This is a genomic window from Sphingobacterium yanglingense, from assembly GCF_004363245.1.
GTDB classification, from domain to species: domain Bacteria; phylum Bacteroidota; class Bacteroidia; order Sphingobacteriales; family Sphingobacteriaceae; genus Sphingobacterium; species Sphingobacterium yanglingense.
Genome location: NZ_SNYV01000003.1, coordinates 1 through 115,343, shown reverse-complemented (window position 1 = coordinate 115,343; position 115,343 = coordinate 1). Strand labels below are relative to the sequence as shown.

At 40.4% G+C, this 115,343-nt stretch carries 94 protein-coding genes, 4 tRNA genes and 1 pseudogene (1 of these 99 running past the window's edge); 55 read left to right on the top strand and 44 right to left on the bottom strand.

Translation table 11 applies throughout. From position 1 onward, the window contains the following. The 3 genes from CLV99_RS01600 to CLV99_RS01590 form a co-directional block, all read left to right on the top strand. Positions 1–197 carry the final stretch of an efflux RND transporter permease subunit gene (locus CLV99_RS01600; RefSeq protein WP_133582739.1) on the top strand. 2,881 nt of this gene lie to the left of the window's left edge, so the window shows 197 of its 3,078 coding nt (coding positions 2,882–3,078); its start codon lies beyond the left edge, outside the window; it ends in the stop codon at positions 195–197. 25 nt (positions 198–222) lie between these two features. Then, entirely contained in the window at positions 223–1,503 is a 1,281-nt protein-coding gene (locus CLV99_RS01595) for a TolC family protein (RefSeq protein ID WP_246032678.1), read from the top strand. A 257-nt stretch (positions 1,504–1,760) separates the two neighbouring features. After that, on the top strand, positions 1,761–3,176 hold the full coding sequence (locus tag CLV99_RS01590) for a Gfo/Idh/MocA family protein (protein WP_133582737.1): 1,416 nt from the start codon (positions 1,761–1,763) through the stop codon (positions 3,174–3,176). Between the two features lie 82 nt (positions 3,177–3,258). On the opposite strand, the gene CLV99_RS01585 is transcribed toward CLV99_RS01590, so the two are convergent. Then, positions 3,259–4,266 (bottom strand): helix-turn-helix transcriptional regulator, encoded by a 1,008-nt coding sequence (locus tag CLV99_RS01585; RefSeq protein ID WP_133582736.1) that lies wholly within the window; start codon positions 4,264–4,266, stop codon positions 3,259–3,261. Between the two features lie 111 nt (positions 4,267–4,377). Between CLV99_RS01585 and CLV99_RS01580 the strand changes: the two genes are divergently transcribed. The 3 genes from CLV99_RS01580 to CLV99_RS01570 all read left to right on the top strand — a co-directional run bounded on the left by CLV99_RS01580 (position 4,378) and on the right by CLV99_RS01570 (position 9,182). After that, a complete protein-coding gene (locus CLV99_RS01580; RefSeq protein ID WP_133582735.1) occupies positions 4,378–6,888 on the top strand; it encodes a TonB-dependent receptor in 2,511 nt (836 codons plus the stop codon). A gap of 49 nt (positions 6,889–6,937) precedes the next feature. Continuing rightward, positions 6,938–8,176 carry a DUF4374 domain-containing protein gene (locus CLV99_RS01575; RefSeq protein ID WP_133582734.1) on the top strand — a complete coding sequence of 413 codons (1,239 nt, stop codon included), beginning with the start codon at positions 6,938–6,940 and terminating at the stop codon, positions 8,174–8,176. A gap of 85 nt (positions 8,177–8,261) precedes the next feature. Further along, positions 8,262–9,182 (top strand): siderophore ABC transporter substrate-binding protein, encoded by a 921-nt coding sequence (locus CLV99_RS01570; protein ID WP_133582733.1) that lies wholly within the window; start codon positions 8,262–8,264, stop codon positions 9,180–9,182. 49 nt (positions 9,183–9,231) lie between these two features. Here CLV99_RS01570 and carB read toward each other — a convergent pair whose 3' ends face one another. Next, the gene (gene carB / locus CLV99_RS01565; protein ID WP_133582732.1) at positions 9,232–12,051 is read right to left on the bottom strand and encodes a carbamoyl-phosphate synthase large subunit; all 2,820 of its coding nucleotides are present in this window, start codon (positions 12,049–12,051) and stop codon (positions 9,232–9,234) included. A 247-nt stretch (positions 12,052–12,298) separates the two neighbouring features. Between carB and CLV99_RS01560 the strand changes: the two genes are divergently transcribed. Continuing rightward, complete coding sequence (locus CLV99_RS01560; protein WP_031301836.1) at positions 12,299–12,796, top strand: hypothetical protein; 498 nt, start codon at positions 12,299–12,301, stop codon at positions 12,794–12,796. A 65-nt stretch (positions 12,797–12,861) separates the two neighbouring features. Here CLV99_RS01560 and CLV99_RS01555 read toward each other — a convergent pair whose 3' ends face one another. Continuing rightward, on the bottom strand, positions 12,862–15,036 hold the full coding sequence (locus tag CLV99_RS01555) for a S9 family peptidase (RefSeq protein WP_133582731.1): 2,175 nt from the start codon (positions 15,034–15,036) through the stop codon (positions 12,862–12,864). Between the two features lie 221 nt (positions 15,037–15,257). On the opposite strand from CLV99_RS01555, the gene CLV99_RS01550 reads away from it, so the two are divergent. From CLV99_RS01550 to CLV99_RS01530, 5 genes are all read left to right on the top strand, one after another. After that, positions 15,258–15,620: a dihydroneopterin aldolase gene (locus CLV99_RS01550; RefSeq protein WP_133582730.1), complete on the top strand. Its 363-nt coding sequence runs from the start codon at positions 15,258–15,260 to the stop codon at positions 15,618–15,620. 169 nt (positions 15,621–15,789) lie between these two features. Continuing rightward, a complete protein-coding gene (locus CLV99_RS01545) occupies positions 15,790–16,233 on the top strand; it encodes an Hsp20/alpha crystallin family protein (RefSeq protein ID WP_133582729.1) in 444 nt (147 codons plus the stop codon). A 154-nt stretch (positions 16,234–16,387) separates the two neighbouring features. Beyond that, a complete protein-coding gene (gene rplU, locus CLV99_RS01540) occupies positions 16,388–16,699 on the top strand; it encodes a 50S ribosomal protein L21 (RefSeq protein ID WP_133582728.1) in 312 nt (103 codons plus the stop codon). A gap of 44 nt (positions 16,700–16,743) precedes the next feature. Continuing rightward, a complete protein-coding gene (gene rpmA, locus CLV99_RS01535) occupies positions 16,744–17,007 on the top strand; it encodes a 50S ribosomal protein L27 (RefSeq protein ID WP_133582727.1) in 264 nt (87 codons plus the stop codon). Positions 17,008–17,243: 236 nt separating this feature from the next. Continuing rightward, positions 17,244–18,629, top strand: coding sequence for a DEAD/DEAH box helicase (locus tag CLV99_RS01530; protein WP_133582726.1), 1,386 nt, complete (start codon positions 17,244–17,246; stop codon positions 18,627–18,629). Positions 18,630–18,676: 47 nt separating this feature from the next. On the opposite strand, the gene CLV99_RS01525 is transcribed toward CLV99_RS01530, so the two are convergent. The 4 genes from CLV99_RS01525 to CLV99_RS01510 all read right to left on the bottom strand — a co-directional run bounded on the left by CLV99_RS01525 (position 18,677) and on the right by CLV99_RS01510 (position 24,502). After that, positions 18,677–18,750 (bottom strand) — tRNA-Ala (locus CLV99_RS01525). Between the two features lie 27 nt (positions 18,751–18,777). Then, positions 18,778–20,685: a DUF3857 domain-containing protein gene (locus tag CLV99_RS01520; RefSeq protein ID WP_162849975.1), complete on the bottom strand. Its 1,908-nt coding sequence runs from the start codon at positions 20,683–20,685 to the stop codon at positions 18,778–18,780. Continuing rightward, the gene (locus CLV99_RS01515) at positions 20,672–22,654 is read right to left on the bottom strand and encodes a DUF3857 and transglutaminase domain-containing protein (RefSeq protein ID WP_133582724.1); all 1,983 of its coding nucleotides are present in this window, start codon (positions 22,652–22,654) and stop codon (positions 20,672–20,674) included. Before CLV99_RS01515 ends, CLV99_RS01520 begins: the two co-directional genes overlap by 14 nt. A gap of 69 nt (positions 22,655–22,723) precedes the next feature. Continuing rightward, the gene (locus tag CLV99_RS01510; protein WP_133582723.1) at positions 22,724–24,502 is read right to left on the bottom strand and encodes an ABC transporter ATP-binding protein; all 1,779 of its coding nucleotides are present in this window, start codon (positions 24,500–24,502) and stop codon (positions 22,724–22,726) included. A 175-nt stretch (positions 24,503–24,677) separates the two neighbouring features. Between CLV99_RS01510 and CLV99_RS01505 the strand changes: the two genes are divergently transcribed. The 7 genes from CLV99_RS01505 (at position 24,678) to CLV99_RS01475 (ending at position 30,242) form a co-directional block, all read left to right on the top strand. Further along, a complete protein-coding gene (locus CLV99_RS01505; protein ID WP_133582722.1) occupies positions 24,678–25,745 on the top strand; it encodes a Glu/Leu/Phe/Val family dehydrogenase in 1,068 nt (355 codons plus the stop codon). Positions 25,746–25,794: 49 nt separating this feature from the next. Continuing rightward, on the top strand, positions 25,795–26,742 hold the full coding sequence (gene nusB / locus CLV99_RS01500; protein ID WP_162849974.1) for a transcription antitermination factor NusB: 948 nt from the start codon (positions 25,795–25,797) through the stop codon (positions 26,740–26,742). 3 nt (positions 26,743–26,745) lie between these two features. Continuing rightward, a complete protein-coding gene (locus CLV99_RS01495; RefSeq protein WP_133582721.1) occupies positions 26,746–27,195 on the top strand; it encodes a DUF1573 domain-containing protein in 450 nt (149 codons plus the stop codon). 33 nt (positions 27,196–27,228) lie between these two features. Next, positions 27,229–27,549, top strand: coding sequence for a preprotein translocase subunit YajC (yajC, locus tag CLV99_RS01490; RefSeq protein WP_133582720.1), 321 nt, complete (start codon positions 27,229–27,231; stop codon positions 27,547–27,549). 201 nt (positions 27,550–27,750) lie between these two features. Next, positions 27,751–28,698, top strand: coding sequence for a CdaR family protein (locus tag CLV99_RS01485; protein WP_133582719.1), 948 nt, complete (start codon positions 27,751–27,753; stop codon positions 28,696–28,698). Positions 28,699–28,704: 6 nt separating this feature from the next. Then, positions 28,705–29,304, top strand: a complete 600-nt coding sequence (coaE, locus tag CLV99_RS01480) for a dephospho-CoA kinase (protein ID WP_133582718.1) — start codon at positions 28,705–28,707, stop codon at positions 29,302–29,304. After that, complete coding sequence (locus CLV99_RS01475; RefSeq protein WP_133582717.1) at positions 29,292–30,242, top strand: MBL fold metallo-hydrolase; 951 nt, start codon at positions 29,292–29,294, stop codon at positions 30,240–30,242. The genes coaE and CLV99_RS01475 overlap by 13 nt, the downstream gene beginning before the upstream one ends. Positions 30,243–30,291: 49 nt before the next feature. Here the strand turns inward: CLV99_RS01475 and CLV99_RS01470 are convergent. Together CLV99_RS01470 and CLV99_RS01465 are read right to left on the bottom strand one after the other, a co-directional pair. Then, positions 30,292–30,364, bottom strand: a tRNA-Phe gene (locus tag CLV99_RS01470). A 40-nt stretch (positions 30,365–30,404) separates the two neighbouring features. Then, positions 30,405–30,480: transfer RNA gene (locus tag CLV99_RS01465), tRNA-Phe, on the bottom strand. A 186-nt stretch (positions 30,481–30,666) separates the two neighbouring features. On the opposite strand from CLV99_RS01465, the gene mnmA reads away from it, so the two are divergent. Next, complete coding sequence (gene mnmA / locus CLV99_RS01460; RefSeq protein WP_133582716.1) at positions 30,667–31,758, top strand: tRNA 2-thiouridine(34) synthase MnmA; 1,092 nt, start codon at positions 30,667–30,669, stop codon at positions 31,756–31,758. 102 nt (positions 31,759–31,860) lie between these two features. On the opposite strand, the gene rimK is transcribed toward mnmA, so the two are convergent. From rimK to rnhA, 4 genes are all read right to left on the bottom strand, one after another. Next, a complete protein-coding gene (gene rimK, locus CLV99_RS01455; RefSeq protein WP_133582715.1) occupies positions 31,861–32,793 on the bottom strand; it encodes a 30S ribosomal protein S6--L-glutamate ligase in 933 nt (310 codons plus the stop codon). A 49-nt stretch (positions 32,794–32,842) separates the two neighbouring features. Beyond that, complete coding sequence (locus CLV99_RS01450; protein WP_133582714.1) at positions 32,843–33,274, bottom strand: ATP-dependent zinc protease family protein; 432 nt, start codon at positions 33,272–33,274, stop codon at positions 32,843–32,845. Positions 33,275–33,279: 5 nt separating this feature from the next. Continuing rightward, complete coding sequence (locus CLV99_RS01445; protein WP_133582713.1) at positions 33,280–34,458, bottom strand: AIR synthase related protein; 1,179 nt, start codon at positions 34,456–34,458, stop codon at positions 33,280–33,282. 174 nt (positions 34,459–34,632) lie between these two features. Beyond that, positions 34,633–35,127 carry a ribonuclease HI gene (gene rnhA / locus CLV99_RS01440; protein WP_133582712.1) on the bottom strand — a complete coding sequence of 165 codons (495 nt, stop codon included), beginning with the start codon at positions 35,125–35,127 and terminating at the stop codon, positions 34,633–34,635. Positions 35,128–35,219: 92 nt separating this feature from the next. On the opposite strand from rnhA, the gene CLV99_RS01435 reads away from it, so the two are divergent. After that, positions 35,220–37,046, top strand: a complete 1,827-nt coding sequence (locus CLV99_RS01435; protein WP_133582711.1) for an alpha-L-fucosidase — start codon at positions 35,220–35,222, stop codon at positions 37,044–37,046. 136 nt (positions 37,047–37,182) lie between these two features. Here the strand turns inward: CLV99_RS01435 and CLV99_RS01430 are convergent, their stop codons facing one another. The 3 genes from CLV99_RS01430 to CLV99_RS01420 all read right to left on the bottom strand — a co-directional run bounded on the left by CLV99_RS01430 (position 37,183) and on the right by CLV99_RS01420 (position 40,493). Continuing rightward, on the bottom strand, positions 37,183–37,821 hold the full coding sequence (locus CLV99_RS01430) for a hypothetical protein (protein ID WP_133582710.1): 639 nt from the start codon (positions 37,819–37,821) through the stop codon (positions 37,183–37,185). Positions 37,822–37,889: 68 nt separating this feature from the next. Then, positions 37,890–39,005: a lipid-A-disaccharide synthase gene (gene lpxB, locus CLV99_RS01425; RefSeq protein WP_133582709.1), complete on the bottom strand. Its 1,116-nt coding sequence runs from the start codon at positions 39,003–39,005 to the stop codon at positions 37,890–37,892. A 258-nt stretch (positions 39,006–39,263) separates the two neighbouring features. Continuing rightward, a complete protein-coding gene (locus CLV99_RS01420) occupies positions 39,264–40,493 on the bottom strand; it encodes a porin (protein WP_133582708.1) in 1,230 nt (409 codons plus the stop codon). 206 nt (positions 40,494–40,699) lie between these two features. On the opposite strand from CLV99_RS01420, the gene dinB reads away from it, so the two are divergent. After that, entirely contained in the window at positions 40,700–41,794 is a 1,095-nt protein-coding gene (gene dinB, locus CLV99_RS01415; RefSeq protein ID WP_133582707.1) for a DNA polymerase IV, read from the top strand. Positions 41,795–41,996: 202 nt separating this feature from the next. Here the strand turns inward: dinB and feoB are convergent, their stop codons facing one another. Continuing rightward, positions 41,997–44,099, bottom strand: coding sequence for a ferrous iron transport protein B (feoB, locus tag CLV99_RS01405; protein ID WP_133582705.1), 2,103 nt, complete (start codon positions 44,097–44,099; stop codon positions 41,997–41,999). Then, positions 44,099–44,338 (bottom strand): FeoA family protein, encoded by a 240-nt coding sequence (locus CLV99_RS01400; protein ID WP_133582704.1) that lies wholly within the window; start codon positions 44,336–44,338, stop codon positions 44,099–44,101. Before CLV99_RS01400 ends, feoB begins: the two co-directional genes overlap by 1 nt. Before the next feature lie 118 nt (positions 44,339–44,456). Here CLV99_RS01400 and CLV99_RS01395 point away from each other — a divergent pair, with 118 nt between their 5' ends. Then, complete coding sequence (locus tag CLV99_RS01395) at positions 44,457–44,912, top strand: MarR family winged helix-turn-helix transcriptional regulator (protein WP_133582703.1); 456 nt, start codon at positions 44,457–44,459, stop codon at positions 44,910–44,912. A 9-nt stretch (positions 44,913–44,921) separates the two neighbouring features. Here the strand turns inward: CLV99_RS01395 and CLV99_RS01390 are convergent, their stop codons facing one another. Then, positions 44,922–45,830, bottom strand: a complete 909-nt coding sequence (locus CLV99_RS01390) for a ZIP family metal transporter (RefSeq protein WP_133582702.1) — start codon at positions 45,828–45,830, stop codon at positions 44,922–44,924. Positions 45,831–45,836: 6 nt separating this feature from the next. Beyond that, positions 45,837–46,424: a phosphatase PAP2 family protein gene (locus CLV99_RS01385; protein WP_133582701.1), complete on the bottom strand. Its 588-nt coding sequence runs from the start codon at positions 46,422–46,424 to the stop codon at positions 45,837–45,839. 184 nt (positions 46,425–46,608) lie between these two features. Between CLV99_RS01385 and glmM the strand changes: the two genes are divergently transcribed. Beyond that, entirely contained in the window at positions 46,609–47,991 is a 1,383-nt protein-coding gene (gene glmM / locus CLV99_RS01380) for a phosphoglucosamine mutase (RefSeq protein ID WP_133582700.1), read from the top strand. A 34-nt stretch (positions 47,992–48,025) separates the two neighbouring features. Here the strand turns inward: glmM and CLV99_RS01375 are convergent, their stop codons facing one another. The 7 genes from CLV99_RS01375 to CLV99_RS01345 form a co-directional block, all read right to left on the bottom strand. Further along, positions 48,026–48,211, bottom strand: coding sequence for a YqaE/Pmp3 family membrane protein (locus CLV99_RS01375; protein WP_133582699.1), 186 nt, complete (start codon positions 48,209–48,211; stop codon positions 48,026–48,028). An 18-nt stretch (positions 48,212–48,229) separates the two neighbouring features. After that, positions 48,230–48,523, bottom strand: a complete 294-nt coding sequence (locus CLV99_RS01370) for a DUF4342 domain-containing protein (RefSeq protein ID WP_133582698.1) — start codon at positions 48,521–48,523, stop codon at positions 48,230–48,232. A 149-nt stretch (positions 48,524–48,672) separates the two neighbouring features. Next, positions 48,673–49,401: a tRNA threonylcarbamoyladenosine dehydratase gene (locus CLV99_RS01365; RefSeq protein ID WP_133582697.1), complete on the bottom strand. Its 729-nt coding sequence runs from the start codon at positions 49,399–49,401 to the stop codon at positions 48,673–48,675. Beyond that, positions 49,398–50,060: a TatD family hydrolase gene (locus CLV99_RS01360; protein ID WP_211348378.1), complete on the bottom strand. Its 663-nt coding sequence runs from the start codon at positions 50,058–50,060 to the stop codon at positions 49,398–49,400. The genes CLV99_RS01365 and CLV99_RS01360 overlap by 4 nt, the downstream gene beginning before the upstream one ends. 7 nt (positions 50,061–50,067) lie before the next feature. Beyond that, positions 50,068–51,342 (bottom strand): AI-2E family transporter, encoded by a 1,275-nt coding sequence (locus CLV99_RS01355; RefSeq protein ID WP_133582695.1) that lies wholly within the window; start codon positions 51,340–51,342, stop codon positions 50,068–50,070. Positions 51,343–51,347: 5 nt separating this feature from the next. Further along, positions 51,348–52,535, bottom strand: coding sequence for an MFS transporter (locus tag CLV99_RS01350; protein ID WP_133582694.1), 1,188 nt, complete (start codon positions 52,533–52,535; stop codon positions 51,348–51,350). A 7-nt stretch (positions 52,536–52,542) separates the two neighbouring features. After that, the gene (locus tag CLV99_RS01345) at positions 52,543–53,301 is read right to left on the bottom strand and encodes a TrmH family RNA methyltransferase (protein WP_133582693.1); all 759 of its coding nucleotides are present in this window, start codon (positions 53,299–53,301) and stop codon (positions 52,543–52,545) included. A gap of 7 nt (positions 53,302–53,308) precedes the next feature. Here CLV99_RS01345 and tamL point away from each other — a divergent pair, with 7 nt between their 5' ends. Continuing rightward, complete coding sequence (gene tamL / locus CLV99_RS01340; protein ID WP_133582692.1) at positions 53,309–55,672, top strand: translocation and assembly module lipoprotein TamL; 2,364 nt, start codon at positions 53,309–53,311, stop codon at positions 55,670–55,672. Here the strand turns inward: tamL and CLV99_RS01335 are convergent. Then, complete coding sequence (locus CLV99_RS01335; protein ID WP_133582691.1) at positions 55,669–56,205, bottom strand: hypothetical protein; 537 nt, start codon at positions 56,203–56,205, stop codon at positions 55,669–55,671. The two genes, tamL and CLV99_RS01335, sit on opposite strands and share 4 nt — an antisense overlap. A gap of 133 nt (positions 56,206–56,338) precedes the next feature. Here CLV99_RS01335 and CLV99_RS01330 point away from each other — a divergent pair, with 133 nt between their 5' ends. From CLV99_RS01330 to CLV99_RS01315, 4 genes are all read left to right on the top strand, one after another. Beyond that, the gene (locus CLV99_RS01330) at positions 56,339–56,596 is read left to right on the top strand and encodes a hypothetical protein (protein WP_133582690.1); all 258 of its coding nucleotides are present in this window, start codon (positions 56,339–56,341) and stop codon (positions 56,594–56,596) included. Between the two features lie 266 nt (positions 56,597–56,862). Beyond that, positions 56,863–58,530: an asparagine synthase B gene (asnB, locus tag CLV99_RS01325; protein ID WP_133582689.1), complete on the top strand. Its 1,668-nt coding sequence runs from the start codon at positions 56,863–56,865 to the stop codon at positions 58,528–58,530. A gap of 116 nt (positions 58,531–58,646) precedes the next feature. Continuing rightward, a tRNA-Asn gene (locus CLV99_RS01320) sits at positions 58,647–58,720 on the top strand. A gap of 63 nt (positions 58,721–58,783) precedes the next feature. Next, the gene (locus CLV99_RS01315) at positions 58,784–59,701 is read left to right on the top strand and encodes a PfkB family carbohydrate kinase (RefSeq protein WP_133582688.1); all 918 of its coding nucleotides are present in this window, start codon (positions 58,784–58,786) and stop codon (positions 59,699–59,701) included. Between the two features lie 27 nt (positions 59,702–59,728). Here the strand turns inward: CLV99_RS01315 and CLV99_RS01310 are convergent, their stop codons facing one another. The 3 genes from CLV99_RS01310 to murB all read right to left on the bottom strand — a co-directional run bounded on the left by CLV99_RS01310 (position 59,729) and on the right by murB (position 61,789). Continuing rightward, complete coding sequence (locus CLV99_RS01310; RefSeq protein ID WP_394347243.1) at positions 59,729–59,977, bottom strand: cytochrome b5 domain-containing protein; 249 nt, start codon at positions 59,975–59,977, stop codon at positions 59,729–59,731. An 18-nt stretch (positions 59,978–59,995) separates the two neighbouring features. Then, on the bottom strand, positions 59,996–60,505 hold the full coding sequence (locus CLV99_RS01305; protein ID WP_133582687.1) for an RNA polymerase sigma factor: 510 nt from the start codon (positions 60,503–60,505) through the stop codon (positions 59,996–59,998). Between the two features lie 273 nt (positions 60,506–60,778). Then, positions 60,779–61,789 (bottom strand): UDP-N-acetylmuramate dehydrogenase, encoded by a 1,011-nt coding sequence (murB, locus tag CLV99_RS01300; RefSeq protein WP_133582686.1) that lies wholly within the window; start codon positions 61,787–61,789, stop codon positions 60,779–60,781. A 119-nt stretch (positions 61,790–61,908) separates the two neighbouring features. Between murB and CLV99_RS01295 the strand changes: the two genes are divergently transcribed. Next, entirely contained in the window at positions 61,909–62,517 is a 609-nt protein-coding gene (locus CLV99_RS01295; protein WP_133582685.1) for a TetR/AcrR family transcriptional regulator, read from the top strand. On the opposite strand, the gene CLV99_RS01290 is transcribed toward CLV99_RS01295, so the two are convergent. The 5 genes from CLV99_RS01290 to CLV99_RS01270 all read right to left on the bottom strand — a co-directional run bounded on the left by CLV99_RS01290 (position 62,507) and on the right by CLV99_RS01270 (position 68,128). Then, entirely contained in the window at positions 62,507–63,481 is a 975-nt protein-coding gene (locus CLV99_RS01290) for a YpdA family putative bacillithiol disulfide reductase (protein ID WP_133582684.1), read from the bottom strand. The genes CLV99_RS01295 and CLV99_RS01290 overlap by 11 nt on opposite strands. Further along, positions 63,465–65,654, bottom strand: coding sequence for an FUSC family protein (locus tag CLV99_RS01285; RefSeq protein WP_133582683.1), 2,190 nt, complete (start codon positions 65,652–65,654; stop codon positions 63,465–63,467). The genes CLV99_RS01290 and CLV99_RS01285 overlap by 17 nt, the downstream gene beginning before the upstream one ends. Positions 65,655–65,663: 9 nt before the next feature. Continuing rightward, positions 65,664–66,221 carry a helix-turn-helix domain-containing protein gene (locus CLV99_RS01280; protein WP_133582682.1) on the bottom strand — a complete coding sequence of 186 codons (558 nt, stop codon included), beginning with the start codon at positions 66,219–66,221 and terminating at the stop codon, positions 65,664–65,666. 134 nt (positions 66,222–66,355) lie between these two features. Then, on the bottom strand, positions 66,356–66,943 hold the full coding sequence (locus tag CLV99_RS01275) for a YceI family protein (RefSeq protein ID WP_133582681.1): 588 nt from the start codon (positions 66,941–66,943) through the stop codon (positions 66,356–66,358). A 96-nt stretch (positions 66,944–67,039) separates the two neighbouring features. Beyond that, positions 67,040–68,128 carry an MBL fold metallo-hydrolase gene (locus CLV99_RS01270; RefSeq protein WP_133582680.1) on the bottom strand — a complete coding sequence of 363 codons (1,089 nt, stop codon included), beginning with the start codon at positions 68,126–68,128 and terminating at the stop codon, positions 67,040–67,042. Positions 68,129–68,236: 108 nt separating this feature from the next. Between CLV99_RS01270 and CLV99_RS01265 the strand changes: the two genes are divergently transcribed. The 4 genes from CLV99_RS01265 (at position 68,237) to CLV99_RS01250 (ending at position 72,327) form a co-directional block, all read left to right on the top strand. Beyond that, positions 68,237–69,355, top strand: coding sequence for a lipase family protein (locus CLV99_RS01265; RefSeq protein ID WP_162849972.1), 1,119 nt, complete (start codon positions 68,237–68,239; stop codon positions 69,353–69,355). A gap of 362 nt (positions 69,356–69,717) precedes the next feature. Next, positions 69,718–71,094 carry a hypothetical protein gene (locus CLV99_RS01260; RefSeq protein WP_133582678.1) on the top strand — a complete coding sequence of 459 codons (1,377 nt, stop codon included), beginning with the start codon at positions 69,718–69,720 and terminating at the stop codon, positions 71,092–71,094. A 3-nt stretch (positions 71,095–71,097) separates the two neighbouring features. Further along, positions 71,098–72,102 carry an SPFH domain-containing protein gene (locus tag CLV99_RS01255; RefSeq protein ID WP_133582677.1) on the top strand — a complete coding sequence of 335 codons (1,005 nt, stop codon included), beginning with the start codon at positions 71,098–71,100 and terminating at the stop codon, positions 72,100–72,102. Between the two features lie 3 nt (positions 72,103–72,105). Then, positions 72,106–72,327, top strand: a complete 222-nt coding sequence (locus CLV99_RS01250) for a hypothetical protein (protein WP_133582676.1) — start codon at positions 72,106–72,108, stop codon at positions 72,325–72,327. Between the two features lie 20 nt (positions 72,328–72,347). Here the strand turns inward: CLV99_RS01250 and CLV99_RS01245 are convergent, their stop codons facing one another. After that, complete coding sequence (locus tag CLV99_RS01245; protein ID WP_246032676.1) at positions 72,348–76,334, bottom strand: two-component regulator propeller domain-containing protein; 3,987 nt, start codon at positions 76,332–76,334, stop codon at positions 72,348–72,350. A gap of 213 nt (positions 76,335–76,547) precedes the next feature. Between CLV99_RS01245 and CLV99_RS01240 the strand changes: the two genes are divergently transcribed. The 3 genes from CLV99_RS01240 to CLV99_RS01230 all read left to right on the top strand — a co-directional run bounded on the left by CLV99_RS01240 (position 76,548) and on the right by CLV99_RS01230 (position 82,273). Continuing rightward, on the top strand, positions 76,548–79,532 hold the full coding sequence (locus CLV99_RS01240; protein WP_133582675.1) for a SusC/RagA family TonB-linked outer membrane protein: 2,985 nt from the start codon (positions 76,548–76,550) through the stop codon (positions 79,530–79,532). A gap of 60 nt (positions 79,533–79,592) precedes the next feature. Further along, on the top strand, positions 79,593–81,164 hold the full coding sequence (locus CLV99_RS01235) for a RagB/SusD family nutrient uptake outer membrane protein (protein ID WP_133582674.1): 1,572 nt from the start codon (positions 79,593–79,595) through the stop codon (positions 81,162–81,164). Between the two features lie 407 nt (positions 81,165–81,571). After that, positions 81,572–82,273: a hypothetical protein gene (locus CLV99_RS01230; RefSeq protein ID WP_133582673.1), complete on the top strand. Its 702-nt coding sequence runs from the start codon at positions 81,572–81,574 to the stop codon at positions 82,271–82,273. A gap of 225 nt (positions 82,274–82,498) precedes the next feature. Here the strand turns inward: CLV99_RS01230 and CLV99_RS01225 are convergent, their stop codons facing one another. The 3 genes from CLV99_RS01225 to CLV99_RS23525 all read right to left on the bottom strand — a co-directional run bounded on the left by CLV99_RS01225 (position 82,499) and on the right by CLV99_RS23525 (position 85,193). Beyond that, positions 82,499–82,831: a hypothetical protein gene (locus tag CLV99_RS01225; RefSeq protein ID WP_133582672.1), complete on the bottom strand. Its 333-nt coding sequence runs from the start codon at positions 82,829–82,831 to the stop codon at positions 82,499–82,501. A gap of 466 nt (positions 82,832–83,297) precedes the next feature. Then, positions 83,298–84,584, bottom strand: coding sequence for a MutS-related protein (locus CLV99_RS01220; RefSeq protein ID WP_133582671.1), 1,287 nt, complete (start codon positions 84,582–84,584; stop codon positions 83,298–83,300). A 480-nt stretch (positions 84,585–85,064) separates the two neighbouring features. Continuing rightward, on the bottom strand, positions 85,065–85,193 hold the full coding sequence (locus tag CLV99_RS23525; protein ID WP_394347244.1) for a DUF1016 N-terminal domain-containing protein: 129 nt from the start codon (positions 85,191–85,193) through the stop codon (positions 85,065–85,067). A 218-nt stretch (positions 85,194–85,411) separates the two neighbouring features. Here CLV99_RS23525 and CLV99_RS01205 point away from each other — a divergent pair, with 218 nt between their 5' ends. The 8 genes from CLV99_RS01205 (at position 85,412) to CLV99_RS01170 (ending at position 97,872) form a co-directional block, all read left to right on the top strand. Continuing rightward, on the top strand, positions 85,412–85,990 hold the full coding sequence (locus CLV99_RS01205; RefSeq protein WP_133582670.1) for an RNA polymerase sigma factor: 579 nt from the start codon (positions 85,412–85,414) through the stop codon (positions 85,988–85,990). Positions 85,991–86,123: 133 nt separating this feature from the next. Then, the gene (locus tag CLV99_RS01200) at positions 86,124–87,266 is read left to right on the top strand and encodes a FecR family protein (protein ID WP_133582669.1); all 1,143 of its coding nucleotides are present in this window, start codon (positions 86,124–86,126) and stop codon (positions 87,264–87,266) included. Between the two features lie 125 nt (positions 87,267–87,391). After that, on the top strand, positions 87,392–90,979 hold the full coding sequence (locus CLV99_RS01195) for a SusC/RagA family TonB-linked outer membrane protein (protein ID WP_133582668.1): 3,588 nt from the start codon (positions 87,392–87,394) through the stop codon (positions 90,977–90,979). 19 nt (positions 90,980–90,998) lie between these two features. Beyond that, on the top strand, positions 90,999–92,426 hold the full coding sequence (locus tag CLV99_RS01190) for a RagB/SusD family nutrient uptake outer membrane protein (RefSeq protein WP_133582667.1): 1,428 nt from the start codon (positions 90,999–91,001) through the stop codon (positions 92,424–92,426). A 2-nt stretch (positions 92,427–92,428) separates the two neighbouring features. Then, on the top strand, positions 92,429–93,940 hold the full coding sequence (locus CLV99_RS01185; RefSeq protein ID WP_133582666.1) for a hypothetical protein: 1,512 nt from the start codon (positions 92,429–92,431) through the stop codon (positions 93,938–93,940). Then, complete coding sequence (locus tag CLV99_RS01180; protein WP_133582665.1) at positions 93,937–94,437, top strand: protein-disulfide reductase DsbD family protein; 501 nt, start codon at positions 93,937–93,939, stop codon at positions 94,435–94,437. The genes CLV99_RS01185 and CLV99_RS01180 overlap by 4 nt, the downstream gene beginning before the upstream one ends. A 36-nt stretch (positions 94,438–94,473) precedes the next feature. Beyond that, entirely contained in the window at positions 94,474–95,577 is a 1,104-nt protein-coding gene (locus tag CLV99_RS01175) for a TlpA family protein disulfide reductase (protein WP_133582664.1), read from the top strand. A gap of 12 nt (positions 95,578–95,589) precedes the next feature. Beyond that, entirely contained in the window at positions 95,590–97,872 is a 2,283-nt protein-coding gene (locus tag CLV99_RS01170) for a redoxin domain-containing protein (protein WP_133582663.1), read from the top strand. 338 nt (positions 97,873–98,210) lie between these two features. Here the strand turns inward: CLV99_RS01170 and CLV99_RS01165 are convergent, their stop codons facing one another. Continuing rightward, a complete protein-coding gene (locus tag CLV99_RS01165) occupies positions 98,211–99,809 on the bottom strand; it encodes a TlpA family protein disulfide reductase (RefSeq protein WP_133582662.1) in 1,599 nt (532 codons plus the stop codon). Between the two features lie 291 nt (positions 99,810–100,100). Here CLV99_RS01165 and CLV99_RS23440 point away from each other — a divergent pair, with 291 nt between their 5' ends. The 6 genes and pseudogenes from CLV99_RS23440 (at position 100,101) to CLV99_RS01130 (ending at position 106,209) form a co-directional block, all read left to right on the top strand. After that, the gene (locus CLV99_RS23440; protein WP_262708264.1) at positions 100,101–100,235 is read left to right on the top strand and encodes a hypothetical protein; all 135 of its coding nucleotides are present in this window, start codon (positions 100,101–100,103) and stop codon (positions 100,233–100,235) included. 309 nt (positions 100,236–100,544) lie between these two features. Continuing rightward, positions 100,545–101,289: pseudogene (locus CLV99_RS01155) on the top strand (PD-(D/E)XK nuclease family transposase). Positions 101,290–101,522: 233 nt separating this feature from the next. Next, the gene (locus CLV99_RS01150; RefSeq protein WP_133582659.1) at positions 101,523–103,004 is read left to right on the top strand and encodes a TlpA family protein disulfide reductase; all 1,482 of its coding nucleotides are present in this window, start codon (positions 101,523–101,525) and stop codon (positions 103,002–103,004) included. 362 nt (positions 103,005–103,366) lie between these two features. Next, a complete protein-coding gene (locus CLV99_RS01145) occupies positions 103,367–103,837 on the top strand; it encodes a hypothetical protein (protein WP_133582658.1) in 471 nt (156 codons plus the stop codon). Between the two features lie 1,618 nt (positions 103,838–105,455). Continuing rightward, on the top strand, positions 105,456–105,746 hold the full coding sequence (locus tag CLV99_RS01135; protein WP_133582656.1) for a hypothetical protein: 291 nt from the start codon (positions 105,456–105,458) through the stop codon (positions 105,744–105,746). A 25-nt stretch (positions 105,747–105,771) separates the two neighbouring features. Next, positions 105,772–106,209: a hypothetical protein gene (locus tag CLV99_RS01130; RefSeq protein WP_133582655.1), complete on the top strand. Its 438-nt coding sequence runs from the start codon at positions 105,772–105,774 to the stop codon at positions 106,207–106,209. Between the two features lie 57 nt (positions 106,210–106,266). On the opposite strand, the gene CLV99_RS01125 is transcribed toward CLV99_RS01130, so the two are convergent. Then, positions 106,267–106,785: a hypothetical protein gene (locus tag CLV99_RS01125; protein WP_133582654.1), complete on the bottom strand. Its 519-nt coding sequence runs from the start codon at positions 106,783–106,785 to the stop codon at positions 106,267–106,269. 631 nt (positions 106,786–107,416) lie between these two features. On the opposite strand from CLV99_RS01125, the gene CLV99_RS01120 reads away from it, so the two are divergent. From CLV99_RS01120 to CLV99_RS01110, 3 genes are read left to right on the top strand one after another with little or no spacing between them, the layout of a single operon-like run. Continuing rightward, on the top strand, positions 107,417–109,084 hold the full coding sequence (locus CLV99_RS01120; protein ID WP_133582653.1) for a TlpA family protein disulfide reductase: 1,668 nt from the start codon (positions 107,417–107,419) through the stop codon (positions 109,082–109,084). Then, a complete protein-coding gene (locus CLV99_RS01115; protein WP_133582652.1) occupies positions 109,084–112,257 on the top strand; it encodes a SusC/RagA family TonB-linked outer membrane protein in 3,174 nt (1,057 codons plus the stop codon). The genes CLV99_RS01120 and CLV99_RS01115 overlap by 1 nt, the downstream gene beginning before the upstream one ends. Before the next feature lie 10 nt (positions 112,258–112,267). Further along, positions 112,268–113,623, top strand: coding sequence for a RagB/SusD family nutrient uptake outer membrane protein (locus CLV99_RS01110; protein WP_133582651.1), 1,356 nt, complete (start codon positions 112,268–112,270; stop codon positions 113,621–113,623). Positions 113,624–113,659: 36 nt separating this feature from the next. On the opposite strand, the gene CLV99_RS01105 is transcribed toward CLV99_RS01110, so the two are convergent. Further along, entirely contained in the window at positions 113,660–113,977 is a 318-nt protein-coding gene (locus CLV99_RS01105; protein ID WP_133582650.1) for a hypothetical protein, read from the bottom strand. A 456-nt stretch (positions 113,978–114,433) separates the two neighbouring features. Here CLV99_RS01105 and CLV99_RS01100 point away from each other — a divergent pair, with 456 nt between their 5' ends. After that, the gene (locus CLV99_RS01100) at positions 114,434–114,709 is read left to right on the top strand and encodes a hypothetical protein (RefSeq protein WP_133582649.1); all 276 of its coding nucleotides are present in this window, start codon (positions 114,434–114,436) and stop codon (positions 114,707–114,709) included. Here CLV99_RS01100 and CLV99_RS01095 read toward each other — a convergent pair whose 3' ends face one another. Beyond that, positions 114,710–115,282 carry a Crp/Fnr family transcriptional regulator gene (locus tag CLV99_RS01095; protein ID WP_133582648.1) on the bottom strand — a complete coding sequence of 191 codons (573 nt, stop codon included), beginning with the start codon at positions 115,280–115,282 and terminating at the stop codon, positions 114,710–114,712. Positions 115,283–115,343: the final 61 nt, after the last annotated feature.

Here is a 115,343-nt window from a genome sequence, read left to right as displayed (position 1 = left end):
TTGCTATTGCATTAGGAGCTTTACCGATTGCTCTTTCCTTTGGAGCAGCATCTACCAGCCGTATCGGTATGGGGGTTGTCATTGTCGGAGGAACGCTCTTTTCTTTGTTGTTGACCTTATATGTAATTCCAGGTTTTTATTTGATGTTTTCACGTAAGCGTAAACATCGTCCAGAATTTGATCAGATAGATGGCTAGTATGAAGTATTTAGCATTATTTTTTATGACTTGGACGTCATACAGTCTAGTTACGGCGCAGGAATTGTTGACTGTCCAAGATGCTGTTGAATTAACTTTGGCAAATAACTATGATATCAAATTATCCGAGAATAATCGTCAAGTGGCGGTAGAGAATGTGACCTACGGAAATGCAGGTATGTTGCCCTTGGTATCGGGGAATTTTACCCAAAGCAATAGTATACAGAATTCAAAGCAAACACAAAATGATGGGAATATCCGTGAATTGGACAACGCTAAGAATAATAATATGTCTTATGGTGTAAGTTTAGGATGGACCATTTTTGACGGTTTGGGTATGTTTTCTAGGTATGAATCCCTAAAGGAACTGGAGAAATTAAGCAGTGTTGAGGCTAAGGGCACACTTGTAACAATGGTCTCTGATGTAATTCGAACCTATTATAGTATTGTCGAACAGCAGAATTTGTTGGTAGCCCTAGATTCTAGTATACTGATTTCAAAAGAGAGATTGCGCACTGCTGAAAATCGATTTTCTATAGGTAAGGCTTCTCGCTTGGAGGTCTTAAATGTACAAGTCAATTTAAATGAAGATGAATCTGCCCGACTTCGTCAGTTAGACCTTGTAAACAATCTCAAAACGGCTTTGAATGGTTTGATGGCACGACCATTATTAACTGAATTTAATGTCATCAAAGATGTAAACATCGATCAATCAATGGTATTGACGGATTTACTGAGCAAAGCGGCTATACATAATCCTGATTTGTTACGGGTGGGAATTAACAAGCGTCTTGCTGAGCTGGAGTTGAAAACCATAAAAGCAAACCGCTATCCTACGGTTAGACTGAATGGAGGATATAATTTTTCTGAATCGGAATCGAGTTTAGGTTTTGTTGCTAGATCTAATTCTAGAGGGCTTAATTATGGTGTTACTGCTTCCGTTAATATTTTTGACGGTTTTAATCAGAGACGTAATGAACGAGTCGCTAAATTAAAGATAGATAATGCCGATTTAGCGATAGAACAAAGACGCAATGTGATAGAAACGGCATTGACGCAGGCTTTTCAGAGCTATCAGACGAGCTTGGCTTTAGTGCATATTGAGGAGGGAAATGAGCGTATTGCTAAGCAGAATCTAAATATTACGATGGATAAATACCGTATTGGAACAATTAGTGCTGTAGAGTTTAGGGATGCACAGCAAAATTTCATTAATGCGGTATCCCGATTCAACACGGCTAAGACCCAAGCAAAGTTGTCTGAATCCCTATTAAAAGAACTTGTCGGAACAATAGACTTCTTATAGTAACGATTGTGTTAGGCAAACGTTTTCGCAATTTAGGTCAAACGTTTGCGTTGTTTTTTCATTTCTTATTATGGTATTTATAGATTATTATTGTGATAGATAATATGAAATAAATGTCGTTATCTATAACCAATAACCCTTTAATAATAAATTGGTTATTCGACAATAGACTGTTTAGTTTGTTTTAAAATAGGTGATTTTAAGGGGGGCTTTGTGTCCCCTTTGATTTTTGAAGAAATAATAATCCTAAGATAGATATGAGTTCAAATAGAAGAGATTTTTTAAAGAAGGCGTCGTTCCTTTCTGCTGCAGCTATTACTTTACCTGCATTGAATAATGAAGCGCTGGCAGCATCATCTTTTAACATGTGGGGATATGCCGCTCCTAAGATTGATAAGGTACGGATAGCCGTGATCGGTTTGGGAATGAGAGGTCCTGGGGCGGTGGATCGCTTATCTTATATTGAAGGGACAGAGATTGTCGCATTATGTGATAGGCATGCTGATCGCGTAGATAAGGCACAAAAGATTCTGACTGGTAAAGGTCTGAAAGAGGCGAAATCTTATTCCGGAGATAATGGATGGGAGAAGTTATTAAGAGAAGAAGAGTTAGACCTTGTTTATATTTGTACTCCTTGGGAATTTCATGCACCGATGAGTATTGCAGCAATGAAAGCTGGAGCACATGTAGCGTGTGAAGTTCCAATTGGTCTAACGGTGAAGGAATGCTGGGAGGTTGTAAAAGTATCCGAAGCGACCAAAAAGCACTGTATGATGTTGGAAAATTGTTGTTATGACTTTTTCGAAATGCTGACCTTAAATATGACACGTCAAGGTATGTTCGGTGAGTTGGTACATGCGGAAGGAGCTTATATACATGATTTGTTGGATTTGAACTTTAACAGTAAAAATGGTTACGATAACATGTGGCGTTTACGCGAGAATATTAAAATGAACGGTAACCTTTATCCAACCCACGGTCTTGGTCCAATCGCACAATGTTTGAATATTAATAGTGGCGATCGTATGACTCACCTTGTTGCTATGCAGACTGCCGATTTTATGATGGGAGAGACAGCTCGAGAGATGGCGGCTAAAGACTCTTTTTACCAAGAGTTTGTTGGCAAGAAGTACCGCGGAAACATGGATACAACTTTGATTAAAACGGAGAAAGGTAAAACGATGATGCTTCAACATGATGTCACTTCACCTAGACCTTATTCACGTCTTCATTTGTTGAGTGGTACCAAAGGTTTTGCACAGAAGTATCCGAAAGAAGGCATTGCCTTTGGACACTCTTTTGTGAAGGAAGACGAGTTGAAAGGTTTGTATGAAAAATACACACCACAATTAATCAAGTTTATTGGAGAGCAGGCAAAACAAGTAGGGGGCCATGGCGGTATGGACTTTATGATGGATTGGCGTCTGATTGATTGTTTGAGAAATGGCTTACCAATCGATCAGCCTGTATACGAAGGAGCTTCTTGGTCTGTAATTGTGCCATTGAGCTGTGAATCTGTAGCTAAGAATAGTAGAACGGTTGCTATCCCTGACTTTACTAAAGGAAACTGGAAAACGAATAAACCTCACGATATTACGTTGAATGGAGGTGGAATTACCGGTATTCGTCCAAAGGTGTCTAAGGATCAAAGTAAACAGTTGAAAGTAGATTAGGACATTTCATACCTAAACTTATTGAAAGGGAAGATTTCTACGGATATCTTCCCTTTTTTGTTGACTGTAAGAGCGGATGATACTACCTTTGGGCTATACTCTGAAACTGGCTTAAAGCCTCTTTTGGGGTACAGCCATAATAGCTTTTAAACACTTTTATGAAGTGGGAAACACTATGATAGCCTAATAATACCGCCAATTCGTTGACATTATAGTTTTGTAATAGAAGCTTTTTAGCTTTTTCCATTCTTAGTTGTACGACATAAGCGTAAAGCGTAGTGCCATAGGCAGCTTTAAAATTTTGCTTTAGCTTCTTTTCATTCATAGAAAATATCTTTGCCAGCTCGGCACTTGAAGGCGGCGTATCGAGATTTAGTGTAAGGTAAGATTTTATTTTTTCTAAACTATTGGATGGTTGGGATGCGATTTCAGGGATATTGTCTCCATAGTGTGTCTGTTGATGTATGGTAAATAGTAGTTCTCGCAATTTAAGCTTAAAAAAGTGATACCTATGTTCAATTATATCTTTACTATCTATCATATCCTCAATAATCTGTAGCATCTTAAGATCTATAGAAAGAGTCTCATTGGGCCTATTCTCAGGTGTTCTAGACAAGATGTATTGATGAAAAGTATCTTCGTTTATCCAATCTTCAGATTTTATGAGATTGATATAAAAATCGACGGACATTTTTATTATTATATAATGCAATGCCTCTCCAGGCCGGATAATGAGACTTCCCCCGCCTCCTTCTGTATCTAAGAAATTCCGTTGTAGCATTCCTGCCCTATGGGTATAGGATTCGTTGCCTGCTCCATTTTTTACGCTTGAATTTCCACTTAGATAAAAAAAGAAACGGACGTGCGGAGTTTCTGCAGACCAATTATTGGTAAGGATAGTATCTGTATCTATTTGGGACTCGACAATGTGTAATCCCACAGAATGAAATATATCACAATGTATTGATACATGATTTTGCTTGTAGCTGAATACTTTATGCGTTAATATATCTTCTTTTAAATGAGTCCTTTCAACTATATCATCATGTACTATCTTGTTTATCTCAAGAATCTCTGATTTCAATCGCATGTTTTTATTTCGCTATTTTTTGTCCCAATTATCACTATTTGTTGATCGGTTAAGTAATTACATTTGCGAAGTTATTTATAATTAATCTAAATACCAATAGGGTTCTCGAAAATGAAAATAGATTTATCTGAAATCAAACAAGTGGTTCGCATAGCATTGTTTTTTTCAATATTGTTTACAGGTACATCTCTTTATGCTCAATCTCAAAAGAGGGAAATGGGTAAGATCATAGGATATGTAAAAGATACAGAAGGTAAAATAATCCAAGGAGCTACCGTTTATGTCCTTAATACGGCATATAGTACACAAGTGGATAAGGATGGGCATTATGTTTTAGTTGTAGGCTCCGGAGATTATGAGGTAATGAGCTCTGCAGTGGGTTTTATAGGTAATAAAGTAAAAATAACAGTTGGAAAAGGTGAAAATAAATACCAGCAATTTGTTTTGAAGGCGGATCCAAATACTTCTATAGAGCAAGTTGTGGTTGAAGGCAAGTCTGCAATTCAAGAAGTAAGGGAGACACCTTTTAACGTTGTCGCTTTAGATGCAAAGTCACATTATAATACAACTCTTGATTTAGCTCATCTTTTAGATAAGGCTTCAGGTGTTAAAATTCGTGAAACTGGTGGATTGGGCTCCGATATGAATATTACTTTGAATGGTTTTACAGGGCGTAATATTCGTGTTTTTATGGATGGTGTTCCTATGGAAGGTATGGGAACTGCATTTCAATTAAACAATATACCGGTGAATATGGCGGAACGTATCGAGGTATATAAAGGAGTTGTCCCTATTGAATTTGGAGCGGATGCGATGGGTGGAGTTATTAATATTGTGACCAATAGGACCCAAAATACAACATTAGATGCATCTTACTCTTATGGTTCATTTAATACACACAAATCCAATGTAAGTCTTAATCACACTTTTAAATCCGGTGTGTCTCTACAATTAAATGCATTTCAAAACTACTCAGATAATAATTATAAAGTAAAGACGGATTATAGAATTTTTGCTAAAGAAGGCAAACCTGTGACTGGTGATGATGATGATATTTGGCAAGAAGGTTCTGCATGGTCGGCAGACTCTGCGTGGTTTAGACGTTTCCATGATAGCTATAGAAATGAAACTATCATGGCCAAAGTCGGGATTGTTGGTAAGAAGTGGGCTGACAGAATGTTGTTGGGGCTTACTTTAGGTCAGGTACACCAAGATGTACAACATGGTGCAGAGATGAGATATGTCTATGGTGAGCGGACTGCTCATAGTAAATCGTTTCTTCCATCTTTTGTTTATGATAAAAGAAACCTAATTGTTGAAGGATTGAGTGTGCGGGTTACGGGTAACTATAACTATCAGAAGGCAGGAAGTGTAGATACCACCGATTTTAAATACAGTTGGACTGGTGATCGTAGGTTGATGAAGGATCTCCGAGGGCAAAGTAACGCCTTTGGAGAAGCAAGCTATGGACTATCTGAATACTCAAACAGTAATCAGTCTGGAACAGTAAATATTGGATATCGTATTAATACTGGTCATTCACTTGCTTTCAATAATGTCTTGTCCAATTACACACGTAAACCTGATATGCAACGTGTAGCTGATGCCTTATTCCCTAGCTTACCTACAGCTGCTGATAGTATGAGTAGGACGAGCTTCAAAAATACGTTAGGGCTAGAGTATAGATATACTTATCAACGTAAATGGAATACAAACATATTTGCAAAGCACTATACGAACCGTGCTTCCGGTCCTGGAACTCATGCAGAAACTGAAGAGACTTATAAGCAAAAAGAAGAAGTATCTAAAACTGGATATGGTATTGCCAGTACATATTTTCTGCGTAATCTACAATTAAAGGCTTCTGCAGAAAAAGCGTATCGCCTACCGAATGATAGGGAGTTGTTTGGTGACGAATTATTGGAGGAAGGAAATGTAGCCTTAAAGCCAGAGGAGTCCAACAACTATAATATTGGATTTACCTTTAATAAGGAGCTTTCAAATGATTACTCTATATATGTGGACTGGTCAGGCTATTACAGAGATACCTATAACTTTATTCAAACTTTATTGGCCAGGATAGGTGATGAGGTGAATGGTAGTTCAATGTACAGAAGAACAAATCATGGACGAGTAACACGTCTTGGAACCGATGTAGAAGCACGGGTTTATTATAAGAATACAGGAACTATTGGAGCGACATTAACCTATATGGATATACGTGACAAGGTACGGTTTACAGATAAAGATGGGAAGAAGGAAAATGGAAACTATAAGTATCGTATGGCGAATCTCCCATACTTTTTCTGGAATGCTGATGCTTCTTATTATGTGCATGATTTTCTTAAAAAAGGCAATACACTTAACTTAAATTACACGTTGAACTTTGTAGATAAAATATATAAAAATTCAATGGCGTATGGTGAAAAGTCGACAAAAGCTTTTATACCAAAGCAGTTTTACAGCGACTTTTCTGCAACTTATATTTTAGAAGATGGGAAATATAATATTTCTTTTGAAGCGCGTAATCTTGAAGATGCTATGTTATACGATAACTACAGTTTGCAGAAGCCAGGAAGAAGCTTTGCTGTTAAACTAAGATATTTCTTTATTAAAAGATAACAATTTTTGGAGTATAGAATTTAATACAGGTATATATAATAACAATAAAATGAAAAAACAATTTATTACCAAAGCATGTTTTTTAGCTTTAACTGTAATGATTGCAGTAGGCTGTAGTAAAAGTGATTCTGATAAAGGAGGCGAAGGAAAACCCGTAGATCAGTATCTAGTCGCTGTCCAAGCTAAAGGAACAGGAGAGAGTGCAAGTACTTATTTCATTCCAGTTGAGTCATTAGATAATCCCGAATCTTCGATTACTCCTGTTGGAACAGGATTAGAGATTGATAATACTTTTTCCAATTATATTTCTAATGGGTTTGACGGCTTTGTAACTCTAAAGTATGGTCAAGGACAGGCTCACGTAGGGACAAGAGTAACCATAAACAACAATGGGAAAGCAACACAGATAGGTAAGCAGTTTGAAATACAAGATGGATTCGTTACAGCGGGTATAGTAGGTGATGCTGTTTATTCAGCCATGAGTGGTTTTAGAGCGAAAGATAAGAGTAAGGCTACTTTTAATATTATTCCAATGTCTCCTTCAACACCTCAATTTGCCTACATGCAAGTAGATCAATTTGCTGGCTACGAAGGTAAGAATGCGGCTTTAGTAGGTATAGCTGATGCAGGTAATGGATCTTTCTATACGGGACTGGATTATTCTGCTGACGAAATAGATGAATTGGTAGTAGCTAAAGTTAAAGCAAATAACTTAAAACCAGAGGCTGTTTATAAAGATACGCGTTTGAGTAAGTCAGGTGGACAATATAGATCCGCTAGATATTCGCAGATTGGTGAAACATCTAAAGGTGATGTTTATGTGTTCTCAGGTAATTACGCGGGTACAAAAACAGCAGGAGCTTTATTGCTTAAAAAGGGGGCTACAGGCTTTGATAAAGACTATTTTTGGGATATCGAAAAAGCTTCTCAAGGATATCGCTTCCGTAAGGTCTGGTATGTCCAAAATGATATATTCTTGTTAGAGTTTTATAATGAGAAATCAGAAGCTGGAAAATCTGTTTCAGGTGTTGCTTCACAGTTTGCCTTATTGGATATGGTAAGCAAGAAATTTACTTGGGTAACAGGTTTACCTGATAAAAGCTCAATTCCTGATCTAGGTACAAGCGAACCTTATATACTAGGTGGAAAAATTTATTTAGGACTTAAGACAACTATAGAGACGCCAAGATTCTATGTAATTAATCCAGTTACTGGACAAGGTAAAAAAGGGTTGCTTGTTAAGGATGCAGAAGCTATTGAAGGAGCTACATTTGTTAAGCAGAAATAGTAGCTTTTTTTAAGTTTAGTAATAATAGCAGGAGGAATTTCCTCCTGTTTTTTTATGAACTCTCTATATTTTTAATGTATTAATTATGAAACGTAATTATCTTGTTGCCTTGCTTTTAACAGCATGTACTTTTAGTGTGTCAGCACAGAAGGCGGTTACTTTTAAACACTCTAAAGGTGAAACTAATGTTCCTGCGAATCCAAAAAAAGTATTGATTATGGATTTAAGTGCTTTGGAAACATATAATGAACTGGGGATTCCTGTTACAGCTACAGTGGATCAAGTCCCAGAATACTTAAATGAATATAATGATGCAAAGTACATTAGAGTAGGGAATGTAAAAACACCAGATATGAAAGCGGTTGTAGCATTAAAGCCTGACTTTATCATTACTGGGGGAAGAATGGGCAATTATTATGATTCACTATCGATGGTTGCTCCCACGATTATTTTTGGTACAGACGAAAATGATTTTTGGGGTTCTTTTGATCAGAATGTCCGTGATATTGCTAAATTACACGGTAAGGAGAAAGTAGCTGAGGCAAAATTAAAAGCTCTACATAAAAGAGCTTCGATTGTACAGGCTAGAGCTAAGGTAGATCCAAAGAAAACAGTCTTAGCGATGCACATGAACGGACGTTTGATGCCTAGCGGTCCCAATTCTCGTTTTGGATTTTTGTATGATGCTTTGGATTTAAAACCAGCGTATATACCAGACACTGGAGTGACTAATGCACCTAGAGGTGGTGAGCGTCCTCAAACTCCTAAATTAGCAGATATCAATCCTGATTACTTATTTATTTTTGACCGTAATACAGGTATACAAGGTGTAATGCCAGATGTTAACGATATTATTAATGATGATATTAAAGCTACGCAAGCTTTTAAAGATGGTAAGGTGTTTATCCTTCCAGGATGGATTTGGTGCCTTTCTGGTAGTGGGTTGACTTCTGTCGACCAAAAGATTACAGAAGTTGGAGAAAAACTTTATAACATAAAGTTCTAAAACCAACCCTTCTTAAAATAAAAAGCCCGCTACTAGCGGGCTTTTTATTTTACTGTGCATTTAAGAACATTGATTTCTTTAAAACCAATTCTCTAAAGTAAGGATCCTTCAAATCTTTGATGAAACGGATTGCTTCACCTGTTGACTTCATTTCAGGTCCTAATTGTTTATCTACTTCAGGGAACTTAGAGAAGGAGAATACAGGCTCTTTTATTGCCCAACCTTCTAGTTTACGTTCGATTGTAAAGTCTTTTAATTTGTTAGCGCCTAACATTACTTTGGTCGCTATATTGATGTAAGGTACATCATAAGCTTTAGCAATAAATGGAACAGTACGTGATGCACGAGGGTTGGCCTCGATAACATATACATTTTCTCCTTTTATAGCAAACTGTATGTTTAAAAGTCCTCTTACGTTTAGCGCTTTCGCAAGTTTGATCGAGTATGTTTCCATTTTATCCTGTACAGCTTGTGAAAGCTCAAAAGGAGGTAATACTGCGTATGAATCTCCGGAGTGAATACCTGCTGGTTCAATATGCTCCATCATACCGATGATATGTACATCTTCTCCATCCGAAATAGAGTCCGATTCTGCTTCTTCTGCACGATCTAGGAAATGGTCAATTAATATTTGATTTCCCGGAAGGTTTTTAAGTAGATTAACAACTGCTTTTTCTAGGTCTTCATCATTGATTACGATACTCATACCTTGACCACCTAATACATAAGAAGGGCGCACTAAAACTGGATAACCGACTTCGTTTGCCACTTTGATAGCTTCTTCTGCAGATGTTGCGACACCATACTTCGGATAAGGAATTTCGAGCTCTTTTAATAGATCCGAGAAACGGCCACGGTCTTCAGCAAGGTCCATATCTTGGAAAGAAGTGCCGATGATTTTAACACCCAGTTTTTCTAGACGTTCAGCCATTTTCAATGCTGTCTGACCACCTAACTGTACGATTACTCCTTCTGGTTTTTCTAATTCAATGATTTCACGTACGTGTTCCCAGAATACAGGCTCGAAGTATAACTTGTCTGCCATGTTAAAGTCTGTTGATACAGTCTCTGGGTTACAGTTGACCATGATCGATTCGTAACCACATTCTTTAGCAGCCAATAGACCGTGTACACACGAATAGTCAAACTCGATACCTTGTCCGATACGGTTAGGTCCAGAACCTAGTACGATGATTTTCTTTTTATCCGAAACAATCGATTCGTTCTCATCTTCAAAAGTGGAGTAGAAGTAAGGAGTATGTGCTGGGAATTCTGCTGCACAAGTATCTACCATTTTATAAACACGACTGATCCCTAGTTCTTTGCGTCGGTCATAAACCTCATCTTCGGTTACATTACCCAACAACCAAGAGATTTGCTCATCAGAATAACCTTTTTGTTTCAAGGTCATGAAGAAATCGCGTGGAATATTAGATAGTTGGTAGCGACGTAGTTCTTGTTCTAGTTGAACTAATTCTTGTATTTGTCCTAAGAACCATTTGTCAATCTGTGTCGCTTTACGGATAGATTCTAGGGGAACGCCTAATTCAAAGGCATCTTTTATATGGAACAGACGGTCTGCACTTGGGTGCTCTAGACTATGCATAATTTCATCTAGGTTGCGCAACTGTTTGCCATCAGCACCTAGTCCAGCACGGCCTGTTTCTAGAGATTGACAAGCTTTTTGTAGTGCTTCGATAAATGTACGGCCAATTGCCATCACCTCGCCCACAGCTTTCATCTGAAGACCAAGCTCTTTGTTTGCTCCTTTGAATTTGTCAAAGTTAAAACGAGGCACTTTTACGATTACATAGTCTAATGTCGGTTCGAAATAGGCCGAAGTTGTTTTCGTAATTTGGTTTTGTAACTCATCTAAGTTGTATCCAATTGCCAATTTAGCAGCTATTTTTGCAATAGGGTAGCCCGTTGCTTTAGAAGCTAATGCGGACGAACGAGATACACGCGGGTTGATCTCGATTGCGATGATGTCTTCGTTTTCAGGATTTACGGAAAACTGAACATTACAGCCCCCTGCGAAAGTCCCTATCGAACGCATCATCTTAATCGCTTGGTTACGCATATCTTGATAACACTTATCAGACAATGTCATACCTGGTGCTACTGTGATAGAGTCTCCGGTATGTATTCCCATTGGATCAAAGTTCTCGATCGTACAGATGATAATTACGTTGTCGTTTGTATCACGTAGCAATTCCAGTTCGAACTCTTTCCAGCCCAATACAGCCTGTTCTACCAATACCTCATGGGTAGGAGATGCGTGTAAGCCTCTGTTTAGGGCCGCGTCAAAGTCTTCTTTTTTATGTACAAATCCACCTCCGGTACCTGCTAGCGTATAGGAAGGACGGATTACTAAAGGAAAACCAATTTCTTGTGCTGCCTCTTTTCCTTCAAGGAAAGAGTTTGCGATTTTTGAAGGAGCTACACCTACACCGATATCAATCATCAGCTGACGGAATTCTTCGCGGTTTTCTGTCTTCTCAATAGCTGCGACATCGACTCCAATCACTTGAACATTGTATTTCTCCCAAAGCCCAATATTAGAAGCTTCAATACATAAGTTTAAAGCGGTCTGCCCGCCCATGGTTGGCAATACAGCATCAATCTTTTGCTCTTGTAAGATTTGCTCGATACTCTCGCACGTAAGAGGTAATAGATAGATGTGGTCTGCTACAACCTTATCGGTCATAATTGTTGCAGGGTTAGAATTAATTATGGATACTGTGATACCTTCTTCTTTGAGTGATAAGGCAGCTTGGGATCCTGAATAATCAAATTCACACGCTTGTCCGATAACAATAGGACCAGAACCTATGATTAAGACAGAGTTAATGGAGGTGTTTCTAGGCATTATTTATGAAATCAAAAAATTAAAATACGAACTAGTTGCTGTTTACAAAGCGGCGAAATGCCTTTGAAAAGAAGAGTATTCCGACTGCTTTGTCGGAGTGCAAAGTTATATTTATTTTTTGATATAGGCAAGAATGTTTTGTTAAACATGTATCCGATAAATAGGAGTTTTTGAAATATGTACTGGAATGGTACATTATTTGCTTTATCTTCGACGAAATTTTAAGAAAAACTATAAATACAACTTTATGAAAAAATTTACTTTAGCATTAGTAGCGTTATTAGTTGCAGGAGCTTCTCAGGCTCAGGATTACAAGAACTCTATCGGTATCCGTTTAGGTTCTGGTTACTATGACGTGATTTCTGCGTCTTTTAAGACATTTATCAAACAGCCTGCTGCTTTGGAATTTAACTTAGGTTTTGATTCAGATAAATTCGCTGGAAAGAGTTTTACGAATTTAGCACTTTCAGGTGCTTATCAGCATCATTTCCCTATCGGAAATATCGATGGATTCAAATGGTTCGTAGGTGGTGGTGCAGTATTGTCTAATACTTTCTCTAATATTGATGAAGTTAAGGGCTTTAGCGCAGGTATCTTCCCTACAGGAGGTGTTGATTACAAGTTGAAAAGTGCTCCTTTTGCTTTCTCTGCAGATATCAGACCTACCATCCACGTTGTAAATGGTGCAGGACACTATAATGGTTTCTATGCAAATGGCGGTGTAACTGCTCGTTATACTTTCTAAGCGGAAAGAACGATAATAAAAATGGGATTGCAAAATGTGCAATCCCTTTTTTATTTACTTAAGCTTTACTTCTTCAGATGTAGATCAAAATACTTAGCGATTTTATCATACATATGGATTCTATCCCTGCCACTTACATTGTGCTCGTGTTTAGGGTATAGAAAGTAGTCCACTTGTTTTCCTGCTTTTATACATTGTTCTACAAAGTCCATAATATGTTGTTGTACTACAACAGGGTCCTGGGCACCATGGATTATCAGAAGGTGACCATTTAGCTTGTTTGCTTTATTTAACAGCGAGGTCTTTTTGTATCCCTCAGGATTTTCTTCCGGTGTGTCCATATAGCGTTCGCCATACATCGCTTCGTAGTATTTCCAGTCCATTACTGGTCCTCCTGCTACAGCAGCTTTAAAGATATCGTTGTGTTTGGTCATTAAAGATGTGGTCATGAAGCCACCGTAGCTCCATCCGAATATCCCCATATTATCGCTATCTACATAAGGAAGAGATTTTAGGTATTCAATACCGACCAGTTGATCAGCCATTTCTGATTCACCTAGGTTGCGGTGCGTCACGCGTGTGAAATCTCTGCCGCGGGCATCAGAACCTCTATTGTCCAATGTGAAAACAACATATCCTTTCTGAGCCATGAACATATCAAAATAACCTGCGGCTCCTAGCCACCTGTCGGTAACGAGTTGAGCATGTGATCCTCCGTATAGGTACAACATAACCGGATACTTTTTTGAAGAGTCAAAGTTCGCAGGGTAGATGATCCTAGCGTTTAAAGGGGTTTTCCCATCGGGTGAGACAAAAGTTTTAAACTCAATTTTCGGGATATCTATTTGACCAGTGAAAGGGTTTTCGGCAGTTAATATATTAGTTGACTTGCCATCCTTCTTTGTTATTACTTCTATTTTATTGGGAGTAGTCAGATTGCTGTATTGATCAAGGATAAAGTTTCCACTGTCACTGATAGAAGCGTTGTGTGTCCCATTTTTCTGGGTCAGTTGGGTCGTCTTGCCACTCTTTAGCTCTACTTCAAACAGCTGGCGTTCCATTCCATTATTGATTGTTCCTATATAATACGCTTTTGTTCCTTTGCTGTCAAAACCTTTGAAATCGATTACACTGACATCGTTATGTCCGAGATGACGGATCAATGTCCCCTGCGTATCATATAGATATAGTTGGTTGTATCCGTCTCTGTCCGTTTGGTATAAAAACTGCTTCGAGTTGCCTGGTGTAAAGATCAATGCATGTTGAGGTTCTACCCATGTCGTTGATTTCTCTTCAAAAAGTGTTTTAACAAGTTCGCCGGATTTTGCATTATACTTGTTGAGCTTTAGGTGGTCTTGTCCCCGGTTTAGAATTCCTACATAGACATACTCATTGTTTGGGTCCCATGAAGCTATAGTCAGGTACTGTTCTTTTGGAGTTCCAGTCTGTAGTGTGGTGTAGTGACCTGTCTGTGTATTGAAGATGTTTAAGGTCACTTCTTCATTTTTCATTCCGGCCATAGGGTAACGGATGTCTTTTATTGTAGCAACACGTGTGTCCCATTGTGGTAATGGATATTTGGTTACCATTGTTTCGTCTTTACGATAGTAAAGCAGTTTTTGGTCATCCGGAGACCACCACATTCCTTTTGTGATTCCAAATTCCTGTCTATGGGTAAACTCACTGCCGTTTACAATACCATTTACCGTGTCTTTGGTAACCTGTATTTTCTCCCCGTTTGCAGTTGTGATTTCGATATTGTTGCCGATTAGATAAGCGGTCTGTGCATTCGATGCGCTGTACTCTATGTTTGTAGCTGTGCTGGGTACATTGGACGTAATCTGTATATCCTTTTTGGTGACATTATATGCTATGCCATATACAGTTTCTTTTCCATTCACTGTAAATGTTAGTGTGTTGGCATCTTGCCATTCGTACTGTGTGGGGAAAGTTCTCAGAAAGAACTGTTCATTAGGGATAGTTTTTGTTAATGCAGTCTGTAGTTCTGCAATCGAAACGAGCTCTTTGCTCTGCCAATTATCTTTTGATGGGCGTATCATTAAGTTTTGATACGAAGCGTCTAAGTGTGAAAAAGCATCTGTCCCCTTTACCCACTTTTGACCAAATAGATTCTTTGGTGAAAATTTGCTTGGGCCGAATACCGTTTCATCTATAGTGAAACTCCGTTGGCCATAGGCATAAGTTGAACCGAGCAGTAGTAATAACAATAATTTTTTCATCTGTTTGTTTTTTGTTAGATGGAGTCTTTAATAGGCATTGCCTGCTGGCGAAATTAGCTAATTGTGTGAATATAATTGCTAACGTCAAAAATGTTTTACAAGCCTTTTTGAGTTTCGGTAGGACTTGTTCTGTTGTGGTGGAGAACTTGTAATATTAGGCTGCAAGCTAAATGTATTGTATTTCGCATGTATTAATTTAAAAATTGTGTAATTTTAATATTATGATTACACAGAAGGTCTCCCTACGGGAGGTGCGATTTTATTCGCCAATTGGTTATTATGAAGAAGAACAGGTTGTCGGAAACGAGTTTTATGTAAGTGTGGATGTGTTTTTCCCCTTCGAGAACTCAGACGCTGAAGATTTAAAGAATACTATTAATTATGAGGAGCTTTATCAGATTCTTTTAGAAGTGATGAGTCCTAAACGCAAATTGTTGGAGTCCGCGTTGGAAGATATGCTTGATTTGATTCTAAAAAGGTTCAATTTTGCCCAGAAGGTCAATGTAGTTATCAAAAAGATTAATCCAGCTTTTGGTGGGGACTTGGCAAATTCGGAGGTAGCTCTGCAGTTTGTAAAGGATTGATTGACAGGTTTCAGGGCTTTTTAAAATGCTTTTGATGACATTTTGTCTTTTCTATTTGTTTTGCTGTGTCAAAATGTCTTGTTTTTATGTTTGGTATTTTTATTGAAATAGACTGACTGTATAAGTTTAGTATATAATTAAAAAATAAAAATAATTGGAGGACAAGAAAATGGCATTAATTAAATTCCCTACAAAAACAGTAAACACAGACGGTGTAAATCCATTTGTTAATAGTGTATTTGACAATCTTTTTAACGATTCATTTATCTCTGATCGTTTGGTAACACGTATTCCAGCGGTAAATATCACGGAGACAACCGAGGCTTTTGCAATAGAATTGGCGGCTCCTGGATTACAGAAGTCTGATTTTAAAATCAATGTAGATAAGAATATTATCTCTATCAGTGTAGATAAAGTTGAAGAGTCAGTATCTGATGATAAGCTGTATAGTAAAAAAGAATATAGCTACAGTTCTTTCTCTAGGTCCTTTACTTTGCCTGAGACTGTGAATTACAGTGATATTGATGCAGTTTATGTGGATGGAGTGTTGCAGGTCAAGATTGGAAAGAAAGAAGAGGCTATTGTGGCCAAACGCCTGATCGAGGTTAAATAAGATGAATTATTTAAGTATATTGAAGAGCTCCAACAAGGAGCTCTTTTAATTTTCTCCAGTACCGAGGTGATGCTTTTTGAAAAAAAATTGCAGTATTGAATATAATAATCTATCTTTGCGGTTCATTAAATAATTAACATTTTAATAAATAACAATGTACGCAATAGTAAATATAGCAGGGCAGCAATTTAAGGTTGCAAAAGACCAGTATCTTTTTGTACACCGTTTACAGGGAGAAGAAGGCGCTAGTATTGAATTTGACAATGTGTTGTTGGCCGAAAACGGTGGTAAATTCACTGTAGGTACTCCAAGTATCTCAGGAGCTAAAGTTTCAGCTACGATTTTGTCTCATTTGAAAGGTGATAAAGTAATCGTTTTCAAGAAAAAACGCCGTAAAGGATACAAAAAGAAAAACGGTCACCGTCAACAATTCACTAAAATCCAGATTACTGGTATCAGTTTATAATCGAATTTTTAATCCTGACGCAAGTCATAAATTAAGATAAAGAAATGGCACATAAAAAAGGTGCGGGTAGTTCCAAGAACGGCCGTGAGTCACATAGTAAGAGATTAGGTATCAAGATTTTCGGTGGTCAGAAAGCTATCGCTGGTAACATTATCGTTCGCCAACGTGGTACTGTACACAATCCAGATACTAACGTAGGTGTTGGTAAAGACCACACTTTATTTGCTTTAGTTGATGGAACAGTTGTTTTCCGTAAAAAAGCAAATAATAAATCTTATGTTTCAGTAGTTCCTGCTGAGCAAAACTAAGGTTTAGTTTAATCCTATTTAAAAGCCGCTAAGTGTTCCTTGGCGGCTTTTTTTTCTGAAAGTGTCTGTTTTTAATGGACATCAAGAACTTTCATGTCTGTTGGTGATTCAGAGGAATCATGAAAGTTTTTTCTGAAAGTGTTTTGTTTTCAATGAACATGACAAACCCTCGAGACATTTTCATAACTATTTAGATTGTTATTACAAGAGGGTTTGTTTTACTATAGAACATATTGATGAAAACGTTCAATGATTTAAAAATCAGCTCGCCTATATTGGCCGCTGTAGAGGCGCTGGGATATGAGAATCCGACACCTATCCAAGAGCAGGCTATTCCTGAGGTGCTTAAAGGTAAGGATTTGTTGGGGTGTGCACAGACTGGTACGGGCAAGACTGCTGCTTTTGCAATACCTATTTTGCAATTACTTAATAATAATAGGCCTCAGGGGCTTAAGCGCGGCACCATCCGCTCGTTGATTCTGACTCCAACCCGTGAGTTGGCAATACAGATTGGTGAATCTTTTAGTGATTACGGTAAGAATCTTAAATTAAGACATACCGTTATTTTTGGTGGGGTCAACCAGTTTAGCCAGGTCAATGAAATTCGTCAGGGGGTAGATATTTTAATTGCGACTCCAGGTCGACTTTTAGATTTAATGAATCAGCGTATCTTATCGATCAATCAGATAGAAATCTTTGTATTGGATGAAGCAGATCGGATGTTGGACATGGGCTTTATACACGATGTCAAGCGTGTGTTAAATGCTATACCAGATAAACGCCAGACTTTGTTTTTCTCAGCTACTATGCCTAAAGCAATACAGTCTTTGGCAGATAGTATCTTGACAAACCCTGTCAAAGTTGAGGTTACTCCAGAATCTACAACCGCAGAAACCATTCAACAGACTCTGTACTATATAGAGAAGGCGAATAAGCCGAAGGCATTGATGTATTTGTTGAAAAAAGAAGTAGATGATAATGTGCTCGTCTTTACCCGTACCAAACACGGTGCAGATCGCTTAGTGAAATTGCTGCATAGACAAGATATTTCTGCAGCAGCCATACACGGTAACAAATCTCAAAATGCACGTCAGAATGCGTTAGAAGGTTTCAAAAAGAAAGAGATTCGTGTTTTGGTGGCAACAGATATTGCAGCAAGAGGAATCGATATTGATCTTTTAAAATATGTTATCAATTATGAAATCCCTAATATGCCTGATGCTTATGTACATCGTATCGGGCGTTCTGGTAGGGCGGGAGCAGAGGGCTTCGCGATTTCGCTTTGCGATGTGGAGGAGATCCCGTACATCAAAGATATACAGTTTACCATTGGCTTTGAGCTTCCTGTAAAACGAATGGAAGACTTGAGCATGTCTCCACAGTTTCTTGCAAAGGCAACGTTAGAATCTGGTAAAGGAAAGACTAAAGGGAAAGCAGAACAGCCTAAACCAGGTGCGAAGCCTGATTATCGTCATAAGAAGAAAACTTCGTCAAATAGTCGTGGTCAGTCTTCAGGTGGACGGGGACAATCTTCATCAGATGGTAGAGGAGGGGCTTCTTCAAGTAGAGGACGTTCTTTTGGAGGTAAGCGCGGATCTGGCAATTCAGGTAAGACATTTTAAGGGAAATAGAAAAGGGCAGATTTTTTAAAATCTGCCCTTTTTAGTTGTGGAGAATAACGGATTCGAACCGATGACCTCTTGCCTGCCAGGCAAGCGCTCTAGCCAACTGAGCTAATTCCCCATTAGCTGATGCAAAGATATAAAAATATTAATCTGTTGCAAGTGTAAGCGTAAACTTTCCCCGATCAGATTCCGAAACCTCTCGCATAAAGTTGTAGAATTGTACATAGCTTTCGGGTTGGTAAGTACCTTCTTTAACTTCTAGTTTACGATAATATAGAAGCTTATCATCTTTCAAGCTGATTCTAAGATGATAGGTACCCATAGGAGAGTTTATAACTTTCGTTATCGGCTGAAATCCATCTTTAATCTTCTCGTCCATACTATAACTAATGCTATCAATATCTGTATAGCCCCGGTTGATGCGAAGGGGATTTATCCTGTTTTTTGATTCAGGGATAGCTTTGGCTACATTGAAAATATTTGGATGGAATACAAGCTGATCCTTATTCTTTGCAATATAGTTTTTTATAAAGATGTCCATTTTTTCAATAACTGTCGGTTCTGTCTGATCTTCTATGCTATACGCATTATTTGAAAAGCTAATGTTGTCAATGTCATAAAAACGCTTTAGTAATTCTTGTCGTTCACGTTGCACCTTAGAGACATTTTCAAAATGATTGTCAAATTGAGTTCCGGTAAATCTTGTTGTTATACTTCCTTCGATATTACCTGTCTGTCGTATGTTAATATGTCCTGTTCGGCTTTGCAAATTCTTAGTCGAGGGATATTGAGTTGTTCGCAGTATTTTCCCTCCGTCAGGCGTGCAAGCAAGAACTAGCCTGTCGTCCGTAAATTCGCCGAGGTAACCGAAGGGGTGTTTGTTACTTGTACACTCAATCCAGGTCGTGTCTTTTTCTAAAGGAAGGCATAGTATAATATGATTACCATCAACGGCATTTGCAAAATCAATATCTAGATTTTTTTTTTGATGACCAGCCTCTACAATGCAGTATAGAGATTCGATACCCGCTTCTTTTAATAAGGCTTGGGTGTAATTTACGAGAGCTTTACAGTCTCCATATCCAAGTTGTTCTACGTAAGAAGCTGGATAAGGCTCAAGCCCTCCGATTCCTATTTGTATACTAACATATCGTGTTTTACTCTGCATATAGGCGAATAGTACTTTAGCTTTTTCCTTGTCTGAATCTAGATGTGCTGTAAGTTCTTTTACCTTATTTTTAGTTTCGGGAGATAGTTCTTGCTTACCCATCAGAAGATTTTCATACATCCATTTTCCAAAATCAGACCAGTTTTTTACAGTTCCTTTTTTTCTGAAGTAGTGAAAGTTTTCAGGGACAGCCTTGACCAAGATGGCATCTTGCCGATCAAATGGTTTTAGGGGTTCTTCTTTTCGTGCTTTTATATTTTTTGCAGTCCATTTATAAGTTTTCGATTTTTCTGTTGTCGTTATATGAGCAGATTGAGGTGTATTCTCCGCTTTTATCCGCAAAGATTGATCTGGTTTACAGCTTAGCTCATATGTACTACTGATAACAGCAAGATCAGACAGGTAGTCCGGTTGCCAGTACGGAATAAATAGGTTTTGGTTGTGTTTTACCTCATAGCTATATACAATGGTATAAGGGAAGGTATGTGAGTTTGGGGTATAATGTTTGAACCGTATATCATCAAACATACTGACTTGACTTGTTGCACTGTAATCTTTGAAATCCTTCTGATTGAATTTGTTAATTTGATTGCCGAACTCATCTAGGATCTGCCCCTTGATATCTTTGATTGTTTTGCTTTTGTCATAGTATAAAACCAGTTCTGCATGTTTTTCTCCTGCTTTGTTAAGTATTGTTATCACTTTGCGAACGGTTTGTAATGCGTTTGAATAATCTACATCAAAGGATATATGCTCTTCTTGTACGACAGCATTAGCGCGGCTTAAGAGATCTTTTGATATGTCCGTCACCATGTATTTTTGAGCATCTGCTTTTAGGATGCAAGAAGTCATTAATAGGGTGAAAATAATTCTATAGAGAAGCATTAGCATTGTAATTGAATGAATGGTCTATCTTTAGCTGTTGTATAACTCTTGAAAACAACTCTTTTAATCCGAAATATTCATCTGTATTGTATATAGCTTTTTTAAGTGATAGATGCTGCGCAACATGTAGGCTATCGTCTATGAGTTCACTTTTATAGTTGTAACGGGCCGTAGCCTCCGGTAATACAAAACTTACATTTTTTGGTGAGGTCTTTATATTGCTTCCTTTGGGAAGCTTTATTGTTATTGTATGACTCTCATCTCTCCTTGAACCTATATCTACATGGTAGTTTCTTTCATCGAGATTAAAAGGGTTTTTTATAGTTCGGTTTATAAATATAGGGTTGAAATAGAAGGTGTTTCCTTTTATTTCATCGCACAGTTTGATTTCTATAGCGAAGTTTTCAATAAGAGAAATTTCATTGTTATCCAGATTTTCTATGTTGAGTTCTTTTACAGTCATACTTGTCAATTGCTCGTCAATAGCTTCCTGGTATTCTTCTGCTGAAGGATACTCAAGTATGTTTCTGCGTTTACTTACGGCATCCATTCCGTTGTACATTATAGTGAGGTTACCTTTTAACACACCGCTAGGCTCTAGTGAACCATCGAAATTGTAATGAGTTGATGATATTTGATTGTTGATTAAAGGAATCCATTCCGAGGATTTTTTAGAAAAAATAATCCGACCTTTTTCGTTAATACAGCGCATAGGAAGTTGGCCAAAAGGAAGTAGAGGGTCTGTCGCATCTGCTAGGTAGGTTTGGTCCTGGATTTTAACTCCTGCTATTACATAATTAAAATCAGAGATAACGGGATGGAGGCTGTTCGGTAGTCCGTTATCTCGTGTAGAAACAAGGATAGGGTAGGATTCTATGCCCGCTGCATTGAGTGCCGTGATCAGAGTGAGGTTGATATCTGCTGAGTTTCCATTTTTGCTTTTCAAGGCGTCTTCAATACCATGTTGTGCATATTTTCCATATGTATTGTTCCATTTTATGTTCTTTTGAACCCATCTGAATACACTTTTAGCTTTATCAAGTTGATTATAAGAGGTGTCTCCTAATTTGGTCAGCGTTTCCTCAAGTAGATTTGTTTTCTTTAATTGTCCTCCAAAATCTTTATCTGTCATGAGTTCTCTGTCGACATCACTCCATTTTTTTGTAAAAGATTTGATACCTCCCCCCGACATAGCCATTTCTTCTAGCTCAAAGCTGACAGCCGAAATGTAGTTTTTCGGAGCTAGCATATAAGCCTCCGCTTTGAAGGCTGGTATACTTTCCATAAAGTAGGTGATGTCAGAGCAGTCTATTTTGTTGCCATTTAAAACTAGGCACTCGCGTTGTAGTTTTGATTTTGTGTCAGAAAGTTTTAGTGGACCTTTTAATGTAATGTTGTATTTATATATAGCCGGGATCAGTACGCGATAGTCACTTTTTAGTTTTGGAATATCTGTTTGGAATTGCCAGGATCTAAAGTTGAATATATCTGGAGAAACCAACGTGTATTCAAGTTCTATTATCGACCCAGTCTGAATATCCGGCATCGTAAATTTGTTTAATTTTACAAAATCGCTTTTATGTTCAAGGAAGATGTCTTTGTTTTTGAGGGGGATGTTTTCGATTTTACCGTTTACAAGGTTATACGTAGTCGCTTTTATATTTGTTATATATTCAAAGGTAGAACCATATTTATACAATGGAATTGTGAAGTTAGCATGTTCATAACCCTCCTTTGTTAGGATTTTGAGTCGGGTTTTGTAGTGGTGGAATACCATTAAGGAGCGATCGGACTCGCTTTTATCAATCTGAGTCTTGCCATGTTCAAAGAGAGTTATGGCGTGTGCACTAGAATCTATATCATATACTTTTGTTTCAAAATCGGAGGGACTTATTGTAGGAGTGCCCTCAAATTGCGCCATCAAGCTTGCTGAAGACAACGTAAAAAGAGCTAAAAGAATATATCTCATAACTGAACAAGTGGGTTGGTATCTTCCCGAAAGGTAGTTAAATATTACCCGAATTGCAAGCTGCAATTGTTACTCCGTACTCTGCAGTAACTGTTTTTCATATAGTTCTGCATATTCTCCGTTGGCCGTTAATAAGCTGCTATGATTTCCTTCTTCTATTATTTTCCCATTTTCAAGAACGATAATGTGGTCTGCGTTCTTTATTGTGGAGATACGGTGCGCTATAAATATTGTTGTTTTGTTCCGCATGATACGTCCCAGGTTGTGCAGTATCTCCTCTTCTGTTTTAGTGTCGACTGCAGAAAGACAGTCATCAAATATCAACATTTGAGGATCTTTTACCAATGCTCGGGCGATGGACAACCGTTGTTTTTGGCCACCAGAAAGTGTTAGCCCCCGTTCACCTATGTGAGTCTGAAATCCCTCTTCAAAAGCAGCGATGTTTTCATATACAGCAGCATCTTTTGCTGCTACTTCAACTTTGTCGATTTCACAGGTATCCAGGCCGAAGGCGATATTATTGGCAATAGTGTCCGAGAATAGAAAAACCTGTTGCGGAACAAAGCCTATTTGATGACGTAGTGACTTTATATTCAATTCTTTTATGTCTTTTCCATCAAACGTTATTTCGCCCTGGTCGGCGTCATACATTCTCAGGAGGAGGTTGGCCAGTGTCGATTTACCAGAGCCAGTCTTCCCGATTATCGCTAGTGTCTGTCCTGCTTTTATATCGATGTTTATATTGTTCAGTGCTTGAATACCAGTCTCGGGATAGGTGAATGATAGGTTTTTGATACGGATATTTCCAGCTAGTTGATCTGTTATTTTTCCACTGATGATTTCTGGTTTTGTGTTCAAAAACTCATTTATCCGTTTTTGAGAGGCTGCTGCTCGTTGTATAAGCGAGGTTACCCAGGCTAATGCCATAGCGGGAAAGGTAAGCTGATTTACATACATGATAAACTCTGCTATATTACCAGCAGTGATAGTTCCTTTGTTGACTTCGATACCACCGATATACACAGTGATTATTGTACTGAAACCTACCAAGAATATAATTAGCGGAAAGAATATCGCTTGTACTTTTACAAGGTCAAGAGAACTGTTCCTATAGACATTGCTCTCGTGTGCAAATTCAGCCATTTTTTGTTCTTCTCTTACATAGGTTTTTATCACCCGTATACCAGAGAATGTTTCCTGCACAAAAGAGGAGAGTTTTGACAGTTGCGCTTGGATTTTGGTACTACGCTTGTTTATTATACGGTTTACCAATAGAATAATCAATGATATTATTGGAATTGGCAATAGTGCGTAGGTTGCCAAAGTAGGATTTACATCATACATCGCATATATGATCATCACAGAAAGTGTTACCGTGTTGATGGCATACATTATCGCTGGACCAAGGTAGTTACGAACCTGGTTTACATCTTCCGTAGCACGATTCATTAGGTCACCCGTGTTGTTCTTTCTGAAAAAAGAGAAATCCAGCTCTTGATAGTGATTGTATATCTCGTTTTTTAGGTCATATTCAATATGTCTGGAGATAAGTATGATCGACTGTCGCATCAAGAATAGAAAAATTCCTCTAAGTAGTGCGAGTACAAGGACTACAACCCCGAAAAAAAGTAAGCTGCTTCCGAAGACTTGATAGATTAGGCTTTGGCGTTCGAAACCATCATACAGCCTGTATAAGTCTATGTTTTCCTTGACTAGGTCAAAAGCTTCGCGTATTACTTTTGCTGGTAGTATTCCAAAGTAGTTAGAAATAATAACAAAGATTACACCTGGGATTAATCTCCATTTGTATTTGTAGAAATATTTATTGAGGTAGGATAGTTCTTTCATGTTGTGTCTCTATTACAAATGTAATGGTTTCGGTTTAATATCTTTTGGCTGTTTCTTTCTAATTCGTCATATAATTCTGTAAAAGCGACATATTTCAATAAATCACGGATAAAACGAATTAATTTTTTATTTTTGTGAAGCTTTTTAGAATAGTTTTTGAATTATTTTTTTTGATATGCAAAACGCTTCAGTTTTCGATTTGATGGCCTCTTCAGAGCATCAGAATTTGTTTTTTTGCAATGACCCATCGGTCGGCCTGAAGGCCATCATTGCAATTCATGACACGACTCTAGGTCCTGCTATTGGAGGAGTTAGGATGCTACCTTACGAGTCAGAAGGAGAGGCTGTCGAGGATGCGTTGCGTCTATCGAAAGCAATCACCTATAAATCTTCATTAGCTGGATTAAACTTAGGAGGTGGATGTGCTGTCATCATCGGTAATAATCGTACCGAAAAATCTGAAGTATTGATGCGTCGCTTTGGCAAATTTGTCAAAGGTTTGAACGGTAACTTTATCGCTTCCATCGATGTCGGAACCACACAAAAAGATTTAGAATATATTCATGCCGAGACGGATTACGTAGCAGGGCTTCCTACCTCTATGAATGGAGGTGGTGATACTACTGTTTTTGCTGCTCGTGGTGTTTTTTATGGAATTAAAGCTTCAATAAAGGAATTGTACGGTGATGATTCCCTTGCCGGCCGTAAGATTGCTGTTCAGGGGGTTGGGTCAGTAGGAGAGCAGTTGGTTTCCATGTTGCGCGCCGAGAATGCAAGGGTTTATGTGTCGGACATGACCGAAGAGCGTAAGATGAAAGTTGCTGCCAAGTATAAAGCTGAGCCGATTCAATACGCGACGAGCTATGAATTGGATGTTGATGTGTATGCCCCTTGTGCATTAGGAGGTACAGTTAATGTGGATACAGTGCCCAAAATGCGATGCAAAATTATTGCAGGATCTGCCAATAACCAATTGAAAGATGAGGAGCGTACTATTCAATTGTTAAAAGAACACAATATCCTTTATACCCCTGATTTTTTAATTAATTCAGGAGCGTTGATTAGTTGTTATTCAGAGTTAGAGGGCTACGGTACGGATCGTACGGAGTCTTTGATACGTAATATATATAGCGCTACGCGCCACGTCTTACAGACGTCTAGAGAAGAAGATATTACTACATTCCAAGCGGCCAAGCAGTTGGCAGAAAAGCGTATTTCAGATATGGCTAAGCTTAGGAGATAGGATCTATTCTTAGATTATCGTTCTTATAAAATTATCGTTCTTATTACATATGTTAAACAGAAGACACCTTAGAGTTAAGGTATTGCAGACGCTTTACGCGTACAGTTTATCCGAGGATAAACAGGTTAAAGGTTTTGAAAAAGCACTTTTCAAGAATGTCGAAGAGGTCAATGAGATGTATATCTGGACATTGAACCTATTGGATGAGGTAGCAGAGTATGTGGTTTTGGATCAGGAGAGTCGTGCAGCTAAGTTTCTGCCTACCGAACAGGATAAAATCTTAACTGCAAAGTTGAATAGTAACACCTTTATTGAGTCGTTACGTCAAAATCGGACATATTTGGAGTTGGTTAAAAAATATAACGTGTCTTGGGGATTTGACCCAGAGATTGTTCGTTCTATTTTTGCTCAGCTTAAGGATTCCCCAGCTTATTTGGAATATTTAGCTTCAACGGACCACAGTATCAATGCAGAGAAAGATATTATTAGATATATCTTCAAGAAAATAATACTTAAATCTGTAGATATTGAACAGGTTTTCGAGGATAAATTTATCAATTGGCCCGTCGACAAAGAAGTTCTTCAGGCAATGATTGCTAAGACCTTTAAAAACTTTAGCTCAGAGAATCCTTCACAAAATAAGTTGGCCGATCTTACACCGAGCTGGGATGAAGATGAAGAGTTTATTTCCGAGTTACTGAAGACATCTATCCGTTACGGAGAAGAGTATCAGGCTCTGATTGCGGCAAAAACAAAGAACTGGGAAGCTGATCGTATTGCGTTAATGGACATTCTATTGATGCGTATGGCAATCAGTGAATTGATAAACTTCCCCTCTATACCGGTGAAGGTAACAATAAATGAATATATTGAACTTTCTAAGTCGTTCAGTACATTGAAGAGTAATACTTTTATTAATGGTATTTTAGATAAGATCCTAGCTGACTTAACGAAAGAAGGACGTATTCGGAAAGCAGGTAGGGGATTAAAAGATTAACTTATGGTATTTAAAAACACGCTTTTGGCTTTTGCCATCATTGGGTTATTGGTAGGTTGCGGTAATCAAAGTGCGACCAAGACAGAACAAAATGTGGAACAACCTGTAGCCTCCACAACTGATACAACAGCTTCCAAGCAGCAGGGGATTATCGAATTTGAGGAGTCTGCCTTTGATTTTGGTAAGGTAAAAGAAGGAGCAGTAGTGGAACATATCTTTAAGTTCAAGAATACGGGAGCTGCTCCGGTTATCTTGTCTCAGGTTTCGGCCTCCTGTGGGTGTACTACACCAGATTTTACCAAAGAGCCGGTTTTGCCTGGCAAAGTTGGTGAGATTAAAGTGAGTTTTAATAGTTTAGGGCAAGTGGGCAATCAGCAGAAGATTGTAACAGTAAGCTCTAACGCAGAAAATAGAGTGACAACAATCCAGATCAAAGGAGTTGTCGAAGAATAGAAAACAGTAATCAATAACTAAATAAATAATAAAATGATATCAACATTTTTTTTACAAGCTGCAGGTGGTGGCGGAATCATGAGTTTCTTACCAATGATTTTAATCGTTGTTGTATTTTATTTCTTCATGATCAGACCGCAGATGAAAAAGCAGAAAGATCACAAGAAATATATTCAGGAGTTAGATGTTAATTCGAAGGTAGTAACTACAGCGGGTATACATGGACGTATCGTTGAGGTTAGTGAGTCTACTTTTTTGATCGATGTAGGTTCTGGTGTTAAAATGCGTTTTGACAAATCGGCAATCTCTTTAGATGCATCACGTGCTGCGAATACAGAAGTAAAGAAAGATTAACTTCTCTTACTGCAAAGAATACAGGCCATTCATGTTTTGAATGGCTTTTTTTTCGATAATACAACTCATTTTTTTTAAGTTTGTATTTAAACAATCTAGGTACTACAAGCTGTGTGGGGGTGATTTGAAGGCTTGTTCGAATAGTGTAGAACAAAGAGCCCCCCCCATGTCGACTATAGAGCGTGTAATAATTATTTACCGATGAAACAAAGGAGAATAAATAAAATACAACGGCGTAAAATTTCCATTTTCGTACGTTGCCTTGTTATTTCTTTTGTCGCTTGGTTGCTGATTGCTGTTTCCAATAAATACACCTTTACCGTTAAGGCTGGAATTGAGTATGTCAATATACCAGAGAAGCGAGCATTTCACCCGTTACAATCAGATACCGTTAGTGTACGTATCAAAATGAGCGGTTGGAACGTCCTAATGTCCCGTCTAAACCCTGATACGGCAAATATCCAGGTTGACCTAAGTAGTCTAAGCAGCCGTAATTATATCGTTTTTTCCAATCAGATCGGTTTTATCAATAGACAGTTCCCCGTAGATAAACAAGTCATCAGTGTGGGACCGGATACCTTGTATTTTGATTTTTCCAAACAGACCCAGCGCAAAGTTCCGGTCCGTGTACCAATGCATATTGGCTTTAAAAAACAATATGGTGTGGTTGGGCCTACACGTACCAGTCCGGAATATGTGACGATTACCGGGCCATTGGAAGATGTTGCAAATATAGAGTTTCTAGAGACCGATAGTGTGTTTGGTACGCAGGTACATACCGATATCCGAACAGTTTCTAATATCAATAGAAAGCAACGTACCAATGTTACGATCTATCCAACCTTTGCGGAGGTGACCATTCCCATAGGTGAATTGACAGAAAAGATCATCGAAATTCCTATAAAAGTAGAGAATGAAGGACGCTATACTTCGGTCCGGACTATTCCTAGTAAGGTGACCGTTACGACATTGGTTTCTTTAAAGGATTTCAGCAAATGGACTGCCCGCGATTTTGAAGCTATTGTCGATCTGGATAATTGGGCTGAAAATCGAGTGAAAAGCTTGCCTATCCTGATGACCAAAGTTCCTGATTATGTTAAAATCATAAAAATAGAGCCTCAGAATGTCGATTTCTTCGTTCGTAAATAAGTCACAATGGGAATAAAAGTTGGTATTACAGGAGGGATTGGTTCAGGTAAGAGCTATATATCCCGCATTTTTAAGGCTATGGGCGTTCCTTTTTACGACGCGGATAAAGAAGCCAAGCAACTTATGAATCAGGATCCCCGTATACACCAAGGATTAGTGGATGCATTCGGCGAAGCCGTGTATCAGTCCGACGGAACACTGGATCGGAAATGGTTGTCCATACAGGTCTTTAATAATAATGATAAATTACAGCTATTGAATAGTATTGTTCACCCTGTAGTCATCAGACATGGGCAGGAATGGGCAATGCGGCAGACTGCAGCTTATAGCCTTAAGGAGGCTGCACTACTAGTAGAGAGCGGATCCTATAAGAGCTTAGATTGTCTTATTTTAGTATCAGCTCCAGAGGAGCTAAGGATTGAACGTGTTATGCACAGAGATGGCGTATCGCGTGAGGAAGTCCAAGGGCGAATAGATAAGCAGATGCCCGAGTCTGAAAAAAAGAAGTATGCGGATTTCATTGTTCATAATGACGGGGTGAGCCCCTTGTTGCCGCAGATATTATATATACACCAACAGATTTTACAAAGAAAATGGTCGAAATAATTGACGACTTTTTAGTGGAGACCGCTCTAGGATTCTATTGTCGGTACGGAGATTTTTATATTGATCCCAAGCAGCCTGTACAGAAGGCTGTCATTTCCCATGCCCATGGTGATCACGCGGTCCCAGGAAATCGGAATGTATACTGTACAGCTGCTACAGCTGCTTTTATGCAGTATCGTTTTACCAGGCATACCCAGTCAAGCTATTTCATTAAAGGGTTTGACGAGAGCTTTGATTTAAATGGTGTAGCGGTTACTTTCATCCCTGCAGGACATATATTAGGGTCTGCTCAGGTGTTGATGGTTTTCAAAGGCGTGCGCTATCTCTATACGGGGGATTATAAGCTCCAAGAGGACGCGACCTGCGAGCCTATAGCTTATGTCAAGGCCGATGTATTGATTACGGAGACTACGTTTGCAGACCCCGCTGTTATGCATCCAGATCCAATAGAAGAGATTAAAAAGCTAAAGGCAGTATCGACGCATATTATGCTTGGGTGTTATGCGCTAGGCAAGTCTCAACGACTTACGCATTTGCTCAATACCTATTGTCCGGAAAAGACAGTGCTCCTGCATCACAGCATGCTACCTTTGCATCGTATCTATGACGATTTGGGCTTTGTTAAGTTAAATTACGAACCCTATCAACGGAAATCATTAAAAGAAGGGAGAGATAAGGTGTATCTCGTACCTCCTATGACCTTCAATCATTATATAAGGGCCAAGAATGTAGTTCGTGTTTTTGCTTCAGGATGGAAGCGATTACAGCGGCAGAATGATCTTTCTCTTTATATTTCTGATCATATCGACTGGGCAGATTTACTGACTTACATTGGTCAAGTAGAGCCAACCGAGATTTGGACAGTTCATGGTGAAGGGGCACACTTACGTGAGTTCTATAGTGACAGGATGAAAGTCCGGAATATTTTAAAAGGATAGGACAGGGAAGAAATAAAAAAAGACTATCTTATGGGATAGTCTTTTTTTGTGGTGCCAGCTGGATTCGAACCAGCGACACAAGGATTTTCAGTCCTTTGCTCTACCAACTGAGCTATGGCACCTTACCAAGTTTTTATTTTGAATCTGTTACTTGTCAGATTTTGGTGGTGCCAGCTGGATTCGAACCAGCGACACAAGGATTTTCAGTCCTTTGCTCTACCAACTGAGCTATGGCACCTTTTTTTGCAATCCGTTTTACCGTTCTTGCGATGCAAATATAGCTTCTCTTTTTGGATTCTAAAACATTTCTACAAAAAAAAATGCGATATATCTACAATCGATTGATTTTGATAGAGATAAAATTACACGAAATAAACACAGGGATAAATGATTTTAGGGTATCTTTGCACTTTATTAAAATAGTATGAGTAAAAAAGGAAGAGTATTAGTGGCTATGAGTGGGGGGGTGGATAGTTCGGTAGCGGCTGTAATGCTACACGAACAAGGTTATGAAGTGATTGGGATAACCATGAAGACTTGGGATTATGCGAACTCTGGAGGTACGTCCAAGGAAACCGGATGCTGTAGCTTGGATAGTATTAATGATGCGCGGTCGCTGGCTGTAAATTATGGTTTTCCCCATTTTATTTTAGATATCCGGAATGAGTTTGGTGATTACGTAATCGATAATTTCGTAGACGAGTATATCGCTGGGCGTACGCCCAATCCCTGTGTATTGTGTAATACCCACATCAAATGGGAGGCACTCATTAAAAGGGCAAATAAGCTAGACTGCGAGTTTATAGCTACAGGACACTACGCCAATATCCGTCAGCACGATAACGGTCGTTATGTGATCTCTAAAGGGCTAGATGAGCACAAGGATCAATCTTATGTTCTTTGGGGGGTTACACAAGAGAATCTTGCCCGTACACAGTTCCCATTGGGAGGTTTCCATAAATCGGAGATTAAGCAGATGGCACTGGATATGGGGCAAAAGGAACTGGCCAATAAATCGGAGAGCTACGAGATCTGTTTTGTTCCGAACAACGACTATAGAGAGTTTCTGAGACATAAAAAGCCAACTTTGGACCAAGAGATCGGTCCGGGTAATTTTTTACTCTCTGATGGTACCGTAGTAGGACAGCATATCGGATATCCTTATTTCACGATTGGACAGCGTAAAGGGTTGGGGATTGCTTTAGGCAAGCCTATGTTTGTCATTGAGATATTGCCAGAGAGTAACTCTGTAGTCTTGGGTGAAGAACACGAGCTGGAGCGTTCGCAAGCTTTTGTCCGCAATATCAATTTAGTAAAGTATGCCTCTTTGGAAGAACCTATGGAGGCGATTACCAAAATCAGGTATAAAGATGCAGGAGCTATCTCTACCTTGACACAGCTTGGAGATATGATGCAGGTCGACTTTCCACATGCGGTCAAAGGAATTGCACCGGGGCAGTCCGCTGTTTTCTATGAAGGCAATGATTTGTTGGGTGGAGGCTTCTTAATGAAGTAACATATACCTCAATAAAAGATTCTTTCGAGACTCTTATAGTAGAAAACCCTCCAAGTTTGTATCCTGGAGGGTTTTCTCGTGTTATATCTAAGTAGGATAAACTTACAGTTTACTTTCTTTTTTTACCTTACGTTTGGTCACAGGTTTAAGCAATTGCTTTGCCTCATATTGTCTTTCAAGATACTTGATGATTTCGGTAGCTATATCTTTGTTTGTAGCCTTCTCAATACCCTCAAGTCCTGGCGACGAGTTCACTTCCAGTATCAACGGTCCTCGAGTAGAGGGAAGCATATCTACCCCAGCCATAGTAAGTCCCATAGCTTTTGCAGCAGCTACAGCAGTTTCTCTTTCCTTACGGGTCAATGTCACAATTTCGGCAGTACCCCCTCGGTGCAGATTGGAGCGAAATTCCCCCTCTTTTGCAGTGCGTTTCATAGCCCCTACGACTTTTCCATCAACTACGAACGCGCGTATGTCCGTTCCTTTTGCTTCTTTGATATATTCTTGTATGAGGATATTATTGCCCAGCCCATAGAATGCTTCTATTACAGAAGAAGCCGCTTTTTTTGTTTCGGCCAATACCACACCAATACCTTGCGTGCCCTCCAATAGCTTGATGACGAGAGGTGCTCCACCGACCATATTAATAAGGTCATCGACATCTGAAGTAGTTCGTGCAAAACCAGTAATAGGGAGTCCTAATCCAGCACCAGAAAGAATCTGCATACATCTCAGCTTATCCCGTGATCGCGTAATAGCCTGGCTAGGATTTGCAGATATCACATCCATGACCTCAAATTGACGTACTATGGCTGATCCATAAAAAGTGACCGAAGCACCGATTCGTGGGATAATAGCATCAATATCCGTTATGTTTTCACCCCTATAATGGATGCTTGGTTTCCCTTGTTGTATTCCTACATAACACTTGCTATGGTCCATCACAATGCATTCGTGACCTCTCGATTGAGCGGCTTCAACGAGACGTTGCGTGGAGTATAAGTTTTTATTTGTAGATAGTATTGCTATTTTCACGAATGTGCGTATTTAAAATATAAAACAAATGGGTAGGCTAAAGGTTTGATTAAAAGCTATTTCTAGCAAGCCCTTTTTTAGAAACATCAACGAGAAATTTTCCGCTGATGAAGTTCCTCCCCAGTAGCATAGGGTAGGACATCGATGACCGATCTCTCAGTGATAGCTTGATATCAAAGAGCTGATCAAACATACGTATTTTAGTCAAAAATATATGGCGCGTTTCCGTTTGGCCAAAAGAGCTTTTGACGACCCGCTCCCTGTGGACGGGGAAGGTCAGGGTTAAAATCTCCTCTTCCTCCAAGTGTGGCTTAATATGACAGTTGATGAACCGATGCCCTTCTTTTTCTATGATTTCGAAGTCTTCGCAATGCAACACCGAGGTCTCGGCCCCGGTGTCGATTTTTGATTCTATATTGTACATCCCCAGTTCGGGAAGGTCCACAATCTCATACCTGCCTATTGTCAGCTTTTCTTTCACGCAGCTTATTCGTAGATAAATGTGCCATAAGGAGAGTTGATAGTGACTTGTTTTTTATCACTTTCTTCCACTCTTCCAATAATTTGAGCTGGTATACCGAAAGATTCTGAAATCTGAATAATGTCGGCAGCTATCTCTTCGGGGACATATAGTTCCATACGGTGTCCCATATTGAATACCTTGTACATTTCCTGCCAATCGGTGTTAGATTCCTTTTGAATCAGGTCAAACAACGGCGGGATCGGGAATAGGTTATCTTTGATAACATGCACATTGTCTACAAAATGAAGAACCTTAGTTTGGGCTCCACCAGAACAATGTACCATTCCGTCGATTTGCTTTCTGTATTTGTCCAGTATAACCTTGATGACAGGTGCATAGGTACGGGTAGGAGAGAGCACAAGCTTACCTGCAGTGATTTCTTCACCTGTTTCTACCTTTACAGTATCGGTCAGCGCTTTACTTCCTGCAAATACCAAGTCATAAGGAACCGCTGGGTCAAAGCTTTCAGCATATTTCTCTGCGATATATTTGCCGAATACATCGTGACGGGCAGAGGTAAGGCCATTAGATCCCATACCTCCATTGTACTCTTTCTCATAGGTCGCTTGCCCATAGGACGCTAATCCCACAATGACATTTCCGCCTTTGATATTATGATTAGAGATCACATCTTCACGTTTCATACGACAGGTGACCGTACTATCTACAATAATGGTACGTACTAGGTCTCCCACGTCTGCAGTTTCTCCTCCTGTAGAATATATACCTATTCCCAGTTCACGTAGTTCAGCAAGGATTTCTTCCGTCCCATTGATGATTTCTGCAATGACTTCACCAGGGATATTGTTTTTATTACGACCTATCGTAGATGACAATATGATATTATCGATTGCGCCTACACAGAGTAGGTCATCTAGATTCATGATGATGGCGTCCTGCGCGATACCTTTCCATACAGAGATATCACCCGTTTCCTTCCAATAGACGTAAGCTAAGGAGGATTTAGTACCGGCACCATCCGCGTGCATGATGTTACACCAATTCTCGTCTGCTCCCAGAATATCAGGAATTATTTTGCAGAAAGCTTTTGGATATAAACCTTTATCGATATTCTTTATCGCATTGTGTACGTCCTCTTTTCCAGCGGACACACCTCTTTGATTGTATTTTAAATCTGACATCTTGCCACAAAAATAAACATTGCTTATGATTATAACTAAAGTTTTTCGGTAAGTATTCGTTTTTTAACCCCAGCAGTACAACTGCTGCCAATACAGCGGTATAGGGGGAACTAAAGTCATTGTTTTTTTACATACTTGTACCTGATACGGTGAGGTAATTTAAGCCGCGACAGTCTATTGCTGTGATTCCATCTCAAATACCGAATCTATTTTCCAATTCGGTTTATCCTTGGATGCAGCTACTGCCAGTCGGTCACAACGCTCATTTAATGGATGTCCGGCATGTCCCTTGACCCATACTAATTTTACTTCATGTATCTTATAGGACTGCATTAGGCGTAACCATAGATCCTTATTTTTTTTGCCTTCAAAATTCTTTTTTATCCAGCCGTGGACCCATTTTTTGTCTATTGCATCGATTACATATTTGGAATCTGAATAGATAGTGACTTTTTGCCGATGGTTTTTGAGCGCTTCCAGTCCAATGATTACTGCCAAGAGCTCCATCCGGTTGTTCGTGGTCTTACGAAAACCTCCAGAAAACTCTTTTTCTATAAGTTTACCGTGAAACTCCGGGTTACTGCCCGTATAGATAGTTCGTAATATCGTACCATATCCTCCTGGACCAGGATTTCCGCTAGAAGCACCGTCTGTATAAAGTTCTATCATTGGCACAAAAATACATTATAAATCGTTATTCGATAGTAAAATTTGTCAATACTATAGATATATCTTATTTTAGATTATCCTACTTTAAATTTATGATCAAGAGACTTTTTATTGGCTTAGTGTTGTTTTCTTTATTTGCTAAATCGTATGGGCAAAATAATCTTCCCAAGGAGGAGAAGATGCTATGGTTTGATGATGCTAAACTCGGTATTTTTATCCATTGGGGGGTATATGCTGTTAATGGGGTTTCTGAATCGTGGTCATTTTTCAATAATTATATGAGCCATGATAATTATTTGAAGCAGCTCGACGGTTTTACCGCAAAAGAATACAAACCTCAAGAGTGGGTTAGCCTGATTAAGGAATCAGGAGCACAGTATACGGTAATCACGACGAAGCATCATGATGGAATCGCATTATGGGATAGCAAAGCAGATAAAGCGCTGACCGTGCCTAAGCATGCTATTGCCAAGCAGGATGTCTTGACGCCTTTTATAGCAGCCGTTAAAAAGGCCGGGTTGAAAACAGGACTCTATTACTCCCTGCCCGATTGGAGCCATCCATATTATGATATCGTTACACGCTCTCGTAAACGTTACACACTAAAAGATGAACCTAAGCGCTGGGGACAATTTGTTGATTACTATCAGGGACAACTAGCCGAACTATCATCGCAGTATAAACCTGATCTATTGTGGTTTGATGGTGATTGGGAACATAGCGCCCAAGAATGGCGAGCCGAGCAGACGTTGGGTTTGCTACGCAAATACAATCCCAATATCATTGTAAACTCGAGGTTGAATCATCATGGAGACTATGCTACCCCCGAACAAGGAGTGCCAGTGAAGCGACCTGCAGACCGATACTGGGAACTATGTTATACCATGAACGACTCTTGGGGATACCAACATTTTGATACAAATTATAAAACCCCTAATATGATCGTTAGGACGCTGATTGATTGTATCGCCATGGGCGGTAATTTACTGTTAGATATCGGACCTAAGGCAGATGGTACCATCCCCGACGAGCAGGTGAAAATCCTAAAAGAATTGGGACGTTGGACCAGCAAGTACAAAGAAGCTATTTATGGTACCAGGGCAGGAGTGGCGTCTGCTTTCATAGCAGAAAAAAATAGTCTCTCTAAAGATGGAAAGACTGTATATATTTACCTTGATGAGGTGAAAAACTATCTTCAGATAAATGGTTTACAGTCAAAGCCTGTTCAGGTTCGTTTTATCAGCAGTTCTGATAAAATAGACTATAAATACAATGGCTATACGTTGAGTCTTAATATGACTACACAGGATTTCGATCCTACGGCTTCAGTAATTGCGATAGATTTTGCAGATCATCCTCATTTTGAGTTTGATCATGCCGAGGTTAAACCTGTTCTTAATGATGTACTACGCGCCAAAGATGCTCCGAGTGCTATACGTGATATTGTTGAGTTTACTTCTGCGGGAGCTAATTTATTTTCGGGTCACATGAGTGATGACGGTAGTGTACTATCAAAAGACCTCAAATTTGCAGATCAGAAAATAAAGAATTGGGTCTTGAAACACGCAGAGGTCCTACACGACGCGCGCACAGGAATATCCGATGGGCATTATATCGGAAATACAGCTTTATCCCAAGATAGGCAGACATTGTATCTATTTATCGAAGGTCAGCCTACTGGGCCCGTCGCTATTAAAGGATTGAACAATACCATTGCGCGGATACGGATAGTCGGAGAAGGGTCCATGATAGGACACAAGATTTATAATAAGTTGTATTGGAGTGCCATTCCTGGGATTGTCTACATAGATGTTCCAAAAGATAGATTGGATAGTTATTGTACTGTTGTGGCAGTACTATTGGATAAGCCTATAGAGCTGTATGCAGAAGAAGTAAAAGCAATAGAAAGTAATCTTTAGTCTATAAAAAAGGTCTGTATCATTTTCTGATACAGACCTTTTTTCTGAAAGTATTTATTCATTAATGACATCGAGAGCGCTCCGCTTACCGGGATCTGTCTCTGCGCATCGATGCCCCAAAGAAATCATCAACTTTTTATTTACTACGGATAGTTACCTTTCCTTCTTTACCTGGTGATCCAGAATAAATCTGTCCTTGTGGTAACCCACGAAGACCGGGAGCAGAAGTCGCTATTCTAGAATAGATATTTGTTATTTCAGAGCTCGGTGTTACGTGTAAACCACCAGGTGAGACATCTACAAAAAGATAATTTTTCTGTTTTTTATTTTCTGTTTGCGGTGTGATACCAGCAGGGGCATATACCAAGTCTACATTACCTGCATCCCCATTTGGATAGGTCCGTGTCCCATTATTGGCATCTTGGCCTCGAGCGATCACATACAGCGATCCTAATTTTGCAAAATTGATATCAATGTCAAAGTTAGAAGCATTGTTTTGTGCTCCCTGTCCGGAGATAAAGGCTCTATCACCAATCTCCGCATGTTTGACAATCAGTTTGACATCTTTCTTTCCATAAAATTGAAGGGACGATCTGTCTTTCATGATCAACGTATCAATATAAATAACAGTTGAAGAGTCGCGGTCGTTGAAAATTTTCTTCTCCTTTTTGTTGAGTACTAGTTTTTCGAAACGCAGTTCGTTGGTCTGTCCAATTGCAATGGAACATAGCGCAATCATGAAAGCGATAAGTCCCGTTTGTTTGTTTACTTTCATCTGTTTGTCTTTTTGTTATTAATAATTATTCCCCTTTACAAAAAGGGAATCTTACTTTATCATACAAGTTAGACTGCAGTTAGGTAGCTAAAGATTAATTTGGCTGTTTTTTCTGATGCTCCTGGAGATCCTAACTTTTCCGCTAATACGTCATAGTTCTCTAAAATATCGTCTTTGTGTTCCTTCTCTGTGAGGATTTTTCCGATTTCATCCCGTATTTTTCCTGGGTTACAGTCCTCCTGTATCAATTCGATTACAGATAGATAATTGTTTATTAGATTGACTAGAGCTATAAATTTTACCTTGACCAGCTTGCGGGCTATCCATACGCTTATTGCATTGGCTTTGTAGACAACTACTTGCGGTACCTTTAATATACCGGTTTCCAATGTCGCCGTACCACTGGTAACAACTGCTGCTTCTGCATTTTTTAGTAGGTCATAGGTTTGGTCAAATACCACAGGTATTTCCATATCCCCAATATAGTTTTGATAGTAAGAGCGCTCAAAGTTTGGGGCGCCTGCGATAACTAATTGGTGTTTAGGGAACGCATAATACAGCTCGATCATGTTAGGCAATATCTGTTCGATTTCCATTTTGCGGCTACCCGGGAGGAGTGCGATGATGGGGGCTTCCGTGAGTCCATTGCCTGTCCGAAAATCAGGATTAAATGTATAATTGCTGATTGCATCCAATAGTGGATTACCCACATAGTCTACTTTCATCCCAAACCGTTTATAGAAGTCCACTTCAAAAGGGAGGATGCAGAACATATGATCTACTATTTTCTTTATTTTATGAACCCGACCTTGGTTCCATGCCCATATTTTGGGAGATATATAATAGCAAGTCTTTATTTTTTGCTGTTTGGCAAATGATGCTATTTTTAAGTTAAAACCAGGGAAGTCAATAAGAATGACTGTATCTGGATGATAGTCGAGGATGTCTTTTTTTACAGCCTGTAGGTTTTTACGTATAGCTCCGAGATTCTTAATGACTTCTACAAAACCCATAAAGGCCATCTGCGAGGTATGTATCAGGGCATCTTGACCTGCTTCCTGCTGCATTCTATCTCCACCTACAATCTTGAATTCAGCGTTTGGGTCTTCATTTTTTAAGGCTTTAATAAGATTTGCACCGTGCAGATCACCTGATGTCTCTCCCGCTATAATATAGTACTTCATGTGTATATCCTCTGTTTATGTATAAGCACCACTTCATCGATACAGATTGTATTTTTGACAAATACCTTATCCGCATTGCAAGGGCGGTGAGTTTTTTAAAGGTTAAAGATAAGTATTCTTTATTTAAGGATGTCTTTCACTGTTCGATTCCATATGATTTGAGCCCAGAGTTTCCTTTTTTTTCTTCATAGGCAGGATATAGCGAAATAAAAAAAAGGCCAACTGATGCTGGCCTTTTTATAAAGAGTGTATCTATATCTAGATTCCCAGTTCTACTTGGAACATACCTCCCCAGGAATTTTTATTATGTGTATTATTGTAAGCGCCATCTTTGACCGTATAGTTGGCATTGAGTTGGAATTTGAGACGGTGCGCTTTCATGTATTTTGTCAGCCCCAGTTCAAGAACCTCTGTCTGTACTTCGAATGCTGAGATTTGTTGATGCGGTTTGAGATAAGTGTATCGACCCGCTATTTCGTAGCCGTGATTCAATAGATAGGACGTCTGCTGATTCAATCCCCATCCCTTGTAAGCATAGGTATCCTCCGGTTTGTCGCCCGTTGTTTTGTTCAAAGGGTTATCTACGTCACGTCGCATGTATTCAGCCTGATATGCAAATCCCTGATATTTAAAGATAGCATCTGCGAAAGCTGTTTTTAAGGTAAAAGGATCCTGCACATACTTACCCGTTTGCCCACCTTCACGTACAGTGCGGTCGTTGTAGCTATATCCACCACCAATCGATAGTTTTGGAGTAACTTCCCGCTCAATATCTCCTTCGGAATAGTCCCCTCCATTTTTAAATTCTCCTAAAGGCAAAAATTCAACACGCCCAGTATAGGCCAGTCCATCGTCCGTGGAGTTTGCAGGTCGTCCTTCACCAGTTGAAATCGCAGCCTTGGCATTGATAGGCATTGCGCCTAATTTTTTGCTTATATTGAAGCTAATTCCGAAGTCACGATCGACCGTAAAATTACTGTTCACCAAGGATCTGTCGGCAAACTGTAGCGAGCCTGACGAGTTTACCCGTTGTCTGTTTCCTGGGAGCTTATTCTGCCCAAAAGAGATGTAGAAGTCATCCGAGAAATTGTAAAAGATAACCGCGTCACGCACGATATTCGGTACGCCCGTGTCGTCAAAGTCCTGATCGCTCCGTGTGAAAGCCAACTGTACCGAGTAGGATATTTTTGGAGTATAGATATAACCATCCATCCGCATACGTAGCCGACGTATTCTCGCGTCAAATTTTCCGTTGTTTTCGCCATCCAATACATTGCTATAGCCCAGCCTGTTCTGCATTCTAAACCTAAAGTTAGTATAGAAAAGGGAATCTTTGGAAGTATATTGAATCCCTTTAAAATTGAGGATAGTAGCACGGTCATCCCGTTCCTGGGCTTTTAATGCACCAAGACCTAGGAATAAGAACAAAGGCGTTGCTACTAAAGCTTTTTTACGAAAAAAAAACGTTCGAAAATTGGGGTACTGCATTGTTATCTTTAAATTTAAAATCTAATTTGGGACTGTGGTGTTAAGTCTTTAGGTCTTAACATTAACTTTACGCAAATATAAGATTAATGAATTGAGGACAAAGGCTTAATGTTCAAGGTAATCATTTCATAATACTCAATTAACATTGACTTAACATAGGTGTTCGGTTGCGTGCTTTTTGGGGACTAAAATCGTTGCATTACAACATGAGAAAAATCATCCATGTAGATATGGATTCATTTTATGCCTCCGTCGAGCAAAGGGATTTTCCCGAACTACGGGGCAAGCCCATTGCTGTGGGTGGTTCGCCCGATGGACGGGGAGTGGTCGCGACCTCTAGTTATGAGGCTCGGCGTTTCGGTGTCAAGTCTGCGATGTCATCGAGGCAGGCACTACAGCTCTGTCCTGATATTATATTTGTATATCCCCGATTCGATGTCTATAAGGAGGTCTCCATACGTATCCGTGAGATTTTCAGACGTTATACCGATCTCATTGAGCCTCTTTCCTTAGATGAAGCTTATCTAGATGTAACAGAGGACAAGAAGGGGATAGGCTCGGCTATAGATATCGCTAAAGAAATAAAGGCAGCAATCAAGGGCGAACTTAATCTGACCGCTTCTGCAGGAGTTTCGGTCAATAAATTTATAGCAAAGATCGCTTCCGACTATAACAAGCCCGATGGATTGACTTTTATCGGCCCTTCAAAAGTTGTGCGATTTTTGGAAGCTCTGCCTATTGAACGTTTTTTTGGAGTGGGCAAGGTGACTGCCGAAAAAATGAAAGGAAAGGGGATACATTCTGGGTTTGATCTCAAATTATTTTCCGAAGCGCAGCTTATAAAGGATTTTGGCAAGTCAGGGAGCTTTTTTTATAATATGGTCAGAGGCAATGATGACCGTCCCGTGCGCTCCAACCGTGTAGCCAAATCTATCAGTGTAGAGGATACTTTCGAGCGCGATATCTTTGATCTCGATCAGATGAAGGAAGAATTAGACTTACTTTGCTTAAAACTGAGTAATAGGATCGATTTAAAATCAGTGTCAGGGAGAACCTTGACCTTAAAAGTAAAGTTTTCTGATTTTACTTTATTGACAAGAAGTTATACCGGTGTGCATTTCTTGTCCAGTTATCAACAGTTGAAAGAAGAGGCTGGATTACTTTTGGACAAAGTCGATTTTGAAGACCGTAAAGTGAGGTTATTGGGCGTTACAATATCCAATTTTTTCGAACACGAGTTTGATAGCCCGAGGAATGGCCAGTTGAGCTTGTTTGATGATAGCAATTATAGACCCGTATAAAAAAAGCGCGCTAGATCTTTAGGATGCTAACGCGCCAATATTTTTTATTTTGGGGCTTTTTCAGTGAAGCTGCAGCCGCAGCCCTTACCACAGCCACCACTTTGTGTTTTCGATGGCCAGAATTTTTTAACCATAAATACGATTGCAATAATAAAAACAAGTGCTATTATAGCGTATTGAATGTACATCATAGCTTAAATATTTATTTTAACAGTTGATACGCAATTAAGGCAGCGATATAGGCTAGGCCCGTCATAAACCCTGCTTGGATTAACGTCCATTTCCAGGACCCCGTCTCTCTCTTAACAACGCCAATTGTCGCCATACATTGCATTGCAAATGCATAAAATAATAAAAGCGAGATACCCGATGCAAGATTATAGGTGGGCTGACCAGTATTACGGTTGATTTCTGATCTCATACGGGTGAAGAGTGTCTGTTTTTGTTCATCATCTTCGATGTCCAGATCTTCTCCCAGCGAATAAACCACAGCTACCGTTCCGACGAATACTTCCCGTGCCGCAAATGAGGCTATCAGGCCGATTCCTATCTTCCAGTCATAGCCTAGAGGTCTGATTGCTGGTTCAATCCCTCTACCTAGATACCCTAGATAGGAGTATTCCGTTTTATAAGCAGAGATTTCATCTGCTACCTGCTCTTCAGTAAAGTGCGGATTTTCCTGTGTGATATATTTTTCTGGATCCGAAAACTTGTCGTTCGGACCAAAGTTGCCTAATACCCAAAGGATGATGGATATGGCTAGAATAATCTTACCGGCACCGAATAAAAAGCTGGAAGATTTTTCCCATACCGTATTCAGAACGTTTTTCCAGTCCGGCATTTTATAGGTCGGCAATTCAAAAATCAGGTATGAGTTACGTACCGATTTAATAATCTTGTTGAGGATTAATGCCGAGAATAGAGCTGCTACGATACCAAGGATATACATCGCAAATAAAACTATCCCTTGTATATTGAATCCTAGAAAGTCAGTGTCCGGTATTACCAAGCCTATGATCACCACATAAATAGGCAATCGGGCCGAACAGGTCATAAAAGGGGTTACCAACATCGTCAGGAGACGCTCTTTGGGGTTTTCTATATTGCGGGCAGACATCACAGCGGGTATAGCGCAGGCTACGCCAGACATTAACGGGATTACCGATTTCCCATTCAGTCCAAATGGTTTTAACCAACGGTCCATCAAAAAAACTACGCGGCTCATATATCCTGTTTCTTCCATCAAAGAGATGAAAAGGAATAAGATAATGATTTGCGGTAAGAAAATGACAATACCTCCGATTCCTGCGATGACTCCATTCACCATGAGATCTGCCAAGGGACCTTCAGGGAGTAAGGCAGCAGTGGATTGGCCCAAACTTGCAAAAAGCTCGTCTACGCCATCCATCAATGGTCCAGACCAGGTATATATCGCTTGGAAGATCAAAAATAATAGTCCAAAAAAGATGATATACCCGTATACGGGGTGAATTAGGATGTTATCTATTTTTTCTGTGATACTAAGTTTCTTATTCTCTTTTTTCTCGAGTATCGGCTTTAGATCGTTGTTGATTTTTTCCTGGCGAAGGATTGCTTCAGCTTTTTGTAGCTGCTGTATATTGATACCATATTGACTTCTTATGGCAGACAGTTTGTCGTTTTCCTCTTCCGATAAGACTTTTATGTCTTCTTGTGCCAAATATTGCCAAGTCCGGTATTCGGTTTCCAATGGAAATATTTTCTTGGCATCATCTAGCGGCTGTTGGTAGGCTACAGGAAGCTGTAGGCTATTGAAGTAAGGTGCTGGTTGTATATCAAAATTTTGGATCAGTTTATCTATTCCTTCTCCAGTGCGTGCATTTGTTTTGAAAATAGTAGTCTTTAGGTAGTTTTCTAACCCCGCATGATCGATCTGGATACCCTTATCTTCAAGTTCATCCATCATGTTCAGGACGAATATTGCGGGTAGCCCAGATTCCCGTACCTGTTGGTAGAGCACGATACCCCGATTTATTGTACTCGGTTCGGAGACGACTACGACAAGATCAGGAGCACCATTCACGTTTTTGCTGGTCAGCGTATTAAAGACGACTTCTTCGTCCAACGAATTAGGAAATAGGGTATATGTACCCGGTAGGTCGATGACCTTATACTCTTTGTCGCCCTTTTTTGCTGTCCCTACTCTTTTCTCGACAGTAATTCCAGGATAGTTTCCTACTTTTTGGTTGAGCTTGGTAATACGGTTGAACAGGGACGTCTTGCCTACATTGGGATTCCCTAATAATGCTATTGTCTTATTCTTCATTATATTTTATTTGCCAGAATTAAAGCTGCTTCTGACTTTCTGATTGCTACTAAGGTATTGTCTTGAATAATGTTAATACAGATGGGACCATGCAATGGGGCTTTATGCTTGATTTGTATGGTAGTACCCGGGGTAAAACCCAATTCGTAAAACTTGGCCGGCAGATCATCTTTTTCAAAAGAGTGAATAATTGCCTTTTCACCTTTTTTTAGTTTATCCAGTGAGATTTTATTTTGCATTATTTTTGTAACTTTAGATGATTTCAATACCTCGAAATCCCCCAAATATAGGTAAAAGGAGTGAATGTAGAGGTGTTGGTTCTGTCACATAGTTGTTTTATTTAGATTTATTAAAAGCATGGGTATTGAGGATCGGATCAAGACTAGTCGATTTCAGGATGATTGGCATAAGGCCACGATTAATGTTCTTTTTACTAACAATTGGTTGACTAATCTATTGGAAGAGAGGGCAAGTAGGCTGAGTATTACCCTTCAACAATTTAATGTGCTTCGGATTTTACGTGGTCAATACCCCAAGCCAGCTTCCAATGCTACTATCCGCGAACGTATGATAAATAGTACACCTGATATTTCAAGGTTGGTAGAACGTATCGTGACCAAAGGGTTGGTCACCCGTACTAAGAATAAGACTGACAAACGGGCTGTAGACCTTCTTATTACAGAAAAAGGCCTCCAACTCTTAGAAGAATTAGAGGCCGATATGAATCTTTCTACAATATTATCCGAAAATCTTACGACTCAAGAGGCGCAGCTTCTGAGCGATTTGCTGGATAAAATGCGCGGCGAAATTTAATCCAGGTGGTTAATGCTGATGCCCCTTGTGGTCATCATGCTTAGGCGCTTCGTCTTTACTATGGTCGTGGCTGTGATCATGTCCATCATGGTTGTGGTCATGTGTTCCATCTGTATGCTCATGGTCGTGATCGTCGTGGTTATGACCATCATGATTATGGTGCTCATGTCCATGTGCGCCATGGCTGTGGTCGTGTGGCAATAAGAAGGTGGTAAGTGATACTGCCAGGCCTAAGAACACAGCAGCCATTTTCTTCTTATTAAATTTGTGGTGATCTGCAGAACCTGATTCGAATAATATAGTCGTCGAGATATGTAAGAATATACCGATTACTACAGCCATTATTTTATCAAAATGCTGAGATATATTTCCGATTTCTCCCTCACTTAATACAGAACTTGTAATAAATCCTAGCGGAGTCATTGCCGCAAATATTACAAGCATAATGATGATAGTCTGTTTTTTTACCGTAGAGCTCAATAATAAACTACCTAGTGCAAATGCCGCAGGTATATGGTGTATTGCGATACCAAATACAAGTTTCGTCTGCTGTCCCGATATGAGTGGCATCCCTTCCAGAAACGCATGAAGACATAGGCTGATCATAATCCCTAACGGAAAACCAGTGTTTTCATGGTGATGTATATGTCCATGTTCTATTCCTTGCGAGAACTGTTCCAAGAGCAATTGGAATATAAAACCGCCTAGAATATACAGACCGATTACTTCCGGACTGGTTGTGTTCGCATGATAAACGTGGGGGATCAGGTGTAATACCGTAATAGCAAATAGATAGGCTCCACTGAAGGAAAGTATCAACTTGAGATAACTTGTATTATCACGTTTGACAAAAAATACCGCCATACCACTGATGAAGGCAGATAAAAATAAGATAGCTACGATTAAAGTAAAGCTCATATAGTATTATGTTATTGGAATTGTTTCCTTAAAGAAAGACGGTACAAACCGTTTGAACAGGTTGCCGTTGAGGATACCGATCAGGCTTCCGAGTAGGGCACCGCAGAGGATATCAAAAGGGTAGTGTACTCCGACATAGATCTGTGAAACTGAAATAAGAGAAGCCCATAGTATACATAGCCATAGGGTATGCTTCCATTTACGTCTGAACAGTACGATCCAGAAAAATGCCATTGCAAAATGATTGGTGGCATGGGAGCTTGTGAAACTAAACCCCGATCCACATCTCACCCGGAGATTGATATCATGCTTGAACTCGATGTCGTTGCAAGGCCGTATACGTTTTACATTTTTTTTGATCAGGTGCGAGGAGATACCATCGGACACCCCAAAATTAATCAACGTGCACAGGACAACCAATATACCTAGTTTGCCATAGTGTTTGATGAAAAAGATAACCACAAAAAGGTAAAGCGGAGCCCAGGTAAACGGGTTGCGTAAAATAGGTAGCAACCAGTCAAATACTGGGTTGCTTAATCCTTGGTTTATCAGCAAGAATATTTCTTTATCTAGATCAATTATCTGTTGCCACATAGTTTTATGTTTTGTGTATGAAAAGCTAAAATACATTAATTGACATAAAACGTAAAATAGTATTTTTGCATTAAAATACACAAAGTTGCAACAAAGATATGTTTTTAATTTTATATCCAATCAAGATACTTGTATTTATTTAGGAATAGCTTATTTTTACGGTTCACTATAATTGATTTCGTATATGACTTTAATAAAATCTATTTCGGGTATCCGTGGTACTATTGGAGGCCGTGCCGGAGAAGGATTGACACCTATTGATATTGTCAAATTCACGGCGGCTTTCGGTAATATTCTTATGCAGAAGACTGGTCTTAAGAAGATTGTAGTCGGTAGAGATGCTCGAGAGTCTGGAGAGATGGTTAATAATCTGGTCGTCGGTACGTTGCAGAGTATTGGTGCCGAGGTAGTCGATCTAGGGCTTTCCACAACGCCGACTGTGGAGATAGCTGTTCCTTTAGAGGGAGCAGCAGGTGGTATTATATTGACTGCTTCCCATAATCCAGGACAGTGGAATGCCTTGAAATTATTAAACGCAAAAGGCGAATTTATTTCAGACGCTGAGGGGCAAGAGGTATTAAGTCTTGGCGAGAGTCTGGACTTCGATTTCGCGGAGGTGCAGAATCTTGGAAAAGTAGTAAATGATAGCAGCTATCTTCAGAAACATATCGATGCAGTACTGGCTCTTGAATATGTAGATGTAGATGCGGTCAAAGGAGCGGGGTTCAAAATTGCAGTGGATGCCGTCAATAGTACCGGAGGATTTTTTATTCCGGCATTGTTGGAGGCAATGGGAGTGGAGACCATCTATAAGATACACTGCGAACCCAACGGTAAGTTCCCGCATAATCCAGAACCTTTAAAAGAGCATTTGACCGATCTTTCTGCTGCAGTATTGAACAATAAAGCAGATCTTGGTATTGCCGTCGATCCTGATGTAGATCGTTTGGTGTTTATGATGGAAGACGGAGAGTTATTTGGCGAGGAGTATACTTTGGTTGCTGTTGCTGATTATATCTTGTCGCAGCAAAAGGGAAATACGGTTTCCAATCTATCTTCTACACGTGCGCTGCGCGATGTTACATTGCGTCATGGTGGCGAGTATTTTGCGGCAGCTGTTGGTGAGGTGAATGTAGTGACAAAGATGAAAGAAGTGGCTGCTGTGATTGGTGGTGAAGGCAATGGCGGGGTAATCTATCCTGCGTCACATTATGGACGTGATGCTTTAGTCGGTGTGGCAATCTTCTTGACACATCTTGCGAAGATGGGCAAAAAGGTCTCGACCTATAGAGCCGAATTACCACAGTATTTTATGTCCAAAAACAAGATAACGTTGACTCCAGGGTTAGATATCGATGGTTTATTGGCCAAGATGCAGGCTAAATATGCCCACGAGCAGCATACAACCATCGACGGGCTGAAGATTGATTTTGAAAATGAGTGGGTACACTTACGGAAGTCGAATACAGAACCGATTATCCGTATCTACTCCGAGGGGCCTACGCCTGAAGCTGCGGAAGCGATTGCACAAAAGATAATCAAAGAGATAGAAGATATTATCTCCTAAATAAAAGAAAAAGCCTTCGATTCGAAGGCTTTTTTTAGCATCTATTTAGACGGTCGATTCGCTGCTTGTTTTTTGCATCCAAGCGGGAGGCCACAGCCCATATCGCAGCAGGCAGCCATCCTATTAAGGTTATCTGTAAGATTAAACATAAAATTCCCGAAAAAATCTTGCCTCTTAGAAAGAAGGAGAGCCAAGGGAATAATACAGCGATCAATATCATTTTATCTGTTCTTTAAAATTAAACTAGGGGATTGTCTTCTTGTTCTTTTTCCGCGCTATTTTCTTTAGGCTCCGCATCTTTACGCTCAACAATTATTTTGCACTCTGCGATTACAGCTGCCAATGCACCTACTGCTGCAAAAATGGGAGCGAGGATTAGTCCTACGATACCAATAGTTACCGGAAAACTGATGATTTCTTTTTCATGCTTATCAGCGATAGTGATTTTCGTCACATTACCATCGTTGATCAGTTCTTTGATTTTCTTTAGAAGGTTTTCTCCGGAGATATTATAAGTTTCTTTGAATGCCATGATTTCTCTTTTTTAAAATTTATGTTCTTTGTTTGTATGGTATCAAAGGTAGTGGAGAATACATGGCTTGCCCAGTCCAAGTAGGTAAACCTAGGCAGATTTTCGGTGAAAAATATATTTTTATCGGTGTGTTTTCCAGCTATATCGAATTATGCTTCCTTTCCGATCAATTCACGAAGCGCCACCGAAGCGATTGCTCCACCAAATGCAGCCGGAAGGTAAGACATTGTGCCATAAGCTGATTTTTTAAAGTTGCTGCCGTCCGTATAGATCAGCGAAGATTTTTCCGGTAACTCCGTAGAGAATGCCACCTTTACGCCTTCCCGGATATCATGTTTGCGTAGCTTTTTACGAATGTGCAACGCCAGCTTACAGTTATAGGATTTGCTGATATCCGCGATTTGTATTTTTGTAGGGTCTACTTTTCCACCAGCTCCCATCGAGCTGACAAAAGGAATCTTCGCTGCATATGCGCGTCGGATCAAAAATAGTTTCGGTGTGATACTATCTATCGCTTCGACAATATAATCGGGTTTGGTCTCGAGTAGGGTCTCCAAGCGTTCGGGAATGATAAACTCTTCCAGTACTGTGAGGTCCAACTCGGGGTTGATGTCCAGCAAACGCTGTTTCATGATCTGCGCCTTAGAGATACCGTGGTTGGTCGCCAGTGCAGGCAGTTGTCTGTTCCTGTTTGTCGGATCTACCGTGTCTCCATCTATAATCGTCATTTTGCCTACACCTCCGCGACAGATAAATTCTGCTGCATAAGAGCCTACACCTCCCAGTCCCAATACCATGACATGCGATGAGGCTAGTTTCTCTATAGCCTCGCGGCCTATCAAAGCTTCTGTTCTAGATAACCACGATAAATCTTTCATTCTTCAATCCTGTAATTAAATACTTGCTCGAAATTGTCTGTCAACTGCTGTTTGAGTACATCAAGAGGAAGTTTTCGAGCGGCACAAAAGTAAGAAAAAATAGCTACTATATCAGTCGTTTTATCGTCTGTTTCTAGAAACACCCTGTCCAGCGGGATTTCGGCAATCAGTGCATCCTGCCTGCCATCAAGAATGTCTGCTCCTAAGCTTAGGTAGTAGCCTGCATCAAGTAGCTGCTTTGCCAGTTTTATGTTTTTATTAAAGCCGTGAAATATTACGGGTAGGTGGAACTGATGTTTTCGTAGTAACTGGCTTATCTCCTGATAGGCTCTTACACTATGTATGAGCAGTGGTTTATGCTGTCTTTTTGCCAAGTGGATTTGACTTTCAAAGACCTCTACCTGGAGATTCCAATCCGTTTCACAGAGTTTGTCCAATCCACATTCGCCAATCCCGATCACCTGGGGATTTTCTACTGCGGCCTCTAAAAGCTGCCATTGCGTATTCAGTTCCGGGGCAATATACCAAGGATGTATACCGGCAGTATATAGGCTTTCCTTGTCCATTACCTCCCGGCCTATGATATGATTGAGGATACGTAATGTGTCCGGGTGCTGGAATGTATGATGGGTATGTATGTCTAAAAAAGGAAGAGACATAATATATTTACTCGGGTTTTTGTTTTTCATCCTCTTTCGGAGCCTCCGTATAGGGAATGTCTTCACTTTCATGGATTTCTTTATACGTCAGTTCAGACTGAGGCATTGCCTCAGGTTTTTCCGTATTATTTATAGTAATATCCACTTTGACTTTATTCTCCACTTTAGGCGTACGTACGATTCCCCATTTCATGAGCAGTTCTTGCGTTGAGTTTCGTTTGAGGTGCTGTTTTTCCGGTTCGCCGATTAGGAATCCAAAAGCCTCCATACTTGGGATGGCATCGAATATAACTTTTAATGTAGCTATGAATGGGAGTGCCAAGATTAAACCTGCGAGGCCAAAGAGCATTCCGCCCAATAGAATGCCGATAATCGCCATAAGTGGATTTATGCTGACCTTACTCCCTACTATATTTGGGGTGATTATATTTCCTTCTAAAAACTGTACCACCTGAAACCAAGCCACGACACCTAGCGCGTACCATGCGGTGTCTTTGGTCGCTAATGCGAAAAGCGCTGGCAATATAGATCCTATGGCTATCCCGATGTAAGGGAGCAGCATCAAGAGTGAGGCCAATGTCCCAAAGAACCAAGCGTACTCAATATCCATAAGCATAAGGCCTACGGTATTTAGTATTGCGACGATTCCCATCACAGTAATGAGGCCTACAAGGTAGCTCTGTACAACCGTGTATATCTTATTCAGTACCTCATCGACTTTGGTTTGTGGCGTAGATTTGAATGCTTTAAAGAAAAACTCCCGAAAGAAATCACGGTAGTAGAGCATGAAAAAACTGTACAGAGGTACCAATATCGCACTGGCCAGCATATTGCCTATAGATCCAAATGTTGCCGTTATCACACCACCGGCATTTTCCAGTGTTTTGTTGCCCTGTTCTTTTAGTTTGTCAAGTACTTGGTTTCTTTCGATGCCAAATCTATCCTGGAGCCAGTTTTGACCATTTTCAAGAACAGAAAGCACTTTGTCTGTAATGGCAGAGGCATCTTTCCCGATGATAATACTCTGATGCACGATAAACCATAGGATGGCCGAGATTACTGTTATGGCGACGATAACCGCCAACAGCGCCGAAAAAGCCTTCCCGAGACGCAAGCGCTCAAAGAGTCTGGCTAATGGAAAGAGAGAGATGGAAATCAGCGTTGCAAATAGTATAGGTAGGAGCACATCTTGGGCTACATATAGTAAAGCCAGTATTAATACAAGGGCAAATAAGCTAGCTGCTAGATTAATTGCATACGGTTTGTTCGACGGTGTTTCCATACCTATTATAACAAGCGGTCGCTTCTTTCTGTTTTGGTTTTATCCCAATATAGCACATAAAAAAAAGCAAGAAAAATAACGATCGCATTTCCATACATGATATAAGGAATACGTGGGATGAAATCTTGGTAAATATAGCCTGCTAGCAGAGCGCCTCCTCCAATTCCAATCTCCAGTGCGATGTACATCGTAGCCATTGCTTTTCCTCTATATTGGGGGAGAGATAGGTCTATTGTCCAGGCATTCAGTGCCGGTGATAGAATACCCGTTCCTATCCCATATACACAAGCCCCTATGATCAGTCCAGAGACGCTGTCGCCGTTGCCGAGTAGCACGAGCGAGACGACGATAACAAGTAGTCCGACGAGCATTACCCTTATCCTTCCGAACCTATCGGACACTTTTCCGGATACGAATCGAATTCCGATAGAGGCTAGGGTGTAGGCGGTGAAGAATAAACCTTTGTTGCTTATTTCAAGATGTTCGCTCCAGTCCGGTATCAGTGTGAGTATAACGCCATAGGCAGAGTAGGAAAGCAAGGTCACTATACCAGCAGGGATAGCTCTTTTTTCTAGAATATCCGAGCGGGAGATCTTTAGCATGCTGGTCTGGAATTTGCGCTTTGGATGCAGCGTTTCCTTCATGTTCAGTACGATGACGATAGAAAGAAATGCAAAGAGTGAAGAGGAGAAAAACATCGTATTAAGACCGAAGTTTTGGGCTACAAAACTCCCTACTGCCGGTCCTACTGCACCACCAATACTAAAGCACAACCCGTGCATTCCCAGTGCTTCGCCCCATCTTTCCTGAGGAATGATGTCAGCCACATAAGCAGAGGTCGCGGTGGGTTTGAATCCTGTCGAAAATCCATGGACCAGCCGTAGCATGAAGAAGCCGGATAGCGTCGTCAGGATAGGGTATAGAAAACCACAGATTACACATACGATAGAACCGATGGCCATGACTGGTACACGTCCCCATTGATCGGTTAGTCTTCCGCTGAAAGGCCGGGATATACCTGCCGTAAGTGTGAATAGTGCGATAATGAGCCCTTTGTGCTCGGCTCCTCCGAGGCTACTGAGGTAGTTGGGGAGTTCAGGGATGATCATGTTAAAGCTCGCTGAAAAAAGAAGAGAGCTTAAGCAGAGTAGTGCAAATTGTAAGGTGTAGATTGATTGTTTGGATTCTTGCATTATAGAGTTATTCTGCTTTTGTTAATTTTCGGCGCGCTATTTCCGAACAGAATATGGTGGTTGCTACCGCCACATTCAGGGATTCTGCAAGCCCGATCCGAGGGATAGTTACAGCTGTTTTTATCGAGGGGATTAGTTCGGGACGTATGCCATTTCCTTCATTCCCCATGATGATGAGCCCTTGGCTTCCAAAGTCGACATCGTATATTGATTTACCTTCTAGCAGTGCACCGTATGTTGGGATTTCTTGCTGTTGTATCAGTTCATCGATAGCTGTATAATGCAGTTTCACTCTAGCGAGGGACCCCATTGTAGCCTGCACCACTTTAGGGTTGTAGGCATCTACGGTATCCTGCGAGCAGACGATCTGTTCTATGCCGAACCATTCTGCAGTGCGAATGATTGTTCCTAGGTTGCCTGGGTCTTGTACACCATCCAGTACCAGTGTATGTCTGTTTTTTAGCGATTCAAGGTCAAGGTCTTGCCGTTCAGGTATTTCTACAAGGGCCAAAGCGCCTTGTGGACTTTTCAATGCCGATATTTTATTGAAATCATTTTCAGATAGTGCGATCGGTTTTATACTTTGCGGTATTTTAAGCAACTTTGCGCAGGCCTGATCGGTAGCGAATATTTTCTGTACCTTGTACGATGAATGGACAAATTCCGTTACGGATTTGATACCCTCGACAATAAAAAGACCATGTGTGGTACGAAACTTTTTGTGCTGGAGAGAAGTTATCAGACTGATTTGCGCTTTTGACAACATTGGATTAATGACTAAAAAAAGAAGACTTTTATTTTTTGCAAGTATAACACTTTTACTCCTAAAATTCGCCTCCTGCCGGTCCGCAAAATACATGGAAGACAATCAGGCGCTTGTTACGGATGTAAATATGAGCGGTATGCCCAAGGAACTGAAAGAGTCTGCTTATGCGCATGTTTCTAATGAAATTAGGCCCAACTCTGTCTTGAATTTAAGCATATATAACCTCTTTAATACAAAGAATGGGCGTTACAAGACCCAAAAAATAAGACAGGTCGGTGAAGCTCCACACTTGCTTGACTCTTCACTCGTTGAGCTTTCCGCCGATCAGATTCAACGTTTTTTATATACCAAAGGATATTTTAGAGCCCATGTTTCTCCTCATTTGCAACTTCATAAAAAGAAAGCAAAGATTGACTTTGTATCACAATTGGGAGATCCATTCTATGTTCAGAAGATAAATTATGATTTTGAAGATGCTGTTTTTTCACAGATCTACACCGATGAGGTAAGCCCCTCCAGCAAGTTGCAGGAAGGTATGCAATACGACGCTGCAAAACTCGGAGAGGAGCGGGAGAAGTTTTTTCACGCTGTAAAAAATAAGGGGTATTTTGATTTTTTACGCCAGTACATGCGTGTGGGAGTGGATACCACTATGGAGGGCAATAACGCAGCTCTTCTTGTTAAGGTGGCCAATCCGGAGCATGGCGTACATCAGCGTTATAAAATAGGGCAGGTGAGTCTGCATGTGCTACCTGCTGATGGAAAGAAGCGTGAGGTGGCCCAAGACCGAGACCCGATCACAGGGATAGTTTTTGCCGATCAGACCTCTCGGTACCGACTGAAGCCTATTGCTCGTTATATGTATATACGGCCCGGACAAGATTATAATCTAAGTAATGAGAACCTATCCTATGATCGTTTGTACGAGATGAATGGGTTTCGGAGTGTGAAGATCAGCTATGAAAAAGTAGATAGCAGTGTGCTGGATGTATCCTATGAGCTTGTTCCGCGCCCGTTAATGGCCAATCAGGTGGAGGGCGAGTATACCTTTAGTTCAGGGATGAGTGGTTTTAATATTGGTAATACTTTCTCTCATCGCAATGTCTTTGGCGGAGCCGAGCTTTTGGAGGTGAAATTGCGATATGGAGTTCTATTTGATCCCAGGCTCGCTGGTAATCTTAAGGATAAAATTTTCAATAATGACTTTCAGGTCGGTGTTAATCTGGTTGTTCCACGCTTGTTATTACCTTTTGGAATTCGTAGCTCTGGACGATTTGGACTTCCTCGGACGATGTTTTCATCGAGCCTGCAGTTGTTTAATCAGGATGGTACCTACTCGAACCGTTATTTTATCAACACCTTGAATTATACCTGGTGGCAATCCCGCAATCTTCAGCACAGTTATACACCTTTGGTACTCGAGTATAGGGCAGGGCGCTTTGATCCAGGATTCCGGGATAGATTAATAGAAGAGGGCTATCAGTTATATGTAGAGTCTAATGACCGGCAATATTTTGGATTGGGTTCGCAGTATGCTATTACCTGGAATGCCCCTAAGCTTCAGAAGTTGGAGGACTTTTCCTTTGCGCGTGGCGTTGTCGATCTAAGTGGTAATACATTGGGCGTGTTAAGTTCTTTGTTTCGTTTTAGGGAGAATGCCGCAGGGATGAAGACGCTGTTTGGCGTTGCTTATCTCCAATATGCCAAGGCCGAAGCTGATTATAGGCTATATCGGTATCTTGGTGGTAATCGGCAGTTCGTCTTTCGGTTCAATGCCGGAGTTATTGTGCCCTATGGCAATAATTCGGAATTATTGATTTTTGAAAAGAGTTTATTCTCTGGAGGGATGAATGGTATACGGGCTTGGCAAGCGCGGACGCTGGGACCAGGAGGGTATAATAGAAGTAGTATCAAAGCTTCGGACGATGCCAAGACCGAACAGTTGCGGCTCAATCTGCGGAATCTTGATCAATTGGGCGAATTAAAGTTGGAGTCTAATTTTGAGTACAGGTTCCGTCTTTTGGATAATTTTCTAGGAGCCAAGATGAATGGAGCTACTTTTGTGGATATGGGTAATATCTGGCGATTACGGCCCAATACGTTAAACCAGGAGGGAGAGTTCAAGTTTGATAAATTCTTGTCTCAGATTGCAATAGGCACCGGTTTTGGTCTGCGCTTTGATATGGATTATTTTACGATGCGTCTGGATGCGGGCCTTAAGGTCAAGGATCCTCAGTTTAAGGGAGGAGATCAATGGGTAATCAGGCACCTTTTCGACGCTAAGGAGTTTAAGGATATGTACCGACAGACGAATAGCCCGGATCGATACGGCTTTTTTCAGTATAATTTCGGGGTAGGGCTTCCTTTTTAGAAAAAACTCTTTAAGACTTCAAGTGCACTCTCTAAGATTTGACTGATGGACAGTCCTTTGCTGAAAGAGAAATAGCCATAGATCACAGCCAGTACCACAAAGGTTGTCAGCAGACGTTTGAACGCATAAGCCAGTAAGAGTAATACACCTGGGATGATAAGGAGTAGAAGACCATTTATTTTTACTGGCGTTATCTTGTTATCTTTCTTGTAGAGAAAGTAGAGCTTTCCTGAGCTTCCATTTTGATTTTTATGTTTGAAGTAGGCAAATGTAGATCCGTCTATGGGGTGTGTTGGTACACCGACTCCCTGGTGGAACGATAATGTCTGTTCAAAGCCATTGATACTGAATTTGAAGGTGCCATTGATAGCTTCATTGGCTACTTCGCTAGAGTCGACAGCGATTATAGCTACTTTTCCGTTTGCGGTCAAGTTTTCTTTGACTATAAAGTTGTCTATATATTGAGGGCTGTTCTGACCATAGCTATAGATAGAACAGCATACAAGGGCGAAAAAAAGGAATAGTATTCTCATGTCTGTAACTTCGGTACAATATTACTAAATAATTCTGCTAAAGAATTGTGCCTTCGTTTTAAATCGTCAAAATATTTTTAAAATGTAGATATACTTTGTACCTTTGGCCAAAGAAAAAATAGTATACAATATCATGGAAAATACAGCAGCTCATAGACAGCCTAAAAAAACAGATAACAATGCCAATCAAACGCATTATTACGTTACGTTGACTGTCGCCATTATTATTGGTTTGTTTGGCGTTTTTGTAAGATTTGTGCCTGATGTCATTTCAGCATTGGATCAATATACTTTCTTGTTTTCAATGATTGCTAATGTTTCCGTTATTATTGCTACACTTATTGCATTCAAAGTCGTTTTTGGAATTTTAGGTTTCGGAAGCAAAAAATAGCTTATACAAAAAGAATAATATCCTAATAATAAGAGAGGCAGTGTCGTAAAGACATTGCCTTTTTTTGTGCCTTTTATTTTTGTTTAATGCTATTATCGTTGATTGTGTTTGTTTCTTTGATTTGTTGTTTTTGATTTAAATTTGTTAACATTATTTTTGTTTTGTTATTAAAATCATAACAATATTTAAATATTGTTATGATTTTAATAAAACAATTTGTTTCTTTGTTCTGTCATTAATAATAAGAAGCATTAAACAGGAATATTATGTGTGGAATAATAGGAGCATTTGATTTAGTAGAGTCAGGATCAAAAGTTAGATCCCGTGTATTGGAGATGGCGAGACGGATTCGTCATCGTGGACCGGATTGGTCTGGTATATTCAGTACAGATACGGCAGTTTTGGCGCATGAACGCCTTGCAATAGTCGATCCTCAATCAGGTAGCCAGCCCTTGTACAGTAATGATGGTCAGGTTGTCTTGGTTGTCAATGGTGAAATCTACAATCATCAAGAATTGCGTAATTCTCTGCCTGGATACGAATTTAAAACAGCATCTGATTCGGAGGTTATATTGGCGCTGTACCTTCAGCACGGGGTTTCTTTTGTCGAAGAGCTCAATGGAATTTTCAGCTTTGCACTTTACGATTCGCGCGATGGTTCTTATTTTATAGCTCGTGATCATATGGGGATTATTCCATTGTATTATGGACGTGACGAGTTGGGGCAGCTTTTTGTGGCTTCCGAATTAAAATCTCTCGAGGGGTTTTGCGTAGACATAGCGCAGTTTCCTCCCGGATGTCAATTGTATAGCCAAAGTAGGAGTCAGGTTCCTGAGCGCTGGTATTCCCGCGACTGGGAATCCTTTGATGCGGTGTCCGACAGCATTGCGGATTACAGCGTGCTTCGCGACGCATTGGAGGGAGCGGTGCAACGACAGCTGATGTCTGATGTGCCTTATGGGGTGCTCTTGTCGGGAGGGCTGGATTCTTCAGTCATTGCTGCAATAGCTCAGAAGTATGCTTCCTCCCCTTTGCACTCCTTTGCCGTCGGTCTTAAAGGAGCTCCAGATCTTTTGGCAGCCCAGCGTGCGGCCGATCATATCGGTACAATCCATCATGAAGTTCATTTTACGATCCAAGAGGGGTTGGATGCCATACGGGATGTAATTTATCATCTAGAGACGTACGATGTTACTACAGTCAGGGCATCTACCCCGATGTATCTTTTGGCCCGATCGATCAAGTCTTTGGGGATTAAGATGGTGTTGTCGGGAGAAGGGTCGGACGAGTTGTTTGGGGGTTATCTCTATTTTCATAAGGCACCCAATGCGCGGGAGTTTCACGAGGAAACTGTACGCAAGCTAAAAAAGCTATACCTATACGATTGCCTGCGAGCCAATAAATCGCTCGCCGCCTGGGGCGTAGAGGGGAGAGTGCCTTTTTTGGATAAGGAATTTATGGATGTAGCCATGCGTCTCCATCCTGCAGAAAAAATGATTCAAGAGCAAAGAATGGAGAAATGGATGTTGCGTAAGGCATTTGAAGACTACCTGCCTGCGTCCATTGCTTGGAGGCAGAAGGAACAATTTTCCGATGGCGTTGGTTACAGCTGGATCGATACCTTAAAAGCGCAGGCTGAAGCATTGGTTGAAGATTCGGATTTTGAGATGGCGGGTGCACGTTATCCTATCAATACCCCCAAGAATAAGGAAGAGTATTACTACCGGACGATATTTGAGTCACACTTTCCGTCGGTCACGGCGGCCAGTACAGTGCCTTCGGTCAAGTCGGTGGCATGCAGTACACCCGAAGCATTGTTATGGGATGCGTCGTTTCAGGGGGTAAATGATCCCTCCGGACGAGCAGTTGCCCATGTACACAAAGAAAGTTATGTCGAAGTGGATTCTCAAAGTGGTTTAAAACGAGTAGGTTAGTCTAAAGTCCGCTAGAAAGCGATTAAATAAACATATTAAATGTAAAAATCTTTTGGAAAATTCTAGTCTAAGCTGTATCTTTGTGTCACTTTAGAAGGAAGTACTTCTAATATGATTCCTGAATAGCTCAGTTGGTTAGAGCATCTGACTGTTAATCAGAGGGTCGCTGGTTCGAGCCCAGCTTCAGGAGCGGAAAAAGTGAAACCGACTATTATTAGTCGGTTTTTTTTGTTTTACGTATAATGTACAACTCATGAGTTTGGTAATTGTCGGCACGGTAGCTTTTGATGCTATCGAAACACCTTTTGGAGAAACGGATAAGATTGTTGGAGGTGCAGCGACCTTTGCGGGATTAGCTGCTTCTTTTTTGTACGATAATGTGAAGCTGATCAGTGTAGTGGGGGATGATTTTGGAGACAATATGTCTCTTTTTAAGCGAGGGAACATTGATACCTCCGGGATACAGGTGATTGCTGGCGGGAAGACCTTTTTTTGGTCCGGAAAGTATCATAACGATATGAATAGTCGGGACACCCTGGCGACCGACTTGAATGTATTGGCTGACTTTGACCCTAAGATACCTGCTTCTTATCAAGATTGCAGTTACCTGTTGTTGGGCAACCTGACTCCTCAGGTTCAGATCGATACGCTGGCCCGCCTGCAGCATAAGCCGAAGCTAGTTGTTTTAGATACGATGAATTATTGGATGAATGTCGCTTTGGATGACCTTAAGGTTGTTTTGAAAAAAGTCGATGTATTGACCATTAATGATGCGGAGGCGAGACAGCTGTCTGGCGAATACTCATTGGTAAAAGCAGCGCAGAAAATAATAGAGCTAGGTCCAAAGTATTTAATTATTAAGAAAGGGGAGCATGGAGCCTTGTTGTTTGGTGAGGGACAGGTCTTTTCTGCTCCAGCGTTGCCGCTGGCTGAGGTCTTCGATCCGACTGGTGCGGGCGATGCGTTTGCCGGTGGTTTTATTGGCTATTTAGCGCGTGTAAATACCGTTAATTTCTCGAATATGAAAAATGCTGTTATCTATGGTTCTGCTATGGCCTCTTTCTGTGTCGAGCGGTTTGGTACCGAACGTTTACAGGATTTGATACAAGATGAGATCAGAGATCGGATACAGGATTTTATTTCGCTTTCAAAATTTGAGATAAGCGAATAGAAATTCGCTTATCTCCTTATATATTGCTTAACCTAAGCGTCCTACCACCGGAAATTTTTGAAATACAGTCTCGCTGTGCGGAGCATCGGCTAGTTCTGCTGTTAGATCTTGCCCCGCCCAGTGTTCATAGTGCATGCCTCTCTTCCATAATCTACTTGTCGATACATCATATATCAGTCCCTGATAAGCTACCCATATAGCGGGCTTGTCCTGGCCGTTTCTCAGTGCCAGTTGTGCTTTTGTGTAGTAAGTGAGTTCTTCGCAGTCCATTGCCATGGCGCAAAACTACAGAACTCAATTGATTTTATAGGCAGATAGCGATTTTTTCATCATTTTACGTGCTACGTGTATCCTTGTTTTTACCGTACCTATTGGGATATCCAGATGTTCGGCTATTTCATGGTACTTGTACCCCTCAAAATACATTGTAAACGGGGTGTAGTAGTCTTCCGATAGCGTGGTGAGGGCTGTGTTGATATCCTCCATTATAAACTTGTTTTCGCCATTATTCAGTGTGGCCGAAACAAGTAGATTGGATGGAGAGATTTCCTCTTCTTGCGTAATGAAAGTGTTGGTCTTGGTGATTCTGCGGTAATTGTTAATAAAGGTGTTTTTCATAATGGTATAGAGCCAACCTTTGAGATTGGTTCCATCCCGGAAGTTTTTAAAATAGGTGATTGCTTTTACTAAAGTGTCTTGTACCAAGTCATTTGCATCATCCTGATCCTTTGTGAAGTTTCGAGCATAAGACTTTAACGAAATCGAATGCTGAGTCACAAGGTTGTTAAATTCCATTCTGTTCATAGCGGTAGTGTTTATTCGTTATTACAATAATTCGTTTTTATTCGAAAACGATGGCTCCCTCCCGAGGTACAGAAAATATACCGGCTCTCTCAGTTATTAAATGAACTGCAGTTCGGTAAATAGATAGCAAAGACTGTGCTAGTTTTTATTGAGAAATATTAAATTTTTGTTATTATAGGGTAAATTTTAGTCAAAAAGTACGCCCACGATTATTCTAACGCATATTTTGCGTTTTTGTTTTTAATAAGTTATTAAGAAATGTGGAAAACTTTTTTAAAAAATATTTACCTCTCGCTCTAATTCGATGCCAAACTCTTGAAATACAGATTCAATGATGCGTGTTGATACATCAAAAATAGCTTGACCTGTAGCCTCTCCTTTGTTTGTTAGAACGAGGGCTTGGTTCTTCCAGACTGCGACTTCTCCGATTTCTTTGCCTTTCCATCCGGTCTGCTCGATGAGCCATCCGGCCGCTACTTTAGACTCGCTGTTTCCTAGTGGGTAAAAAACTAGCGTTGGATGTTGCGTGAGCAGTTTATCCCGTTGTTGATTCGAAATGATTGGATTCTTGAAAAAACTACCTGCATTACCTATGGTACTCGGATCAGGAAGTTTTTCAACACGGATATGAGATACCACCTCTGCTACATCTTTTATTGTTGGTGCAGTGATACCTCTTTTTTTTAACTCCGACTCTATAGCTCCGTAGCTGGTATTGAGCTGGGCATGGAGGTGTAATCTATAGGTCACCGACAATATGATAAACCGGCCTTTATATTTGGTTTTAAATATACTGTCCCGATAGGTGAAGGCACACTCTTTATTGGTAAAAGTCCTAAATTCTCCTGTACGTGTGTCGAATGCACGACAGCTGTAGAATACATGCATCAGTTCTGCTCCGTATGCTCCTATATTCTGCACTGGGGAAGCACCTACAGTACCTGGTATCAATGCCATGTTTTCTAGGCCCGGAAAATTATGTTGGATGCAATACCAGACCAAGTCATTCCATACTTCGCCTCCAGCAGCAGTAACAAATATATGCGAACCCTCTATAAAATGCTGTATGCCTGTATTGGCAACTTTGATGACTGTACCGTCAAAGTCTTTTGTGAATAGCATGTTGCTGCCCCCACCTAGAATAAGGAATTTCTGTTGGAAATAGCCTTTTCTGTACAGTTCCGTTAGTTTCTTTTCCTCCCGTATCTCAACGAAATTTTTGGCTATAGACGGTACACCAAAGGTGTTTAGATTCTTTAAAGAGATGTTGCTTAATACGTCCACAGAGTATTGAATTGACTTTTACTTTTAAAAATTCAAATTAAAGTACTACCTTTAATCGTTTTGTTGCGTAAAGATAGCAATAAAGCGAACGATTTGAACAAACTTATTTTATTTCGAATATGCCGAAAAATGCAGATGAAAAGCGACTGAAGATTTTAGAAACGGCCAAGCGGAGATTTGCACACTATGGGATGGCCAAAACGACAATGGCCGAGATTGCTAAAGATCTTTCCTTTTCAAAAGCCCTCTTGTATTACTATTTCCCCGATAAGAATAGTTTGTATGCTGCTGTCCTTGAGCATGTGATGGAGGAGTTGGAAGAGGATATTACAACATCCCTCAAATCCATACTTTCTGTTTCTGAGTCCATTGTTGTGGTATTGGAAAAACGTATGGAATTCGTGAAGAAGTATTATTATATTCTTGAATATACGGTTCTCATGCGCAAAGATTTATCTTCAGAGCTTGATCAGCTTTTGATCGATTCTTTTGAAAGTCAGAAAGCGATAATCCGTGATGTCTTTCGTCAAGGTATAGAACGTGGCGAACTAATGGATGTGGATCTGGAGGAAATTTCTAAGATATTTCTGTTCTCCTCTATGGGGATGCGTTTGGTTGTTGTCAAAGACCTAAAGAGCAGTTTTATTCCGGATAAAGAAGAATTTGATGCTATCTTGGCTATGCAAAAGAAAATGGCCGCGATTTTCATCAGAGGACTTAAGGTCTAGCCTCAGCTTGGATCGAAGCGATTATTAAATCTGCGTGTATTCTTGAGTTTTCAATAAACCAGAGGTGGGTATTCAGTCCGCCGCATACTACACCTGCGAGATACATCCCTTTGATATTAGTTTCCATTGTAGTAGGGTCGTGGCTTGGGATCATCGGTTCCGTTTCTGGAATGTCAATATTGAAATGGCGCAATAGCTCAAAGTTAGGGCGGTATCCTGTGAGGGCGATTACAAAATCATTGGCGATGATTTCGGTACCTTTCGGTCCACTGATATGCACTTGTTGCGCTTCTATTTTTGTTAGGTTACTATAGTAGCGTACCTCAATTTCTCCGGCAGCAATCCGATTTTCTATATCTGGTTTTACCCAGTATTTTACCCTTGGACTGATTTCATTTCCACGGATTACCAATGTCACTTTCGCGCCTTTTCTATAGGTTTCTAAAGCTGCGTCGATAGAAGAGTTGCTGGCACCTACCACCACTACACGTTGCCCTGCATAATAGTGCGGGTCATTATAGTAATGGCTTACTTTGGCTAGATTTTCTCCAGGGATATTCAGGTGCATAGGGATGTCATAAAATCCGGTAGCCACAATAACGTTTTTGGCTCTATAGCTTCCTTTGGTCGACTGTATCTGAAAAATGCCACCTACTTTAGTGCAACTTGTTACCTCTTCAAATAGCCTGACGTTTAAATCAAAGTGCGTGTAGGCTCTTCGGTAGTATTCCAGCGCTTCAGCCCGTTTGGGCTTTGGATTTGTGGATACAAAAGGCACATTGCCGATTTCAAGCTTTTCAGCCGTAGAGAAAAACGTCATATTTACCGGATAGCGGTACAGCGAGTTGACCAAGCATCCTTTATCTAGAATGAGGTAATCCATATTTTCCCGTTTTGCGGCAATACCGCAGGCCAGGCCTATGGGGCCTGCCCCAATAATCAGTACATCATACAGTTTCTCCATTTGTAGCTGGTTTTATGCGCTCTAAGTCCTCACTTTTTGTAATGAGGTCTGCTGTTATTTTCTGTATATCTGTTGCTATTTTAATGAGGAACTGCAATTGTTCCGTGATGAGTCTTGCATCGTCACTTTCGGTTTCCTCTGTATCCAGACGTTCTATCCCTTTGAAGGGTTGGAATGGTGTATCCTCTTCTTGGCTCACTGCCGCAATTGTTTTTTCCAATGTACCTAGGGCTTTGTAAAGCTGTCTAAGGTGTGCATTATTAAAATGGTGGTTGTCAGCATCCTGTAACTGCGTCATTAGGGTCGCTGTATACGACGAAAAAACGTGATTCAGAATGACAAAACGGTTTACTTCCTTGGTTACATTCTGTCTCCATTTGGGCTCTGTCAATAGACGCTGAAATGTAGACCCCATATTGGCTGATGCAATATATACTTCTTTGCGGGCCAGTTTATAGGATGTGATATCGTCCATGTTGCCGGACAGTACACGTACAGCTTGTGCAAGGTAGTGATAGTTGGCTATTAATAGACCCCGTATATTCGTGCGTATCTGAAAGCTTTCCCAGTTCGGAAAGATAATATAGCTTGACAAAAACGCCAGAGAGCCTCCGATGAACGTATCAAGAATCCGCTCCTGCGCCATCTCTAAGGTATTGACTCCGGTGAAACTGAGCATAATCAGTACATAGGGAGTCATAAAGATTACCGCCATGATATAGTTGACGCGAAATAGGCTATAGGCAATAAGGAAGAAAATAATCAAAATAACGAACCGCGCTGTGAGATCCGGTATCATGACCAGTACAATACCACCTAAGATACCTCCGATTACGGTCCCGATCAGTCGCTGTACATTCCGTTCCTTTGTCAGACCAAAACCAGGCTTTAAGATGACGAGTATCGTCAGTAATATCCAGTACATCCCAAAGTGCGGGTAATTGATCAAGTTGAGCGTGAGGTATGTGCCTGACAACATAATTGACATACGCAGTGCATGTCTGAAGTTACTCGAGTTTAAACTAAGGTTGTCCCTGAATTTTTCCCAGTTGAGCGCTTCATTGCGTAAGAACTTACGGCTATGCTGTATCTCTTCCTTTTCGACATTGACCGATTTGAATTGGCCATAGTTATATATATCCCGGATATGTTTGGTGATAGAGCGGATATTGATCAATATTTTTTTCAGGGGTATTGCACTTTGCTCAGAAGATTTGTCAAACTCGTCTACTGCCACCCTGAGCTTGTCGATCTCTGCTTCCAGATCGTATATCGGTTTAGGAATACGGTTTGCATTGATCTTGTAGGCGATATTGTCCAGCTCATGTGTCGCTTTTAAGATTACAGCTTTGATATTGTCCAATATACCCGATGGGCCATAGTTTATTCTTACTTTGTCGTAGTCGTAATGTGTGGTCATGCTCTGCTCAAAGAGATCGATGACATCATTGAATATCAAGGAAAGAAAGCGTCCCTCTTTGGTCGTATCCTTTATGGATCGCTTGCTACGGAACAGGATATCCCTTACATTTTCCTGGTGAGAGTTGACCGCTATCTGACTTTCTATAAGTTTGATGTAATTGTCGTCGACACCTATGCGGGTATCATAGAAGTTTGCCTTTAGTCTCAGGTATTCCGCAACTTGAAGGATAGTCTCCGATAGCTCTTGCTGGGCCAGTCGATAGGGGCGTACCTGCATGATAGAAAAGCTGATGAGCATATACCAAGATGCCCCGATCAAGAAGTAGATGAGGTAGGTCATTTCCTCTTTTAGGGTATGTACGTCATCCACATTAATAAGCATGATCAGTAGACACATGGTTCCGATCGTTGCAGCGCGTGTATTAAATACCGCCAGCATGGAGAATAGAAAGGCCAGTATAGCGATGATAATCGTCATCAGGGGCAGTATGCCATTGCATAGTGCTGTAATGAGGATCGTTACACTACCTAATATGGTACAGTAGACCATTCCGAATTTCCGATGCCGCGGGGCACCCGGTGTATCGGATAGGCCGACGATCAGTGCACCTAAGGAGATGAGCGTACCTGTTTTGAATTCACCAAAGAATGCACATATCACCACAGGGATAATCGTGCCCATCGTGATCCGCAATCCTTCGGCAAAGTATTGACTGTAAAAAAAACTGGTTATCTCTTCCGTCTTTCTCATATTGGTCGACTAAAGCTGGTCTAGGTATTTTCTGTCCATCCGTTTTTCAGAGCGGAAAGTCGAGGCAGATACGCCTACAATTTCCTTAAACTGTTTGCTGAGGTGTGCCACACTACTATAGTTGAGGCGATAAGCGATTTCTTTCAGTGACAGTTCATTATAAGAAAGAAGCTCCTTGGCTTTTTCAATCTTCAACTGTATATAATACTTCTCTACCGTAATTCCCTCCTGTTGAGAGAATACAGAGCTTATCGTGTGGTAGTTGGTCCCGAGTTTTTCACTGAGATAGGCCGATAGTTTGATCGGCTCCGTATTCAGCGCACCTACGAGCTCAATCAGTAGTGTTTTTACTTCTTTTGCTAAGTTGTCTTTAGGGTCTTCAATGAGTTCGAATCCAATATTTTCTAGTGCCGTACGGATCTGTTCGGTTTGCTTTTCGGGTATAGCCGATGCAAATTGGATCGTACCTAGCTGTACGTTTGAAAAAGGAATCTCCAACTGATTCAGGATGTCCTCTACTGCCGACACACAACGCTTACAGACCATATTCTTGACAGCTAATTCCATTTGTACCTCTTCTATTTTGTTTAGATTGTTTTTCGAGTATAAACTTAACGAAAATTGCCTTTATATGCAATATTGAAAGCTTGCATATAAAGGCAATTTGTAGATAATCCGCTAACTGGATTATAGCGAGACGACTAGTTTTTTACAGCCTCTACGTAGACAATGATTTCTACTGTCGGAGCAACTGCATCTACACCTGTAGGTAGTTTGTCGTTGTATTTGATGTTGTAGTCAAAGCGGTTGATCGATGTTGTCGCTGTAAATCCTGCGCGGGTTTTGCCCCACGGATCAGTGATGATACCACCGTTCTGTTTTACCTGGAATGTTACCTTTTTGGTGACATCACGGATCGTAAGATCTCCGGTTAGGACGAACCCACCTTTTGCATGATTAAGTGAGGCATTGGTCAACGTCATTTTTGGATATTTTTCTGCGTTGAAGAAATCGTCACTTTTCAAGTGGTCATCACGCATCTGTACGCGTGTATTGATGCTGTTTACATCGATAGAGAAGTTCACCTTAGCCTTGTCAAAGTCCGTTGCATTTGCTGTTTCCACAGTACCTTCTAGTTTGGTAAAAGCACCATCTACAATAGCGATTCCTAAGTGTTTGACCTCAAATCTTGCATTGGTATGTGCAGGGTCTATAGTCCAGCCTACCTGTGCGAAGCTTATGTTCGTAAAAAGGACGAGTGCAGTAAATACGCTTAATACAGTTTTCATATGTTCTTGTTTTTGTTTGTACAATGCAAAGGTCGGTCAAGTTTTTGGTCCAAAACTTAATCTACATTAATTAAACAAAAAAAAGCGGGATATGTTTTACTCCAGACCTTCCCACCAGCGCGGATATAGTTTATACTCTTCTAAAGATACTATTTGTCCTATCTTCGGTGTTATGATCGCTATATGTTGGGCTGTGGCCGCTTCTGTAACCCGCTTTAGGGGTTCATCCCAGGCATGGTTGGCCAATGGAAACTTGGCCGAATGTACCGGGATCAGATAGCGGGCCTGTAAATCCTGTGCTGCAGTGACTACCTCCTCTGGCATCATATGTATATACTTCCACATGGCATTGTATTGCCCATTCTCCAGAATCGCAAAATCAAAGGGACCATAGGTATTACCGATTTCTTTGAAGTGCTTACCATAGCCACTATCCCCTCCGATAAAGATTTGTTTAGAGCCTTTTAGCACAAATGAGGACCATAGTGTCGTATTGCGTTTGAAGGTTCTTCCCGAAAAGTGCCTAGCTGTAGTCGAGTGAATCTCGAACCCGTCTATTTGAGCTTGGTCTCCCCAGTAGAGTTCAGTGATCTGCGCGGCAGGATATCCCCATTTTTCTAGATGTGCGCCTACCCCGAGTCCCGTCACGATATGTTTGACCTTGTCCTTCAGTTTCATGAAGGTATTATAATCTAGGTGATCCCAGTGGTCGTGCGTAATAAAAAGGATATCAATCTCCGGTAGGTCCTCGACCTGGTAGTTGTATTCGCTATCGAAGGCGCGTACACTCACCCGCACAGGTGTAGCATATTTGCTGAATACGGGATCCACTAATATTTTTTTTCCGTCCAGTTGGATATAATAGGACGAATGTCCAAACCATACATAGAGATTACTGTCTATGGGCAAGTGGTGTAAGTCATTTTTTTCTACGGGGATAAGGTCTTTGGGGATATTCCGTACCTTCTTGGCAAAGAAAAACTCTTTCAGCATTTTCGAATAGCTGGTTCCCTCGGCTAGGGCCGGTGTATGTTCTAGGTTATCAAAAGCCCCCTCCTTATAGTTGGGTTTGCTCTGCATTAGCGCTAGGCGTGAGCCACTAGCATTTTTTCCAAATCTATCGTGTTGCATGTACAATAGTGTCACTAGGACAAGCAGTACAATGAGGGCTAGGATTACCTGCATACTTCGTTTTAAAAACTTTATCATCTCTTCTTAATATCTAAAGTTATGCGAAATATTCTAATCTAAAAGTCATAACTTTAGGAAACTACAATGCTATATAAGATACTTATGGAAATACCCTTGCTTTGCAAAAAGATCTGTCTATATTTTTTCTTAGCCTTAGGGCTTCCTATTGGTGGCTATGCGCAGGTGCTCCAGCCTGGTTTCGACAAGGCCGAGTTTACAGAGATTTTGGCTATTAATGCACGTTTTTCGGAGAGCCCGGAGATGGCCCGGTATATTCCAAATCCCGAGCATTCCCGTTTGCTTTATAAGAGTGGCGAGGTCGGACTGGTCAATCATTGGCAGCTGTGGCTCATGGACGAGCGTGTCGCAGTCATCTGTACACGGGGTTCTACACGGGAGGGCGAGAGCTGGTTGGCCAATTTATTTGCGGCACAGATCCCTGCCAAGGGAGTCTTACATATCGAGAAAGATTTTGAATTTGAATATACCCTGGCAGAGCACCCGCGGGCGGCAGTCCATGCAGGATATGTTTTTAGTTCCGCATTCTTATTGCGCGATGTATTGCCCAAGATTGATTCATGCTACCGCTCAGGTATACGGGATTTTGTTCTTTCTGGCCATAGTCAAGGGGGCGGAATTACCTATATCATGAGCGCCTACCTATTACAGCTGCAAAAGGCAGGCAAATTGCCGGCAGATATGCGCATCAAGGTCTATACCAGTGCGAGTCCCAAGCCTGGCAATCTTTATTTTGCCTATGATTATGAGCATAGCGTAGGAGAGGGATGGTCGCAGCATGTCGTCAATACCGAAGATTGGGTGCCACAGTCTCCCTTTACTGTGCAGACTATTTCCGACCTGCCCGATGTCAATCCTGTGCCCGCTCTACGCGCTACACTCAAAAAGCAGAGCTTTTTCAAACGCCTATTTTTCAACTCACTTTATAAAAAAATGACGAATCCATCGCAAAAAGCGGTAGACCGTTATCAGAAGTATCTCGGCAAATTTACTGGCAAGCAGATCAAGAAATACTATCCTGATTTTGTCATTCCAGACTTCGTCAATAGCAACGAGTACGTACGTACCGGCAAGCAAGTCGTTCTGTATCCAGACAGCAGTTACTTTGAGCAGTTTGATTACAGCAGAGACAAGACTAAAATTATGCTGCACCACTCGACAGTGGCCTACTATTACCTGCTTAAACATAACTACGGGAAGTAAAGAATCTGTTTTTTATAACTTTTCTGAGCTATTCATTTAAATATTTACAATATGCTATCTGTAAATTTTCGTTTAATGTCGCCTTAGCGGATTGGCAATAGCACTGAGAGGCACTTCCGTTGTGCCAATACGGTACAGCGACGAGTTTTGCTCCACTTTTGAGGAAAAAGTGGATTGCCCGTCCGGTAAAGAGGACGACAAACCAAGCTGATAATTTATATACACGATTTATGATCTGTTAAGTAACTAAATGAATATCGCTATAACTTTTATTATTCGTAATACAGGGGACGTATTGTAAACCGATTTGCCTTTGTACAGGGACTTCTTTAATTTTATTCTCATAATACGTTATAGCGAGCATGGCAAAACAAATAAAGGCATTAAAATGTCCCCAATGTGGTAGTGTAAAGAAGCAGAATGTTAAGGAAGACCATTATATCTGTAACCATTGCGGGACTGAGTACTTTTTGGATAATGATGATATCAATGTCAATATAAAGCACCAGTACAGTGGCAATAATCTTGACCCCAATACTAAACGGAATATCATATTTGCACTGGCTGGATTTCTGTTTTTGTTGTTTTTTGTGAGCCTGATCCGTAACTGTGGAAGTAATAACAGTGGGACTTCAAATACGGGTTATATCGATAAGATTACAAAGGAACCTTCCTATTATGAAAGGATAAAAGACAATTTGGCCTTCACTGCTTATAACAGCAAGAACCCAATGTTACTTTTTATCATCGCTCGTAGCAAAACTAGCTTTGATCGGGAGAATGCCGAATACTTTGCCCGTTTTTACGATCCCTTAAAAGAAAAGATCGTGAATGACGTTCTCCTACCTGGTTGGAAAGATGATTTTTATGTAAAGAGCACTACGTTCAGCGATGGTGCACATTATATCTGCGCAGATAAGAGCAACCGGGTTTACAAAATCGATCCAGCGAAAAACGAGCTTATCGATATGACGGAGACCTTCTTTGCAGGTGTGCCCGAGTTTGCTTCCGGTATCGCTACGTTGCGTTTTACCCAAGAAGTAGAAGGGGATGGATTCAATATTATGACCAATGACGGTAAGGAATACTATTATTATCCGTTGGTCCGCAAGATTTATAAGGACCATTCCGAACGACGTAATGCAGGGATTGGACTTTCCAGTTTATTGCCGGGTGCAAGTCCTTTGATACGGTATGCAATATCCGAAAAAAGCCGGGACTATCCCAATGAGAAGATCCAACTGCTCAAATACTGGTACCAGCACAATCCTGGTTACCCTATTATGTTGCCCTATTCTTATCAGGTGGTATGGGAGAAGGTGTATGACTATCCAAAGAAATCGGGTATCTACTACGGTTCATTTCCTTATGTCAAAAAACTATTTAAAGATTCACGGATAAATAAATTCGTAGATCTCACTCCCGATCGTCTTTACTTTGATGCCAAGATCGAGTATCAGGATAGTGCCAATGTGTATATCTCAGGGTTGCCCAATGCTAATCCTGAAGGCAATAGGTTCCTTCAAAAAATAGATACGGAGACAGGCAAGATTGTGTGGAACTATACGCCAGCGAGTGATAACTATGCTTTCGAACACGTTATGTACGGTTACGCAGGTGGTCTCGTGTTTGGCTATTATGATAGAGCTTCTACGGCCCGTACCAACTGGCTTATCATTATGGGCAACGATGGGACAATTGTAAAAGATATAAATAAGGACGAATTATTTAAAAAGTAAAAGATGGGACTATTCAATTTTTTTAAGAAACAAGTCGCTACAGTCATCGAATGGCAGCCGCAGGCTCCTGGATTGTTGGTGTGGAAATATCCTGCAGCGACAGACGAAATAAAGAACGCCAGTAAATTGATAATTGCTCCAGGACAGGGTTGTGTCTTGGTATATGAAGGCAAGATTACTGATGTGATCGATACCGAGGGCGTTTACAATATCCGGACGGACAATCATCCTTTCATCACCTCATTGCTTAAGGTGGCCCAGTTGTTTGAGAGTGAACACAAGATGGGGCTTTACTTCTACCGCAAGGCGGAGGTGGTTAATCAGGGCTGGGGTACATCTTCACCAATCAAATATATGGACGAGTACTATAAGATTCCGATCCAGTTATCTGCTTTTGGTAATTTTTCATACCGTCTTAGCGATGCAGGGCGTTTTTTTACAGAATATGTCGGTTCGCAAGATACCTATAGTACCGAAGCATTCCGCGAGGCGATACAGGCTCGTATCCAGCAGGTGCTGACTTCCTGTTTGGCAGAAGAGAAAATGCCTTATACCAAGATCGATGCGGAGATTGCCCGGTTGTCTACTACTATGAGAGATCGGCTTGTGCAGGATTTTGAAGCCTTTGGTCTCGTGCTCCGCGACTTCAGGATCGAAGGAAACTCATTTGATGAGGAGACACAGACTCGTATCGGTAAGATTGCCGATATTACGGCCGATAGCCATGCCGCTTCAGAGGGAGGACTTAGCTACGTCGAGTTGGAAAAACTTCGTGCCCTACGTGATGCTGCCAAAAATGAAGGCGGGCTTGCTGGAGCAGGAGTCGGGCTTGGAGCAGGTATGAGTCTGGGTAAGGTGTTCAGCAATTCTATTGATGAAGTCACGCAACCTACCGTAGGGGTAGATCCAATGGAACAATTGCGCAAGCTCAAGCTTCTGTTGGATGAAAATATCATTACCCAGGAAGAGTTCGAAGAGAAGAAGAAGGATTATTTAAATAAACTGTAGGCCATGAAGCATATTATTACATTTCTATTCGTTGTGTCTTTACTTGTAGTAGGTTTTGTGTCGCTCAACTATATGTGGGGCTGGGTAGCTGTAGATTATACCCAGCTGGTCAAGATTGCTATTTCTGTAGCTGTGGTCATCTTTATAGGGACAGGACTAGCCATGGTGTTCAGCGCTGCGTACGCACGTCCTAAAAATCAGCAGGACGTCGGTAAGAAGGATTGATCCTTTGTCAAACTGGGGCACTATTCTGTCGGGGATACCTGATCGCTGTGTACAGTGATATATAAGCTGGGGGTCATACTATAGTGTTTATGAAAATCTCTCGAAAAGTTTGATTGTACCGAATAGCCTACCATGGTTGCAATCTGAGCTATCGAATGTTTCTTTAGTAGTAGTAGTTCGGCAGCTTTTCGTAATCTCGAGATATTGATCAATTCGTTAGGGCTGAGGTCGGACAGGCCTTTTATCTTGCGATACAATGTCGGTCTGCTCATATTCATAGATTTGGCCAGTACCTCAACATTAAGCTCTGTCGAGTCAATCTGTTCATAGATAACCCGATGGAGCTGATCTATAAAATCCTTATCGGGTTCAGATACATGCATATCCAATACGTTGGAAGTTGATGGTGCCGTAAAATAATCTTTGACGATTTTACGGTTGTTGAGCATATTACGGATGTTCACCAGTAGGTACTCCAGGGAAAACGGTTTTTCGATATAAGCATCAGCTCCACTTTTTAATCCTTCTATTTTGGCATCCAATCCATTTTTTGCCGTTAGAAAGATGACTGGAATGTGGCTGTATAAGATGTCTGATTTTATGCGCTTACACAGTGCCATGCCATCCATAATCGGCATCATAATATCAGTAAGAACCAGTTGTACATCATTGGCTTCTATGATTTCCATGGCTTCTGCGCCATTACCGGCTCTTAGTATCGAGTAATTTCCCTTGAGCTCTTTGTTTAGATAGGCCAGTATCTCCTTATTGTCTTCTACAACGAGAATAATAGGGTTTTCTTTTTCTGGATTTTCTTCGACAGCGATTCCCTGTTGTTCAGAAGGAGCGGCCGGAGGGTCGTTGGGCGACTGCTTGTCATTTTGCTCGTCTTGCAGTATCGGGCAGGAAAGCAAAAAGAGATTCCGTTCGCCTTTAGTATATACGAGAGACAGGGAGCCATGATGAAGCTCTGCTAAGGAGCGGGAGAGAGGTAGTCCGATCCCTGTTCCAGTATTTTTGTCTGCATCATACAGTCGGTAGAAAGGTTCAAATATTTTGTCTTTTTTATCAAAGGGAATAATCGATCCATCATTGCCAAACTCTACATTGAACATGATGTCATCACTGTTGAAAGGCAACAGTTTTATTTCCACTTCTCTGTGCGCATATTTAATGGCATTATGGATCAGGTTTGTGAATATTTTTCGAAGCGCTTCGCTATCCACATAAGCTGTCAGGGTAATACGAGGTAGCAGCAGTTGGTATGTTAGTTTTTTTTCCTTAGCGAGAGGTCGCAAATCATTGAATACTTCATCGAGAAGGGTGTTGATCTCTGTCTTTGTAAAAATAAGGCTCATATTATTATTTTCTGCTTTTCTAAAATCTAAAAGTTGATTCGTCAGGATGATTAATCTTAACGTGTTTTTTTCAATCAGCGCAAGGTCCTGTTTGGTGTCTTCGTCCACGATTTTGCTCCCGTTCATTATTTTCTCCAAGGGCATTTTTATCAGCGTAAGAGGAGTCCTAATCTCATGGGCTAGATTGGTGAAAGATTCTAACTTGAGATTGTACATTTCCCGTTCTTTTTCTCTTTCATAATTGTCCATCTTTCGTACATTGCTCGCCTGCACCCATAAAAAGTAATACCGCAAAATCAGAAAAACAATTGCTCCCATGATTAAGAGGTAGAAGGTGTAGGCCCAGATCGAACGCCACCAGGGAGGCGAGACGATGATACGCAGTGTTTTTTCGGTCTGATTCCAGAGTTTACTATTATTGGCCCCGATATATCTAAAAGTATATGTACCTGGGGGCAGTTTATTGTAATATATCTTTTGATTGCCAGTTATTGTCGTCCATTCCTTATCGTAACCCTCCATGATGTAGCTATATACGTTGCTTTCGGGAGAGGCAAAGCTCAATGCAGCGATATTGAAGTTAATATTCGAATGATCGTGTGTCAGTCTAAGCTCTTTTGATAGTGATATAGAGCGTTTCAGAAAGCCGTCCTTGCTTATGGTTACATCCTTATTGTTGATCTGGAGATTGCTGATGAATACGGGCGGTACAAAATTGTTCTTTATCGTCTTGGCCGGGTTGAAGCTGACCATTCCCTTTATCGTACCAAAATAGAGTGTCCCATCGCTATCCTTAAATGCCGAGTTGTAATTGAACTGATCGGTTGGAAGGCCATCCCGTGCCGTAAATATCGTTTCCTCCGGACTGTTCTCTTCCAGTTTTACCAACCCACTCCCTGTAGATACCCATATCGTGTGGTTGTCATCTTCCAGTACTTTGAAAACCTGTGTCGAAGGAAGCCCCAATTGGTTGAGGTAGGTGGTGAATTCTCCGTTTCTTCGGTATTTGGAGAGTCCAGCCTCAGTAGCCAACCAAATGTTTTTTTTGCTATCCTCAAAAAGCCCATTAACGTAATTGTTGACCAAAGTGTTCCCCTTACCGGGCTGGGAAAGAAGTTGGCGATTTGTGCCTGCTATACGGTCATATACGATTACGCCACTGCCATAAGTGTTGATCCACAATATACCTTCTGCATCTTCGTATATCCCCTGTATCCATGCCAATGGGATAGGCGCTAGTTGAAATTCTCTTTTCTTCTTATCGTAGATGTATAGCCCTTTGTCCGTTCCTACAAACATGGTTTCGTCTCGGGTCTTATAGAGACATACTACAAATTTGCTTCGTGTCAGGCCTTCCCCAATCCCCCTATAATGCCTTTTTAATAAACCGGTTTTTAAATCTAGAATATCCAGTCCATGTGATGTAGAACCTACCCATAGTTCATCGCCCATCATTGCCAGTCCATGTAGATTATTATGAGTTATACTTCCTGGCTTGCCGTCGGCTTTGAAATGTTGTACCTTATTCGAGTTAGCTAATATCCTGTTTAGCCCCCCGTCTTCCGTCCCTATCCAGAAGTTGCCGTATTTGTCTTTTGCGATTTCATGGATCACATTCCCCGAAAGTGAAAACTTTCCATTTCCCTGTAGGTGCTTTTTAAAGTTTTCAAACTGACTGCTATACTGGTTTACCCCACCAAAAAATGTCCCAGCCCATACACTTCCTTCCCGGTCCTTAAAAAAGTTTATCACGACGTTGTCCGATAGAGAAAATGGATTGAGGGGATCTTTCTTGATATGACTGATTGTACCTTTACGGAGATCATAGCTGTAGATTCCCATTTCAGTACCTATCCATAGGGCGGACGGACTTTGTTGGATCACACCGTGGACCAAGATTGCCTTTTGTGGGTGTCGTTTTGTGATAAGGTCTGTCAGTTTGTTTTCCGTACAGTCCAATAGGTAGGCTGTATAGGCTGTACCGATAATGATCAGCGAGTCGTTGATGCCATATACTGTTTTGATACTGGATCGTATGTTCGGATGTAGTGCACGGAGATCTATAGTGGTAAACTTGTCCTCTTTCGTATTATACCGTAGTATGGCATGACGGCTGTCTACTAACCATAGATCCTGATTGTGGTTTGTACTGGCAGCGATTATCCGGTCTATGAGTTGATTGAATACCTTGAACGTCTGTCCCTTCAAACTATAACGATATAGACGGCCATTGGAAACAAACCAGATATAGTCCGTTGTCTGCTTTATAAAGCGGATCTCTTCCATTGGCACTTCTTCTATATAATTAAAGGCTTCCCGATCAGGTATGTACCGATACAAGCCATGAGTGGTACCAACCCACATAGTACCTTTGCTATCCGTCAGGAGACTTAGTATAGACGAGCTTCCTATGCGTAAAGTCGCAGAGTCGGTATGACTGAATACCTTGAATTGGTGACCATCGAAGCGATTGAGACCATTACGTGTACCAAACCAAAGGAAGCCTTGTTCGTCTTGAGTTATGGCAGTCACCGCGTTGTTTGATAGGCCATCGATGGTCTGGTAGCTGCGAAAATAAGTGGATTGTGCTTCCACACGACCGTGTAGCAACAGCATCAATACCATATATAGAGAGACTATCTTTTTCAAAACTTAGATCTTAAAGCTAAAATAAGTAATAAATAGTTTAAAACGAGCTTGTCTGACACGCAATGATAAAAAGTTGAGACGCTGTGAATGCTGCGGAGTTTTTGTTTTTCCCATTTTTATGTAATCAATGATAAACTGTATGTAGCGCTCTGAACTGCCATTCGGCAATGGTTTGGGGTGATACCAATCAATAAACCAAAAAACACAAGCAGTATGAACAAAGAACTACTCAAATCAAGTGTAATGTCCTTGGCATTATTACTGATTACTGTTACAGCCTTCACCCAGACCAGATTGCTCAAGGGGAAGATTGTAGATGAATCTGCAAATCCTATTGCAGGTGCTACGATTAGGGTATCTGGTACCTCAGCGGGTACGAGTTCGGGACCTACCGGCGATTTTCAGTTGGATATTTCTCAGGACGCTCGATTGCTGGAAGTTAATTACATTGGTTACAATGTAACTCAGGTTCCTATTTCGGGAGATTATATGACTATCACAATGGAACCGGCCGCAGATCAGGGGCTTGACGAGGTCGTCGTCATCGGCTATGGTACCGCTCGCAAAAGAGACTTGACAGGTTCCATGGTTACTATCGGTGTCAAAGATTTTAACCGAGGATTGACGACGAGCCCCGATCAGCTGATCCAGGGTAAGACTCCTGGAGTGATGGTTATTAATAATACCGGACAACCGGGAGGTGCTACGACAGTGAGTATCCGGGGTAATTCATCTATACGTTCCAGCAATAATCCATTGTTTGTGTTGGACGGTGTGCCGATGTCGGGCAATTCACCTCTCCCAGAGGGGCGTGGAGGCTTTACTTCGGATCGTGGTAACGCATTGTCTTATCTCAATCCGAGTGATATCGTGAGTATGGACATCCTCAAGGATGCATCTGCTACGGCTATATATGGTTCACGTGGAGCTAATGGTGTCGTCATTATCACAACAAAAAAAGGAAAAGTCGGTTCGCCTGAACTTTCTGTTGGGGCATCGGCGGGGATTTCTAGCATGCGCGATTTTCCAGACGTGCTCGATGCAGGACGTTTTAGAGAAGCTTTAAAATATTATACCCCGGGCGACGCTAGTACAGCAGATTACGGGGAGAGCGAGGATGCCTTTAAGGCTATCACTAGAAATGCCGTTACCCGGAATTATTATGCCGATGTAGTAGGGGGTACAGAGCATGGCAAATACCGGGTGTCAGGAGGGTATCTGAATCAAAATGGAATTATTAAGAGCTCCCAGCTCAAAAAATATACAGCTAATGTTTCTGGTAACTTCAGGTTTTTAGAAAATAAAAGACTCGGGCTCGATTTTGCGGCTTTTTTGACGCAGATGGACAATAATTATGCACCCATCAGCGCTGTAGTCGGGTCAGAAGGTAACCTGATATCCCAAGCGTTACAATGGAATCCGACACGGCCACTTATTGATGCCAATGGCAAACATACCTTTGTCAGTACCACTACACGTAATCCTTTGACCAGTATTGATGCCTTCAAGGATGAATCGGTAACGAATACCACTATTGTGAATATCGCACCTTACTATAAGATAACAGATGATCTAGAATACCGCTTCATCTACAGTGTGATGCGTCAGACTGGTAATCGTCAGGGTATGTACCGTGCAGGGCTGATCGACCCTTCGAATGCCAAGAATGAACAGGCGTTTAACTCGAATAATGGGGAGACTAACATGCAGATGACGCACATGCTTTCCTATAATAAACAGATCAACTCCGATTGGAGTATCAATGCAATGGGGGGTTACGAATATCTAGATTATAACTATAATAATAATATAGCCTTTGGTGGCGGTTTTAGCTATATGGGGCTCAGCTATTTTGACTATCTACAATACTCGTCTGTAGCGACACGGGAGATTGCTTCATACCGTAGCCCGACCAACCAGTTGCAGTCCATGTTTGCCAGGGGTGGGGCCAACTACCTCAACCGTTATTTGATTACGGCAACATTAAGACGGGATGGATCGACCAAATTTGGTAAAAACAATAAGTATGCGATGTTTCCTTCAGTAGCTGTGGCGTGGAATATAGCCGAGGAGAGCTTTCTGAAATCCAATTCTTTTATCGATCAGTTAAAACTGCGCTTGGGCTGGGGACGTACGGGTAACCAAGAGTTCCCATCGGGAGCCTCACGCGACCGAATGGTCTTTACAACCCAAGCTATTAGTCAGGCGAATCTGAAAAATCCTGATCTAAAATGGGAATCTTCTGCTACGGTCAATGTCGGGGTTGATTTTTCTGTGCTCAACAATCGTATCTATGGATCGGTAGATTATTTTAATAAAAAGACAACTGATGCGTTATTCGAGCAGACCTTGGCTATGCCTGGACCAGCAGGCCGTATCTGGGTCAATCTGGATGGGGAGATTGTTAATAAAGGGGTAGAGATCGCTCTTACGGGTACACTGATTAAAAATACAGACTGGACCTGGGACCTATCTGGAAATGCGACCTTCCTTAAGAATAGTGTAAGTGGTCTTTTGGGGTACTATGAAACTGGCGCATTGCGCGGGCAGGGATTTACCGGCGTGTTAGGTCAGCGTATGACCAATGGCCAGCCGCTCAATGTGTGGTATCTGGCCGATTTTCAAGGTATAGATCCCCAGACAGGTATGAGTATGTATAAGGGCTATGATGGTAGTGTCAGTTCCAACAATGATCCGGCAACCAACAAATTCTATTCTAATAGTCCCAATCCGACCACACTATTGGGTGTATCGACCAATGTATCGTACAAGAAGGTGTCTCTCGTCGCTAATATGAATGGCGCTCTAGGTCACTACCTGTTTAATAATACAGCAGCAACCAATTTGGGCGTGAGTAATTTATCCGACCGTAATATTGGATCTACATTCTTTGATACCTCTGTCAAAGAGTCTACGTCCAACTCTTCGGCACCATCTGACCGTTACCTCGAAAAAGGAGACTATCTCAAGATGGCCAACCTTACATTGAGTTATCGTGTGGGTAATATTGGTAATACTATCAAAAATCTGAATGTTTCACTGACAGGACAGAATCTGTTTATCATCACTAAGTATTCAGGCTTTGATCCAGAGGTCAATACCGATGGTTCGTCCAATGGTATTCCATCGTTAGGTATCGAATACCTTCCTTATCCTCCTGCGCGAAATGTTCTCTTTGGGGTCAACTTTTCACTTTAGGAGATGAGGTACTTCGGAGTTAAAGGAAAAAGAATAGTGGATAATAAAAACTACAAACAGATGAAATTTAGAACAATATTATATATGGCTTTGGCAGGCGCAGTGTCTGTAGGCTCATTTTCATGTACTAAGCTGAACGAAGAGTTCAAGGGAGAATTGGAAGAAGGAGTGTCGGAAGTCGATGCGGGAGGTTTGTTGGTGACGGCTTACAGCTCATTGAATACACCATACCAACAGGAGCAGCGATGGGTGATGCAAGAGGTGTCGACCGATGCTGCGATGGCACCGACACGTGGAGGCGATTGGGATGATAATGGTATGCACAGGGCCATACACTTGCATACTTGGACTGCGGACAATGCTTACATGAATAACACCTTCGTAAGCTTGGGTACCGCGATGTACAATGCCTCCAATGTTTTAAGGTACAATCCTAGTGCGCAGCAGGCTGCTGAAGCCCGTTTTTTGCGTGCATTGATGGTATTCGACCTGTTGGATCTCTATGGTAAGGTGCCAGTCCGTGAGGGAGCATCGATGGAAGATTTCAAGATAGCCCCTGAAGTATTGACACCAGAACAGGCCGTCGATTATATGGTAAAGGAGCTTAATGAAATCATGGGGGCTTTACCTGATAAGGGGCCGCGGGAGGCGCACATCGCAAGTAAGAATGCTGCAAGGGTATTGCTGATGAAAGTGTATCTCAATAAAGGAGCTTTTATAAATCGACAAAACCCGACTTTTGCGGTCGAAGACATGAATAAGGTCGTTAACCTGGCCAATGAAATACGCACTTCCGGTAACTATAGCATTTCGCTAAGCGGCAAATACTTTGATAATTTTGCCCCCGATAATGATGTCAAATCGACTGAAAATATCTTTACCCTTTATAACGAGAATGGTGTACGCGGCGGCAATGTGGACCGTACATGGAATACAATTGCACACTATAATATGCGTCCTGGTGGATGGAATGGTTGGTGTACGCTGTCAGATTACTACGATAAATTTACTTCTACGGACGAGCGACGTGGGATCTATTATGCCTATGATGCCGATACAACATCCAATAAAAGCAAGGGGTATCACCGTCAGAATGTAGGCTTTTTTGAAGGACAGCAATACAACTGGACGACCAATCAGCCACTCAATGCCCGTAACCCATCTACAGCACCGCTATACTTCACCCGTGAGGTGACTATCCGCACCTCGGGCGCTACACTAGAGACCGCAGGGATACGCCCGATGAAGTATGCTTTTGATTATGCCGTAACAGGGCAACGCAATAATGACTGGGTGGTGTACCGCTACTCGGATGTATTATTGATGAAAGCTGAAGCCATATTGCGTGGAGGGAATGGGACAACTGGAGAGGCCTTGGGGATTGTCAATGATATCCGCACCCAACGAGGTGCAGCTCTGTTTGGGACACTTACTCTGGATAACCTGTTGGACGAACGCGCGCGGGAGCTCTACTGGGAGGGATGGCGTAGACAAGACTTGATCCGTTACGGCAAGTTCTTGTTGGCATGGCAGGAGAAACCAGCGGATCCAGATCCGAAGACGTTGGTATATCCGATTCCAAACCCACAGAAATCGGTCAATCCCAACCTGGAACAAAACCCAGGTTATTGATTCTAGTCTATAGATAGATCCGCCCTCCAACTTGTCTAATGCAGGTTGGAGGGTTTTGGTTTTTGACAATGTTGTGGTTACCTTTTGGACGGTCGGATTGAATTTTTACAGGATTAACGAGTATTGTTCATTAATGATAATGTGTTATTTTCTATGGATAATCGGAATTTTTCCGATTATAGCGTGATAATTTAACAACTATGACTAGGGATGATGTTGTACCATTCATAAAAGATGATACTGCACTTAAAACTTGGGATAAGCAATATTTCAATGATTTGGTCGATAGATTAAAATTCCAATAGGCTTTTTATCAAGAAAGAAATGTTTGGGTTGAGCGTTTGGATCTGATGATTTTTTTCTAATTTGACCTCACAAATATATAGTAAGATCAAGCAGAACAAAAGATGAGAGCGTTTATTATTTTACCATTGGCCGTATTTTCAATAATAGGCTTCGTTCTGCTTTTCTTCGCTATTACGCTTCACTGGGAGGTCGGTGTTGCGGGGTGGATCACCATTTCGTTATTTGCTTTCTTTCCGTTGCTTATTCTATACGGAGTATTGTTTGGGTTTTCGCTGTCTGGGCGGCAACATAAAATAATTGAAGAAAGAAAAAACAAACTATCGGCCGATGGCAATGGAATCTGTATTGATATGCCCCTGTTTGATAAGAGATGCGCTATAAGCTGGGAATCCATCGAAGCTATTGTCCATTACAACTATATTGTCAGTAGCGATTTTACTACGGTCCACAGAGGTTTTAGATTCTATTTAAATAGCCTTCCGACCTATACAAAGTATGATAGACAGTGGTGGCTCAATAGGCTATTCAGCAAAGACCCTCAAGATAATTGTATTGACATAACAGATGAAACCAAGGGCTATCAGGAAATACCTGTTCTCATAGAGAAATACCTGGGCGTAACTGTTACTATCGATTGTCTTAAAGACCCCAGAAAGGGGAGCCATATTTCCACTGAGATGCAGCAATATAAAGATAAGGTCACTACGATTGAAAAATGGAAACCTGAAAGCGGTGATAGAGAAACTATCGTATACAGCAGGTCGGGGCAAAGTATCGAAGAGCTTGAAAAAGCATTTTCTTAAACCTAATGTATTACCGTTCTGATTTGCTGCGATTTCTATCTCGAAGGCGACGATCGGTTATGCTTAGTTCATTCCTGTATTTAGTAAAGGGAGCTGTCTCAAAAGGTTTAAAAAACAATTCACGTTTTTGATATAATCAGATTGCTTTGTCGTCATTCTTTCTCCGCGCAATGACGTCGGGAAAAGGTTTCTGAGACAGCCCCTAGAGATGTTAATGATTCATCACTAAGCTAATTTAGCTAAGATCATTGAGCCTACTACCAAAAGTACTGCTGCAATCAGTAAGGAGAACGTCCACCAAGGTGTTTTTGCTTGCTGTTTGACCTTGATGTAATCTTCTTGTAACTCCGGCAAAAACGCCTTTTTTGTTAACGTCTGTTTACAGTGTCCACAGCTTGATACCGTAGATTTCCATAGTGGAAATACAGGTATCCAGAATATATGGAAATAATGTTGATAGACGAAAAGCCATACGGCTTCCTGTTGACAATATGCACAGTTTGTTTTAGCCTGGTGCGCTGCAACCTGCGTCGAACGTGTCCCGAAAAAGAATATCATATTATTAGAATTAATCAAGGTCAAAATTCTAATTTTTAAATCTAAAAATAAAGGGAATGAATGCTACAGAAAGACTACAAGATTCGTGTAAAGCGTCTACAAAGCATCTGTTTTTTGTAAATGTAACCCTCGGTGAATACATCATGATCCCGATGTTGTAGAAAAAGAAGAGAACGTATTGGGCCTTCTAAGGAAAAACAATAGGTAGGATATAGCTATGATTTAGGTCTTTCTTAGTTCGGATAACATGAGAGTGTTACAATAAGGATATAGAACTTGATTACAAATAAGGGATTATCTGTTTTCTTCATTATTACTTTTTATTTGTTTAACAAAGTTTGGGTCACTTGGGCGGATAAAATTTTTATCCACTATTCCTCCTTCTTTATCGAATAGAATATATCTTGGAATACTTTGTATTCCAAAGCGTTTAGAGAATGCTTGAAGCCCATTTGGCTATATAATATTAGCGCTGGGGGAGGTCCAGCAAATCATTTAGACCTTCTTTTTTGAACAGTAATCGACCTATCTGTAGATTAGACCATCCAGTTTTTAAAACGTACGAAAAGACAGGTAATTCATCCCGTATTTGACAGTCTATGTAATAGGCATCGGCAGTTATGGGACTTTGGTCTAGTTCGTTTTTCAACTCAGCTATATGCGTAGAGATAAAGAGAGTCGAAGTTTTAAATTTCTGAAGACCTATGATTGTTTTCACACTTATGGCGAAGGCATCCTCATGGTTGGTTCCTTTAAACAGTTCATCAAAAATGGCGAAGCAACGTTTGCCTGAATCAGCCTGTAGTACTACATCTTTGAGCTTGATGATCTCATTCATAAAATGACTATATCCATTTTTCAGATCATCGCTATGATTGATCTGTATAGAGATGCTGTCATAAAAAGGGATCGAGCCACTGTAGGCAGGTATAGCAAGACCCAGATGACCGAGATATACACAAAGTCCGATAGCTTTAAGCAGTGTTGATTTACCCGACATATTGGCTCCTGTCAGGAGTACCACATTATTTTTTATGTCAATGTCATTTTTGATGGGGGCTTGCAGTAGTGGATGATAGAATCCAGATAATTGAAATTGATTGTTACCTATTTCTGCGAAGTGAAAATCATGTTTGCAAATGCCTTTGCTTATTGATATATAGGCCTCAAAAAGAGAAAGCTTTTCAAAGAAGGCAACGGTATCTCCATTTTTACGTTTTTCATACACTATTGCGTTTAGCTCTTGGATCGATTTATAGCCGAATTTATCCTTAGCGAGTTTTGATTTATAGTGTTTCGGTCGGAATGATTGCAAATAGTTTAGGATTAATCGAACCTCTTCCTGGTAGTGTTTTGGAAAAGCTTTGATGTCAAGATTTTCTCTTAATTGTTGTTCGATTTTGGCTAGGAAATAGATCAATTGCTGGTATTCCCCCAGTAGGGTATTTCTCTTTCTCTTTTTGAGGATGTATTGCAGATAATCCTGTTGGTTTAGATCCTCCAGCGGAAAGCTAGACAGAAACCGATGCGTATCGATATATTCTATCTTACGGTAGTCATATTCGTCACAAAGCAGTTTAGAATCAATTATCTGTTGGAGTATAGTCTGCCTACCCTTGATCTCAGCGACGGACGAAAGAGGGTGTTGTAAGAGTCTCTCTAATATAGATTTACTATCTGGGTTGAGTGTATAGTCAAATAAAGGAAGTATATCTTTTAATAAGAACAAATCCTGCGTGTTGTTTATAGTCATGCCTTCAAGATCCAATATATAAGTCTACGTTACAAGTTAAGTATTATTTTGTTGTTTTGGTTGCGTTAGTCAATACACTTAATGTATTACTTGGTTTTATTCTAAACCATTAGCCTCCTAGTATCCGAATCAGATCATGAGTTGTATAAAATACCTCTTTTCCTTCTCGTTCTGGAGTTAAGATTTGAGCTGCAACCATTTCATTGAAATACTTTGTCAAGCAAGTTCACTGTAATTTTCTAGTTTTACACACTTGAGATAAAATTCCATTTCATCAATGGTTTTACATTTCGAAAAAATAAGTAGAATGTTTGTTCTGCCGATTTCTCTCACCAGTGGTGAGAGCACTTGCGTCTATGTCTACTACAAGAATTTTGGCGGCAGGAAAGGTGGCTAGAAGGATAGCTAGAGATCACCACAAACATTATGACGCCAGAGAGGTAATAAGATATCTTCAGTTTAAAAGTTTAATATCCTTTATCATTCGATAATGAGCAATTCGTATATGAATGACCATGTTAGGTATTCAGACACTGTCTGGAAATCCGGATGTTCTTTGTAAAACTTTCGCATATTGAAGAGATTCGAGTGCGAAAACCCTTTCCCGATTTCTTGTAAGGAGTTTTGGAAGATTTAGAATGATATCATAATGTTGGTAGGCTGTAGTAGTAATGGTAAAAACGAGATCATTAGAATGGTTAATTAGACTAGAATGTTTGCCTTTGAGTCCCATGATACGATACCTCATTGCCTATTTAGCATTTTTACAAAACAGAATTTCAGTCTTTAGTTACGTAGATTTACATTATATTGCAAGCCTAATAATTATGAATTACGGTCATACTACAGATAGTGAGCTAGCGTCGCTGTTAAGGCAGAGAGATCAGGAAGCGTTTAGAGAGCTATTTGAACGCTATAAGAGGGTACTGTATTCATTTGCGAAAAATATGACCCATGATATAAGCGAAGCCGAAGATCTTGTACAAGACGTTTTTATATCACTTTGGGAAAATGCCGAAAGATTAGAATTAAAAGGAACGATATCATCTTATCTGTATGCAGCTGTACGTTATAAATTCCTAAATCTTGTCGCACACAAAAAAATCAGATCAGATTACGTGTCAATTTTTCAAAAGTTTATCAATGAAGTTGATTATAGTGTGGATGAATATTTGAATGAAAAGGAGTTGATCAATCTCGTTGAAAAGGAAGTATCGAAGCTCCCCGACAAAATGAGAGAGGTGTTTGAGTTGAGTCGTAATGCGGGTCTATCACATCGAGAAATAGCGGACAAATTAAATTTGTCAGAAAAAACGGTTAAGAATCATATCAATCATGCACTTAAAATATTAAGAGGCAAGTTGCCTCTAAGTGCGATTTTGCTTTATCTTCTCCAATCGTTGTAATTTTAATCGTCTCTTTGTCAGTGTATTGTTGTTTTTTTTGTAAAAACTGATTTATTTTTTAGGCCCTAAGCCCTAGTTAGCTGACTTACTTGTATACAGCCATTATATTCTGTATTGCTAACCAAAAAAATAGATGAAGGACAACGCTGAAAGTCTAATTAATAAATATATTGAAGGGAGTAGTACCTCCAATGAAAATGCAATTGTTGAAGCTGGATTTTTAAATGACTATAAATCTGGTTATACAGCGGTTTCTAGAGAAGAGATAGAATCGTCTACACAACGAATTGCAGAAGCGATGGATTCCTATTTAGCTCATCAAAGCAGGGTTAAAAAGGAGACAGGTATCCGAAAGGTATACATTCGGATGGGGATTACAGCAGCGGCAGCGGTTATTCTTCTTTTCTGTTGGTGGTCTTATACCGATTTACAAAAGCGACAGGGCGTAGGTGATGTTCTTGCTACAATTCCAACAGAAGATATCAGTAACTCAAAGGGAAATGGTGCGACGATTACGCTTTCCAATGGGAAAACAATAGCATTAAGTGATCTTCAGGAAGGCGTAGTAATTGGCGACGGTAGTTTGAGATATGATGACGGTAGTGCGGTGGAAGATGGTTCATCAGTAGAATATGATAAACTGACTGCTACAACAGCAAAAGGGCAAACGTATAGTTTTTCACTTCCAGACGGTACCAAAGTTTGGTTGAATACAGCATCCGAAATTACGATTACTCAACCGTATGGACGGAGTAAACGCGAGATATATTTAAAAGGTGAAGCTTACTTTGAAGTAGCTAAGAATAAAAAAGCGCCATTCATTGTGCAGAGTGAAGGCCAAAAAATAGAAGTTTTAGGTACACATTTCAATGTTAAGGCATATCCCAATATAGCAAAGCGAACTAGCCTTTTAGAAGGTAAGATACAGGTTGCTCCTAGTGCAAATGATAAGTACACCCTTCTTCTTCCTGGCCAGGAGTCCTATGTAAGTGGTTCTCGCATGACTATAAAAGAAACTGACGTAGAGGCTTCGATATCTTGGCGGTCGGGTTTGTTTAATTTTGATGATAAGCCATTTACAGAAATTATGCAGGAGATCAGTGACTGGTATGACCTAGATATCGTTTATAAAGGAAAAATCCCTAAAGGGACATTCTTTGGACAGGCCTATAAGTCCGATAATCTGGCTACAGTACTTCAATTATTGGAAAGTGCAAAATTGGACTACAAAGTTTCGATGGATAGAAAGTTAATTATTTCAAATAAAGCTCTATAGAAGAAAATAAGAACTTCATGACGTTTGGAACCAGCGTCTCAAAAGTAAGGGAAGTGCGACCAACACCTCCCTCAAATGGCTCAAAAAATATCAACTAACGAATTATTCAAACCAAAGCAAAAATAATGAAAATACATTACTTTATACGTGTGATGAAACTTACCATTATACTTATTTTGATTGGGCTGGTACATGTGAATGCATCCATTTATTCGCAGACTATAACCTTAAATAAGAAAAATCTAACGATCAGAGAAATCGCTTCGGAGGTAAAGAGGCAAACAGGTTATGTTATTTCCGGAAGTAGCAGCATTATCTCTGAGACACGTCGAATATCAGTGAATGTAGTAAATATGCCTATAAAGCCTTTTTTAGATCATATCTTTAGTGGGCAACATATCACCTATAAAAAAGAAGGGAAAAATATTGTATTACGTAGCGCTCCTAATATTGTAATTGATGAACAGCCTGGTTCGCAGCCTATCCAACAGCAGGTGATTAATGTGTCAGGAACTGTCCGTGACAGTCTTGGTAATTCGATATCTGGTGTTAGTGTGCATATTGTCGGAACTAAAATAGGGACATCCACGAGCGACCGTGGTTATTTTTCACTGTCGAATGTGTCACAAGGTGCGTCATTGCAATTTAAATCTATCGGATATAATGATTTAACCCTGAGAGCGACTGAAAATATGAGCGTTGTGTTATCTGCCAAACTGGGGGATATTGATGAAGTTGTCGTAAATACGGGATATCAAAAAATTGCTCGGGAAAGGGCAACAGGCGCCGTTACTACGGTGACGTCCGATCAGCTGGATAGCAGGTTCACTCCGAATATTATGGATAATCTGGAAGGTCGTGTGGCTGGTCTGGTAAAATACGGGGACCGGATTATGATTCGTGGAACAGGGACATTATTTGCCGAAAGTAGACCCTTATTAGTTGTCGATGGACTTCCTGTTGAGATGGCTTATGAAGATTTAAATCCTTATGATGTAGAGTCCGTTACTATCCTTAAAGATGCGGCAGCCTCGGCTATTTATGGTGCCCGCGCGTCCAATGGAGTTATCATTGTAACTACGAAAAAGGCGAAAGATTTAAATAAAATTGATATCGAGGTTTCTTCAAATACTACAGTTTGGGAAAAGAAGAACATTGATTATGCGGACAATTGGTATATGACCCCAGCACAGCAGGTGGATAAGGAGAATGAGTATTTCAAATGGTTGTATAACGAAGCGCCTAATGCCGCAGCTCAGTTGTCAGCAATGGACAATGCGCTAAAAGGTACAGGGAGTTTTGGCTTAAATCCAACACCTATTCAGTATGCGCATTATCAGCTAAAGAAAGGATTAATCCAGCAAGATGAACTGGACAGTCGGTTAGCACAATACAGAACGCAGAATTTTGCCAAGGATTATGCTGATAATTTACTCAGACAACGGGTGCTCCAAATGCATAATTTATCTGTAAGAAACCGGACCGATAATTTTCAATCTAATTTGGTGGTCAACTATAAAGGGGATAATACCGGTAAAATATCTGACAAGGATCACCAGCTCAATGCTTTCTATAAAGGGACCTATGATATGACAAAATGGTTGACGATTAATTTTAGTGTAAATAATATATTCCAGCGGTCTACCCAACGCCGAGGTAATTATGTGGAAAATATAATGGACCCATTCAGTTTACCGGCTTATTATAGTTTATTTAATCCAGACGGTACACAAGCGAATATTTCACCGGGATGGACTCATTACTATAACCCCTATGCAACTTGGGTAGAAGACAATAAGGCTTTGAGGCCCATGCATTATTACTTATTAGATGAAGTCAACCTCAACAAGCATAAAATCGAGAGACAAAATACCCGTTATCATGGCGAGTTCCTGTTTAAAATATTAGAAGGGTTGACATTCAACACGCAATATGTATATGAGGTAAACCGTCAATCCGTGATTAATAATACAGAGTCTGATAGCTATGTCATGCGTCTTATGCGAAATGTATATACTGTACAAAATCCAAATGGAACGTATCGATATATGCTCCCACAGACAGGAGGAAGGTTGGCGACAGAACATATGCAAGGTGATTATTGGACCGCACGGGGACAGGTGAATTTTAGTCGGGTTATTAAAGATATCCACCATATAGATGTGCTTGCAGGTGTTGAATTTAGAGAGACAAACTCAAAAGGTAACCGAAATCTTTACTTAGGCTGGGACGATCAACTGCAATCGCACTCGACCACCAATGTAAATTATAATGAGCTTTGGAGCATAAACAACACTAGCTTTTATGCCCCTGGTTACCCAGCAAGGCAGTTTATTTTTACACCATTGATTGATAATGCGATAACGCTCAATGCAGGAGGAAACAACCTAACAGAGGTGAGACGTCGCAATGCGTCTGGTTATGCCAACATGACCTACACCTACGATAGACGGTACAATGTATTTGGTTCTATTCGTAAAGACTTTGCCGATGTATATGGATTGGCCACTGAATTTAGAGGTTCACCATTTGGCTCTTTTGGTGCCAGCTGGAATTTACACCATGAAAGTTTTATGAGCCATTATAAGGATATCAATTTATTAAAATTAAGGACGAGCTACGGCTATACTGGAAATATCTATCAAGGTGCAACAAGTTATATGACGGCTACTACGGGCCAGACAAATATTAATACCGGACTGCCCCGAGCAACTATCGAAAGCCCAGGCAATCCAGCATTGTCCTGGGAAAGAACAGGTACAATCAATATTGGTGCAGAATTTATGTTGTTTGATTCTAGATTAAGAGGTGTCATTGATTGGTATGATAAAAAAAGTGAGAAAGTTTTCTCCAACCAGACGCTGGAGGTTACAAAAGGATTCAGTAGTCTAGTAATGAATATGGCCAATTTAAAAAACAGAGGGGTAGAGTTAACTCTTGCTTACGATTGGTTCCGTGCGAAAGACAGAAACGCGTTCTCTTGGACTACTTCTGGTACCGCATCGTGGAATAAAAATGAAGTGACCCGAGTCGAGATTCAAGCCAATAGCGCCTATCAGGTTGTCAATATTGGCTACAAAGAAGGTTATCCTGTACGTTCGTTGTTTTCTTACCGGTTTGCTGGACTTACTGACAGAGGTGTACAATCCTGGTATGCGGAAGATGGACGTATTATTCCTGAAGTAGGGATCCAAGTTGCTACGCCAGGTTCTGTTTATTTCACTGGACAAGCGGATCCCAAATACACTTATGCGATGGAAAATCAATTTTCCTGGAAGGGAATAAGCCTAAATCTGATGATGGTGTATTACGGTGGACATCATCTACGGGCTAATCAAGTTCAAATTAATAGTTTACCGTCAGCTTCGCCGGTTAGGTCTTGGTATTTGGATGCTTGGACACCAACCAACACTGATACAAATATTCCGGGAATATGGCAGTACAACAACTCTGGAGGTACGCAACCTGCTGTCCAAAACGCTACTGATATATTTGTTCATGCCGCCGATTTTCTAAAAATAAGAAACTTTGTTCTGGGCTATGATCTGCCACGCAATTCATTGACTAGAATAGGATTAAATAATTTGAGACTGCGCTTTCAGATGAACAATCTTCCTGCGTTATGGAAGAGCAATAAGATCGGTATTGATCCAGAAACAGTGGGTATCCGACTACCTACAAGTTATGTGTTTGGAATTAACTTTAATTTTTAATAATTAAGAGTTCAAAAAGATGAAAAATATACTATACGTTATAGTTTTTGCTTTAGTTGGCACACTTAGCAGTTGTGAAAAATTTACTGAAATTGAACCTAAGGGAAGAAACCTGTTGAATACAGCAAGTGATCTTGATTTACTACTAAATGATCCCTACTCCGGTTTTTCCGTGGTTAGGACTGCCCCATTGACTGCGGGAATTTATAATTTAAATATTGGGATCTTAAAAAAGGAACCTATCAAGACCTTTAATTATGCTGTCGTGTTTTGGGATGAAAGTATTGACCGTGCGGCGTTAAGGCCAAGCTGTAATATTTATGAACCAATTTATAGCGTCATCGGAAAGACTTGTAATCCTGTCATCGCTCGCGCTGATGCAGCAAAAGGAGATCGATTATTAGCTAATCGTTATAAAGCAGAGGCATATGTGCTGCGTGCATGGTTTCACTATCTTGCTGTAAATATATTTGCGAAAGCTTATGATCCTACTACAGCTGCTACGGATGGTGGGGTACCTTATGTATTGGAAACGGATGTGATTTCGGAGCCGGCAAAAAAGTATACGGTAGCAGAGGTGTATGATTTTATACTTAAAGATCTTGATAATGCTTTCAAACTGGAAGCATTATTGAATGAGGGTGCAAATCAGCAACGTGTAGGCAAATCGTTTGCCTATGCTGTGCAAGCAAAAGTTCACCTATCTATGCGTAAGTTTGATCAGGCATTGATCGCTGCTAGAGCATCGCTTGCTATTAATAGCCAAATTGACAACCATAATAATATGCTGGTCGACTATCCGGTTACAGGTGTCAGTCCAAATCCAAAAGGTTGGGCCAGACCAACATTCTCTAGCAAGGAAGATCTCTTTATTACCCCGTCCGTTATGTACCTTACTTGGTATTACCCAGAGTTATTGGCACAGTTTGATCCAAATTCGGTACTCTATAATTATATGCCTACCCAAGTCAATATTCCATTTTCAGGGGATTCTGGAGGTTCATATTTCGGTATGCCTGGCGAAAAAGCAGTATGGACATTAGGAGGAACCTCTTCGGAGGTCAGCGGTGCCGGTCTTACATCAATAGATATGCGTCTTACTGAAGCCGAATGCTTAATGCGCGCTGAGGATCTGACAGAAGCCAAAGAAAAACTGGAAAACATTCGGAAGAAAAGAGTGCTAACGGACAGATATACTGTATCTACGGCTTCAAGTAAGATGGAGGTGTTTACTCTCTTGAAGCAGTTGCATAGAAGTGAAAATTTTAATACGATGAAAGATCTAATTGATCTGAAGCGCTGGAATACCGAACCCGAGTTTGCTTCAGCATTGAAAAGAACTATTTTGGGGGATACCTATACGTTAAAACCCAATTCACCATTGTGGATCTATCCTTTTCCGCAGAATGCAACTAGTTTTAATCCGGAGCTGACACAAAACTATTAATTATGAAAAATTTTTTATTATTTATACTAGTCCTTAGCCTCCCGTTTGGAGGAGCAAGAGCACAAAAGTCAACAATCAAGGGACTTAAAGTCTTATTTGTAGGTTATGATCCGTCTAAACCCATGCCCACATGGGACAAGGGGCGTATGGGACCCGGGGGCATGTCGGAAGCGGGGTTCAAAGCTGAATATCCGATTCGTATGCCTGCATTTAGGCAATTGTTGTCTAGTTACTTCTCTGAAGTCAAAACGATGGATGTAAGAGATTGGGAAACGTCGGATTCCGAAGCTTATGATGTGACGATATTCGACTTCCCGACGACACCAATCGAGCCCGCAGTCAATGAAGTCGGCGCTGACGGCAAGCGCGTCTACAAATCGGCAAAGTACCTGCCAGATGACTTTTCAAAACCTGTGATATTTATCGCCGGCACATCCGATCAGATGGGGCGCGCTATAGGCTTGAAAATAGACTGGCTGTGCCTGTGTTTAGATGCAGACGCTCACCACGTGAAGAGCAATCATGCTATCTTTAAAGGCCCTTTGGAAAAGGTATCACCAACCTTTGTCAATAAGCCGACTCCAGAAGGCGTATTCCATTATGCTTCTGGGAAAAACCTTCCAAATGAATTGCCCATGTGGCGCGTGGATAAAAGTGGTTATTTAGACTCACGAGATGCGCGAATTGGTTTAGTGTCTAGAGGAAATAGATTCAGCGAGTCACCCGATACGGAGATTATTTCCAGTGGAGTGTGCCAGAAAGATGTGGGAGCGGTAGCACTTGGCCGACATGGTAATTTCTTTTTATGGGGCTTTGGAGCATCACCGGAAGGAATGACCGAGGAAGGGAAGAAGGTATTTGTGAATACCGTAGCTTACATGACGCAGTTTGAAGGACGGACTCCTATCGCACGAAAATACAATGATCGAATGGCGACGACAGATGACATCCGGGAGAATATTGCTGGTACGAACAAGGAGAGTTATGATGATTACGTGGCCTCGATGACAGCATTTAATAAGCAGAATGCAGAAACACGAAAACGTCTCGATACAAAAAAGGCATCAGGTGAGCAATTGAGTTCTGAAGAAGAACAACAATTGCAGTACGCAGGTCGTGATCAAAAAATAGAAGGGTTAGACGCATTTTTAAAAAGACGAATGGGCAAATGGGCAGACCAATTTGGTACAGATGCTGAGGCTTATCAGAAATACATGAACGAAAATATAAACTATATGTATTGTGATCCCAATGAGTTTTTTACCTATGTCATAGACGAAGATGTGCAGCAGATAGGGATCTCCAATCATGATGTCAGACTTCTGGACGCTTGTATAGCGATGTTAAAAAAAGGAGACCGTAGCGATTTAGCACTTCGGGTATTAAAACGCTATACGGCGAAGGATTTTACAACGGCCAAGGATTGGGAAAACTGGCTTTCGAAAAATAGAAAAAAGCTCTTCTTCACCGAGACCGATGGTTACAGATTCATGGTAGATACATATAGCCTATGAAAACGATTTTCAGTTTTTTAATCCTATTTTTTGTACTGGTTCCTTATACTAGAAGTCAATCGATTTTGGATCAGAAAATTGCTATGGCAATAACGATGCTTCCTTGTGATGAGCCTACGGAACGTGATCCTGTTGCACTCAAGGCGACTTTAGTTTCCGAAGGCGATAGTCTAGCTGTCATCGTGAAGGTTCGTATGGCTCCTGAATGGCACATTTACCAATATGTACCAGACAATGCACCCTATGTACAACTGGAAAACTTACTAACTCTACCTCAGGGACTGGTCAAGTCAGGAGCGTGGAAATGTAGCGATCCTATTGGTTACGTAAGTGATCCCAATGTGCTGATCCATGAAGAAGGGGCATGGTTTGTTCAAAAGGTGGTAGGCAAGGCGGAAAAGGGAAGTCTAATCAGTACCGGGTTATATTACCAAACCTGTGATCATAAGCAATGTCTTCCTCCGGTAGAAGTGAAGTTAGAGCTCAAGTCTAATTAAAACGAACTCATATAGGGTAATTTAAAATCAAATGATATGAATTTAAAATCAATATTAACAGTATTAATCCTTGGGATAGCGCAGCTATCCCAGGTTTTTGCACAAACGGGTAATGCAGCAGTATTGACGGTCGGTGATAAGGCCCCGGAGTTACAGTACTCCAAATGGATCAAAGGCACTCCTTTCACGATGGATGACAAGAATATGGTCTATGTTTTTGAATTCTGGGCTACCTGGTGCGGTCCATGTATTGCGGCTATGCCACATCTGTCTGAACTGGCTAAGAAGTACGAAGGTAAGGCAAAAATAGTAGGTGTGAATGTCTGGGAGAAAAACAAAGATCAACCGTATGAATCCGCTATACCAGCAGTCGAAAAATTTGTAAATGCCAGTGGGGACCGCATGGCTTATAATGTTATTGTAGATAATAATGCACAGCATATGGGCAACAAATGGCTGTTGGCCGCAGGGCAGAAGGGAATACCATCGACTATTGTCATAAAAGATGGCGTCATACAATGGATTGGTCACCCAATTAAGCTGGATGGGCCTTTAGATAGTCTCGTAAATGGGACATGGGACTTAGAAGGGTTTAAAGGTATTTACGCAAAAAGACAGCAGGCTTCAAATAAGCAGAATGAACAGATGGAAAGGATCTTCAAGGCGGTCAAAGATGCCGCCGATGCGGCTGATTTCGAAAAGCTAGCACAAGCGATTGAAGATGGAGCGAAAGAAGTCCCTTATCTAAAAGGAGCTTTGCAATCGAGAATGTTTGAAACATTGCTAACAAAAAAGTCTGCGAAGGAAGCATTTGCATATGCAGATGAAATGCTAAAAGAATCTCCAGGTTTCAAAACCAGCTTAGCCATGATGGTATTGGAACAGAATGGTCTTGACAAAAGTAGTTATCAAAGGGCTATTGACTGGTTAAAAAGTAGCCCTAGCGCAAATTCCATGATTCTAGACAAAGTAGCGGATGGCTATGTTAAAATAGGAGATATTAATAGTGCTATTTCTACATTGGAGCAGGCCGTTGCCAAAGGGCAGGAAGAACTAAAGGATGATCAATATAATGGCCGGGTATTTGACTATACTGTGGAAGGGTACAAGGAGAAGCTCAGTAAGCTAAAAAAGAATTAAAAGAAAATTCTCATGAAAAAACAGCTAATTACATTATCCTTAGCCGTCTTCACCCTAGCGGGACAGGCATTTGCGCAACAACCGAATACCCAAATCAGTGGTAAACTCGATGGCTTACCAAAAGACGAATGGATCTACCTGTCGGGACTGACTAATCGGCAAAAGGATTCGGTACAGCAGACCGACAAGGGTTTCAAATTTGAGCTGAACATTCCCGAAGGGGAAGGCGATTTTTATATCCTACAAGTCGGCAAGCGAGATGCGTCCGGCCAGATGAATGGAGCATTCCTCTATTTGGAAAAAGGTAAACTAACGATCAATAGCAAAACAGCCCAGATTAAAGAAGCGAAATTCGCTGGCGGTAAGCTCGCCGATTATTACAATCAGTTTCAGAATCGTCCCAAGGCGACAGGTCTCGATGCACTGTACAAGCAATACGAGGAGGCCCAAGCCAGCAAAAAAACTGACAAGCTAACCGAATTACGCACCGCTATAGATGCTAAAAATGCTGAACAAAAGGAGTTGGACCGGGTTTTTGTGTTGAAGCACAAAAAAAGTCCCGGCATAGCCTACCCTATGTTCTTCAGTTTGCGCGATCGCAATAATCTAGCCAGCGTAGATGAATTGCTGCAACAGGTAAGTCCACAGGCCAAAAACAATATACCGGTTAAAAACATCGAGCACAGTATCAAGACGGAAAAGCTGACTGGGATAGGCCGTACTGCCCTGCCCTTCGCGCAGGCAGACACCTCGGGCAAGCTAATTTCCCTGAGTGATTTCAAAGGTAAGTACGTACTTATCGATTTTTGGGCCAGCTGGTGTGTACCTTGCCGTGTTGAAAATCCACACGTCGTAACAGCCTATCAGCAATTCAAAAACAAAAACTTTACGGTACTGGGCATATCTTTTGATAATCCCGGACAACACAGCCGCTGGATGGAAGCAATACATGCCGATAATCTGCAATGGACACAGGTGTCTGATCTGAAAGGCTGGAAAAATGAGGTGGGTGTGTTGTATGACATCAAGTCTATCCCGTCCAACCTATTGCTCGATCCGAATGGAACCATTATTGCCAAAAATTTAAGAGGGGACAAGCTCCAGGAAAAACTAGAGGAATTACTGGGCACTCCGCAGCTAGATAAAAACACCTTTGTACTTACAGGTAAGGTAGCGAATACTGGGCAGGCTAGGGCATTCCATATCCAGTATGAAGGTGCCGATGGAAAGACCGTCAAGGACAGCGTCCGCATTTTTAACGGAGTCTTTAGCTACATTGGCAAAATTGCATCGCCGGTCGAGGTGAGGGCCTATTATACCAAAGATAAGGAAGGCGCTCCACAATCCTTTGACAGCTATTTGAGTTTCTATGTTGAGCCCGGCATTATCAGCCTCACGGGAGATACTGGCCAACCGAAGGCTTTCAACATAACAGGTTCGAAGGTTCAGGATGAAAATGTATTGTTCAATAGCCTGACCGCAGAAGAGCTTAATCTGTTAAAACCGATAAGCGAGGAATACAATAAGAAAAGTATGGCCTATGGCAAGCTTAAAAAAGAGGGAGCCGACGAGGCAGTATTAAATGCCAAACTGGAAGAGTGTGAGCAATTGCGCGCGGACATGGCTCCTTATTATAAAGCGATGCAGGAGAAAAACCTGGCTTATATGCGCAAACACCCCAACTCCATCATCACAGCGAATCGTCTGCGGGGCTATTTCAGTAGCCTGAGCCTCGAAGAACTTCAAGGTTTTTATGGTAAAATGAACGATGAGATTCGGAATTCTGCCGCAGGACAGGAACTGAAGAACGAAATCAAGAATCTACAAGGAGGATCTCCGGGTGGAATAGCTGCCGATTTCTCGGGACCGGATATCAATGGAAAGCTACTGAAGCTGTCGGACTATAGAGGACAATATGTATTGATTGACTTTTGGGCTAGCTGGTGCGTGCCTTGCCGCAAGGGTAATCCACACTTGCTACAACTCTACAGCAAGTACAAAAAGAAAGGCTTTGAGATTATCGGCGTATCCGATGATGACAGCAATCATGCGGCCTGGCACAAAGCCGTAGAGCAGGACAAAATAGGCGTCTGGAAACACGTGCTGCGTGGTCTCAAGAAAATGGAAAATGGCCGCTATGACAAGTCGGAAGACAAATCCGAAGCCTATGGCATTCATACCTTGCCAAGCAAGATCCTAGTCGGTCCCGATGGCGTAATCATTGGGCGCTATGCCAGCGGAGCAGGTACAGATGCTGATTTGGATGCCAAGCTAAAAGAGGTATTTAAGTTTTAGGATTTTTCTTGCATTGGGTTATCCTTCTTTTTTGAAGCACAATCGACCTATTTATAGATTAGAGCATCACTGACGAGGAGCTTAACAGACCTCATGATAATATTGAAAGCCATCCTGAAGTAGATTCGGGATGGTTTTAGAGTTATCATCTATATGATACACATAATGCTTTATTGAGCGTTGTTTGTCTATAATCTCTCCTTTAATTTTTTATAGACTGCGCATATGTTGTTTGCGGCAATGATGCGGATTATATGCTAACACATATTACGAAAGACACCTTAGAAAAGGTTAATAGACTAGTCACGCAGACAGTTTCACTCTTAAGCTCTTTCATATTATAACAAGTCATTAATCATATCTTTTATTGCTGCATTTCCGGGAAAACTTGTGAATTTGTTTATAAGTATACCTTCTTTATTATATAACAGATAGGACGGAATATATTCGAATCCGAAATATTCCATCATGTATTCCCATTGTTCACCTGTAAGATAATAGTGTTCATCACCTATTCCTTTTATTTTTTCTTCCCATAGTTTTAGTGGAGAAGAGGTATTGGTTATATATACAAATACAACATCCTTCCCCTTCAAATCTCTCTTTGCACGTCCGAATTGTTTGATCCCATCTAGACATGGAGCACACCATGTTGCCCAAAGGTCAATAAATATGACCTTACCTTTATATTTGGAAATAATAGTCTCGATTACCTTGTCTTTCTGTATAGACTTGATGTCATTTATGACAACAGGCGATTTTACTTTTTCCAGTTCCACAACCTGTTGATTTTTCCGAAATAGTATTTTTGCGATTTCTCCATTTTTCCAATAATGGGTTATATGCTCTTTTTGTTTTTCGCTAAGTGGCTTTACCTGTTCGTTGAGTTGTCGGGCATAAGCATTAGCCGTTAAAATGTCATAATATTGGCCGTCGTCAAATCCTACCAAATCAGCTAAAATTGCTTTTACGCCTGCCAACCAAGAGGGGATGTCGCTTTCTCCGATCTCTGGCAGGTCTAAAATGCTATTCCGGAGTAATTCAAGCTGAAACTCAGAAAACATGAATGTTTGAAGGTATTGTGGGTCGTTGAGATTGAAATCTTTCAAAAAGCGAAAATAGGATCTGTCAATCTTTTGGATTTCCGGATTTCCGATGGTGTCGCCCGTTGAGTTACTATAATTACGTTTCATCATATCTTCATAATCGAAGATATCAGGAGTGTATATAAATAAACGCAAGTCTTTAGCTATAATTCCTTTAAACTCTTTGGAAAACATATCATTGCTGTCTAAAAAAAGTTCCAATCTTTTAGGAGCAGATTTTGCAACATACTTCAAAAACTCATCTATGTTTTTATCAAAGAGCTGTGGATATACCCATCCCAATGTATCTGGTGTGTACTCTATCATTTTTCGCAATACCTCTGTGCTCTGAGTCATATCTATCAGATTCATAGCGGGCAAGACTTCTATGTATTTAATCTTGTTGCCTCCGTCGTAGGCTATATCAATATTCGTTACAGAGCTGTCCACTAATCTGACCATAAGGGCTTTGTAGGGTTCAAGACTCGTTTGTAGCCCTACATAAGTAGTATCTGTCTCAATATCTACTTCTATAGCGAACTCTCCTGACTGATTAACTGGAATCTCATATTTGATATTCTCCCCCGAAATGGGATGTAAAACAGTAATACTTACCATGATACTATTCTTGTTTTGCCTATTAGGAGTGATGATTTTTCCTGTTAATTTAGAAGTGCCAGCAACTATGTGTACCGTACCTATATCTAACTTCGTTGTTTTTATACAGGATAAAAGGAGCCAAAGTCCACAAATGTAAAATAGTGTTATTCTTCTAAAAATGCTTCTAGCAATCTCAGGTTTAGTATTATTTACCTCTGTTTTTTCTATGTCTTTTTTATAATATCCTAACATATTTTTCTGAGCTCTGATATATTTGATTCTTGAAAAACCAGCGGAGTTTATTCTGCATATTGGATAGTACGAATACAAGATAGTTGTTTGCGTCTACCTGCTTTTGCAAGGGCTAATGTCCGCTTAGTAAGTTTATAACTGACTTAAATATACAAAATATTTAGAAGTAATCAAGCCAAGTATTTAAGCTAATTGAGGGGCAACTGCCTCGGTAGACTTTGATCTTTTAATGATCTATTAGGAATTGTCCGATAAAATTAAATCATGATGAGGGACAACCTCTTTTGAGTAATGAAACGTAATTTAAGTAGAGATTATATAGCAATTCAATTTAGAAAGATGAACAAGTTTAATATCTCTTCAAAACTTGGAGTTATTGAACTAAGACCTATAGCTTCGGACGATGCTCCTTTCTTTGATTGTTAATACGCGAGAGTTATTAGATTATAACTAGCAGAGGTTAATGCTATCAAGGCTAGATATACGCTGATGTACAATGGAGAGGTGATTAAAGTGTTGAGAGGAGAGAAGTAAGGTCTTTAAAATCGAACTTTTGAATGCTAATTATTTTAGTTTTGTATTCGTGTATTTGTCTAGTAACCAATTATTAAACGTTATGGCTAAATCAAGTAAGCATCTCGGTAAGTATGTCGATCCACGAACCGATTATTCGTAAGAGTTTGTTTTCAGTAGTACTCATGAACTCAGTCGACTATTGTCGCCTTCGGTTTTGGGATGAAGTTTTATTTTGGACGGGAAGAAAATAAGATACTTTTGATTGAATTTCTCAACAGTCTCTTTGAAGGGGAGAAGGTCATAGCCGATCTGAAGTACAAGACAATGGAGCACGATGGCGAGACGGTTGATTAATAAACAGCTAGCAAAAGGAAAGAAAGGCAATGATTATCATTTGCCGGAAGTATATTTTGTCGGTATTCTAGAATTCGATATGAATGGAGGCTCGAATGTTGCACTGTCCCGAAAGACAGATCGCCCCTACTTTTATGATGTTGCCTTATGCGATAAGCATACCCATGAGGTTTTTTACGACAAACTAGGCTATAAGATGGTCGCTCTCCCTGTTTTTAATAAACAACCAGAAGAATTGGAGACTATAATGGATCAATGGCTTTACCTTCTTAAGCATCTGAGTACCATGGATAAAATACCGACTTTTTTGGACAAACGAATATTTGAGCGTATCTTTGCTATAGGAGAGATAGGCAAATTAAAAGAGGAGGATCTGATGTCATATGAAGCAAGTTTAAAACAAAGACGCGATGCAGAAAGCGTTTTTAATTCTGCGCTACGCTCTGGCCATGCAAAAGGTAAGGCTGAGGGGCGAGCTGAAGGTTTAGCTGAAGGAGAGCGTAAAAAAGCTGTTGAATCTGCTATTAAGATGTTGAAAAACGGATTTGAGGTCAAGATGATCTCGGAAATTCTTGGATTGACTGTTGAAGAGATAGAAAAGTTAAAATAAATTCTGGAAGATAATTATTGAGGAGCTGTTCTAAATTTATTTTGGAACAGCTTTTTTGCTTTCATTGTTAGTGCATGAGTTTATGGCACCACAAGAATTGTGACGCCAGCAAAGGGAGGCGGTAAAGTTATCAAATATGGATATTTCTAATATATTTGCATTTTATATTTATAACGCATTTTGGCGTTTTTAGTAAAAGACTTGTTTTACTAACCTTAATTAAGATACTTCATATGTTTTCAGTTTTTTATAACAAGAGTTGTTTGTTCCTTATTTTGTCTCTGATTGGATTTTTTAAAATTGGTGTGTGTCAAGAATGGAGTGCCAAACAACAAGACTCTATTTATTATGAAGAAAATGCAAACCTTAACAAGGTTCGAATTTTAATTATGACTGAACCAGATAGTGTTTTGTTGTACGCGCAAAAGTATGCTAAGAACATGTCCGATTTAGGATTGCCTCCAAAATTAATACTTGAACAATATGGTAATTCGATTCCATTTACTACTTATCATGGGTTCCAGTCGGCTTTGACGCGTTCTAGTGATAAAGGAGTCACATTTTCTGAGAATGAATACCATACCTCTATATTGACTGGTTTCAAAAATATATTTGAAAGCATTAATAAACTTTCAAAAAGTAATATTGATGGTTTGGCGAAAGACTTTTATTCGATGAATGTGTTTTTTGATTTGTATACTTCCAAATTTAATAAGGAAGATTTAAATAACAAGATCAAAAATTATACCTTGTATGTAGATCAGGGAGAATTCGGGCTTTATGATTACTTCCCCTTTTATATAGCTGCAATAGTCAATGACTACAAAGAAAGAGGTGATGACCAATTAATAGGGGATTTGTTGACAAAAGGTATAAAGTCTACAGAAAAGTTTATTACTACAACAAATTTGGATACTCAGAATAAAACACTGTATAATTTTCTTCTTTCACATCTATATGGTATCCAGGCCGATCGTTACGGAAATCAAGGTAAAATTGAAAACGCTAGAGCGTATTGGACAAAGGCTACCATGGGTATAACTCCGAATACCAAATCTTTAAATAATACAGTTTATTATACAGTTATAAATACATATTTGCGGTGCTTTGCAGAGGACGATTTCGAAATACTTCACAAAAGAAGATTAGCATTTCTAGATAAGTATCCTGGGAAAAAAGACGATTATTTAAATTTATTGGTAAGCCTAAGCGTACTTAATCCGGTTGAATGGAAAAATTCTTTGGAGAAATTCTATAAAGAAAATTATAATAAAGATTTTCAGAACTTTTGGACGGAGCAATTGATGTCAATAAAAGGAAGCAAGAGAATCGATAAAACTATACTGTCAGATCTTTTTGGAAGGCATTTCTCTAATGACGGCAAATTTATTCTTGTGGATTTTTGGGGCACATGGTGTGGACCGTGTTTAGAAGAGATACCTCAAATAAACGGTTTGTATGAGCGGCTGAAAGGTAATGACAAACTTAAACTTTTAACAGTAGCTTGCAAAGATAGTCCAGAGAAAGTTGAACGCTTTATGGCTGAAAAAAAGTGTAATTTTCCTGTTATTGTTTCTGATGGAAGATTTGAAGATATATTTGAGATCTATGGTTATCCTACCAAATTAATCATAAGTCCAAATGGAAGTGTCATGTTTATTCCGAGTCTGGAAGAGGATTTAGACCAACTACTGGCTCTTTATTTTTCAATTTAATAGTGAGGACGCTCGCGCGAGTAGGAGTTTATGGCACCACAAGTATTGTGACACCAGCAAAGGATATCATATCGGGAAGTTGTGCTCTGATTGTTTCTCAGTTTTATGTTACACCTCTCTAGAGGCGTGAGCGGAGATTGGTAAAGAAAGATATCCTTTAGGAATATCAGGAACGTTACATCCAATGGAGTAGGATTATACCTGGGGAGATTTAATCCTGTTGCTGGTTTTTTAGGAAAGATGGCAACTTCTAATCTTTTTGATGGAATAGAGTCTTCTGTAGATTATCTTAATAAAGGGATGAGTCAAGTTAAAAGTCAAATAATTCACTCGATTGGAAGTCAATATAGATAAGAAATTAAATGATGAAAGAAATTAAAGCCTCCATATCAAAAGATTTAATTCTATTGTCATTTACGATAATAAGAGTTGCCATTTATTTAAGTATAGTCTTTTTGTTAGACCTCTCCGTCTATTTTTATTACGGAGCTGCAATAATAATGCTGCCGACCTTTTATCTACATTTTAAATATCAGATCGCCGATAGCACAAAGAAAGTACTGCTCTCTGATAAAGAGATTTTTTTGGTTTTAAACGGAGGTGAGCAAATTAATTTGATAGAAGCTGAAGTGGTTTTTTATCATGGTCATGTTAAACTGACAAGATCTAATATTCCTTTTCTAATTAATCCCGATTATTATAATATAATTTTCAAGATGGGGGATGGTCGTGAATTCAGTGTTTCATCGCTTCTAGATCGAAAACTTAAAAATTATGTTAATGCGAGAATAGATAATAAGAGAATTAATTACGAGTATTATATGTTATATTAAGAGAGGAGTTAGAGGTGTTCTAAAGTGGGGAAATCTATATTTTAAAGTAAGCCTACACTTTTAAGTCAGCTTTAATGCTACCAAAATTTCAACGATGAATAAACAAACTAAAATTAATTATTTTTATAGCTATCATATTGTTGCATATATTACTTTAATTCTAGCATTATATGGAAAAACCTTTGTCGCCGAGGGCTTTTTTTTAGGAATAATTCAGTATCTGCATTTGTTTTTATTAATAATTACTCTGCCTATAAATTTTATTAGTCTTGCATTGGTGTTTTTTGGTTCGGCCAGTTTTTTTTCCATTACACTTATTCAGGGGTGTTTTTTCGTGATAAGCCTATTTATTTTTAAGTCGCTGCTAAAGGAGTAGAGGAAGACCTCAAAGACAGGGAACTTTACTTTATGATATAGGAATACAGGAAAGAAAAAAAAGATACAAAAATGAAAGATGTTTCACTTTTTCGATTGATTTCGGGAATTATTATGGTGATAGGCTCGATAATTTATATGATTTTCTTTTTACGGAATGATAAAAAGCGAAAGGATTATAGCGAGATGCTTTCTGTTAGTAAAGTTAGAATTATTTCAACTTTGATATGTGTTATAATATTTGGGCTCTTTCTTCTCTTTTATGACTTTAACTAAACAAGAGAAAAAAAGAGTATGTCAAAAATCTTATAAAAACGAAGCTCGAACATACTTCGAGCTTCGTTTTATTTTTCTAGCTTAATAGAATATTCGCCATGCTCCGTAATGGTGTTATAGGAAAGGAAGCCTGCTTCGGTATTTTTTGTCGCATTTTTAGTCACCCAGTCTTGACCCTGGCTTTTATCGACGCGGTCATTGTAGAACATCTTCCTAAGAGTAGCACCGCTCTTTTTATTTAATATATCTGTATCTTAGACTAGCTTAGGAAGAAATTGGCTAGAAGAAAAGTAGGTAGAAATCACCACAAGCATTGTGGCGCCAGCGAAGGGAGTAATCAGTTGAATAATCTTTTACAAAGAGTCCAAGGCGCAGGAGCTGCTAATATTAAAAATATTATTATAATGCCGAAATAATTATTGTTATGCCAAAAGTAAGATGTATTTGTAATTATGTGATTAGCTTGAGTGAAATACCGAGTTCCAATCAATATCTGATGATATCAGATGTTTCTTTTGAGAAATATTTTGATGTAGAAATAAAAGCCGAGGAATTGTATAACGACATGAAAATAGTTGCGCAATGTCCGAATTGTGGTAGATTACACGTTTTTTATAACGGATTTGATAAAGACCCAGTTGTTTATCGAATAGATAATTAGATGTTAACAAGCCCAATCTGTACTGGATTTGTAATCTTACCCTAGCTAGCTACATCCAAAACTAAAGAATTCCAATGTAATGATGTAATAGCAAAGGGAACCATCTTTAGTGTTTTTTAGTTAGGTTTTTAACTAGCTCTCTTCCATACAAGCTTTTATCGTTGCGGTCATTTTAGAGCATTTTCCTCAGAATAATGCTGCTCTTTCTATTTAATATATCTGTATCTTAGGTTGACTTAAGAGATAAGTGACCAAGGTAATAGTTACGGACACCACAAGTATTGTAGCGCGAGCAAGGGGAATAATATGAAAATAAGTATTAGTGAAATTCAAAAGATTACATCCGATTTACTCTCAAAATTGAAAGAAAATAAAGGAGATGAAATACAAATTACCAATGATTATTATTGGGATATTTCAGACGAAGAGGTGTATAATCCATATGAAGAACCAAGAAGTATTACTTTGGGGCAATTGTCAGATGATCTTAGAGAGATAGAAAGGCTTATTAATTCTGATGATGCGATAATGTATGATCTACGACGAATTGCAATCATCTTAAAAGCCATCAGTGCACAAAATCCAACGACTTTTTAAGATAGTTATGGTAATAATAGAATATATGACTAAGTTAGACAAAATAATACATCGTGATACTATATCATTTGATGATTATTTTGATTTGGATGAGGGGGAGCTTGTCGAACATGATAGTGTTCCACAGTATTCTCAACCTTATATGTATGTTGACATTCCCATTGAAGAATTGGTCTTTGTAAAAGTTGATATCGTTGTTGAAAATAACAGACGGACCTATAAACAAACGTTTTGGAACTCAGGGAGAAATGTTTTTACCGAAACAACTGATTATCAGCCAAGCGTTTCTACTGAGATTATAATAGCTTTAGACAAGGGTAATGGTGATAATGAGATTATTCGGTTATATAATGGAACTGGAATATTTTATCCCATTTACCATGGTTTCTTTACGAAAGATAGTACTGATGAAGAAAAGCTGGATATGTCTATGTTTATAGATTTAGTAAAGCATGAGAAATGATATCTAATTGAATGCCTCGATACGGACATTTTTGAGAGTGTTGCATCGAGAGAGGTATTATTTCTTGCCGTATAAATTTGTATTCTTCTTTGTTGGATGTGGCCAGTGTTTTATGAACTTAGAATTTTGTAGATCCTTTGATAGATTGGTTAATTTAAGTTCTTTATAGTGTTTGCGGATTATTCGTTTTATAGTCTTTAACTCTACACTCTCTGCATTAGCGAACTCATCGTCTTTCAATACCATATTTTCTATTATGTATTGAACTGAAGGTGCATCTGATAAGATTTTATTATACTCTGGATTTCTAGTGTGTTTTTTCTGAAGCAAATCACGGAGGTCAGAAGGTACCTTTTGTATACTTGTGGTGAATTTCCCATAATCTGTATTGAAAAAATCACAAGCCTTCTGAACTACATTTGGATCAAATTCATAATCTTCATTTTTAGAAATGAGATATTCCAACCATCTTTTTGATACCCCAAGTAAATTAGCAAACACTTCTATCGTTAGCCCGCTCTTATTGAAGTAATTAAGAATGTTAGTTTTGGTTATTTTTGCATTATATGCTTTCATAACAACAAAGGAATCTTTGAAATGAATTATAAATCCGCAAGTAAATTCGTTTTTATAATTTATTTTATTAAATTTGTGTTGTTGACTTTGAGCTATTTATAGCTTAAATGTCTTGCATTAGACTAGAAGAGTCTCGTCCACAAACTCTCACAAAAAACCACAGGCGAGACGATAGGATAATGCCCGATAAGTTTTTTATTGTACTTTAGTGCAATCTATAGCTTTCGGGTTCCTATCGTAAATCCGTCTTGTGGGGGGTGAGAGCCCTGTGGAACGGTGGATAGGAACCTGCTATAGTTTCCATTCCCTGAGACTCACTTTATAAATTAATGAGTGAGTGATGAAAACAAAAAGACAACAGTACAAAAACATTTTCTGTCCACCTGAATAAGGAGGAAGAATGGATTGCCTTATAGTAAGGAGATCTATGAAGAGGATGTTCCAATTATAAACCGATGAGATTCCAATAATTACCTTCCAAAGGAACCGCCTCTATTTTAGGGATTAATTGATTTTTTATTAAAACGTGTGGCCTGTCTTATGGTTGCATGATTGTAGACCCGTTCGACTCCACTACGTTTCGCTCAGGGTGACGATCATAGCTATTAGGTCACACCTAATTAACTTAAAAATGAGACATTTTTTTAGGGGTGGGAGAGGTATGGCCGTTGGCCAGAGTGACAAAGACCTTTCTAGTCGCCCAAAAGACAGATTGCTTCGTCTCCGCCTACTGGCGGATCCTCGCAATGACGAGCGGAGTGTGAATCGCAATGACGAAACGGGGCGCAGTGACGTGGCGCGTGTTATAATAATATTCTGTGTGTTGTTTAGTGTGTCCGGTTTGCTAGGGGCTAGCGCTTTTGCGCAGCCTCTGCATCGGGCTGTCCCCCGGATTAACTTCGGGGATCAAATGCCCGTCGGTTGGGAGGCGGGTACTCAACGGCAAACTGAGCGTATACTCCGTGGTGAGGTACGCTCGGCTGCCGATGGGGTGACTGTGAATCAGGTTGGCATTAATACTGGGGATGAACAGCAAAAGACCTCTTTGCCTTATGCACTACAGAAGAGAATAAGGGTCGGGGAGGTGGTACCCGAGGAGCTGTGGAACCTGCCTCTAGAGGTGCTCTACCATAAAGATGGGGCAAAGCGTATACGTCTTGCTGACTATAGAGATACACCCCTTATCATTATCGATGTATGGTCGACTTCTTGTGCGGTATGTATCCGGGAGATGCGTCATGTCAGGGCCGTAGCAGAGGCGATGGATGGAAAGATGGTACCTCTCTTTTTGACTCCGCAAGCTAAATCGGATGTAGAGCGATTTATGGCCGGCAGGGAAGGCGACACCTGGGAGACCATCGTGGGGGCTAATATCTTTCTGAAGTTATTTCCTACCTATAGCGCTCCGCAAGAAATATGGATCAAAGACGGGAAAGTATTTGCCATTACGGAATATGTATATGTGACTAAAGATATTGTAAAGGACGTACTGGACGGCCGTATTACTGAACTGCCAGAGAAGGCATACAATGGCGATTTTGAAATTAGCAAGCCGCTACTTGTATCTGATAATGGCGGTAATGCTGCAGATATGATTTATCATTCGTTATTTACTAGGTATTTGGATGGAATTTATGACAATAGTCTGCGGATAGGGGGAGAGCATGGTAATAAAATAACACTGTCCAACATGTCGGCGTATCTCATGTATTTACGCTTTTCCGAATTAATAAATCCAGATCTTACTGCTACGAACAGGCAGTTGATACAATCTAATCTTATCGATAGCCTCAAGACATTGAGCGCCTTTTATCCGGAAGATCGGAAGCATTTTTTCTCCTACGAACTGTTATTGCCTCCAAGTATGCAGGAGCAGGCTCCCGAACTTATGTTGGCTGATCTTAACCGCTTTTTCGGTGCGTGGTATGGGATCAGGGGAGAGGTTGCAAAAATAAAGCGCCCATGTTGGGTACTGCGCCTGAATGGAAGTGCTATTCCTTATGCCTCCACAGGTGCACAGCAACAGGCGGAAGTACACGATGGAGTGATTGATATGCGTGCTTATCCGCTTCCTTCCTTTGTTTCCGCAATGAAGCGTCATTTTAGCATGTTGCCGTTGCCAATCGTGGATGAGACTGATATCACTGAACGGATAGATATACAGCTTTTTACAAAGAGAGAGGATTTTGAAAAACAGCGTAAACATCTAGAAAAGAACGGATTTGAACTGGTTAAGGAGGATCGTGAAATCGAAATGTTGGTGTTATCCGAAATCAAAACAACGAAAGGAGATATTTAATGAGATATGTTATAATTGTCGTATGTATGCTGCTTACTTTGGTACAGCACATACAAGCCCAATCTATGCGTATAGGGGCAGTCAGAGATGAACAGGGAATACCATTGGGCGGTGCTAGCCTGTTGGTCTACCCAAATAGAATAAATATAAGGACGGATAGCCATGGACAATTTAGCCTCCCGGCCGAGGTCGACTCAATAAGGATATCAAAGGTAGGGTACCGTACCGAAGTATTTGTCATTAATACAGACACCTTATTGTCTTTCACACTTACGGCCTATCGACAGTTTATTGAAGAGGTACAGGTTTTTACTGGTTACCAGGGACTGACAAAAGAGAGGCAGACGGGGTCTTTCGTATTGGTTGATAATAAGTCTTTGGAGCGGCGTAGCAGCGCAGATATAATGAGTCGTCTTGAGGATCGGGCTACTGGGCTATTGTTTGATAAACGACCGACGGGGTCATCACCATTTTATGTGCGGGGGCAGAGTACAATCAACTCTGAGGATCGTCCGCTCATCATATTGGATAATTTTCCATATGAGGGTGATCTAAAGCAAATCAATCCCAATGATATTGAATCTGTGACTATCCTTAAAGATGCCGCCGCTGCATCAATCTGGGGAGCAAGGGCCGGAAATGGGGTGGTGGTACTGAAGACCAAGCAGGCTCGGATAGGTCAGCAGGCATCGGTAGATTTTAAAAGTTACTACAGCATAACTGATAAGCCCAATTTAAGGGCTAACAAAAGTTATTTGCCTTCGGAACCATATATCGAAGTGGAACGCTATCTTTTTGATAAAGGGTATTATACCGATAAAGAGCGTGATCTTACCTATCCAGTGCTGTCTCCCGTAGTCGAGCTGTTGATCGGCGAACGGGAAAACACTATAACAGCGGAAGAGTTAGAGTCTCAATTGAACTTTTTGAAACAGTTGGATTTCAGAAATGAACTGTCACGCTATGTTTATAGGCAGCGTGGTGAGCTTCAATCTGCCTTAAATATTCGTTCGGGTAGCGATCGCCTAGCATATTCATTTTCCGCAGGATTTGACAAGAATCGTTCGGAAATACATTACATGGGTGATAAGCGTGTAAACCTATCGCTATCTAGTCAGTTTAACATAATACCAAAATTGACTTATCACAATACTTTTTCTTATGTCAATGCCAAGAATACGTATGATAGTTATGTCGTACAGAACCTATATGGAGGAATGGCGATTGCGCCACCTTATCAGCGGCTGCAAGATGAGGAAGGAAATCCCTTGACGCTATGGAAGGATTACCGACAGCACTATATACATCAGCGGGCGCTTGAAGGTTATCCCGATTGGACATTCTATCCCTTGGAGGATTTGAAAAACCAGAATAATACGGCCGAGAATGATGATATACGTATCAATAATGTACTTCGCTATGCCTTGACCAAAGGGCTCGATATGGAAATACAGTATCAGTATGATCGACAATCGCTCGATAATACAAGTATACAGGATCAACAGCTTTACGTCACACGAGATCTGATCAATCGGTTCGCACAGAGAGATGGTGCCCGATTTGTTTATCCTGTGCCATTGGGAGGGATACTTGACCAGCGGCGACAAGTGAGAATGACCCACTCAGGAAGAGGGCAGGTATTGCTTAATAGGCAATGGGAGGTACATAACCTGGCTGGGGTATTGGGGGCTGAATGGAGAAATGGGCTAAATGATGCTCATGGAAGCCGCCTTTACGGCTATAATGATCAGCTATTGACTTTTGTACCTGTTGATTATCAGGGTTATTATAAGATGAATCCACAGCAATATGACGGTAATATACCGAATACAGCAATTTTGGAGGGAAAGATAGACCGTTTTGTATCCTACTATGGAAACGTGGGCTACGACTGGAAAAATCGCTATATGCTGTCATTAAGTGCACGTAAAGATGCCTCGAATATTTTTGGAGTCCGTACCAATCAAAAAGGTGTTCCACTATGGTCTTCGGGACTAAGCTGGAATCTAAGCAATGAGCCCTGGTATGATCTGAAGCAATTACCCTATGTAAAGATCCGTACGACCTATGGATTGAGTGGAAATGTAAACCGTTCATTGACCGCTTATAGTACGGGATATTATAGTATATCTAGTTTAACCAACCAGTCGTATATACAATTACTCACGCCTCCGAATGCAGATTTGAGATGGGAGAAAATAAGTACGGTCAATCTGGGCTTAGATTTTAGAAGTAAGGACAATCTCCTGTCAGGTAGTGTGGATTTTTATTGGAAAGATGCAAAAGATCTGATTGGAGAAACGCCTCTGGATCCTACTGCTGGGTTTTCTGTGGGTGGACGTGATGAATTTGTCGGTAATAATGCCAGAATGAAAAGCCATGGGGTAGATATGAATCTAAATTATAGGAAAAATTGGAGCAAGATGGGATGGACAACGGTGTTTAACTATAGCTTTAATACCGATAGAATCGTAAAATATGATTTTGAGAACCACTTGTCTTCCTATTTTTCTGCATTTCCTGCTCCCATGGAAGGACGGGCCAGATTTTCACAATATGTACTGCCATGGAGTGGCCTAGACCCTAAAGATGGGGATCCTATAGTCCTTTTGGACGGTCAGCCCTGGAAAGATTATGGTAATTTCTATACTAAACTGGTCAAGGAGGATATTAAATACGGAGGAGCGACACTGCCCCGTCATTTTGGATCGATTCTTACAGAACTAAGCTATAATGATTTTCAGATAAGTATAGGTTTGAACTATAAATTTGGGCATTGGTTTAGGCAGCCCACAATCAACTACTCAGATCTTTTTTCAAGAGGTAGAGGGCATTTGGATTATTTGGACAGATGGCAAAAGGAAGGAGATGAGCAGCATACCGATATACCTTCCAGACCTGACCATTCGGTAACCCCTATGCGGGATTTTGTATACCAATATGCAGATGTACTCCTTAAGAGAGCAGACCATATCCGCCTGAAAGATGTTCGTTTCAGTTATACCTTTTCCGGAAAAATGAGACAGGTATTCAAGGGAATAACGGTTTTTGGCTATGTAGATAATGTGGGTCTGATATGGACCGCCAATAAATTGGATATAGATCCGGAGTATGTGTTGTCCGATTATTCCGCTATGCGTAATTATGTCTTAGGCTTGGATATTAAATTTTAAAGATACAGTTATGATTAAACAATATTATATTTTTGGGATGATCTTGTGTTTTTTGGCTCTATCCTGTACAGGAGATTTTTTGGACGTTAAACCGGACAAAAAACTAGTTGTTCCAGAGACGCTTGCAGATATGCAGGCCCTGCTGGATTATACAGACCTAATGAACCGGTCTATACCTATGGTAGACGAGATGCAGGCCGACGATGGCTATTTGACAGATCAGGTTTGGAATTCGATGGGCAATTATCCGGACTTCAAAAATGCGTACATATGGCAGGATCAAATATATGAGACAAAATTGTTAGATGCCAATTGGTCTGTCGCATACCGGATCATTTTTCAGGCAAATAAAGTTTTGGAAGGATTGTCCAAGTTACCCTCCGCTGAAGATCCACTCTTATATAAACGTCTTAAAGGACAAGCGCTATTCTTTAGGGCCTGGCAGCATTGGAGACAGGCGCTAATGTTTGCTCCGCAGTTTGATAAAGATAAGTCTGCCACAGATATGGGGGTACCAATGAAACTCCAGACCGATATCAACGCAAAGACGATACGGATCTCTGTAGAGGAGAATTATAAGAAAATCTTAGCGGATCTATTGGAAGCTGCAGAGTTGGTGGATGATCATGATGCTGTAAAAACACGACCGGCTAAAGCTGCCATTCATACTCTCATAGCGAGGATGTACCTTACTATGAGGCAATGGAAAGATGCTGTAAAATATGCGGATTTAGCGCTGTCTAGTCCCCATTATTCATTAGTGGATTTTGGTGAAGTGACCAATGGTAGTTACCCGTTTAAACGCTTTGGATCGGAGGTGCTTTTTCATGCGATAGCAAATACATCTTACATTTTTTCGTCTTCTCGCTTTAAAACAGATCCTGAATTATTCCGTTCATATACAGTCAATGATTATCGTCGTCAGCTTTTTTTTAATCGCTCAGGAGATGAAGCTAATTATAAGGGAAGTTACGATGGGTCACTTTATCCATTTGTGGGGATTAAGTTGTCTGAGTGTTTTCTGATAAAGGCTGAATGTGAAGTAAGAATGAACCAAGTTGAGCAGGGGCTTAATACATTAAGTAAACTGTTGGAATCTCGTATAGAGGGGTATCGACCACCTGAAGGAATGTCGCAGTCTGAAGCGTTGAGCTATGTATTGTCTGAACGCCGTAAGGAACTTTTGCTTAACGGTATACGTTGGTATGATTTGAAGCGTTTGAATATGGAAAAAGAAACAGAGAAGATACTTTCTAAGACAGTTTTGGGAAAGGTATATGTGTTGGAACCAAATAGTTTAAAATACATATTCCCAATCCCACCTAGCATAATCCAAATGACGGGGATCCCACAGAATCCCCGTTAATAAAAGGAAGGGAGGCGATCTTTCGCCCCCCCTTTGTTATTCTCTCGTACGGAAATCTTTGTGTTTGTTGATCTCTGAAGGAATAACTGTACGCGATGCTCCTGAGCCTGTTGTTTGCGAGGCTAGGTATTTTCTAGCACAATTTGGTTCAGCATTATTATCAGGACAAGGTAGGTCGACTTCGTTTACTTCACCTGTCAAAGGAGTAGTTCCGGTCGCATCCATAAGGAACCAATACTCTGCCTGAACGTCAGACTTTAAACCATTTGCAATGGCATACATGCCAAAGCCCGTTAATGTTGCTGTTAATGCAACAGCAAAAAAGTTTTTTTTGATAAATTGTATGATTTTCATTTTTCAGGTTTTTATTTCACACAGACGGAAAAAAAACACGGTAAAAAAAAGCACAGTTTATTATTATGTTAATTACTTGTTGCCTTTTATAAAGACTAGGTTCCTTATTCGGTCAATCTACCTGCTACAGGCTTAGAGACCAAGCAGCCCGTGAATACCGCGAACTTCTCCCGGAGGTCAAAGGCATTTTTTTCATTTTGATGTATCATAAGGCTAAGGTATATATGAAGACTCCCTTTGTTACCTGCTTTAATTCGCAAAGTGGATGCATTAAGTCGTTATGTACGTGTATTATGCCGAATTCTTGTGAATTAATTCGTAAATAATTGTAAATGAGTAGTGTTTTGTTGTTTTAGTATCTTCTGCTGGCTATCTTAGAAGATATAGACCAGACAGAAATTATCTAAAGATGAGCTGACTAAGGCTCGGTAGTAAACACTTTGAAATGTTTTGATTATGGATGAAAAGGCCAGACCTAAGTTTAAAAAGTGTAGGGGTACGGGCAAGGTTTCGTTTCCTAATAAGTTGGAGGCACACTGGACGATGCTCAAGCATAAGTGGTCTGCCTTGGTGCGCAATAAGATTGATGGGCGGCGGGTCAAGCACCGCCAGGGCAAGCAGGCGCAAAGGCGTGTCTACTACTGTAAGGTATGCAAGGGCTATCACCTCACGAAATGGACCAAACAGAATTTTAATAACTATACCCGCTATAGGGATGAGGAGAGATTCTAGTTACTTATTCTTCTGAAACCAGCGTAAACTCATATTCAGGTAGCCAGCTTTTAGTTCGTCCGTGATAATGTAATAAATCTCCTTGTGTTCGTCCCTAAACTGTGCTATTCTTTCTTTGGCATCGGTGCGCTTGACCCAACGTATATGCTTTCTTAGTTTATTGTTCTTTTGGGCGAGGAATTGGTTGAAATAGTAGTTGAGTTCGGTAAATTGCTCCCGTATCCGAAATAGGTCGATCAGGTCGATCTCTAGTGTGGTACTGGCTATCGGAAATACAATATCCACATCGCTGCCCCGTTCCTCTAGCGAGCTGCTCGCATGGATGATGACATCGGTCGGACTCCAGATCCAATCCAGGTGTTTTGTTCTATCTACTTTTTCTAATGCCACGGCTTTGCCTTCTTGCACGAGTACAATCTTGGTATGGATCTCGCCTGCACGTAGCAGGATTTCTTTTGCTTCGTAGCTTTTGACTCGGCTTTGGTCGAGAATAGCTGTTAGCAGCTCATCGTTGGGTGTTTTATGCTTTGCCAAAACAGCTTTTAGAAATTGATAATTAAGGTTCTGTTGCATGATGTGTTATTGTACGTCAATAAATCCCCGTACAGTGGACTTTCGATTCTGTAAGGGGTGA

Excerpts from the sequence above, each read along its gene's own strand:
- CLV99_RS01290 (WP_133582684.1), bottom strand. The coding sequence starts at position 63,481 with ATGGAGAAACTGTATGATGTACTGATTATTGGGGCAGGCCCCATAGGC.
- CLV99_RS01105 (WP_133582650.1), bottom strand. The coding sequence starts at position 113,977 with ATGAAAATCATACAATTTATCAAAAAAAACTTTTTTGCTGTTGCATTA.
- CLV99_RS01430 (WP_133582710.1), bottom strand. The coding sequence starts at position 37,821 with ATGAAAGTAAACAAACAAACGGGACTTATCGCTTTCATGATTGCGCTA.
- CLV99_RS01190 (WP_133582667.1), top strand. The coding sequence starts at position 90,999 with ATGAAAAATATACTATACGTTATAGTTTTTGCTTTAGTTGGCACACTT.
- CLV99_RS01250 (WP_133582676.1), top strand. The coding sequence starts at position 72,106 with ATGAAGCATATTATTACATTTCTATTCGTTGTGTCTTTACTTGTAGTA.
- CLV99_RS01400 (WP_133582704.1), bottom strand. The coding sequence starts at position 44,338 with ATGCAAAATAAAATCTCACTGGATAAACTAAAAAAAGGTGAAAAGGCA.
- CLV99_RS01100 (WP_133582649.1), top strand. The coding sequence starts at position 114,434 with ATGGATGAAAAGGCCAGACCTAAGTTTAAAAAGTGTAGGGGTACGGGC.
- CLV99_RS01220 (WP_133582671.1), bottom strand. The coding sequence starts at position 84,584 with ATGACTATAAACAACACGCAGGATTTGTTCTTATTAAAAGATATACTT.
- CLV99_RS01570 (WP_133582733.1), top strand. The coding sequence starts at position 8,262 with ATGAAACGTAATTATCTTGTTGCCTTGCTTTTAACAGCATGTACTTTT.
- CLV99_RS01485 (WP_133582719.1), top strand. The coding sequence starts at position 27,751 with ATGAAACAAAGGAGAATAAATAAAATACAACGGCGTAAAATTTCCATT.
- CLV99_RS01545 (WP_133582729.1), top strand. The coding sequence starts at position 15,790 with ATGGCATTAATTAAATTCCCTACAAAAACAGTAAACACAGACGGTGTA.
- CLV99_RS01510 (WP_133582723.1), bottom strand. The coding sequence starts at position 24,502 with ATGAAAGAACTATCCTACCTCAATAAATATTTCTACAAATACAAATGG.
- rpmA (WP_133582727.1), top strand. The coding sequence starts at position 16,744 with ATGGCACATAAAAAAGGTGCGGGTAGTTCCAAGAACGGCCGTGAGTCA.
- CLV99_RS01505 (WP_133582722.1), top strand. The coding sequence starts at position 24,678 with ATGCAAAACGCTTCAGTTTTCGATTTGATGGCCTCTTCAGAGCATCAG.
- CLV99_RS23440 (WP_262708264.1), top strand. The coding sequence starts at position 100,101 with ATGAAACGTAATTTAAGTAGAGATTATATAGCAATTCAATTTAGAAAG.
- CLV99_RS01555 (WP_133582731.1), bottom strand. The coding sequence starts at position 15,036 with ATGAAAAAATTATTGTTATTACTACTGCTCGGTTCAACTTATGCCTAT.
- CLV99_RS01365 (WP_133582697.1), bottom strand. The coding sequence starts at position 49,401 with ATGAAAGATTTATCGTGGTTATCTAGAACAGAAGCTTTGATAGGCCGC.
- CLV99_RS01145 (WP_133582658.1), top strand. The coding sequence starts at position 103,367 with ATGATGAAAGAAATTAAAGCCTCCATATCAAAAGATTTAATTCTATTG.
- CLV99_RS01305 (WP_133582687.1), bottom strand. The coding sequence starts at position 60,505 with ATGAACAGAATGGAATTTAACAACCTTGTGACTCAGCATTCGATTTCG.
- asnB (WP_133582689.1), top strand. The coding sequence starts at position 56,863 with ATGTGTGGAATAATAGGAGCATTTGATTTAGTAGAGTCAGGATCAAAA.
- CLV99_RS01165 (WP_133582662.1), bottom strand. The coding sequence starts at position 99,809 with ATGTTAGGATATTATAAAAAAGACATAGAAAAAACAGAGGTAAATAAT.
- CLV99_RS01175 (WP_133582664.1), top strand. The coding sequence starts at position 94,474 with ATGAATTTAAAATCAATATTAACAGTATTAATCCTTGGGATAGCGCAG.
- CLV99_RS01495 (WP_133582721.1), top strand. The coding sequence starts at position 26,746 with ATGGTATTTAAAAACACGCTTTTGGCTTTTGCCATCATTGGGTTATTG.
- CLV99_RS01530 (WP_133582726.1), top strand. The coding sequence starts at position 17,244 with ATGAAAACGTTCAATGATTTAAAAATCAGCTCGCCTATATTGGCCGCT.
- CLV99_RS01335 (WP_133582691.1), bottom strand. The coding sequence starts at position 56,205 with ATGAGAATACTATTCCTTTTTTTCGCCCTTGTATGCTGTTCTATCTAT.
- CLV99_RS01550 (WP_133582730.1), top strand. The coding sequence starts at position 15,258 with ATGATTACACAGAAGGTCTCCCTACGGGAGGTGCGATTTTATTCGCCA.
- CLV99_RS01240 (WP_133582675.1), top strand. The coding sequence starts at position 76,548 with ATGAACAAAGAACTACTCAAATCAAGTGTAATGTCCTTGGCATTATTA.
- CLV99_RS01515 (WP_133582724.1), bottom strand. The coding sequence starts at position 22,654 with ATGAGATATATTCTTTTAGCTCTTTTTACGTTGTCTTCAGCAAGCTTG.
- CLV99_RS01110 (WP_133582651.1), top strand. The coding sequence starts at position 112,268 with ATGATTAAACAATATTATATTTTTGGGATGATCTTGTGTTTTTTGGCT.
- CLV99_RS01360 (WP_211348378.1), bottom strand. The coding sequence starts at position 50,060 with ATGTCTCTTCCTTTTTTAGACATACATACCCATCATACATTCCAGCAC.
- CLV99_RS01225 (WP_133582672.1), bottom strand. The coding sequence starts at position 82,831 with ATGATATTCTTTTTCGGGACACGTTCGACGCAGGTTGCAGCGCACCAG.
- CLV99_RS01170 (WP_133582663.1), top strand. The coding sequence starts at position 95,590 with ATGAAAAAACAGCTAATTACATTATCCTTAGCCGTCTTCACCCTAGCG.
- CLV99_RS01125 (WP_133582654.1), bottom strand. The coding sequence starts at position 106,785 with ATGAAAGCATATAATGCAAAAATAACCAAAACTAACATTCTTAATTAC.
- CLV99_RS01345 (WP_133582693.1), bottom strand. The coding sequence starts at position 53,301 with ATGTTGTCAAAAGCGCAAATCAGTCTGATAACTTCTCTCCAGCACAAA.
- rplU (WP_133582728.1), top strand. The coding sequence starts at position 16,388 with ATGTACGCAATAGTAAATATAGCAGGGCAGCAATTTAAGGTTGCAAAA.
- rnhA (WP_133582712.1), bottom strand. The coding sequence starts at position 35,127 with ATGATAGAACTTTATACAGACGGTGCTTCTAGCGGAAATCCTGGTCCA.
- CLV99_RS01575 (WP_133582734.1), top strand. The coding sequence starts at position 6,938 with ATGAAAAAACAATTTATTACCAAAGCATGTTTTTTAGCTTTAACTGTA.
- CLV99_RS01275 (WP_133582681.1), bottom strand. The coding sequence starts at position 66,943 with ATGAAAACTGTATTAAGCGTATTTACTGCACTCGTCCTTTTTACGAAC.
- CLV99_RS01195 (WP_133582668.1), top strand. The coding sequence starts at position 87,392 with ATGAAAATACATTACTTTATACGTGTGATGAAACTTACCATTATACTT.
- lpxB (WP_133582709.1), bottom strand. The coding sequence starts at position 39,005 with ATGAAGTACTATATTATAGCGGGAGAGACATCAGGTGATCTGCACGGT.
- CLV99_RS01375 (WP_133582699.1), bottom strand. The coding sequence starts at position 48,211 with ATGATATTGATCGCTGTATTATTCCCTTGGCTCTCCTTCTTTCTAAGA.
- carB (WP_133582732.1), bottom strand. The coding sequence starts at position 12,051 with ATGCCTAGAAACACCTCCATTAACTCTGTCTTAATCATAGGTTCTGGT.
- dinB (WP_133582707.1), top strand. The coding sequence starts at position 40,700 with ATGAGAAAAATCATCCATGTAGATATGGATTCATTTTATGCCTCCGTC.
- CLV99_RS01120 (WP_133582653.1), top strand. The coding sequence starts at position 107,417 with ATGAGACATTTTTTTAGGGGTGGGAGAGGTATGGCCGTTGGCCAGAGT.
- CLV99_RS01260 (WP_133582678.1), top strand. The coding sequence starts at position 69,718 with ATGGCAAAACAAATAAAGGCATTAAAATGTCCCCAATGTGGTAGTGTA.
- CLV99_RS01315 (WP_133582688.1), top strand. The coding sequence starts at position 58,784 with ATGAGTTTGGTAATTGTCGGCACGGTAGCTTTTGATGCTATCGAAACA.
- yajC (WP_133582720.1), top strand. The coding sequence starts at position 27,229 with ATGATATCAACATTTTTTTTACAAGCTGCAGGTGGTGGCGGAATCATG.
- CLV99_RS01435 (WP_133582711.1), top strand. The coding sequence starts at position 35,220 with ATGATCAAGAGACTTTTTATTGGCTTAGTGTTGTTTTCTTTATTTGCT.
- CLV99_RS01390 (WP_133582702.1), bottom strand. The coding sequence starts at position 45,830 with ATGAGCTTTACTTTAATCGTAGCTATCTTATTTTTATCTGCCTTCATC.
- CLV99_RS01580 (WP_133582735.1), top strand. The coding sequence starts at position 4,378 with ATGAAAATAGATTTATCTGAAATCAAACAAGTGGTTCGCATAGCATTG.
- CLV99_RS01280 (WP_133582682.1), bottom strand. The coding sequence starts at position 66,221 with ATGGAATTAGCTGTCAAGAATATGGTCTGTAAGCGTTGTGTGTCGGCA.
- CLV99_RS01350 (WP_133582694.1), bottom strand. The coding sequence starts at position 52,535 with ATGCAAGAATCCAAACAATCAATCTACACCTTACAATTTGCACTACTC.
- CLV99_RS01205 (WP_133582670.1), top strand. The coding sequence starts at position 85,412 with ATGAATTACGGTCATACTACAGATAGTGAGCTAGCGTCGCTGTTAAGG.
- CLV99_RS01420 (WP_133582708.1), bottom strand. The coding sequence starts at position 40,493 with ATGCAGTACCCCAATTTTCGAACGTTTTTTTTTCGTAAAAAAGCTTTA.
- CLV99_RS01235 (WP_133582674.1), top strand. The coding sequence starts at position 79,593 with ATGAAATTTAGAACAATATTATATATGGCTTTGGCAGGCGCAGTGTCT.
- CLV99_RS01355 (WP_133582695.1), bottom strand. The coding sequence starts at position 51,342 with ATGGAAACACCGTCGAACAAACCGTATGCAATTAATCTAGCAGCTAGC.
- CLV99_RS01385 (WP_133582701.1), bottom strand. The coding sequence starts at position 46,424 with ATGTGGCAACAGATAATTGATCTAGATAAAGAAATATTCTTGCTGATA.
- CLV99_RS01595 (WP_246032678.1), top strand. The coding sequence starts at position 223 with ATGACTTGGACGTCATACAGTCTAGTTACGGCGCAGGAATTGTTGACT.
- CLV99_RS01370 (WP_133582698.1), bottom strand. The coding sequence starts at position 48,523 with ATGGCATTCAAAGAAACTTATAATATCTCCGGAGAAAACCTTCTAAAG.
- CLV99_RS01475 (WP_133582717.1), top strand. The coding sequence starts at position 29,292 with ATGGTCGAAATAATTGACGACTTTTTAGTGGAGACCGCTCTAGGATTC.
- CLV99_RS01255 (WP_133582677.1), top strand. The coding sequence starts at position 71,098 with ATGGGACTATTCAATTTTTTTAAGAAACAAGTCGCTACAGTCATCGAA.
- CLV99_RS01585 (WP_133582736.1), bottom strand. The coding sequence starts at position 4,266 with ATGCGATTGAAATCAGAGATTCTTGAGATAAACAAGATAGTACATGAT.
- CLV99_RS01095 (WP_133582648.1), bottom strand. The coding sequence starts at position 115,282 with ATGCAACAGAACCTTAATTATCAATTTCTAAAAGCTGTTTTGGCAAAG.
- CLV99_RS01180 (WP_133582665.1), top strand. The coding sequence starts at position 93,937 with ATGAAAACGATTTTCAGTTTTTTAATCCTATTTTTTGTACTGGTTCCT.
- CLV99_RS01130 (WP_133582655.1), top strand. The coding sequence starts at position 105,772 with ATGACTAAGTTAGACAAAATAATACATCGTGATACTATATCATTTGAT.
- nusB (WP_162849974.1), top strand. The coding sequence starts at position 25,795 with ATGTTAAACAGAAGACACCTTAGAGTTAAGGTATTGCAGACGCTTTAC.
- CLV99_RS01330 (WP_133582690.1), top strand. The coding sequence starts at position 56,339 with ATGGAAAATACAGCAGCTCATAGACAGCCTAAAAAAACAGATAACAAT.
- CLV99_RS01520 (WP_162849975.1), bottom strand. The coding sequence starts at position 20,685 with ATGCTTCTCTATAGAATTATTTTCACCCTATTAATGACTTCTTGCATC.
- CLV99_RS01285 (WP_133582683.1), bottom strand. The coding sequence starts at position 65,654 with ATGAGAAAGACGGAAGAGATAACCAGTTTTTTTTACAGTCAATACTTT.
- CLV99_RS01230 (WP_133582673.1), top strand. The coding sequence starts at position 81,572 with ATGAGAGCGTTTATTATTTTACCATTGGCCGTATTTTCAATAATAGGC.
- CLV99_RS01445 (WP_133582713.1), bottom strand. The coding sequence starts at position 34,458 with ATGTCAGATTTAAAATACAATCAAAGAGGTGTGTCCGCTGGAAAAGAG.
- coaE (WP_133582718.1), top strand. The coding sequence starts at position 28,705 with ATGGGAATAAAAGTTGGTATTACAGGAGGGATTGGTTCAGGTAAGAGC.
- CLV99_RS01200 (WP_133582669.1), top strand. The coding sequence starts at position 86,124 with ATGAAGGACAACGCTGAAAGTCTAATTAATAAATATATTGAAGGGAGT.
- CLV99_RS01310 (WP_394347243.1), bottom strand. The coding sequence starts at position 59,977 with ATGGCAATGGACTGCGAAGAACTCACTTACTACACAAAAGCACAACTG.
- CLV99_RS01185 (WP_133582666.1), top strand. The coding sequence starts at position 92,429 with ATGAAAAATTTTTTATTATTTATACTAGTCCTTAGCCTCCCGTTTGGA.
- CLV99_RS01265 (WP_162849972.1), top strand. The coding sequence starts at position 68,237 with ATGGAAATACCCTTGCTTTGCAAAAAGATCTGTCTATATTTTTTCTTA.
- tamL (WP_133582692.1), top strand. The coding sequence starts at position 53,309 with ATGACTAAAAAAAGAAGACTTTTATTTTTTGCAAGTATAACACTTTTA.
- CLV99_RS01395 (WP_133582703.1), top strand. The coding sequence starts at position 44,457 with ATGGGTATTGAGGATCGGATCAAGACTAGTCGATTTCAGGATGATTGG.
- CLV99_RS01115 (WP_133582652.1), top strand. The coding sequence starts at position 109,084 with ATGAGATATGTTATAATTGTCGTATGTATGCTGCTTACTTTGGTACAG.
- glmM (WP_133582700.1), top strand. The coding sequence starts at position 46,609 with ATGACTTTAATAAAATCTATTTCGGGTATCCGTGGTACTATTGGAGGC.
- CLV99_RS01135 (WP_133582656.1), top strand. The coding sequence starts at position 105,456 with ATGAAAATAAGTATTAGTGAAATTCAAAAGATTACATCCGATTTACTC.
- CLV99_RS01560 (WP_031301836.1), top strand. The coding sequence starts at position 12,299 with ATGAAAAAATTTACTTTAGCATTAGTAGCGTTATTAGTTGCAGGAGCT.
- CLV99_RS01270 (WP_133582680.1), bottom strand. The coding sequence starts at position 68,128 with ATGCAGGTAATCCTAGCCCTCATTGTACTGCTTGTCCTAGTGACACTA.
- CLV99_RS01590 (WP_133582737.1), top strand. The coding sequence starts at position 1,761 with ATGAGTTCAAATAGAAGAGATTTTTTAAAGAAGGCGTCGTTCCTTTCT.
- CLV99_RS01150 (WP_133582659.1), top strand. The coding sequence starts at position 101,523 with ATGTTTTCAGTTTTTTATAACAAGAGTTGTTTGTTCCTTATTTTGTCT.
- CLV99_RS01295 (WP_133582685.1), top strand. The coding sequence starts at position 61,909 with ATGCCGAAAAATGCAGATGAAAAGCGACTGAAGATTTTAGAAACGGCC.
- feoB (WP_133582705.1), bottom strand. The coding sequence starts at position 44,099 with ATGAAGAATAAGACAATAGCATTATTAGGGAATCCCAATGTAGGCAAG.
- mnmA (WP_133582716.1), top strand. The coding sequence starts at position 30,667 with ATGAGTAAAAAAGGAAGAGTATTAGTGGCTATGAGTGGGGGGGTGGAT.